The organism is Marichromatium bheemlicum, assembly GCF_012276755.1.
GTDB classification, from domain to species: domain Bacteria; phylum Pseudomonadota; class Gammaproteobacteria; order Chromatiales; family Chromatiaceae; genus Marichromatium; species Marichromatium bheemlicum.
The window spans coordinates 1-115343 of sequence record NZ_JAAXKX010000003.1 but is presented as its reverse complement, the minus strand read 5'-3'; the positions used below and the strand labels follow the sequence as shown (position 1 = coordinate 115343).

Sequence of the window (115343 nt, the reverse complement as noted above, 5' to 3'; positions counted from 1 at the left end):
TCGACCGGACCGTCGAACTCGGAGATCGGCCGATCGAGCATCGACAGCACGTCGTGGCGCTCGAGATAGCTGGTGTCGGGCAGCACCAGGTCGGCGAAGGCGACGGTCTCGGAGGAGAAGGTGTCGCAGACCACCAGGAAGGGGATGCGGTAGTCGCCCTGCTCGTCCTTGTCGACGAGCATCCGTCGCACCTCGCTGGTGTTCATCGTCGAGTTCCAGGCCATGTTGGCCATGAACAGCACCAGGGTGTCGATCGGATAGGGGTCGCCGCGCCAGGCATTGGTGATGACATTGTGCATCAGCCCGTGCACCGCCAACGGGTACTCCCAGGAGAAGGCCTTGTCGAGCCGGACCGCCTCGCCCGCGTCATCGACGAAGAGATCGTCCGGGTCGGCCGGCCAGCCCAGCGGCAGGCCGTCGAGCGGGGTATCCGGGCGCACCGCGGCGGGGTCGTTCGGCGGCTTGGGACAGGGCGGGATCGGGCGCGGGAAGGGCGCCTTGTGACGGAAGCCGCCGGGGCGGTCGATGGTGCCGAGCAGGCTCATCAGCACGCCGAGCGCGCGGATGCCCTGGAAGCCGTTGGAGTGCGCCGCCATGCCGCGCATGGCATGGAAGGCCACCGGGTTGCCGGTGACCGAGGCGTGTTCGCGGTCCCAGCAGTCGGTCCAGGGAATCGGCAGCTCGATCTGATGATCGCGCGCGGTCACACCCATCTCGTGGGCGAGCCGGCGGATGGTCGCGGCGGGGATGCCGGTGACCTCGGCGGCCCACTCCGGGGTGTAGTCGGCGAGTCGGTCCTTGAGCAGCTGGAAGGCGGGCTTGACCGCGGTGCCGTCCTCCAGGGTATAGGCGCCAAGCAGACGCGGCTCGACACCGGGGGTGCGGGCGCGCACCGCGGCATCGCTCGCACGATCCCACCACAACCGGTCCTGGGGGTCGAAGCAATCGGGCGCGGCCTCGGTCTCGACGCGATAGAACAGCCCGGCCTCGTCGTGCGCCTCGTCGCTCACCACCAGCTCGGCGGCGTTGGTGTATTGAATGAGGAAGTCGCGATCGAACAGCCCGCGTGCGACGATTTCGTGATTGATCGCGAGCAGCAGCGCGCCATCGGTCCCGGGGCGGATCGGCACCCATTCATCGGCGATCGCCGAATAGCCGGTGCGGATCGGATTGATCGAGATGAAGCGACCGCCCCGCCGCTTGAATTCGGAGATCGCGATCTTGAGCGGATTGGAGTGATGGTCCTCAGCGGTGCCGATCATCACGAACAGCTTGGCGCGATCGAGGTCCGGACCGCCGAACTCCCAGAACGATCCACCGATACTGTAGATCAATCCGGCGGCCATGTTGACCGAGCAGAAGCCACCGTGGGCGGCATAGTTGGGGGTGCCAAACTGCTTGGCGAACATCCCGGTGAGCGCCTGCATCTGATCGCGCCCGGTGAACAGTGCGAAGCGCTTGGGGTCCTCGGCGCGCAACCGGCGCAGGCGGGTCTCGAGCAGCTCCAACGCCTCGTCCCAAGAGATCTCCTCGAAGGCGCTCTCACCGCGCTCGGCCCCGGGCCTGCGCCGCAGAGGACGGGTCAGACGCGCCGGGGAGTACTGCTTCATGATCCCCGAGCTGCCCTTGGCGCAGATCACCCCCTTGTTGAGCGGATGACGCGGGTTGCCATCGATATAACGGACCTCACCGTCACGCAGGTGCACGCGAATACCGCAGCGGCAGGCGCACATGTAACAGGTGGTCTCCTTGACCTCGACCCGACCGACCGCGCCATCCGAATGACGGAGTTCCTCTTGCATCGGCACACCCTGGCGATGATGAGTTTTACCGCATTCTAATATTGCAGATGTCTATCGATCAAACCCGAAGCGCGCAGCAGAAACGCGTTTAAATTATCAAGGCATTTATTTTATTTATATTTAAAACGAGGGGTCGCACGCCAGCGAATGCACGAGCAATCGATCAAGGGGAGACGAAAACGGACGCCCGAAGGCGTCCGTAAGAGGGGCGACGCATCCTGCATCGCCAGCAGGCATTCTTTGGAGGGATCAATCAGGCGGCGGCGCCGTAGCGCGGCAGCCAGGAACTCAGCCGCTCACGCTCACGCTCGAGGTCGATCGAGAAGAAGTGGTTGAGCACCTCCAGCGCCTCGTCGAGATTCTCGCACGGCCACTCGTTGGTGACGGTGTGGCAGTTCCAGTCTTCGACGTGATAGCAGCAGTGACCACCTTTGGCGGCACCCTCGGCATCGAAGCGCAGCTTGTAGCCGGTCTGGGTGCGTGGATTCCACTTGTAACGGATGCTGTTTTCAGTTTCGTCAAACATTGTCGGGCCTGGTCCGGTTGAGCATTTGAGGGGGCGGGCTAACGGGGAGACGCGGTACCTGTGGCCTGGCAGGGACAGGAATGATGCAAATAAGCAACAATCCAGCCGAGCTGCATCATTAACGCCATCTCACGCCTTCAAGTCTAGTACAAAAAAGCAACAACTAACAAGCACATTCCTGACGAAAAGTCTATAAACCCAAAAACTGCAGTCACTTTCACAAAACCATGGGGAAGGCGCCGACAGCGCTTCAACTAAGCCCAAGGGTAGATTTTTCGCAACACATCGACCCTACGTGTAACCTGAACGCAACAAACAGCGATCGCCCCATCATCCCCCGGGACTCGACGAGGCCACCTCTGCCCCTGAGCAGACATTTCGAATCAACCACTTGCGCAGCGTGACACCTCGCGATGACGCGTCCTGGCGGCACCGGAAGGCGCAAGAGCAGTGCACTGGAGGCGGGCAGGAGGTCCTCATCCCAGCGGCGGCGGGGGCGAGGTAAAACGAATTCGCCACACACGATACGTGTCGTCACGTCGTGTGCGGCGATGATGCGACCGGGGCGTCGGCCTCAGTTCGGGCGCGAGGCCCCAGAACGTCGCCAGCTGTGGGCGAGGGGATCGCGTGGGTCGACATCCGGCATGAAGGGCTGCTTGCGATCGCGGTTGGTCACCTGATAGATCAGCCCCATCCAGTTGCCGAGCACGCCTTCGGCGGTGTCGTGCCAGGTGTTGTCGAGCGCGGCGACGATCAACGCCTCGGGGAAGGGAGGCGGCGCATCCCCTCGCAGCCGCGCCGCGACCACCCGGCCCTGGTACTCGTCGAGGATGGCCCGCGCCTGCAGCCCGAAGTAGGACTCGGGGAAAGGCGGATAGTGCGTACGTTCACCACTGGCATAACGGCGTACCTCACGTTTGTACTCCTTGAGCAATGAGATGGTGTCGTACTCCGGGTGCCCCTGGAAGAAGACCTGGCGCAGACCGTCGGCGCTCACCGCCAGATGGACCCCGGCAGCACTCTCGGCAAGCACGTGCAGACCGGCCGCCTCGAACTGCTCGCGCGAGACCTCGTTGAAGCGCGAGTGCGGGACATCGAAGCTGGTATTGACGTTACTCACCAGCGGATGAGAGCGCTCGACCACGCGGTGGCGGTAGACCCCCCAGCGCTTTTCAGGCAGACGCCGGCGACGCTGACCATAGGCGAACTGCAGCACCGCATGGGTCGCCAGGCAGGAGAACAGGGTCGAGCAGACGTGCTCCTCGGCCCATTTCACCACCTCGATCAGCGGTCCCCAGAACGGCTCGTCGGCCAGCTCCGGCCCGGTGACATTGGCACCGGTGATGATCAGCGCGTCCAGCCCCTCGGCGCGGATGGTCCCGAACGATTCGTAATAGCGTTCGATATAGGCACGCGCCTCATCGCTGCGCTTGAGCCCGTCGAGGGTGAAGGGGTGGATATAGAACTGCGCGATCTGATTGCTCTGACCGATCAAGCGGAAGAACTGGCGCTCGGTGGCCGCCAGGGCCGGGTCCGGCATCATGTTCAGCAACCCGATGTGCAGCTCGCGGATGTCTTGCTGCAGCGCACGGTTGGGGTCGAGGATGGTCTGCCCTTCCTCGCGCAATCGGCTGAAGGTAGGCAGATCGTTGTGAGCGACGATGGGCATGGACGTATGGGGACTCCTCTCGATCAGGCGGCCACCGCCTGGGCGGCGATCGCCGATTCGACCAACTGCAGAAAATCGCGCTCATCACGAACCTGGGCGACATCCTCCGACGAGACCGTATAACCATACGGGCGGGCGATGGCCTCGTAGCGTGGCACCCGGGAATGGAACAGGCGCGGGAAAACCCAGCGCGCGAAATCGTCGGGCTCGATCTCGGCGACATAGTCGAGACCCTGCTCGGCGAGGTAGTCGGTGACCGCCTCGCGCAGGAAATCGGGCCGGTAGTAGAGCGGCTTGGGGTCGGCCTGGGCACGTTCGATCAACTTGATCTCATCGGCCTCCGGCACCCGGATATAGAGGATCAGGCTGTGCTTGGCCAGGAGATCGATCACCCGCGGCTCATCGAGTTCGCACAGGCTGCCGCCGACATCATTGACCAGATGGGCATAGTTGTAGATGTCCTGCGCCTTACGCACGAACTCGGGCAGGTCGAGCATGGCGGCGATCTCGGCCTGGCGGTAGAGCGCCTGGCGTCGGCTGAACTCCTCGAAGCCGAGCCCGCCGCGCTCGGGGTTACCGAGCTTGCCGACGAAGCTCATCACCGGCCCCAGGTCGGTGACCTTGATGTTGTTGCGCATCGAGATCCAGTCGCGCCGCAACAGATCGCGGAGAAAGGGATCACGCATCGCGTGGGCCTTGACCAGATCGAGGATCGGCTCGTCGAGATAGCGGGTGCCGATACGGTAATCGCCGGAATAGTGGAACCAATCCTGCCGACGCAGCATCGCCGACAGATAGGTCTTGCCGACACCGGACATGCCGAGCAGGGTGACGCACTTGTGGGGCCAAGCGCGGAATTCTTCGACCGTGAACTTCAAGGACAGTGCTCCTAGACGCTGCGATGGACGACCACTGCCGCCGGGGCGGGGTGCGGCCCCGCCCCGGCGGCAGTGACCGGGACCTGCACCCGATGGTAGTCAGTCCACCCAGTGCTGACCAGCGTCGGACTCAACCGCGCCGCGCCTCGAGTGCCTCCCAACGCGCATAGGCCTGCTCCAGCGTGGTCTCCACCGCCTCGAGTTCGGCACGCGCCGCGGCCACTGCCTCGCCCGACTCACGATAGAACGCGGGGTCGGCCATGCGCGCGTGCAGCTCGGCCTGGGCCTGCTCGAGCGATTCGATCCGTGCCGGCAATTCGGCCAGCTCGCGGGTCTCCTTGTAGCCGAGCTTGCCACCCTCGCGCTTGGGGCGCGCAACCGCCGCGGCAGCGGCCTTGGACGGGCGTGCGCGGTCGCGCTCGGCGGCCGTCGCCTCGGCCTCGCGCCGCGCCTGCTGACGCTGCCAATCGCTATAGCCGCCAACGTACTCACCGATTCGCCCCGCGCCCTCGAACACCAGGGTGCTGGTGACCACGTTGTCGAGCAGCGCGCGGTCGTGGCTGACCAGCAGCAGGGTGCCCTGGAAGTTCACCAGCAGCTCATCGAGCAGCTCCAGGGTCTCGGCGTCGAGGTCGTTGGTCGGCTCGTCGAGCACCAGCAGATTGGCCGGACGGGTGAACAGCTTGGCCAGCAGCAGGCGGTTGCGCTCGCCGCCCGAGAGCGCCTTGACCGGCTGGCGCGCCCGCTCCGGGGTGAACAGGAAGTCTTTGAGATAGGAGAGCACGTGCAGGCTGCGCCCCTCGACCTCGATCTGGTCGCTGCCCTCGGCGACGTTGTCCTGAACGCTGCGTTCGGGGTCGAGCTGGGCGCGCAGCTGATCGAAGTAGGCGACCTCGAGATTGGTCCCGAGCCGCACCCGCCCCTGCTGCGGTTCGAGCGCGCCGAGCAGCAGCTTGAGCAGGGTGCTCTTGCCGGCGCCGTTGGGACCGATCACCCCGACCTTGTCGCCACGCAGGATCAGGGTGGAGAAGTCGCGGATCACCGTCTTCTCACCCCAGGTGTGGGTGAGCCCCTCGGCCTCGACCACCAGCTTGCCCGAGCGCTCGCCGGCATCGACGCGGATCCGCGCCTGCCCTTGCTGCTCGCGCCGCGCCCGACGCGCCTCGCGCATCGCCTCGAGCGCGCGCACCCGGCCCTCGTTGCGGGTGCGCCGGGCCTTGATGCCCTGACGGATCCAGCGTTCCTCCTCGGCGAGCCGGCGATCGAACTGGGCGGCGGCCTGGGCCTCGGCGTGGAGCCGCTCCTCGCGCCGGCGCAGATAGTTGTTGTAGTCGCCCGGCCAATCGGTAAGCTTGCCGCGGTCGAGTTCGAGGATGCGGGTGGCCAGCCGCTGCAGGAAGCGGCGATCGTGGGTGATGAACAGCAGCGCCCCCTGGAAGTCGACGAGGAAGGACTCGAGCCAGTCGATCGAATCGATGTCGAGATGGTTGGTCGGCTCGTCGAGCAGCAGCAGATCGGGCTCGGTGACCAGGGCACGGGCCAGCAGCACGCGCCGCTGCTGGCCACCGGAGAGCGCCTCGAAGCGCGCCTGCGGATCGAGCCCGAGGCGCGAGATCACCCGTTCGGTGCGCTGCTCGATCTCCCAACCGCCCTCGTCGTCGAGACGTTGCTGCAACCGTGCCAGGCGCGCCAGCTCGTCCTCACCGGCGGTGGCATCGAGCGCCCGCGAGCAACGGAAGTACTCGCGCACCAGCTCGCCGAGTTCGCCGAGCCCGCCGGCAACGACCTCGAACACGCTCGCCCGATGACCGACCGGCAGCTCTTGGTCGAGCTTGGCGATGCGCATCCCCTGCCCCACGCGGCGTTGGCCACCATCGGGTTGGATCTCACCGGCGACGATCCGCATCAGCGTCGACTTGCCGGCGCCATTGCGACCGATGAGACAGACACGCTCGCCCCGCTCGATGGTGAAGGAGACGCCATCGAGCAGCGGCGGCAGACCATAGGAAAGGGAGACGTCATCGAGACTGAGTAGACTCATCGGGTATCCTGATGCGGTTGCGGGGAGGTCGCCGAGGCGACAGGGATAACCCCCCGAGGTTAGAGAGGGCGCGCGATGCGCGCAACAGCACGACCCAGGCGCGCCGGACACGCCCGGCTGCGCCGGCAAGACGAAAACGGGGTACACTCTCACCCCTGATTCGCACGCGCGCCCCGCGCCCCCACCCTGGAGTTGATACCGATCCGATGGTGAAGAGCGTCACACTTCGGGATGCCTGGTCCGGAGAGGCAAACTGCCTGAACTGCTCGTTGCGAGCCTCGGCGCTGTTTGCCGGGCTCAAAGAGCCGGACTTCGAACGCATCCACGACCCGATCGACCAATTCACGCTGAAACCAGGCACCGCCCTCTATCAGGCCGGCGACGCCGCCGGGTTCATGTTCACGGTCCGTTGCGGGGCGCTCAAGCTGGTGCAGTATCTCCCCGACGGCAGCCAGCGCATCGTACGCATCGTGCGCACCACCGACGTGCTCGGACTCGAGGCGCTGCTCGAGGAGAGCTATCACCACGACGCCATCGCGCTCCAGCCGACCGAGGTCTGCCGTTTCCCGGCACGCGCGGTACGCGAACTCGGGGTCGAGAACCCGGCGCTGCACCGCGAGCTGATGGCGCGCTGGCAGCACGCCCTGAGCGAGGCCGACGCCTGGCTCACCGAACTCTCGACCGGGTCGGCCCGGCAGCGCGTCTCGCGCCTGCTGCTGCGGCTGGTGCGCGACCGCCAGACCAGCGAGTGCCAACTGTTCAGCCGCGAGGACATGGGCGCCATGCTCGGCGTCACCACCGAGACGGCCAGCCGCACCATCGCCGAGTTCAAGCGTCAGAGCCTGCTAGTCGAGACCGCGCCCAACACCTTCCTGCTCGACATCCCCAACCTGCGCCGCATCGCCGAGGACTGAGCCCGGTCCCCGCCCGGCGCGGTTGACCGATTTCAATGCCCCTCCGGGGGCCGCCCCCTACCCTGCCCGGTCTGGAAGCCGAGCGCCATACCCACCAGCTTCCGCTCTCGCGGCCCGAAGGTCTCCGCCATCCCGGGACCGGCCGCCCGCCGGCGGACGCGCACGGAGGCAGGGCCAGACACGCGCGCGATCACCGACGGAGTTCTTGAGCGCATGAAACAGAGCCTGTACCAGGAACGGTATCCGGTCTATCGTCTTGAGATCGGTCGCGAAGAGACCAGCTACGACTCGGTCGAGGCCATCTGCGACTATTTTCGCGCCTGCATCGAACGCTACGACTCGGCGCGCTTCATCGCCGAATTCGACCACCACGCCCATACCAGCGCCCTACCCGAGGGGCATATCGGCGAGGGTATCCTCGCGGCCAAGAACCTGATCTTCTGCTTCGGCATCTCGTTGCCGGACGTGCAGGTGCTGGCGGTGCGCCCGCGTTCGATCGGCATTGCCGAGACCCCCACCGGGTTCGTCGTCACCTTCATGGAGGCCCCGATGCCAGTGGCCAACGCCGCCATGGAGGACTGGGCCTGCGGGCTCTGCGACAAGGCGCCCCAACCCGCGATCAGCAACCGGAGTCAGCCCATGCGTATCGCCGTCACCAGTCAGAACTTCCGCACCATTACCGGACACGCCGGCAAGACCCGCCGCTTCCTGATCCTCGAGGCCAGCGCCGAGGGCGCCACCGAGGTCGATCGGCTCGATCTGCCGGCGGGGATGTCACTGCACGACTATCACGGCGACGATCACCCGCTGTTCGCGCTGCGCCTCGATGCCCTGCTCACCCAGGGTGCCGGCCAGGGCTTCGTGCAGCGCATGGCCCGTCAGGGGGTGACGGTACACACCACCAGCGCCACCGACCCGGTCGAGGCGGCCACCCAGCTCGCCGCCGGCAAGCTGCTGCCGCCCGCGCAACCGCACGAGCACTGACCCCGACCGCCGCGATCGCCAACCCGGCGAGCGCGGCGGCGCCGTTAATCCCACGAAAAAAACGTGGTCAAACGGCCCTCACCCACCCCGGACACCACCCCAGCCCCAGACACCGTCATCCTAACCCTTTTTAAATCAGCCCCTTGATCATCGCCTCGGGGCACCGTCTCTGCATGCCGCATACCACGCCACCGCCACCACCGGCGTCCCCCTGCCCGGCGATCTTGCCGCAGGTCATTCCGCTCGCATTCTCCCAGCACTAAGCTGTCGCCGCAGACGCGCCCGGGCTGGATTTTGTGCGTCACCGCCGCCATCACGGTGGCACGTCATCAATCCAGCGCCGCGACCTCGTCGCTTTACCCTATGTTTCGGCTCCCTCTGGAGACCCGCCTATGCTCGACAGCACCATGATCGAACTCTCGCGGTGGCAATTCGCCAGCACCGCGATGTATCACTTCCTGTTCGTCCCCCTGACCCTGGGTCTGTCCTGGATCCTGGTGATCATGGAGAGCGTTTACGTGATGACCGGTCGCGAGATCTATCGCGACATGACCAAGTTCTGGGGCAAGTTGTTCGGCATCAACTTCGCCCTCGGCGTCACCACCGGTCTGACCATGGAGTTCCAGTTCGGGACCAACTGGGCCTATTACAGCCACTATGTCGGCGACGTCTTCGGCGCCCCCTTGGCGATCGAGGGACTGATGGCCTTCTTCCTCGAGTCGACCTTCATCGGCCTGTTCTTCCTCGGCTGGGAGCGGCTCTCCAAGCGCCAGCATCTGATGGTGACCTTCCTCACCGCGGTCGGCTCGAACTTCTCGGCGCTGTGGATCCTGGTGGCCAACGGCTGGATGCAGAATCCGGTGGGCGCCGAGTTCAGCTACGAGACCATGCGCATGGAGATGACCAACTTCATGGATGTGGTGCTCAACCCGGTCGCCCAGGTCAAGTTCGTGCACACCGTCGCCGCCGGTTATGTCACCGCCTCGATGTTCGTGCTCGGGATCAGCGCCTGGTACATGCTCAAGGGCCGCGACCTGGCCTTCGCCAAGCGCTCCTTCTCGGTCGCGGTCGGCTTCGGCCTGGCCTCGATCCTGTCGGTGATCCTGCTCGGTGACGAGTCGGGCTACGAGGTCGGCGACGTGCAGAAGGTCAAGCTCGCGGCGATCGAGGCCGAATGGCACACCGAAGAGCCGCCGGCGGCCTTCACCCTCTACGGTCGCCCCAGCAACGAGGATGAAGAGACGCATGACGCGATCAAGATCCCGTGGATGCTCGGGCTGATCGCCACCCGCTCGCTCGACCAGGAGGTGCAGGGGCTCAAGGACCTGATGCACGAGCACGAGGTGCGCATCCGCAGCGGCATGATCGCCTACGAGTACCTCGAGCGACTGCGCGGCGGCGAGGACACCCCGGCCAACCGCGCGGTGTTCGAAGAACACAAGGACGATCTCGGCTACGGGCTGTTGCTCAAGCCCTATATCGACAACCCCGCCGAGGCCACCGAGGCGCAGATCCAGCTTGCGGTCAAGGACTCGATCCCCGAGGTCGCGCCGCTGTTCTGGAGCTTCCGGGTGATGGTCGGTGCCGGGGTATGGATGCTGTTGCTGCTGGTGCTCGGCTTCTACTTCAACGCCAAGCGGGTGATCCAGGAGAAGCGCTGGCTGCTGCGACTGTTCCTCTACAGCATCCCGGTGCCCTGGATCGCCGCCGAGACCGGCTGGTTCGTCGCCGAGTTCGGTCGTCAGCCCTGGGCCATCGGCGAGGTACTGCCGACGAGCATCGCCGCCTCCAGCCTGACGGTCAACGACCTGATGATCAGCCTCACCGGCTTCATCCTGTTCTATACCTTGCTGTTCATGATCGAGATGTTCCTGATGTTCAAGTTCGCCCGACTCGGTCCGAGCTCACTGCACACCGGGCGCTATCACCATGAACGTCCTGCCACCTCGAGCGCGGGCATGACACCGGCCACCGCGCCACAGCAACAGCGCGAGAGCGACTGAGACGGAGGCCAGACATGATCCTCGATTACGAAGTCCTGAAATTCATCTGGTGGGTATTGGTCGGGGTGCTGTTCATCGGCTTTGCCGTCACCGACGGCATGGACATGGGCGTTGGCACCCTGCTGCCCTTCCTCGGCAAGAGCGACAGCGAGCGCCGGGTAATCATCAACACCGTCGGCCCCCACTGGGATGGCAACCAGGTGTGGCTGATCACCGCCGCTGGCGCGATCTTCGCCGCTTGGCCGCTGGTCTATGCGACCGCCTTCTCCGGGTTCTACTTCGCGATGCTGCTGGCGTTGTTCGCGCTGTTCTTCCGCCCGGTCGGCTTCGACTACCGTAGCAAGATCGACAACCGCCACTGGCGCAACGCCTGGGACTGGGGGTTGTTCATCGGCGGCGCGGTCCCGGCACTGGTGTTCGGCATCGCCTTCGGCAACCTGCTCCAGGGCGTGCCCTTTCATCTCGACAACCTGCTACGTCCCTACTACACCGGGGGCTTCTTCGGTCTGCTCAACCCCTTCGCCCTGCTCGCCGGGCTGGTGAGCCTAGGGATGCTGGTGATGCATGCGGCAGTGTGGCTGCAGCTGCGTACCGGTGAGCCGATTGCCGGGCGTGCCAAGCGGATGGTCAAGCGCGCCGGGCTGTTCACCATCGCCGCCTTCGCCCTCGCCGGGCTGTGGCTGACGTTGGGAATCGACGGCTACCAGGTGAGCGCCATGCCCGCGCTCGACGCCACCCCCAACCCACTGACCAAGCAGGTCGAGATCGTCCCCTACGCTTGGCTAACCAACTACGCCACTCATCCCTGGACCCTGCTCTTCCCGCTGCTCGGCTTCGCCGGCCTGGGGCTGGCGATCCTGCTGTCGCAACGCGACCGTGCCGGCCTGGGACTGGTGGCCAGCAGTCTCGGGGTGACCGGGATCATCGTCACCGCGGGGGCCGCGATGTTCCCCTTCATCATGCCCTCGAGCACCGACCCCAACAGCAGTCTGATCGTCTGGGACGCGGTCTCGAGTCACCTCACCCTGACGGTGATGTTCTGGGCGGCGATGATCTTCGTGCCACTGATCCTGATGTACACCACCTGGACCTACACCAAGATGTGGCGCCGGGTGACGGTCGAGGAGATCGAGGCACAGGACCACCTGGCCTACTGAGAGTCACGCGCGCCACCACCGCGCGTTCGCCATAGCCGACCCCGCCCGGTGGCGGGCGGGGTCACACTGGGAGGATCACATCCATGTGGTACTTTTCCTGGATCCTGGGCGTCCTACTCGCGCTCGCCTTCGGGGTCATCAACGTGATGTGGTACGAGTCCGAGCAGTTCCGCGGCCCGGCCGACGACGACTGACCTCGCCGCCCGGGCGCGGTGCACTCAGCCCCGCGCCTGGATCGGCACGATGGTGATCTCCACCCGCCGGTTGAGCCGGCGCCCCGCCTCACTGGCATTGCTCGCGATCGGCCGCTGCTGGCCGTATCCCTGCGCAACGATACGCTGCGGCACCACCCCGCCACGTTCCAGATAACGTTCCACAGACAGCGCCCGGCGCTCCGAGAGTCCCTGATTGTAAGCCGCTGAGCCGGTACTATCGGTATGCCCAGAGACCTGCAGCTCGGTCTTGCCGTAGCGGCGTACGATCGCCGCGATCTTGTCCATGGTGCTGTAGAAGGCCGGCTTGATGCGGTCGGAGTCGACCTCGAAGCTGGTCGCCCCGGTCATCCCCACCACCAACCGGTCGCCGGGCAACTGCTGCACCCGGATCACGCCACGCGCGATCTCGTCGGCCAGCGCGCGCTCGAAGTCACGCCGCTGCTCCTCCATGTAGGCACCGACCATACCGCCGGCGAGCGCACCGCCGACGGCACCGATCAGTGCGCCACGCCCGGCATTGGCCCCGAACGACCCGATGATCGCCCCGGTCGCGGCGCCGGCGGCGCTGCCAAGCGTTGCCCCCTGCCCGGTCTCGGTCATCCCCGAGCCGTCGGCGGCGCAGCCGGAGATCAACACCGCCACCACGGCGGCGACCGCGGTACCCTTGGTAAACGCTGTATGCATCGTCAGACTCCTGCGTGTTGCGACGAATGGCCGTGTGCGGCCAGGAAACAGATCATAGCAGCGCCAGCAGGCCGCCGATGGGGCAGCACTTGTAACCGCCCCGCCCGGCATTACCTGAGGCTGAAACCGGCCTCGTTCAGCAAATCCAGACCTGAGTCCAGTCCATGTCCGCACAGCCCTCGATCCGCCGTATTCTCGTCAACCTCGTCGCCTTCCAGCTCGGCTGGTTGGCCTGTGTGCTCGGCGGCGCCCACCAACTGCCCTGGCTTGGCGTCGGGGTGGTGGTGCTGGTCGCCGCGCTGCACCTGGCGACCAGCCCGGAGCGCGGCAGCGAGGCCCGGCTGCTGGTGTTGATCGCGCTCATGGGGGCACTCTGGGACGGGCTGCTGGCGCGCTTCGGCTTTCTCGTCTATCCCTCGGGGATGCTGCTGCCATGGCTCGCCCCGGTGTGGATCATCGCCATCTGGGTGGCCTTCGCCACCACCCTCAACGTCTCGCTCGCCTGGCTCCAGGGCCGCTGGTACCTGGCCTTCACCATCGGCGCCCTAGGCGCGCCACTGGCCTATTACGCCGGCGCCAAGCTCGGCGGCGTACACTTCCCCGACCCGGTGGTAGCACTGGCGGTACTCGGCGGCGGCTGGTCGTTCCTGATGCCGGCGAGCCTGGCGCTCGCCGCGCGCCTCGCCCGCACGGCTACCGCCCACGACACGACCGAGAGGCTCGTCACCGAGGAGGGCACGGATGCCTGATCTCTTCGTCTATGGCTCGGGGTTGGCCGCCGCGCTGGTGCTCGGCATCTGCGGCTGGGGGGCGAGCGTGCTCGCGCGCGACGTCAGTATCGTCGACGCGCTCTGGTCGCTGTTCTTCCTGCTGCTGGGGCTGGTCTACATGCTGCTCATCCCCGAGACCGGCGCGCGGGCGCTGCTGGTGTTCGTGCTGCTGACGCTATGGGCGGTACGGTTGAGCCTGTACATCAGCCGCCGCAACCAGGGGCAGGGCGAGGACCGGCGCTACCAGGCGATCCGTGCCGACAACGAGCCCGGGTTCTGGTGGAAGAGCCTCTATCTGGTGTTCGGCCTGCAGGCGATCCTCGCCTGGGTGATCTCGCTGCCGCTGCTCGGCGCCATGGCGCTGCCCGCCCCGCTCGGTTGGCTCGACGCCCTGGCACTGGCGCTATGGTGCCTGGGCTTCGCCTTCGAGGCGTTGGCCGACCGCCAGCTCGCCGCCTTCAAGGCGGCCCCGGAGAACGCCGGACAGGTGATGGACCAGGGGCTGTGGCGCTACAGCCGTCACCCCAATTACTTCGGCGAGGCCTGCATCTGGTGGGCCTTCTACCTCTTCGCCCTCGCCGCCGGGGCCTGGTGGAGTCTGCTCGCGCCGCTGCTGATGACCTTCCTGCTGTTGCGCGTCTCCGGCGTCACCCTGCTCGAGCGCGACATCGGCGAACGACGCCCCGGCTATCGCGACTATGTCGCGCGCACCAACGCCTTCATCCCCGGACCGCCACGGCGCCCCCCGGGCGGAGGCGGCTATGCACGCTGAGCGCGCGACCGTCCGAGCGCCCCGCCCCAACCCTGCGGATGCACCATCATGAGCCGTCCACTCAAGTCCCTGGCCGCGCTCGCCGCGCTGCTCCTCGTCAACGCCTGCACCGAGACCGGAGGCCGTCCCATGGACACCGTCGATCAAGTCGACCTGCAACGCTTCATGGGCGACTGGTACGTCATCGCCAACATCCCCACCTTCGTCGAGAAGGGCGCGCACAACGCCATCGAGTCCTACGCGCTCAACCCCGACGGCACCATCGCCACCACCTTCACCTTTCATAAGGGCGCCTTCGACGGCCCACTCAAGACCTACAACCCGAAGGGCTTCGTGCTCGACCCCGAGACCAATGCACACTGGGGGATGCAATTCATCTGGCCGTTCAAGGGCGATTACCGCATCGTCTGGCTGGCCCCGGACTACAGTGTCACCGTGATCGGACGGGCCAAGCGCGACTATGTCTGGATCATGGCCCGCACCCCCGAGATCGATGCCGCCACCTATGGCAAGATCCTCGAGTTCCTCACCGGGATCGGCTACGACAGTGACCGTATTCGGCGCGTCCCCCAGCAGTGGGGAGAGACGCCGCGCGCGGCGGCGCACTAACCATCCTCGTCGCGCACATAGAGCCAGATCAAGGCACCGATGAAGGCGAACACGATGAGATTAAGCAGGGTATCGAGCAGGTTTTCCCACATCACCGCCGTTCCTCGCGCATCAGCGTCTTGAGCAGGGCCACCACCAACAGCGGCAGGATGAAGACGAATGCCATGGCGCCGAGCGCGATGATCGCGCGTACCGCGCCGAGGTCATCGGCGAGCAACATCGCCAGTCCGAGCAGCGCCAGCAGCACGCCCCAGGCGAGCTTGACCCGCACCGGCGGGCGCTCGTCGCCACTAGTCGAGAACATCGCCAGCACATAGGCCGCGCTTACCACACTGGTGACCAGGAAGAGGAAGGCGGCGACCATACTCGCCGTCCCGGTCAGCCCCGCCAACGGCAGCGCCTCGAGCACGTAGAAGGTCGTGTCCTCGGGGCGCTCGCGCACCACCTCCAGCACCGGCAGCCCCTCGCGCAACAGGGCGAAGAACCCGGTCCCACCGAACACCCCGAACCAGAACAGCGAGAACAGCGTCGGCACTAGCACCACACCGAGAACGAACTCGCGGATGGTGCGTCCGCGCGAGATCCGCGCCACGAACACCCCGACGAAGGGCGCCCAGGCGATCCACCACACCATGTAGTTCAGCGTCCAATCATGGAACCAGTCCTGAAACGCCTTGCCGAAGAACGGGTAGGTGGCGAAGCCCTGCTGCACCACGCCGGAGAGGTAAGCGCCAAGGGTATCGACCACCCCGTTCATCAGATAGTGGGTCGGTCCGACCAACAGGATATAGATCATCAGCCCCAGGGCGATGGCCATCGCCAGGTTCGACAGCCGCGCCATCCCCCGATCGAGATCGAGGGTCAGCGGCACTAGGAAGGTCAGACAAAGCAACGCGAAGACCAGGTATCTCACCCAGTCGCCCGTGATCCCGAACAGATGCCCCAACCCACCCACGACCTGGAACACCCCGATCGCCAACGACCCGGCCAACCCGATGGCGATGGCATAGATCGCCAACAGATCGGCGACCCAAGCCAACGGTCCGACCCAGCGCCCGCGCCGGAAGGTGTAGCGAATCGGGCTGCTGACCAGCCCCGGACGCCCCTTGCGATAGCTAAAGTAAGCGATCACCAACGCGGTGAGGGCATAGATCGACCACGGGTGCAGCCCCCAGTTGAACACCGTGGTGACCAGCGCATAGCTCGCCGCCAGGTCGGCACCGGTGCGCGCCCGCACCAACTGGTAGTGGGTCAAGGGCTCAGCGGCGCCGTAGAACAGCAGCCCCACCCCCATACCAGCGGCGAACAGCATGGTCAGCCAGCTGAGGGTGGAAAACTCCGGGCGCTCGTCGTCGCGCCCGAGACGGATATGACCGAAGCGCGAGAAGGCCAGTCCCAGCACCGTGACCACGATCATGCTGGTGGTCAACATGATGAACCAGGCGCGACTGCGAAACTGTTGCGCCACCTGGGCGCGGGCCAGTCGTGCCAGGCTCTCGGTATCGAACACCCCCCAGAGCGCGACCACCGCGGTCAGCCCGAGCGCGGTAAACAACAGTGGATTGCGTGACATCCGCCTCCCCGATCAACCCGCCCGCGCGCCCGCACCCAAGTGCGGTCTCGTCCCGCCGCGCCGGCGCGCGGGCGCTGCTTGTGAATTTCCGTTGCCGCCGCCCTGGCGGCTTCCGTATCCTCGTCGTCCCGACGCCAACACCAGACAGACTACCCGGAAGCGCGCACCATGTCCGTCAACGCCTGGCTCAAATCCCAGCGCCCACTCGCCGGCCATGCCCTCAAGGGGGCGATCGTACTGAGCCTGACCCATGCCCTATTGGCCGTTGCCCAGGCCTGGTTCCTCGCCCTGATCCTCGACGCGGTCATCTTCGGCGGGGCCGGACTCGCCGAGGTCGGCGGCTGGCTCGGCTGGCTGCTCGCCCTGCTCGCGCTGCGTGCGTTCATCACCTGGCTCTCCGAGCGTACCGCCTTCACCGCCGCGGCGCGCGTCCGGGCCGGGCTGCGTGACCAGGTCTATCGCCATCTCCAGCGCCTCGGCCCAGCCTATCTCTCCGGCACCCGCAGCGGCACCCTGGTCGAGACCCTGACCAAGGGCATCGACGACCTCGAGGGCTATTACGCCCGCTTCCTCCCGGCGATGACCCTGACCATGGTGCTGCCACTGGCGCTGCTGATGGTGGTGCTGCCGCTGGACTGGCTCTCAGCGCTAGCGATGCTAATCACCGCGCCGATGATCCCGATCTTCATGATCCTCATCGGCTCCGGGGCCGAGGCCCGCAACCAGCGCCAGTGGAAACAGCTGGCACGGATGAGCGCGCACTTCCTCGATGTCATCCAGGGCCTGACCACGCTCAAGCTGTTCGGCGCCAGCCGTCGCGAGGTCGAGGTGATCGGGCGCATCTCCGATGACTACCGCGCCAGCACCATGCAGGTGCTGCGCATCGCCTTCCTCTCCTCCTCGGTGCTGGAGTTCTTCGCCACCGTCGGTATCGCCATCGTCGCCGTGTTCATCGGCTTCCGCCTCTACGGGGTGGCGTTACCGGTCCCCCACTGGTTGAGCGTGCCCGACATCGGCTTCCTCCAGGGACTGTTCGTGCTGATGCTCGCCCCTGAGTTCTACGCCCCGCTGCGCAACATGGGCACCCAGTATCATGCACGCATGGCCGCGGTCGCCGCCGCCGAGCAGCTCATCGAGGTGCTCGACACCCCGCCGACGATCACCCCGGGCACGGCGCGCCCGACACTCCCCACACCGCTCGGGGTGCGCTTCGCGCAGGTCGGCTTCGCCTACGAGCCCGAACGCGAGGCACTGCATGCGATCGATCTCGATATCCCGCCCGGGGCGCGCGTCGCCCTGGTCGGCACCAGCGGCGCCGGCAAGACCACGGTGGTCAATCTGCTGCTCGGCTTTCTCCAACCGAGCAGCGGACACATCCTCATCGGCGACACCGACCTCACCACCATCGACCCGGCACACTGGCACGCCCATCTCGCCTGGGTGCCACAACAGCCGCGACTGTTCCAGGGAACCATCGCCGACAACATCCGTCTCGGCGATCCCGGCGCCGACCTCGAGGCAGTGCGCCGCGCCGCGCGACTGGCACGCGCCGCGGACTTCATCGAGGCCCTCCCGCGCGGCTACGATCATCCGGTCGGAGAGCGTGGCACCGGGCTCTCCGGTGGTCAGATCCAGCGTATCGCCCTGGCGCGCGCCTTCCTGCGTGACGCGCCGCTGGTGATCCTCGACGAGGCCACCGCCAACCTCGACCCCGAGAGCGAACGCTTGGTGCAGCAGGGCATCGACGACCTCGCCCATGACCGCACCCTGCTGGTGATTGCCCACCGCCTGGCCACGGTACGCCGGGCCGATCGCATCCTGGTACTCGACCAGGGGCGCATCGTCGAACAGGGCGATCACCACCAACTGATCGCTGCCGCCGGGCTCTACGCCCGGATGACCGCCGCCTACGGAGACGCACCGGCACTCGCCGGTGTCACGACAGAGGAGTGATGCGCGGATGCGCGAACTGCTGAGACTGTGGAGGCTGTTTCGCCCCTATCGCGCCTGGATGCTGCTCGGTACCCTGGCCGCAGTGCTGACCCTGCTCGCCAATGTCACCCTGATGGCCGCCGCCGGCTGGTTCATCGCCGCGATGGCGAGCGCCGGCGCCGCCGGGGTGGCGATGAACTATTTCGCCCCGGCGGCACTGATCCGAGGGAGTGCGATCATCCGCACCGCCGGGCGCTACGGCGAGCGTCTGGTCAACCACGAGGCCACCTTCCGCCTCATCGCCAGCCTGCGGGTGTGGTTCTACCGCCATCTCGAACCACTCGCCCCGGCGCGACTGCAGCAATACCACAGCGGCGACATCCTCAGCCGCATCCGCGCCGACATCGATGCGCTCGACAACCTCTACGTCCGGGTGCTGGTACCGGTGGTGGTGGCACTGCTCAGCGTCACCCTGTTCGGCGTCTTCCTCGCCCTCCACGACCCCGCCTTGGCGTTGCTCGGACTCGTCTTCCTGCTGCTCGCCGGGGTCGCCCTGCCGTGGTGGGCCGAGGCCCGTGGGCGCGCCCCCGGACAGCGCCTGGCCGAGCACGAGGGCGCGCTGCGCACGGCGGTGATCGACGGCGTGCAGGGCATGGCCGAACTCACCGTCTATGGTGCCACCGAGCGTCAGGCGCGACGCATCGAGGGCTTGAGCGAACAGTTGATCGCCGATCAGGCGCGGATCAACAGCGACCAGGGCTTGACCCAGGCGGCGATCGGGCTGTGCGCCAACCTCAACCTCTGGCTGTTGCTGTGGCTGGCGATCCCGCTGGTGCGCGCCGAGCAACTACCGCCACCGGACCTGGCGATGCTCGCGCTCTTCACCCTCGCCAGCTTCGAGGCCGTCGCCCCGTTGCCCCACGCCTTCCAGCTACTCGGGCGCTCGCTGGCCGCCGCGCGCCGGCTGTTCGCCATCGTCGACACCGTCCCGGCGATCCGTGAGCCGGACGGACCCTCGCCACGGATCGAGCGCTTCGATATCACCTTCGCCGGGGTTGGTTTCAGCTATCCCGATGCCGAGCGCCCCACCCTCCAAGGGATCGATCTGCAGGTCCCCGAGGGCAGACGCGCAGCGGTGGTCGGCGCCACCGGCTCGGGCAAGAGCACCCTGTTCAACCTGCTGCTGCGCTTTTGGTCGACCGACTGCGGCAGTATCCGTGTCGGCGGCCACGACATCCGTGACATCGACAGCGAGACCCTGCGCCGCCACATCGCCGTGGTCAGTCAGCACACCCACCTGTTCGATGCCACCATCCGAGAGAACCTGCTCGTCGCCCGTCCCGGCGCCACCCCGCTCGAACTGGAGCAGGCCTGTCGCGTGGCACAGATCCACGACTTCATCGCCTCGCTACCGGAGGGCTACGACACCTGGGTCGGAGAGACCGGGGTGCGCCTCTCGGGCGGGCAGGGACGGCGTATCGCGGTGGCCCGCGCGCTGCTCAAGGATGCCCCCATCCTGCTGCTCGACGAGCCCACCGAGGGACTCGACGCCGCAACCGAGCGCAGCCTGATGGCCGCGCTCGACCGGCTGATGCAGGGACGTACCGTGTTGCTGATCACCCACCGCCCGGCCGGTCTCGACTGGGTCGACCAGATCCTGGTACTCGACCAGGGCCGCGAGCGCGCCCGTGGCGACGCCTCGGTGATCCCCGAGGCCACCGCTGCGGCGCTGCTCGAACTTGCCCCCACGCGACACGATGACTGAGTGCGGCTCAGCCGCTGCGCCCGAAACGCAGTCCGGCGGTCGCTAGCAACACCTCGCGCAGGAAGCACAGCAAGGCGACGATGAAGGCGAGCATCGCGGCGATGAACAGCAGCGAGACCAGCAATGCGGCATCGAAGCGCAGGAAGGCGCTGAGGAAGAGACTGACGATCACCGCCGAGATCAGCAGCGCGGTCGAGGTACAGAGCCCAATCGACAGACTGATCAGGCGAGCACGCCGCACCAGTATGGCAAGCTCGGCACGAACCGCCACCTCGTTGTTGGTGCCGGCGCTGAGCTTGCTCTCGACCCGACGGGCACGGTCGACGACACGTGAGAGCCGGTTGGTCATCACCGCCAGCATGGCGCCGATCCCCGAGAGCAGGAAGACCGGGGCGACGGCCAGTTCGATGACGTGAGCGATGGTGGTGATCGAGGAGGTTTCGAGCATGGGCGGGAACCGAATCGGCCAACGGAGACGGATCCGGGCGGGTCGTCCCCCGCCCGGCATGGACCCCGTCTAGCCTAGCCCGACGAGCGGGTGCGCGCACCCACCCGCCTCGGCGATCCGCTCACACCTTGCGTGCGGCCATCATGCGCTCGATGATCGGCTGCAGGATCACCTCCATCGCCATCCCCATCTTGCCGCCCGGCACCACCATACTGTTACGGCGCGACATGAAGGAGTCGTGGATCATCGACAGCAGATAGGGGAAGTCGATGTCGAGCTTCTCCGGGTCCTTGAAGCGGATGATCACGAAGCTCTCGTCGGGCGTGGGGATGTCGCGGGCGATGAAGGGGTTGGAGGTGTCGACCGTCGGCACCCGCTGGAAGTTGATGTCGGTGAGGGAGAACTGTGGGGTGATGTAGCGAATGTAGTCCGGCATCCGCCGCAGGATGGTGTCGACGATGGCCTCGGCCGAATAACCGCGCTCGAGATTGTCGCGATGGATCTTCTGGATCCACTCCAGGTTGACGATCGGCACCACCGCCACACCGAGATCGACGTGCCGGGCGACATTGACCTCCTCGGTCACCACCAGCCCGTGCAGGCCCTCGTAGAACAACAGGTCGGTGTGCTCCGGCACCGCCTCCCAAGGGGTGAACTCACCCGGGCGCAGCTCGGTCCCGAGGCGGGTGTTGTGGAACTCGGCTTCCTCCTCGCTATGGATGTAATAGCGCTTGTTGCCGGTACCACTCTCGCCATAGTCGCGGAACAGCTCCTCGAGCAGATCGAAACGATTGGCCTCGGGGCCGAAGTGGCTGAGGTCGCGCCCCTGCTCGGCGGCGCGCGCCATCTCCGCCTTCATGGTCGCGCGATCGTAGCGGTGGAAGCTGTCGCCCTCGATCACCGCCGAACTGATGCCATCGCGATAGAAGATGTGTTCGAAGGCGCGCTTGACGGTGGTCGTCCCCGCCCCCGACGAACCGGTCACGGCGATGATCGGATGTTTCTTCGACATGCTGATCTCCTCGTTCTCTTTTAATCACGCTTCCGCACTTCGCCGGCCAATCATGGCACGATGAGTGAGAAATGACTTTCTAATATACCACCGTCGCAATAGCCGCCATAAGAACGAAACAAGTCCATGTAATACAAATAAAAAAACCAAATAACCAGACAAATAAAAGGGATCGAAAAGGGTCACCAGAGCGGCTAGACCGTCGAACCCAGCAGGCAGGGGTCATTGGTGATGCACAGACGATTGGTCGCTGCCGGGTGATCAAGAGCGGACGAGGAGAGGGACTCGACGAGGGCAGGAAGCGGGCGTTCAGAGCGTCATCTCGGCGGCACGCGAGAACACGAAACGCAAACACCACCCCGTCAGCGCCGCGGCTGCGTCGCTGACGAAACGGTGAGCGAAGACGAACTCAGTGGGTCTCGTTAGGGGGATCGGAGATATCCGCCGCAGCGGACTCCGGATCGAGCCGTTCGACGTTGAGCAGATGGACGCGGCGGCTGTCGGCACGCATCACGGTGAAGCGGAAATCGGCGATGCGGGCCGACTCACCGCGCTTGGGCAAATGCCCCAAGGCGTTGACCACCAGGCCGCCGATGGTATCAAAGCCCTCATCGGGGAGCGCACAACCGAAGTACTCGTTGAAGTCCTCGATCGGGGTACGCGCCTTGGCGCTGAACTCATTGTGACTGCGGCGAAAGATACCGAAGCCGTCGTCGAAGTCGTGTTCGTCGTCGATATCGCCGACGATCTGCTCGAGTACGTCCTCGATGGTCACCAGGCCGGCGGCACTACCGTACTCATCAACGACGATCGCCATGTGATTGCGGCTGGTACGGAATTCCTTGAGCAGGACATTGAGCCGCTTGCTCTCGGGGACGAAGACCGCCGAGCGCAGCAGGTCGCGGATATTGAAGGCCCGGCGATGGCCGGAATCGAGACAGAAGGAAAGCAGGTCCTTGGCCAGCAGGATGCCGACCACCTCACCCTTGTCATCGCCGATCACCGGGAAGCGTGAATGGGCGGACTTGACCGCAACCTTCACGATCTGTTCGAGCGGGTCCTCGCGACGCAGATAGATCATCTCGGCGCGCGGGATCATGATGTCGCGGACCCGCAGGTCGGAGACCTGCAACACCCCCTCGATCATGTTCAGGGCATCCGTGTCCAACAACTCGCGCTGACGCGCGTCCTTGAGCAACTCGACGAGTTGTTCCTTGTCTTGTGGTTCGCTCCCGAACAGTTGGCCAATCTTTTCGAACCAGCTGCGCGAATGCGAACCCTCGGTAGATCGATCGCTCGTCATGGGGGGTTATGGATCCTCCGTTGGGGGGTCGTCTTCATAGGGCGGCGGAAATCCTAACGTGCCTAGGATAGTCGTTTCCAGACCTTCCATCAGGACCGCCTGTTCTTCAGTAATATGATCGTAATCAAACAGATGCAAGACACCATGGACCACCATGTGGGCCCAGTGCGCAACAGCCTGCTTGCCCTGCTCCAGGGCCTCGCGCTGCACCACCTCGGGGCAGATCACCAGATCACCGATGTAGTCGGCCAGCGGATCGGTGGAATCAACCCCGGGCGGCAGCTCGAAGGGGAACGAGAGTACGTTGGTCGGACGATCGACACCACGATATTGGGCATTGAGCGCCCGCGATTCGGCGGCATCGACTAGGCGGATGGTGAGTTCGCAGCGAGCCCGCCGATCGGCGACTGCCGCCTCCACCCAGCGCGCGAAATCGGCGTGCACGGGCAGCCCTGCCGCAGTCGTGGCCAGCTGCAGGTCAAGATCCAGTTCGAGTGACATGGAGGGAGACTCCGTTCAGGCCCCCGAGCGCGAGCGGGCGCTCTCGAAGGCGTCGTAGGCCCCGACGATGCGCTGCACCAGGGCGTGGCGCACGACATCACGGGCCGTGAAGAAGCTGAAGCTGATGCCGTCGATGTCCTGGAGGATCTCGACGGCCTGGCGCAGGCCCGAGAGCTGACCACGCGGCAGATCGACCTGGGTCAGGTCGCCGGTGATCACCGCGGTGGAGCCGAAACCGATGCGGGTAAGGAACATCTTCATCTGTTCGGGCGTGGTGTTCTGCGCCTCGTCGAGGATGATGAAGGACTCGTTGAGGGTGCGCCCGCGCATATAGGCCAGCGGCGCGACCTCGATGACGTTGCGCTCGATCAGCTTGTTGACCTTCTCGAAGCCGAGCATTTCGAACAGCGCGTCGTAGAGCGGGCGCAGGTAGGGGTCGATCTTCTGCGCCAGGTCACCGGGGAGGAACCCCAGGCGCTCACCGGCCTCGACCGCGGGTCGCACCAACAACACCCGGCGGACCCGATCGGACTCCAGCGCCTCGACCGCGCAGGCCACCGCCAGGTAGGTCTTACCGGTGCCGGCCGGCCCCACCCCGAAATTGATGTCGTGATTGAGGATGGCGTGCAGATAGGCCTGCTGGCTGGGGCCACGCGCCTTGACCAGGCCGCGCTTGGTACGGATCACCACCTCGGGCAACCGCGCCCCGACCTGCTCGAGCAGGGCATCGGCGCCCGACTCCTGGAGCGCGAGATGGATCGACTCCGGGCTCAGCGCGATCTCGGCGGTGTCACGATAGAGCACCAACAGCAACTGCTCGGCCAGACGCACGGCGTCACGCTCGCCGATCAGACGGAAACTGGCGCCGCGGTTGCTGATCTCGATGCCGAGTCGGCGTTCGAGCTGACGCAGGTGCTGATCGAACTGACCACAGAGGTTGGCCAAGCGCACATTGTCCTCGGGCTCGAGGACCAGATCGAGGGTTTCGGGTTGAATAGACAAGCGATTCCTAGGCGTCCAGACGCCCGCGCAGGGAGTTGGGCAGGGCCTCGGTGATGGTCAAATCGACGAAGTCGCCGATCAGCGCCGGGTCCCCGGTGAAGTTGACCACCCGATTGTTCTCGGTGCGGCCGGCGAGCTGGAAGGGGTCCTTGCGCGAGGGTCCCTCGACCAGCACCCGCTGCACCGTACCGACCATCTGCCGACTGATGCGCTGGGCATTGGTATCGATACGCTGCTGGAGGCGCTCCAAGCGATGCTTCTTGACCTCCAGCGGGACGTCGTCCGGGTAGTCGGCCGCCGGTGTCCCGGGGCGACGGCTGTAGATGAAGCTGTAGCTGTGATCGAAGCCGATCTCGTCGACCAGCGCCAGGGTCGCGTCGAAGTCCGCCTCGGTCTCGCCGGGGAAGCCGACGATGAAGTCCGAGGAGATACAGATATTCGGGCGTACCACGCGCAGCCGCGCGATCTTGTCGCGATATTCGCTCGCGGTATGACCACGCTTCATCGCCGCAAGCACCCGGTCCGAGCCCGACTGCACCGGCAGGTGGAGGAAATCGACCAGCTGCGGCACCTCGGCGAAGGCCTCGATCAGCGCATCGGAGAAGGCCAGCGGGTGGCTGGTGGTGAAACGGACGCGCTCGATGCCATCGATCGCCGCCACGTAGTGGACTAGCAGCGCCAGGTCGGCGCACTCACCGGCCGGTTCGTGCATCGGCCCCTGATAGGCGTTGACGTTCTGCCCCAGCAGGTTGACCTCACGCACCCCGCGCTCGGCCAGCCCGGCGACCTCGGCGATCACGTCGTCGAACGGACGGCTGATCTCCTCGCCCCGGGTATAGGGCACCACGCAATAGGTGCAGTACTTCGAGCAGCCTTCCATCACCGAGACGAAGGCGCTCGGTCCGGAGACGCTCGGCGCCGGCAGGCGATCGAACTTCTCGATCTCGGGGAAGGAGACATCGACCTGGGGACGCTGCTCCTCGCGCAGCGCGCGCAGCATCTGCGGCAATCGATGCAGGGTCTGGGGACCGAACACCAGGTCGACGAAGGGCGCACGCTCACGCAGCGCCTCACCCTCCTGACTGGCCACGCAGCCACCAACCCCGATCACCAGATCGGGGCGACGCGCCTTCCAGGGACGCCAGCGTCCGAGCTGGGAGAACACCTTCTCCTGCGCCTTCTCACGGATCGAGCAGGTGTTGAGCAACAGCACATCGGCGTCCTCGGGACGGTCGACGAGCTCCATGCCAGCGGAGACACGCAGCAGATCCGCGATGCGCGCGGAGTCGTGCTCGTTCATCTGGCAACCGTAGGTCTGTATGTAGAGCTTGTGATGCATGGCCGTCTGTGGGTGGCGCCAGGGCCGCGAGCGCGGCGGCAGCACGGATCCGGAGCGGGTGTCCGAACCTCGGGCCGAAAATGACAGGAAACTGAGAACTGTGCGCATTAAGTGCACGGCTGTCAAGTCAACGACACTGAACAAAGACTGTCCAGATGTCAAAAGACATCAGAAAAGCAACCCGAAAAAATTGACCCAAATCAATAAAAGCAAAAACGACAAGAGAGCTATACACATCATCTTGTTGGCGCTATAGTTCGCGCCACAACATCTTGTGCCACCCTCCAGATAGAGAACAGAGACCCGCTTTCATGGATACACCGCAGACTGACCTCCCCGTCATCCCCACCCGCGCGCTCAAGCGTGACGGTACGGAGGTGCGTTTCGATGTATCCCGAATCGAGTCGGCGATCCTGCGCGCTGGCCAGGCCAGTGGCGAGTTCGAGGCCCCCGAGGCCAAGCTGCTCACCGCCCAGGTGATCAAGGTGCTGGCGCACCGCAGCGATGACGGTCGCACCCCTGATATCGAGGGCATCCAGGACATCATCGAGCAGACCCTGATCAGCGCCAATCACTTCGAGACCGCCCGCGCCTACATCGTCTATCGCGAACAGCACAAGAAGCTGCGTGACGACAGTCGCACCCTGGTCGATGTCGGCAGCTCGATCAACGAGTATCTCGACCGCTCCGACTGGCGCGTCTCGGCCAACGCCAACCAGGGCTACTCGCTCGGCGGGCTGATCCTCAACACCTCGGGCAAGATGATCGCCAACTACTGGCTCAACCACGTCTACCCGCCCGAGATCGGCCAGGCCCACCGCGACGGCGACCTGCACATCCATGACCTCGACATGCTCTCGGGCTACTGTGCCGGCTGGTCGTTGCGCACCCTGCTCACCGAGGGGCTCAATGGCGTGCCCGGCCGGGTCGAGGCGGCGCCGCCCAAGCACATGTCGAGCGCCATCGGCCAGATCGTCAACTTCCTCGGCACCCTGCAGAACGAGTGGGCCGGCGCCCAGGCATTCTCCAGCTTCGACACCTACATGGCCCCCTATGTGCGCGTCGACGGGCTCGACTACCCGCAGGTGCGCCAGTACATCCAGGAGCTGATTTACAACCTCAACGTGCCCTCGCGTTGGGGCACCCAGACGCCCTTCACCAACCTCACCTTCGACTGGGTGTGCCCCGAGGACCTGCGCGAGCAGGTGCCGGTGATCGGCGGCGAGGAGCAGCCGTTCACCTACGGCGAACTGCAGACCGAGATGGACATGATCAATCGTGCCTACATCGAGGTCATGACCGAGGGCGATGCCAAGGGCCGGATCTTCACCTTCCCGATCCCGACCTACAACATCACCCCCGACTTCCCGTGGGAGAGCGAGAACGCCGAGCGGCTGTTCGAGATGACCGCGAAGTACGGCCTGCCCTACTTCCAGAACTTCATCAACTCCGAGCTCTCACCGAACATGGTGCGTTCGATGTGCTGCCGTTTGCAGCTCGACCTGCGCGAGCTGCTCAAGCGCGGTAACGGCCTGTTCGGTTCGGCCGAGCAGACCGGCTCGCTCGGCGTCGTCACCATCAACTGCGCGCGGCTCGGCCACACCCACCAGGGTGACGAGCAGGGCCTGCTCGCCCGACTCGACGAGCTGCTCGAGATCGCCCGCAACAGCCTCGAGATCAAGCGCAAGGTGATCCAGCGCCACATGGACGCCGGGCTCTTCCCCTACACCAAGCGCTACCTCGGCACCCTGCGCAATCACTTCTCCACCATCGGTGTCAACGGCATCAACGAGATGGTGCGCAACTTCACCAAAGACGCCGAGGACATCACCACGCCGCAGGGCCACGCCCTCGCCTGCCGCCTCATCGACCACGTGCGCGCCCGCATGGTCGAGTTCCAGGAGGGCACCGGCAGCATGTACAACCTCGAGGCAACGCCGGCCGAGGGCACCACCTATCGCTTCGCCCGCGAGGACAAGAAGCGCTACCCGGCGATCATCCAGGCCGGGACCGAGGAGACGCCCTACTACACCAACAGCTCGCAGCTGCCAGTCGGCTACACCGACGATCCCTTCGAGGCACTGGCCAAGCAAGAGGCGCTGCAGAGCAAGTACACCGGCGGCACCGTGCTCCACCTCTACATGGGCGAGCAGATCTCCTCGACCGACGCCTGCAAACGACTGGTGCGCCGGGCGCTGGAGAACTTCCGCCTGCCCTACATCACCATCACCCCGGTGTTCTCGATCTGCCCCAAGCACGGCTACATCTCCGGCGAGCACGAATTCTGCCCGCTCTGCGACGAAGAGCTGATCGCCCACAAGCGCGCCAGCCAGGCCTGCAGCTGCTGAATCACCGCACACCCCGCCTCACGGCGGAACGCCGCGCCCCCGCGGGGGCGCGGTATCGACCCGAACAAGCCCGTCAGGGCCACTTGCAACCGCATCGACCAAGGAGCCACGCAATGACCGACACCAACATCGAACTCAAGCCCGAAGAGCGCACCCAGTGCGAGGTCTGGACCCGCGTCATGGGTTATCACCGTCCGGTCTCGGCCTTCAACGGCGGCAAGCGCGCCGAGCACGCCGAGCGGCGCTACTTCAGCGAGAACCCGACCGATCGCAAGGACGGCGAGCGCGCCGCGGCCTGATCCAGCGATGCGCGATCCAGCCGAGGCCGCCGCACTACGCGTCGGCGGCCTGACCCCACTGACCACCATCGACTACCCAGGTGAGTTGGCTGCAGTGATCTACTGCCAGGGCTGCCCCTGGCGCTGTCGCTATTGCCACAACGGTCATCTGCTCGAGCAGGAGACGAGCGACGAGGAGACGATCGCTTGGGATCAGGTGATCGAGTTTCTCGGGACCCGCCGAGGACTACTCGATGCGGTGGTGTTCAGTGGCGGCGAGCCAACCGCGCAGGGCGCGCTCGCCGCGGCGATGCGTGAGACGCGGGCGCTTGGTTTCAAGATCGGGCTACACACCGGTGGCGCCTACCCGCAACGGCTACGCCGGATCCTGCCGCTGGTCGACTGGGTCGCGCTCGACATCAAGGCCCTCGCCGCCGACTACCCGGCCCTCACCGGGGTACCCGGCTCGGGCGAACCGGCCTGGGAGAGCCTGGCGCTGTTACTCACCGCCGCGGTGGGATTGGAGGTCCGGACCACGGTCCCACCGGATTGGGACCAGCACCAACTGGCGGCCTTGGTCGAGGCGCTCGCCGCCACCGGCGTGGACCACTACTGCCTGCAGCGTTGCGACCCCACCCACAGCCTCGACCCGGGATTGCACGACCAACCCGCCACACCGCTGCGACAACTCGTCGCGGGACTCGACACCAGTCGTTTCACCCAGTTCAAACTGCGTGGAGCCGGCTACTGAGACCCGCTCAGAACAACGCCCTCATCACCGCCTGCGCCTCGGCCACGGTCTGCCCCGCCGGGGTCAGCGACTCGTCGACCTCGAGTACCCGCAGCTCGACCCGAGCCAGCCCGGTATGCAACATACCGAGCGCCTTGGCCGCGCCCTTCGACAGGTCGATCGAGCGACCGGCGACATAGGGACCACGGTCGTTGATGGTGACCACCACCGCCCGCCCATTGTCCTTGTTCCTGACCTGCACCCGGGTGCCGAACGGCAGGGTACGATGCGCCGCCGTTAGGGCGTGCATGTCGAAACGCACCCCACTGGCCGTGAGCCGCCCGTTGAAACGCTCGGCATAATAGGACGCGACCCCTTCACTGACGTTCGCCTCGGCCAGAGCCGCGACGCACAGCAGTGGCAAGACCGCCAGCACACCAAACCAGCGTGTGTTCAAGTGACCTCCTCCGCCTGCTCTCGACCTCCTCGACGACACCTCGGCACCAAGGCCCCGCAGTATCAGGGGAGGTATGGATTCGAAAGCATCGGATTCTAACCGCAGCCAGCCTCAACACGAAGACGCCCGCGCACTGGACACGGCTCAGCGCCCCGCCCCGGCCGTGCCCAATCGCGCGCCCTCACCAATGGTGGTGAAATCGATGCGCGTCCCACGCACCGGCGCAGCCAGGGCCTTGATCAGGGTCGCGTCACGATCGTAGACATCCTCGCGAAAGACCAGCCGTCCCGTGCGATCGGTGGTCACCGTCAGATAGTAGAGCAGTACCGGCAGGGGCCGCTCGAGCTGGAGGTGACGGGTACGCCCGCGCGCGATCAAGCGCTCGAGTCGCTCCCGGGTCCAGACGCTCCCCTCGAGCAGCGCCACGGCCAGCGCCAGCGGCTCATCGACCCGGACACAACCGTGGCTGAAGGTCCGTTGTCGCCGCGAGAACAACCAGCGACTCGGGGTGTCGTGGAGATAGATCGCATGACGGTTGGGGAACATGAACTTGACCCGCCCCAGGGCATTGTCCGCGCCCGGGCGCTGCACCAACTGATAGCGCCGGTAGTTGCCGGCATCACCGCCGCGTCGTACTGCACCGGTACGGCGGTCGACCAGCAGATAGTCCCGCGAGACCCAGCCCATCCCCTTCTGGATCGACACCGGCACCGTCCAGGTCGGATTGAGCACCAGATGATCCATACGATCGCGAAACATCGGCGTCTGGTCCTTGATGCTACCGACGATCGCCCGGGTCGCCCAGACGACCTCGCCGCCGCGCACCAGCTTCACCTGATAGCCGGCCAGGTCGACGAACAGATAGTCCGGCGGCAGTTCGGCATAGAACCAGCGCATCCGCTCGAGGTTGATCCGTGCCCGCTTGATCCGTTGGCCATCGAGCGGGCGGTTGAGCACCGCCAGGGTACGGGGCCCCACCACGCCATCATCGACCAACCCATAACGACGCTGCAGCTCGCGCACCGCCTCGCCGAGCCCGACGTCGAAGTAGCGCGCCGTCTCGGCATCCATCGCCGGCAACGACTCGCCGGCGATCAGGCGCACCCGCTCGCGCACCCCGACGACCCGCTCGCCACGGCTGCCGAGGCCGAGCGGCGGACCGGCAGGCAATGGAGACAGCCCGAGTAGGTGGTCCTGGGCGACATAGTCACGCAATGCACGGCGCAGATCGCGATACCAGAAGGGCAACGAGAAACGCCCGGCCAGGGTCTCGGCCATGTCCTCGGCGGCGAGCGCCAGGCGCATGTCGGCGAGGACCTGAGCCGCCGCGACCGGCGCACGATCATTGCGCTCGGGCGCGACCTGCACCGGGTCGAGCTTGCCGTAACGGGTGTGGTGGACATAGCGCAACAGCGCGTCGCTCAGCAGCAACTCCAGCCCCACCCAGGCCCGTTCGCTGCGTGGCGGGACGATGCTCAGCCGGGTGAGCGTGGCGAGATGGAAGTCATCGGCGGTGAAGCCCTCGGCCTCGGCGCCGGCGAGCAGCCGCGCGAGCGCATCGAGCCGCGCCCACGAGGTCCACACCGGGCGGTGGTCACGCGCGGCATAGAAGGCGGCGAGCAACCTCGACGAGTAAGGCTCACGCCCCTCGGGCAGGGGAGCACCAGCGGCGAGCGCGGCATCGAGCGCGGGCCAGGGCGCAGCATTCGCCGACGGTGTATGGAGGAGGATGAGCAACAACCCCAACGGGGCGGTGCGCCAGCACGCCATCTGCCACCTGCAAAGGCAACGAATACCCTGGCCTCCGTGCCCCTAGCAGACGCCCGTCCTGGCCGCCCGATTCCGTTCATGTCGTCCTCAGGGACACTCACCGACGAGCTGCACCCGCCCCTGCTCATCGACCGATTCGAGCCTGACCTTGAAGCCCCACAGCCGATGCACATGACGCAGCACCTCGTCGGCCGAGTCACCGAGCGGTCGACGATTGTGGCGGAAGTGGCGCAGGGTCAACGAACGATCACCACGCCGGTCGACGTGATAGACCTGCACATTGGGCTCGCGACTGCCAAGGTTGTACTGTTCGGCGAGGGCCTGGCGCAGCGCCCGATAGCCCTGCTCCTCGTGGATCGCGGTGACCTCGAGTTGCTCCTCGCGGTCGTCGTCACGCACCGCGAAGAGGTGAAATTCACGCATCAACCGCGGCGACAGATACTGGGCGATGAAGCTCTCGTCCTTGAAGTTGCGCATGGCGAAATCGAGCACCTGCAGCCAGTCGCCACCGGCGATATCGGGGAACCACTCGCGGTCCTCCTCGGTCGGCTGCTCGCAGATACGGCGGATATCGCGCATCATCGCAAACCCCAGCGCATAGGGATTGATGCCGTTGAAGTAGGGCTTGTCGAACTCCGGTTGATAGATCACCCCGGTGTGCGACTGCAGGAACTCCATCATGAAACCGTCGCCCACCAGCCCCTCGTCGTAGAGATGATTCATCAGGGTGTAGTGCCAGAAGGTCGCCCAGCCCTCGTTCATCACCTGGGTCTGGCGCTGCGGGTAGAAGTACTGGGCGATCCGGCGCACGATGCGCACGATCTCGCGCTGCCAGGGCTCGAGCAGCGGGGCGTTCTTCTCGATGAAATAGAGCAGATTCTCCTGCGGCTCCTCCGGCCAGCGCTCTTCGCGTTGCTCATCGCCGATCTCAGGGCCCGGTGGCAGGGTGCGCCAGAGGTCGTTGACCTGAGACTGCAGATAGGCCGCGCGTTCCTCCTGGCGGCGCTGCTCCTCGGCCATGCTCAGCGGTGACGGGCGCTTGTAGCGATCGACCCCCTGATTCATCAGGGCGTGACAGGAGTCGAGCAGCAGCTCGACGGCCTCCTCGCCATGGCGCTCCTCGCACTCGGCGATGAAACGCCGCGCGAACACCAGGTAATCGATGATGGCATCGGCGCTGGTCCAGGTGCGAAACAGGTAATTACCCTTGAAGAAGCTGTTGTGTCCGTAGCTGGCGTGTGCGATCACCAGCGCCTGCATCGGCAGGGTGTTCTCTTCCATCAGATAGGCGATGCAGGGATCGGAGTTGATCACGATCTCGTAGGCCAGGCCCATTTGGCCGCGCCGATAGGTCTGCTCGGTGGCAACGAACTGCTTACCGAACGACCAGTGCTGGTAGTTGATCGGCAGCCCCACCGATGAGTAGGCGTCGATCATCTGCTCCGAGGTGATCACCTCGATCTGGTTGGCATAGGTGTCGAGCCCGTAGACGTCGCGGGCGATGCGCCCGATCTCGTGATCGAAGCGCTCGAGCAGCGGGAAGGTCCACTCCAACGACTCGGAGATGATGCGTGAACTCATGCCGGTTCCCTCCTGAACAGCTCGCGGAACACCGGGAAGATGTCCTCCATACCATCGATCTCCTGCATCGCGAAGTGCGGGTGCAGCTCCATCACCTCCTGATAGGCGTACCACAGGCTCTGGTGCTGACGCGGGGTGATCTCGACATAGGCGAAATAACGCATCAGCGGCATCAGCTTGTCGACGAGGATGTCGCGACAGATGTTGGAGTCGGAGTCCCAGTTGTCGCCGTCGGAGGCCTGGGCGGCATAGATGTTCCAGACGCTCGGATCGTAGCGCTCGCGGAGAACCTCGTGGGCGAGGTTGAGCGCGCTCGAGACCACGGTACCGCCGGTCTCGCGCGAATAGAAGAAGTCCTGTTCGTCGACCTCCTGGGCGATGGTGTGGTGGCGGATAAACACCAGGTCGATCTGATCGTAGTTCCGCTGCAGGAACAGATAGAGCAGGATGAAGAAGCGCTTGGCGAGGTTCTTGCGCACCTGATCCATGGAGCCGGAGACATCCATGATGCAGAGCATCACCGCCTTGCTGGTCGGCTCGGGCTGCTTGGTGAAGCTCTGATAGCGCAGGTCGAAGCTGTCGATGAAGGGTAGCGCGGCGATCCGCGTCTTGAGCGCGTCGATCTCCTCGCGCAATGCCACCACCCGCGCGTCGCGCTCGCCGGCGCCGCCGGCGAGCAATGCCGCCAGCTCTTCCTCGAGCTCGCGGATACGCGCCCGCGACGGTGCGCCGAGCGCGGTACGCCGCGCGATCGCCCCCTTGAGCGAGCGCACCACGTCGATGTTGGAGGGTGCCCCGTCGGTGGCATAGCCGGCGCGCACGCTCTTGAACTCGGTCGACCCCATGAGCTGGTTGCGCACCAGATTGGGCAGGGCCAGGTCCTCGAACAGCAGGTCCATGAACTCCTCGCGCGAGAGCTCGAAGACGAAGTCGTCCTCGCCACGCCCGTCCTTGCTCGCCTTGCCCTGACCACCGCCCTGCCCGCCACCAGCTGGCGGGCGGCGGATACGATCACCGGTCTCGAACTCGCGATTGCCGGGATAGACCTGATCGCGGGTGCCGCCGCTACTGTGGTGGAGCAGCGGTTCGGAGATGTCGCGCGCGGGGATGCCGACGCGTTCACCGGACTCGATGTCGGTGATGCTGCGCTTGTTGACCGCCTCGGCCACGGAGCGCTTGAGCTGGCTCTTGTAGCGCCGGATGAAGCGCTGGCGATTGACCGCACTCTTGTTCCTACCGTTCAGACGACGGTCGATGAAGTGTGACATAGGACCGCTTCGCTCACCGTTGCTGAGGACCGCACCGGACAACGCCTCCGGCACGGTCGGGGTGCGCCCACCTCGGCGGCGGGCGCCCGTCACCTGCGATCGACTCAGTGCGCCTTGCGCACCCGCAGATACCACTCCGAGAGCAACCGCACCTGTTTGGGGGTGTAGCCCTTCTCGGTCATGCGGTCGACGAACTGGTCGTGCTTCTTCTGCTCGTCGGCCGAGGCCTTGGCGTTGAAGGAGATCACCGGCAGTAATTCCTCGGTGTTGGAGAACATCTTCTTCTCGATCACCAGGCGCAGCTTTTCATAGCTGGTCCAGCGCGGGTTGGCCCCACCGTTGTTGGCACGGGCACGCAACACGAAGTTGACGATCTCGTTGCGGAAGTCCTTGGGGTTGGAGATCCCCGCCGGCTTCTCGATCTTCTCCAGCTCCTCGTTGAGCGAGGCGCGGTCGAGCATCTCACCGGTATCGGGGTCGCGGTACTCCTGATCTTGGATCCAGTAGTCGGCGAAGGTGACATAGCGATCGAAGATGTTCTGACCGTACTCGGCATAGGACTCGAGATAGGCCGTCTGCAGCTCCTTGCCGATGAACTCGGCGTAGCGCGGCGCCAGGTACTGCTTGATGAAGCCGAGATAGCGCTCCTGCACCTCGGGCGGGAGCTGCTCGCGGGCGATCTGGCGCTCGAGCACATAGAGCAGGTGCACCGGGTTGGCGGCGACCTCGGCGTGATCGAAGTTGAACACCTGAGAGAGGATCTTGAAGGCAAAGCGGGTGGAGATCCCGCTCATCCCCTCGTCGACCCCGGCATAGTCACGGTACTCCTGCACCGACTTGGCCTTGGGGTCGGTGTCCTTGAGGTTCTCGCCGTTGTAGACCCGCATCTTCGAGTAGACGCTGGAGTTCTCCGGTTCCTTGAGCCGGGTCAACACCGAGAACTGCGCCATCATCTCCAGGGTCCCCGGGGCGCAGGGCGCGTGCGCGAGAGAGCTGTTGGCGAGCAGCTTGTCGTAGATGCAGACCTCCTCGTCGACGCGCAGGCAGTAGGGCACCTTGACGATATAGACGCGATCGAGGAAGGCCTCGTTGTTCTTGTTGTTACGGAAGCTCTGCCACTCCGATTCGTTGGAGTGGGCGAGGATGATGCCCTGGAAGGGCAGCGCCGAGAGCCCCTCGGTACCGTTGTAGTTACCCTCCTGGGTGGCGGTGAGCAGTGGGTGCAGCACCTTGATCGGTGCCTTGAACATCTCGACGAACTCCATGATGCCCTGGTTGGCACGACACAGCGCGCCGGAGTAGCTGTAGGCATCGGCGTCGTGCTGGGCAAAGCGCTCGAGCTGGCGGATGTCGACCTTACCCACCAAAGAGGAGATGTCCTGATTGTTCTCGTCGCCCGGCTCGGTCTTGGCCACGGCGATCTGCTCGAGTACCGAGGGATAGACCTTGACCACCCGGAAGCGGGTGATGTCGCCGTGGTACTCCTGTAGCCGCTTCACCGCCCAGGGTGACATGATGGTGCGCAGATAGCGCCTGGGGATACCGTAGTCGTCCTCAAGGATCTGACCATCCTCCTCGGGCGAGAACAGTCCCAGCGGCGACTCGAACACCGGCGAGCCCTGGATGGCGTAGAAGGGCACCAGCTCCATCAGCTCCTTGAGCTTCTCGGCCAGCGAGGACTTACCGCCGCCGACCGGACCGAGCAGGTAAAGGATCTGCTTCCTCTCCTCGAGCCCCTGAGCGGCGTGCTTGAGATAGGAGACGAGGTGTTCGATCGACTCCTCCATACCATAGAACTCGGAGAAGGCCGGATAGCGCTTGATCACCTTGTTCTGGAAGATCCGACTCAGCCGTGGGTCGTCGCTGGTGTTGATCAGCTCTGGTTCACCGATGGCCTGCAGCAAGCGCTCTGGGGCGCTGGCATAGGCACCGGGTTCGGTCCTGCAGAGTGCCAGGTATTCATCCAGGGTCAGCACCTCCTCGCGGGAGGCCTCGTAGCGCGCCTGGTAGCGTTCGAAGATCGACATAGACTTACCTCTCCTCGGAACCTGAGTGTGCCTGCGCAATCCGGCTCCGGCTCAGCCGAAGGCTCGGGACGGACGAAACGGAACACAAGAGCCTCCAGGTGGAGCGCAAGATTCAGGCCATCGACCAGCGTCCCCGCTGGAGCGCCTGGAACGACCCGCGCAGATCGGGCCGTCTCGGCAGCGGCGACCGCAGTCTATGACCCAAGCCATGACCACAGGTTCGACCGCTGCGTCTGTTCGGTGCATCGAGACAGGACCTGCCCCGTATCCCGCCTCGACGGGTGTGCCACGCCGGCGCGGCGGCTATCGGGCCGGCCCCACAGGGATGTCGGCAGAGGTGATCGAGGACCGGGTCGCGACCACCGCCGCGCCCCGCTGCCGGGCGCCGTCTACCGACATCACCTCAGAGGAGAAGGTTGGGCAGCGTGGCACACGATTCAACGCGCCTGCGCCCGATCGGCGGCGACCCGACAGGGCCTCAAGCGCTGGCCTTGGCTGCACCACGCAGGTGCAGATACTGCTCCAGGAGTGCACGCGTGGAGGCATCATGCGCCTCGCCCGCTACCCCGGATTTGAGTTCACCGAGGATCACCCCGGCGAGCTGCTTGCCCAGCTCGACGCCCCACTGATCAAAGGAGTTGATCCCCCAGATCGCCCCCTGGGTGAAGATCCGCTGCTCATAGAGGGCGATCAGCGCGCCCAAGGTGAAGGGCGTCAGCTGCGTCATCAGGATGGTGTTGGTCGGGCGGTTGCCGGGAAAGACACGATGCGGGGCGAGTGCCTCGATCCGCTCGTCGGACAGACCGGCGGCCCGCAGCTCGGCGCGCGCCTCATCCAGGGTGCGCCCGCGCATCAACGCCTCGGTCTGAGCGAAACAGTTGGCCATCAGCTTGTCGTGATGATCGCCGAGTTCATGATGGCTGCGCGCGGCGCCGATGAAGTCGGCCGGGATCATCTGGGTGCCCTGGTGGATGAGCTGGTAGAAGGCGTGCTGACCATCGGTGCCGGGCTCGCCCCAGACCACCGGACCGGTGGTGTAGTCGAGGGTCGCGCCGTCGCGCCCGACCCGCTTGCCGTTGCTCTCCATGTCGCCCTGTTGCAGATAGGCCGGCAGCAACCGCAACGACTGGTCGTAGGGCAGCACGGCGTGGGTGCGCGCCCCGGCGAAATTGGCATACCACACCCCGATCAGCCCGAGCAGCACCGGCATATTGCGCTCGAGCGGCGCGGTGCGATGATGCTCATCGATCGCGTGCGCACCCTCCAGCAACTCGACGAAGCGCTCGAAACCCACCGCCAGCGCGATCGGCAACCCGATCGCCGACCACAGCGAATAGCGCCCGCCGACCCAGTCCCAGAACTCGAACATGTTGGTAGTATCGATACCGAAGGCCGACACCCGCTCGGCATTGGTGGAGACGGCGACGAAGTGACGCGCCACCGCAGCCGTCTCACCCAGCGCCGCGAGCAACCAGTCGCGGGCGCTCGCCGCGTTAGTCATGGTCTCCTGGGTGGAGAAGGTCTTGGAGGCGACCACAAACAGCGTCGTCTCCGGGTCGAGCCCGCGCAGCGTCTCGACCAGATGGGTGGCATCGACGTTGGAGACGAAGTGCACCCGTAACTGATCGGTGCAATAGGGTGAGAGCGCGGCGCACACCATCTTCGGCCCGAGGTTGGATCCGCCGATACCGATGTTGACCACATCGCTGATGCGCCGCCCGGTGTGCCCGGTCCAGCGCCCCGAGCGCACCTCGCCGACGAAGCGCTCGATACGGGCGAGCACGCCATTGACACGTGGCATCACGTCCTCACCGTCGACCAGCATCGGTCGATTGCTACGGTTGCGCAACGCCATGTGCAGCACCGCGCGCTGCTCGGTGACATTGATCGGCTCGCCACCGTAGAGACGCGCCTGCCAGCCGGGCAGGTCGGCCGCGCGCGCCAACTCCAGCAACAGACGCAGGGTCTCGTCGGTGAGCAGGTTCTTGGAATAGTCCAGGTGCAGGCCGGCGACCGACAGCCGCATCCGCTCGGCACGGTCGGGATCGCGCGCGAACAGGGTGCGCAGATGGAGCGCGCGCATCTCCTCCCAATGCTGCTGCAACGCCTGCCATTGCGGGGTTTGACTGATCAACGACATGCAGACTCTCCTTGCAAACGTGAGAATGGACGGTCGACCACAGCGCCACCACGCGCCCCGGCGACCACACCGCGACAGCATACTCGGATCACGATGACGACCCGATGTCGGGCGGCCAGCGGCCAGGATGATTGAACCGCAAAGCCGCGAAGGTCGCGAAGAGGGAGAAGCGTCCAGCGATCAGCCTCCAGCCTACCCTCAACCACGGGCGTCCAGAACGCACGCCCGTCGGTGGGTCGCCGGATGGGGGTGCGGACACCGCCGCGGCTGATCCCGCTGGCGACCGTTGGCCGATGGCTGGCGCGGGTGGCTGATGACTGGCGGCTGACCGCTGATAGCTGATGGCTGGCGGCTGGTGGCTGATAGCTGATGGCTGGCGGCTGATGACTGGCGGCTGGTAGTTGAGACCCCCGCCCTCAGCCAGCCAGGGCGTTGCGCCAGTCCTGGTCGTCGCGGTCGAACAGGCGGCTGGCCTCGGACGGGCCCCAGGAGCCAGCGGCATAGGTGTGGATGAACTCGCGCTCGACCGCCCAGCGCTTGAGCACCGGGTCGATCACCCGCCACGCCCACTCGACCTCGTCGGCACGCAGAAAGTGGGTACGATCGCCGGTGATGACATCGAGGATCAGTGCCTCGTAGGCGTCGATGTGATCCGGCGGCAGGCCACAGCTGCTGGCGTCGAGCCGCTCGGTCTGGGTACGCAGCTCCAACCCCGGGTGCTTGACCTGCAGCTCGATGCGCATGCACTCGTGCGGCTGGATGCCGAGCAGCAACCAGTTCGGCCGCAGCCGCTCGATCGCGGTGTGCTGGAAGAGCTGCTGGGGCGGGTGCTTGAAGCGGATGGCGATCAGCGACTCGTTGCTCGCCATCCGCTTACCGGTACGCAGGAAGAAGGGAACGTTGCGCCAGCGCCAGTTATCAATATAGAGCTTGAGTGCGGCATAGGTCTCAGTCGTGCTCTCCTCCGCCACCCCGGGCTCGTCACGATAGCCCGACACCGTCGTCTCGCCGATGCGACCGGCGCCATACTGGGCGCGCAGCGCATGGGCATGGACGGCATCACGGGCGATCGGTCGGATCGAGCGCAGCACCTTCACCTTCTCGTCGCGCAGCGCGTCGGCATCGAGACTTGCCGGCGGCTCCATCGCCACCAGGGTGAGCAACTGCAGCAGATGACTCTGGATCATGTCGCGCAACGCACCGACCCCGTCGTAGAAACCGGCGCGCGCGCCGATCCCCTGGGACTCGGCGTGGGAGATCTGCACATGGTCGATGTAGTGACGATTCCACAACGGCTCGAGCAACAGGTTGGCGAAGCGGAACACGAGCACGTTCTGCACCGTGCTCTTGCCCAGATAGTGATCGATACGATAGATCTCCTCGCGCGGAAAGACCGCGCCCAACCGTTGCTCGAGCAACCGCGCGCCCTCCAGATCCAGGCCGAAGGGCTTCTCCACCACCAATCGCGACCAACCGCCGGACCGATTCGCGAGACCGGCGGCAGCGAGTCGCTCGGCGACCCCGGCATGGAACTCGGGGGCGATGGCCAGGTAGCTCAATAGATTGCTCGGCGCCTTGGGCAGGGCCCGCAGGCATTCGGCCAGCCGCGTGAAGTCCTCGGCGCGCTCCAAATCGAGGGTGACGAAGGTCAAGCGCTCGAGCAGACGCTGCAGCACCGCCTGCTCGCAGGTGCGCCGCTCGGCCAGCGCTGCGCCGACCCGGTCGCGCCACACCTGACCCGTCCAGGGACGGCGACCGACACCGACCACGCGGGTGGCCGGGTGCAAGCGCCCGGCCGCCTCAAGCCCATAGAGCGCAGGCAACAGCTTGTGCTCGACCAGATGGCCCGTGGCCCCGAAGATCAATAGGGTGCAGGGATCGGACATGGCTGGATTATCTCGCGAGTGCACAAATATGCTAATTTGATGGCTGTCACTCTATTGCCAAGCCGGAAGCGGCCCTTCCCGCCGCACTCCCCCGAGCCCAAGGACCGTTCATGGAGCCCCTCGTTCCCCCGACCTCCCCTGCCCAGTCGAACCCCGGCGGGCTGCGCATCCTCGTGGCGAGCAGCGAGGCCCATCCGCTGATCAAGACCGGCGGGCTCGCCGACGTGGCCGCAAGCCTGCCCGTGGCCCTGCGCCAACTCGGCCACGACGCGCGCCTGATCATGCCAGCCTATCCGAGCGCGCAGCGCCAACTGCGTGCGTCCAAGACGCGTTGTGAGCTGCGAGTCCCGGACGCGCGCACCAGCGTGCGCATCATCGAGGGCCTGCACCCGGACCACGATCTGCCCGTCTACCTGGTCGATGCGCCGGATTACTTCTACCGCGAGGGCAGTCCCTACACCGATATCAGTGGTCGCGACTGGGGCGACAACCCGGAGCGCTTCCTGCTGCTGTGTCGTGCCATCGCGCAGCTCGCCATGGGGTTGCCGGCCGTCGGCTGGCAACCTGATGTACTACACACCAACGATTGGCAGACCGGCCTCGCCCCAGCGCTCCTCCACGACCAACCCGGTCGCCCGGCCACCGCCTTCACCATCCACAACCTCGCCTACCAGGGGTTGTTCGATCGCGCCACCTTCGACCGTATCGGCCTGCCGGCGGCGTTGTGGAACGTCTCCGGGATCGAGTTCCACCAACGCATGTCCTTCATCAAGGGGGGCATCGTCTTCTCCGACCGGGTCAACACCGTCAGTCCAACCTACGCCGACGAGGTTCGCACCCCGCGCTTCGGTTGCGGGCTCGACGGTCTGCTGCGCCAGCTCGGCGGGCGCTTCAATGGCATTCTCAACGGCATCGACTACCAGGAGTGGAACCCGACCACCGACCCGGTGATCACCCGGACCTTCGATGCCGAGCACTTTGCCATGAAGGTCGAGAACAAGCTCGCGCTACAGCATGAGTTCGGGCTGCCGCGCCACGAGACGGCCTTCCTGCTCGGTTATGTCGGGCGACTGGTCGAGCAGAAAGGCGTCGATCTGATCCTCGCCACTCTCCCCGTGCTCCTCCAGGACCCGAACATCCAGGTGATCCTCCAGGGGGCCGGTGACCGGCACACCGAACAGGCGTTGCGCGAGGTCGCCAGCACCTATCCGCGTCAAGTCGGGGTCTTCATCGGCTATGACGAGGAACGCGCCCACCGCATCGAGGCCGGTTGCGACAGTTTCCTGATGCCCTCACGCTTCGAGCCCTGCGGGCTCAACCAGCTCTACAGCCTGCGCTACGGTACGCCACCGATCGCCCACCGCACCGGCGGTCTGGCCGACACCATCACCCCGGTCGCAACCGACACGCTCGCCGCTGGCACGGCCACCGGTTTCCTGTTCGAGCGCTCACGCCCGGAGGAGCTCCAGGCCGCACTCGATCAGGCACGCCACCTCTATCGCGAGCAACCGGAGCAATGGCGCCGGCTCGCGGTCACGGGTATGGCACAGGACTTCAGCTGGGAGGCCAGCGCGCAGCGTTATCTACGGCTCTACGAAGCGGCGCTGGAGGAGAGACAGGCCCAAACCGACGCGCTGTCGGCCTGAGCCCGGTGCTCAGGCTCAGGCGGCCTGGGCGGGGATGGCATTACCGGTACGCAGCACCTGATTGTGCTCGTCGAGATAGACCAGCGCCGGCTTGTGGGCGTTGGCCTCGGCCTCGCTCATGGCGGCAAAGGCACAGATGATCACCCGATCACCGGGCGCGGCCTTGTGCGCCGCCGCACCATTGACCGAGATGATCCGCGAGCCGGCCTCGGCACGGATCGCATAGGTGGTGAAGCGCTCACCGTTGGCGACGTTGTAGATCTGGATCTGCTCGTACTCGCGGATCCCGGCCAGCGCCAGTAGTTCGTCGTCGATGGCGCAGGAGCCCTCGTAATCCATCTCCGCATGCGTCACGCAGGCGCGATGCAGCTTGCTCTTCAGCAAGGTCAATTGCATGTGTCCAATCCTCTGATGGGCCCCGACCGGGGCCAGGCCCGTCGTCACCCGACGACGGACATTCGATGTGATGACCAGGCTAGTCTAGCGCGTCCCCTGCTGCGGCGCAGCATCGAACACGCAGCGCGTTCGGGAACGGCCTGACCGAACGCCCCGAACGCGGAAGGATCAGCGTCGTACCCGACGGTTGTCGATCAACCGAGCGCGACCCAAGCGAGCCGCCGCGAGGATCACCAGATCGGCGTCCCCACCGCCGGGCGCGGCCAGATCGGCCGCCCGACAGACCTTGAAGTACTCGGGCACAAAGCCCTCGGCCTCGAGCGCCTGCCTGGCGGCCTGCTCCAACTCGGCGAGCGGACGACCGGTGCGCACGCCCGCAGCGGCATCCTCGAGCACGCGGTTGAGCGCCGGCGCCCGAGCGCGCTCGGCGCTACTGAGATAGGCGTTACGCGAGCTGCGCGCCAGACCGTCGGGCTCGCGCACCGTCTCAACGCCATGGATCTCCACCGGGATCGACAGGTCCTCGACCATCCGCCGGATCACCAGCACCTGCTGGAAGTCCTTCTCACCGAACACCGCCACGTCCGGTTGCACCATATTGAACAGCTTGCAGACGATAGTCGCCACGCCGACGAAGTGTCCGGGACGGCTAGCACCACAGAACTGCTCGGAGATCCCCGGCACCTCGACCCGGGTCTGCCCCGCCTGACCATGGGGGTAGATGGTTGCAACCGCGGGTGCGAAGAGCAGGTCGCAACCGCCGGCAGCAAGCTTCTCGCGATCGGCCTCCGGGGTCCGCGGATAGGCATCGAGGTCCTCATTGGGACTGAACTGCAGCGGGTTGACGAAGATGCTCACCACCACCCGGTCGGCGCGCTCTGCCGCCGCTCGTACCAGGGCCAGATGCCCCTGATGCAGATTGCCCATGGTCGGCACCAGGGCGATGCGCTCGCCGGCCGCGCGCCACTCGGCCAGGCGCGCGCGCAGGTTGGGAAGATGCTCGATACGCTCCATTGATCTCTCGGTTGATTCAGATCGACGCACGGGACCGGGGGACGGTCCCACGGATGCCGCGCCACGCGCACCGCATCGACCGAGGATCATCGGTCATCGACGCCGTGTTCGCCGCGACATTCGGCAATGTCCAACAGACAATAAGGACTCCGCATGGGGGCGGGTCCACCTGCAGCCCTCGAGGCTGCGAGCCCGACCCCAGAGCGGAGCCGGGAGACGACCGTCACCCGGCCCGAGCCCGGGCGCCAGGGACGACGGCACACGCCCGGCCGGAGTCACGGCCAGGCGCGGAATCGAGACGTGCACGCCGCCTAGTAAGCGGTCTCCTGGGGACCGGGGAACTGGCCCTCGCGCACGGCGGAGATATAAGCATCGACGGCCTCACGCACCGCCCCGCCAGCGGCCATGAAGTTGCGACTGAAGCGCGGCGCACGCCCGGGATTGAGCCCGAGCATGTCCTGCAGCACCAGCACCTGCCCGTCGCACTCGACCCCGGCGCCGATACCGATCACCGGGATCGTCAGGGTGCGCGCAATCTCGGCGGCGAGTGCCTGGGGCACGCACTCGAGCACCAGCAGCGAGGCCCCGGCATCCTGCATTGCCAGCGCATCGTGACGGATACGCTCGGCCGAGGCGTGATCACGGCCCTGGAAACGGTAACCGCCGAGCTGGTTGACCGACTGCGGCTGCAGCCCGAGGTGGGCGCACACCGGGACACCCTGCGTAACCAGCAGCCGCACGGTATCGAGATAAGGCTCGCCCCCCTCGAGCTTGACCATCTGCGCGCCACCCTCTTGCATCAACCGCGCGGCGCTCTCGAGTGCCCGCTCGGGCGTGGCATAGGACATGAACGGCAGATCCGCGACCACCAGCGCACGACTCGCCCCCCGGGTGACGCAGGCGGTGTGATAGACCATCTGGTCGAGGGTCACTGGGACCGTGGTCGAGTGCCCCTGCAGGACCATCCCCAGCGAGTCGCCAATCAGCATCACATCGACCCCGGCCTCGTCGAGCAGGCGAGCGAAGGTGGCGTCGTAACAGGTCAGGACAGCGATCCGCTCGCCGCGGGCCTTCATGGCGGCGAGGGAGGCGACAGTGATCGGTGAAGCGGACATCGGCGACTCCAGAAATAGGTCTCGAGATAAGGGATAAGTACCGCAGACGCGCTACTGCGCGCCCTTGGCCGAACCCGCGCCGGGCTCGGTTCCACCCTTGGCGGCACCCGGCTTGCGCCGGCGACGCCGCCGCGGACGACGACGTCGCGCACCTCCCTCGACCATGCCCGCACGTTCCTGACCGCTGGCGTCCTGGAAGCGGGTCCACCACTCGGCCAGCGTGCGATCGACCTCGCCGGCCTCGGCGCGCAGCAGCAGGAAGTCGTAGGCGGCACGAAACCGCGGATGGGTCAGCAACCGGAACGGGCGCTTGCCCTCGCGCTGCTCGAAACGTGGCTGCAACGCCCAGATCTCGCGCATCGGCAACGAGAAGCGCTTGGGGATCGCGACCCGAGACTGCTGCCGGGCACAGACCTCGGCGCTGGCCAGCAGCACCGCCTCGTTGATCGGCATCCCCTCGGCGACCATCCGCTCGATCCGTGAGCGCACCGGCTCCCACAACAGGATCGCAAACAGGAAGGCCGGGGTGACCGGCTTGCCTGCCTGGATGCGCGTATCGGTATTGGCGAGACCGCGATTGACCAGGGTGACCGGGAAGTCGTGCTCCTCGCTCGCGAGTGCCGCCTCGGTATCCGGGAAGAGCAGCGCGAAGAGTCCATAATGACGCAGCTTCTCGAAGACGTCGAGTCCATAGCCAGCGTGGAAGAGCTTGATCAGCTCGTCGAAGAGTCGCGCCGCCGGCACCCCATCGAGCAGGTGGCCGAGCTCGAACAGCGGCCGTTCGGTCGCCTCCTCGATGGAGAAGCCGAGCTTGCAGGCGAAGCGCACCGCGCGCAACATCCGCACCGGATCCTCGTGATAGCGCTGCTCCGGGTCACCGATCAGGCGCAACCGGCCGGCCCGCAGATCGGCCAGGCCATCGGCATAGTCGATCAGTGAGAAATCTTGGATGTTGTAATAGAGGGCGTTGATGGTGAAGTCGCGCCGCAACGCGTCCTCGGCGATGGTGCCGTAGGCGTTGTCGCGAACGATCATACCGTTCTCGACGCAACGCTCACTAGCATCCTCGGTGCCAGCGCCATTGCCTCGGAAGGTGGCGACCTCGATGATCTCGCGGCCGAAGTGCACATGGGCCAGGCGAAAGCGCCGCCCGATCAATCGGCAATTGCGAAAGACCTGTCGTACCTGCTCGGGGGTGGCATCGGTGGCCACGTCGAAGTCCTTGGGCTCGTGCCCGAGCAACAGGTCGCGCACCCCGCCGCCGACGAGGTGGGCTTGATAGTTCTCCTGCTTGAGCCGGTACAGCACCTTGAGTGCATTGGCGCTGATATTGGCGCGCGAGATCCCGTGCTCGGGTCGCGGCACGATCAGGGGCGTCGTCGCGGACGAGGTCCGCGTGATGTCGTTATCGGATTCCTGCATCACCGTTATGGGCGCATTCCTTGGGCGCTGAGGCGGGGTCTGCGAGACCGTCCCGGGCCGGGACTCGGGGCGACACCGCCGGTTGGAAGAAAGAGAGTAACAGACACTTGTACTCCTGCTTGATCCCGGTATAATACGCGCTTCTTTGTCGCGCCGCTCCCTTCGTCTAGTGGTTAGGACGTCGGCCTCTCACGCCGGTAACAGGGGTTCGAATCCCCTAGGGAGCGCCACATACCGAAAAGGGGTCTTGCCTTAGGCAAGACCCCTTTTTTCATGCCTGCAAAACGGCTTTGCAAAAGGTCCCTCCCGACAGCACCGACGCCGACCGGGATCCGACGGAGCCCGGTCGGTGGGAGACTACATCGGGAACCCGCCCCCCGGCGGCATCCCGCCGGGCGGGAACCCACCGCCACCGGGGAAGCCGCCGGGCATCTTGCCTTGCATGGCGCGCATCATCTTGGCCATGCCGCCACCCTTCATCTTCTTCATCATCTTCTGCATCTGGGTGAACTGTTTGAGCAGCTTGTTCACATCCTGCACCTGGGTCCCCGAACCGGCAGCGATACGCCGCTTGCGCGAGCCCTTGATCAGCGCCGGGAAGCGGCGCTCATGCGGGGTCATCGAGTTGATGATGGCGATCAGCTTGCCCAACTCCTTGTCGCTGGCCTTGTCCTTGAGGTGGTCGGGGACCTGGTTCATCCCCGGGAGCTTGTCCATCAGCCCCATCATGCCACCCATCTTGACCATCTGGTCGAGCTGCTCCTTGAAGTCGGCGAGGTCGAAGCCCTTGCCCTTCTTGAGCTTGCGCATCAACTTCTCGGCCTGATCCTGGTCGACCTTGGACTGCACCTCCTCGACCAGCGACACCACGTCACCCATGCCGAGGATGCGCGAGGCGACGCGATCGGGGTGGAAGGGTTCGAGCGCGCCCGAGCGCTCGCCGGTCCCGAGGAACTTGATCGGCTTGCCGGTGATCTGGCGGATCGACAGCGCCGCACCACCACGCGCGTCACCGTCGGTCTTGGTCAGCACCACGCCGGTCAGCGGCAGCGCCTCGTCGAAGGCCTTGGCGGTGTTGGCCGCGTCCTGACCGGTCATGGCATCGACCACGAACAGGGTCTCGACCGGGTTGATGGCAGCGTGGACGGCCTTGATCTCGTCCATCATCGCCGGATCGACGTGGAGCCGGCCGGCGGTATCGACGATCAGCACGTCCTTGAAGCGCTTGCGCGCCTGGGCGAGTGCGGCGGTGGCGATCTCGACCGGGTCCTGCTCGCCACTGCTGGGGAAGAACTCGGCACCGACCTCACCGGCGACGGTCTCGAGCTGATCGATGGCCGCCGGACGATAGACGTCGCAGCTCACCACCATCACCGACTTCTTCTGCTTCTCCTGCAGCCAGCGCGCGAGCTTGCCGACACTGGTGGTCTTGCCCGCACCCTGTAGGCCAGCCATCAACACCACCGCCGGCGGCTGCGCCGAGAGATCGAGTGACTCGTTGGCCTCGCCCATCAGCGCGACCAACTCGTCATTGACGATCTTGATCAACACCTGCCCTGGGGTCAGACTCTTTGATACGGCCTCGCCCAGCGCCTTCTCACGGACCTCCTCGACGAAGCGACGCACCACCGGCAGCGCCACGTCGGCCTCGAGCAGGGCCATGCGCACCTCGCGCACCGCGTCCTTGATGTTGTCCTCGGTCAGGCGCCCCTGACCACGCAGGTTGTTCAGGACGCCGGCGAACCGGTCCTGGAGATTCTCGAACATGCTCAGCCTCGAAGTCTTTGCCGCGCCAGGCGCGGGTGATGAAAAGTCCCGTGCCACCACGGCTTACAGCTCAGCGTGCGAGTATAATGCAGCGCTTGCGGCGGACTCTACAGCCCGGCGCCAGGTACGGTCGGGGCAGCGCCCCGGCCCGAAAAGCACACCGTCCCCGCTGCTCGGGCCACGGCATCAGCCACGGCCACGCTCGTCACGGCGGCAAGTGTCGTTGTCAACCGCCCCATCACGAGGGCATGATTGGGCCCATGCAACACACCATCGTGCCGACAGATTCGAGCGCCGATCAGCGCGGTAGCAGCGCCGGTCACCGCACCGCACCGCCCTCGCATGATCCCCGCTCAACAAGGCGCTGGCGCTCTCGGGGCCAGCGTCAGGCGCCCCAGCGATCGCCCACCCACAGGCCGGCAAGGATGTCACCAGCTGCGCCGTATTCGTCCCAACGCCTTCTGCGAATGTACCACCTATGAGCCATCCCCTTCTCTCCGTCGTCGCCACCCTCTGCTACCTGGTCGCCGCCGCCTTCATCGGGCTGCGTCTGTTCAAGTCGAAGGATGGCTGGATCCCGCAACGGGCGCTCGCGCTCGGCATCGGCTTCCTCGGCTCGGCACTGCATGCCTGGCTGCTGTGGGAGACCATCTTCAGCCACGCCGGCCTCAACCTCGGCTTCTACAACGCCCTAGCGCTCACCTCCTGGACGGTGATCGCGCTGCTGCTGGTCTCGAGCCTGACCAAACCCGTCGACAACCTGGGGCTGATCCTGCTGCCGGTAGCCGCCCTGACCCTGGTGCTCGCGGCGATCTTCAGCGAGGTCAGCTTCATGCACCCGACCGCCTCCTGGGCGTTGAAGATCCATGTACTGCTGTCGATGCTCGCCTACAGCCTGTTGACCCTGGCCGCTGGCCAGGCGATCCTGCTCGCCATCCAGGACCGCCATCTGCACCGGCGCCAGCCCGGCGGCTTCGTCCGCACCCTGCCGCCGTTGCAGACCATGGAGAGCTTGCTGTTCGAGATGATCAGCGCCGGCTTCGTGCTGCTCACCCTGGCGCTGCTCAGCGGCTTCGCCTTCCTCGAGGACATGTTCGCCCAGCACCTGGTGCACAAGACCGTGCTCTCGGTGCTCGCCTGGCTACTGTTCGGCGGCCTGCTGATCGGGCGTTTCCTCAAGGGCTGGCGCGGACGCACCGCGATCGTCTGGACGCTGGGCGGCTTCGCCCTGCTGATCCTCGCCTACTTCGGCAGTAAGGCGGTGCTCGAGCTGATGATCATGCCGTCCTGAACACGGCACCGAGCCTGACCGGCAGGCCCCGGCAACCGGGGCTTGCCTTCGCCCCCGATCGGGCGCACAATTGCACCCGCCCAGCCGCTCACTCGCAGCGGTGACGGCAATGATCATGGGGCCGTAGCTCAGCTGGGAGAGCGTCGCGTTCGCAATGCGAAGGTCAGGGGTTCGATCCCCCTCGGCTCCACCAACTTCCCGCCCGTCAAGACCCCCCACTGCGACGCCGACAGTCGTACACGACGAGCTGCCGTGATGGTAGCGCGCTCCCCTGTAATCCCGTTATCGTTGGGCGATCGCCTTAATCTGCGCAGGGAAACGGGATGGCACGACCGCAAGGGCCGGAGGCCGGATACTGCAAGGCGTCCAGGGCAGCACTGCTATACGCCATGGTCGGCGCACTCTGGATCCTTTGCTCGGACACGCTACTGGGGCTGTGGATCGAAGACCCAGGATTACTCCAGTACGCTCAGCTCGGCAAGGAACTCGCCTTCGTCCTCGCCAGCGCGACAGCGCTCTTGCTGCTGCTGCGCCGCAACCACCAACGCCACCTCGCCCACCTCCGTCAGGACGCCTGCCAGCGCGCCCAACTCCGCGAACTCAGCCAATTCCGTGAGCGGATCATCGACAGCGCCAACGTCTGGATCAATGTCCTCGACAGACACGGACAGGTAACCGTCTGGAACCAGGCCGCCGAACGCATCACCGGTTATGGACGCGAGGAGGTCCTGGGGCATGATCGGATCTGGAAGTGGCTCTACCCCGATCCGGTCTACCGCGCCGAGATCCATACCCGGGTCGACGACATGTTGGTCCGCGCCAAGAAGTTCAACGGGTTCGAGAGCCGTATCCGCGCCCGCGATGGCAGCACCAAGGTCATCCTCTGGAACGCCGGACGCTTCTACGACGAGCAGGGCCATGTCAACGGGTTGATCGCTATCGGTCGCGATACCACCAAGCACAAGCTCGCCGAGCAGGCGCTCGTAGAACATGAGCGCCAACTGGCCACGCTGATGGCCAACCTCCCCGGCATGGCCTATCGCTGCCGCGACACCACGCACTGGACCATGCAGTTCGCCTCCCAGGGGTGTCGTCGACTCACCGGCTACGCCCCCGAGGACTTCATCGACAGTCACCGTCTGACCTTCGCCGCCATCATCCACCCCGAAGATCGTCAGACACTCGCCATCGAGATCGCGCGAGCACAGACCGAACGGCGCCCCTTCGCCGTCGAGTACCGCATCCGCCACAAGGATGGACGCGAGATCTGGGTCTGGGAGCAGGGCCAGGCAACCAAGGTTGGTGAAACCTGCCTACTCGAGGGCATCATCATCGACATCAGCGAACGCAAGCGCATGGAGCAGGCGCTCGCACAGCTGGCCGCCCGCGACCCGCTCACCGGGCTCTACAACAGACGAGAACTCGAGCAACAGCTCCAGGCCGAGCTGGCCAGTGCAGGGCGTTACCAACACGCCCTCGGCCTGCTCTGGCTCGACATCGATCACTTCAAGTCGATCAATGATCGCTTCGGTCACCTTGCCGGCGACGCCGTACTACGCCAGCTCGCCGAGCTGCTCCAGGAGCAGGTCCGAGCAGCAGACTACATCGCGCGTTACGGCGGCGAGGAGCTGGTCATCGTCTTACCCGAAAGCGATGCCGAGGAATCGCTGCGTCTGGCCGAACGACTCTGCACCACAGTGGCCACAACCCCGCTCAAGATCCCTGAGCGCCCCCCGATCAGGATCAGTGTCAGCATTGGGGTCGCGGCCTTCCCGGCACATGCCACCGACATCGACACGCTGTTCAAGATCGCCGATCAGGCGATGTATACCGCCAAACAACAGGGACGCAACCGGGTGCATCTGGCCACCCTGACGTCGCTCCATGATCGCCAGAGCCCGGAGTGCACCGCATGACCGAGAACCTCACCCTCGACCCGACCACGGCCCCGGATTGGCTACGTGCCCGCGCCGCGCAACAGACCCGGCACGTCGCCTTCACGCTACAGCGCGGCCCCCTGACCGACAATGGCGCCACCCCCTGGTACGCCACCCTCGGGCTCGGGACCCCACCGCAACCACTGCGCTTCATGCTCGACACCGGCACCCTCAACACCTGGGTCACCGCCAGTTGTTGCGCCAGCGACGCCTGTCGGGCACACCGCGCCTTCGCCCCCGAACGTTCGAGCTCCTATATAGCCCGACCAGCGGCACCGACCCAGGTCTCGTTCGGTCCCTGGGGGAAGATGGGGGTGGTGTTGGGCGAGGAGTCCTGCCGACTCGACCTCGTCGAGGCGAGCAGCAGCCCGGCCACGGTGCACGAGCAACGGCTCGACCTCTATCTCAGTGTCAGCTACGACGGCGCCCAGTTCGCTGGACTGGCTTGTGACGGCGGGCTCGGTATCCCCGCGATCCCCTGCGAGACCCCGAGCGCACTACTCGAACAGCTGCGCCACCAAGGGGTGATCGATCATGCCATCGCCGCCTTCCGCTTCGATGCACAACGCGGCGAGGGGCGCTGCCTGATGGGGGCGGTCGAGCCTGAGCGCTTCGACCCGAGCACCCTCGAACTGCTACCGGTGATCCCAATCGATGGCGAACTCCACTACCTCTGGACGGTACGCCTGGACCAGCTGCAGATTGGCGGCGAGACCCTGGCTGGCGCCCTGCCACTGGCGCTCGACACCGGCTCGTCCTGCTTCAAGGGCGGACGCGCCATCATCGCGCGCATGCGCGCGGCGATCACCGGACACGGCCGTCGACCACCACGCATCACCGATCCGACCGCGTTCGCCGACTACCCGGAGCTTCGCCTGCAACTCGGCGACAGCAGCTATCGACTCACGCCCCAGGACTACTTCATGCCACTCAATGGCGGCTGGGAGATCGGGGTGGAATACTTGGAGGGGCTTCCCGACGAGCTGCTGGTAGCCGGCTCGGTGTTCCTCGACCACCTCTACAGCATCTTCGTCTTCGATCCCAACCCCACCGGTCAGCGCATGGTCGCGCTCGCCCAGCCACGCCGCGCCTCACTCAGCGCGAGCGGGCGCTGGCGCAACGCGTTCGGCTCCACCCTGGAGATCGGCACCATCGCCGCCGACGGCACCTTCCGTGGTCAGTACCGCTCCGACACCGGCGCCAGCGGCGTCTATCCGGTGGTCGGGGTGGCCGACCCGCAACCTGCAGGGGAATCGATCAGTTGCGCCTTCTCGGTGAGCTGGCGCAGCCTCGAGGGCGACCACGACCCCTCCTGGCACTGGGTCTCAGGCTTCGTCGGTACGGTCCAGCTGCGCGACGGCATCGAGACGCTCGACACCAGCTATCTGTTGCAGCGCGACATCACCCCGGAGACGCCGGAGTGGATGGCCACTGCGATCTATCCCTCGACCTTCAAACGTGTCAGCGACTAGCCGCCAGCCGCCAGCCGCCAGCCGCCAGCCGCCAGCCGCCAGCCGCCAGCCGCCAGCCGCCAGGAAGTTTGGACAGCAAAGCCGCGAGATACCGTCTTGCCCGTCAACCGTCGATCATGCACACCAGCCTCCCCTACTGGAGGCTGGAGGCTGATCGCTGGAAGCTGATTCGAACCGCAAAGCCGCGAAGGGCGCGAAGAAGACTTGATGGAATCGAGGTCTCGGGGAGGTGCCAGCTCCCCGCGGTGGGTGGTAGCTGACAGCGGGACAACGGCTCGAACCACAAGATCCGAGGGCTGGCGCCAGGTCTGCACAGAACCCGCGGCGGTGTTGGGTTGCCCACCTGTCGCGGGGCATCGCCCCATCACTGGCACAGCGGATCGGTGGGCAGCCCAACCTACGGCGCTGGCGGCTGGAGGCTGATCGCTGGAAGCTGATTCGAACCGCAAAGCCGCGAAGGGCGCGAAGAAGACTTGATGGAATCGAGGTCCCAGCGGTGGTGCCGGCTCCCCACGGTAGATGGCGGCTGGCGGCTGCAAGCCTTTCTTCTCTACGCGTCCTTCGCGTCCTTCGCGGCTTTGCGGTTCAATCCCCTTGGTAGCTGGTAGCTTGGGCCTCGCCCGCTTGTTGCATCGCAATGGGCTCCGTATAATCTCCGCCCCTCGAGACGACCCGGCCTCCCGCGTCCGCGCCGAGGTCTTCCGTGCGGCCACCCTGTCCGCACGACCGTTCATCCATCGCGCATCAGACGAGACCCGTCCGACCCATGGCCGTCCCGACGGCGGTCGAGCCAAGTCTTACGGATTCCACAGCCGGACATCCGTCGCATCCCCGCCCCCGATCGCCACCGGCAATCGAGGCAAGCCGTCTCGAGACATCACAGTCACCGACTCACCGGCTGGTCCGGCGGCAGCCTGCCCGCGTCCGGCCCAGCCCTCGCGCACCAACCACGGAACCGCCGATGATAAATGCCATACGCCAGGACTGGTTGTCGAACGTCAAGAACGACCTGCTCGCCGGTCTGGTGGTCGCGCTGGCGCTGATCCCGGAGGCGATCGCCTTCTCGATCATCGCCGGCGTCGACCCCAAGGTCGGGCTCTATGCCTCCTTCTGTATCGCCACCGTGATCGCCTTTGCCGGCGGGCGACCGGGGATGATCTCGGCGGCCACCGGTGCCATGGCGCTGGTGATGGTCACCCTGGTGAAGGATCACGGGCTGCAGTACCTGCTCGCCGCCACCGTCCTCACCGGCGTGTTGCAGATCCTCGCCGGCTGGTTGCGCCTGGGCTCGCTGATGCGTTTCGTCTCGCGCTCGGTGATCACCGGCTTCGTCAACGCCCTGGCAATCCTGATCTTCATGGCCCAGCTCCCGGAACTGATCGGCATGCCCTGGGAGGTCTATGCAATGGTTGCCGCCGGGTTGGGGATCATCTATCTCTTCCCCTACCTGACCCGCGCCGTGCCCTCGCCGCTGATCACCATCGTGGTGCTCACCGCGGTCTCGATCGCCCTCGGGCTCGACATCCGCACCGTCGGCGACATGGGCGAGCTGCCCGACACCCTGCCGATCTTCCTGCTCCCGGAGGTGCCGCTCAACCTCGAGACCCTGGCGATCATCTTCCCGGTCTCGCTCACCCTGGCGGCGGTCGGTCTGCTCGAATCGATGATGACCGCCTCGATCGTCGACGACCTCACCGACTCTTCGAGCAACAAGAACCGCGAGTGCGTCGGTCAGGGCACGGCCAACATCGCCTCGGGTTTTCTCGGCGGCATGGCCGGCTGCGCGATGATCGGTCAGTCGGTGATCAATGTGAAGTCGGGCGGGCGCGGCCGACTCTCGACCCTGACGGCCGGCGTCGTGCTGCTGATGCTGGTGGTCTTCGCCGGCGACTGGGTGGCACAGATCCCGATGGCCGCGCTGGTGGCGGTGATGATCATGGTCTCGATCGGCACCTTCAACTGGGCCTCGATCCGTAACCTGCGTGAACACCCCAAGAGTTCCAGCATCGAGATGATCGCCACCGTGGCGGTGGTCGTCGCCACCCACGACCTGGCCAAGGGCGTGCTGGTCGGAGTGCTACTCTCGGGCTTTTTCTTCGCCCACAAGGTGGGCAAGGTGCTCTATGTCGGCTCGCACGCCGAGGACGAGGGCCGGGTACGCGCCTATCGGGTGGTCGGGCAGGTATTCTTCGCCTCGGCCGAACGCTTCGTCGCCTCGTTCGACTTCAAGGAGGTGATCGAGCGGGTGCGTATCGACGTCAGCCGCGCACACTTCTGGGACATCACCGCCGTCAGCGCACTCGATAAGGTGGTGATGAAGTTCCGCCGCGAGGGCACCGAGGTCGAGGTGATCGGGCTCAACGAGGCGAGCGCGACCATGGTCGATCGCTTCGCGGTGCACGACAAGCCCGAGGCCGTCGAACAGCTCATGGGTCACTGAGGAAGGAAAACAGCAAGATGCATACTGACGAGAAGATCCTGGCCTGTGTCGACCAGTCGCGTTTCGCCGACTATGTCGCCGACTACGCCGCTTGGGTGGCGCAGCGCATGCAGGCACCGCTGGAGTTCCTCCACATCCTCAGCCGTCACCCCGAGATCGCCACCGGCGTCGACCACAGCGGCGCGATCGGCATCGGCGCCCAGGAGACGCTGCTCACTGAGCTCTCGAGCCAGGACGAGACCCGCAGCCGCGATGCCCGCGAGCGTGGCCGAGTGTTTCTCAATCGGCTGCGCGAACGCGCCATCGCTGCTGGTGTCGACTCGCCCGACATCCGACAACGCCGCGGTGCGCTCGAGGAGACCCTGGTCGAGCAGGAGGACGGGGTGCGGCTGTTCGTGCTCGGGCGGCGCGGCACCGCCGCCGAGACCACCCAGCGCGACCTCGGGCGCAACGTCGAACGCATGGTGCGCGCGCTCCATCGCCCGATCCTCACCGTCACCGAGGGATTCAAGGAGCCGCAACGGGTGATGGTCGCCTTCGACGGCAGCGCCGCCACCCGTCAGGGTGTTGAGATGGTCGCCGCGAGCCCGTTGTTCCAAGGGCTCACCGTGCACCTGCTGATGTCGGGCAAGGCCCGTGGCGATGCCCGTAAACAGCTCGACTGGGCCCGCCAGCGGCTCGAGGCGGCCGGCTTCGATGCCCCGGCCTGGCTGATCCCAGGGGATGCCGAGAGCGTCATCGCCCAGACCGTGATCGCCCAGGATATCGACCTGTTGATCATGGGTGCCTACGCCCATTCACCGCTGCGCGCCCTACTGCTCGGCAGTAAGACCACCGACCTGCTGCGCTCGGCGCGCATCCCCACGCTGCTGATGCGCTGAGTCCCGGTTGACGGGCCGCAAGGACGCAGCCCCACCCCACGATCTAGAGTGCGCCGGGCGATGGATACGGAGAGATCGTCCCCAGGCACGCGCGCGCCCCACTGACCCACGGACGGCTCGCGCCCACCCAGGCATTGGAGAGCATCAGCATGGCATCGAATTACGAGACCTTCTTCCAGCTCGGCAGCTTCGCGCTGGTCGGGCGCTCGGCGACCAAGCCCTTCCCCATCCTTAGTTATCGCCGGCTCAAGAAGCTCGGCAAGACCGTCTATGCCGTCGACCCCAGCACCAGCAAGATCGACGGCGATCCGAGCTTCGCCGACCTAGCCTCGCTACCCGAGGCGGTCGAGGGCCTGATCATCGAGACCCCGAAACAGGAGACCGCCGACTGGGTGGCACGGGCCGCCGACGCCGGCATCAAGGACGTCTGGATCCACATGGCGCACGACACCCCAGAGGCCGAGGCAACGGCTAGGGAGCGCGGCATCAACCTGCGCACCGGGACCTGCGCGGTGATGTATCTCAAGCCCGGGCTGACCTATCACAGCATCCACAAGCTGATCATGAAGGCATTGGGCAAGTACTGAGACCGAACGGTTTCAGTCGAGGACTAGACAAGAAAAACCCCCGCGTGGTCGAGACCATGCGGGGGTTTTCGGTGTATGGCGGAGAGAGAGGGATTCGAACCCTCGATGGAGCTATTAACCCCATACTCCCTTAGCAGGGGAGCGCCTTCAGCCACTCGGCCATCTCTCCACAATTGGTAGCGATCATGTTACCTGACCGCCTACGCGATGACCCGGGATCAGGGCGATACACCGGGTCATAGACCCCTGTTTGCCATTCAACACATCGAATTCAGGGGCTGATCGCGCTAGAGAGAGGGATTATAACCCACCCTTTGCCCGGTTGCCAATCACTCGATCTGGGTGCCCTGATCGATGGCCGTTGCCCCTGGCGTCGTCTCGGCCTGCTCGCGCTTGATCCGCTCGTAGATCTCTTCGCGGTGGACCGCGACGTCACGCGGGGCGTTGACACCGATGCGCACCTGATTGCCCTTGACGCCAAGGACAGTAACGGTGACATCGTCACCGACCATGAGGGTTTCGCCGACCCGGCGAGTCAAGATCAACATCGCTACGTTCTCCCTTTTGTTTCCCTTTCCGACTTTTATGATGGTAATACCCAAACCGGCGACTCAACCCGACTCCAGCGGCGCCATCCGGCGGGTGGTTACACCCGATTCCGCACAGGACCCCATGCCCCATGGCGGAATTTTAGCAACTGCCACGTCGAATCCATGGCAATTTGCTCAGGTTCATTGACATTTGTCTCTTGCGCACGAATCCAAGGCGAATCCTCGATAACTCCCGATGACTGGTACAGGCTTAACGCGCCGCGACCACCGCCATCACTCTCCAGCGCGCAGCATAGACAGCTCGGAACGACATCGACGAGACGCCGTTCATGAAGCTCGATATCAGCAGCGACAAATGTCCTGGTAAAAATAGGGGTTTTGCCTGAGCACAGGCACCGGCTCGCCCCAGGGACGCCCCTCTCGCCCCGAGCTCACCCCATCGGCAGGCGAGGGGATGAGCCGGGGGCACGAGGATCAAGACGAAACGGTGCCGTCCTGATCCAGGCCAAAGGCATCGTGCAGCGCACGCACACCGAGCTCGAGATAGCGCTCGTCGACCACCACCGAGATCTTGATCTCGGAGGTCGAGATCATGCGGATGTTGATCCCCTCACGCGCCAGGGTCTCGAACATCCGGCTGGCGATCCCGGCATGACTGCGCATGCCGACGCCAACCAGCGAGATCTTGACGATCTGCTCGTCGCCGAGCACTTGGCGCGCGCCCAGCGTGGCGGCGCGCGCCTGCAGGATCTCCAGCGCCCGCACATAATCACCGCGCTGAACGGTGAAGGTGAAGTCCGTCGTCGCCGCCTCGGCGGCGACGTTCTGGATGATCATGTCGACCTCGATGTTGGCCGCCGCGATCTCACCGAGGATCTCATGCGCCACCCCAGGGCGGTCGGGTACACCGAGGATGGTCAGCTTGGCCTCGTCGCGACTGAAGGCGATGCCGGCGATCTTTGCGTCTTCCACTTCATCTTCCTCGAAGGTAATCAGGGTGCCCTCGCCCTCACCGAAGCTGGAGAGCACGCGCAGGGGGACCTGGTACTTACCGGCAAATTCCACGGCGCGGATCTGCAACACCTTGGAGCCGAGGCTGGCCATCTCCAGCATCTCCTCGAAGGTGATGCGATCGAGCTTGCGCGCCTTGGGTTCGACCCGCGGATCGGTGGTGTAGACCCCGTCGACATCGGTATAGATCTGGCACTCATCAGCCTTGAGCGCGGCGGCGATCGCCACCGCCGAGGTATCCGAACCACCACGCCCGAGAGTGGTGATGTCGCCCTCCTCGTCGACCCCCTGGAAACCGGCGATCACCACCACGCGCCCGGCCTCGAGATCGGCACCGACACGCGCCGCATCGATGTCGCGGATACGCGCCTTGTTGTGCACGCTGTCGGTGAGGATGTGCACCTGGGCACCAGTGTAAGAACGCGCCGGGCAGCCGCGCGCGGCGAGCGCCATGCTCAGCAGCGCGATGGTGACCTGCTCCCCGGTGGAGAGCAGCACATCGAGCTCACGCGGCTCGGGGCGAGACTGGATCTGCCGGGCCAGGCCCACCAGGCGGTCGGTCTCGCCGGACATCGCCGAGACCACGACCACCACCTGATTGCCCTGTTCACGCCAGCGCTTGACGCGGTCGGCCACCGCCTCGATACGCTCCACACTCCCGACCGACGTCCCGCCATATTTCTGGACGATCAGCGCCATCGACTACTCCTGCCAGCCACGTCTTTCAGGTCTCCCCGGTTGAAACGATGGGACCGTCGCTGGCGGTGCGCCACCCGACGGTCCCCGGTGATGGGCCAGCGATACCGGCCCGGTTGCCGCATCAGGCGGCGCTGCGCTGCGCGACCCAGTCACGCACCAGCGCCAGAGCCTCAGCCAGGCCGCTGGGGTCACTACCCCCGGCCTGCGCCATATCGGGACGGCCTCCGCCCTTGCCTCCGACCTTGGCCGCGACCTCGCGGATCAGCTCACCGGCCTTGAACTGCCCAGTGAGGTCCTTGGTAACGCCGGCGACCAGCGCAACCTTGCCCTCGGCGACGGTGGCGAGCACGATCACCGCCGAACCGAGCTTGTCCTTGAGTTGGTCGACCGTCTCGCGCAGCCCCTTGGGGTCGGCACCCTCGAGTTCGGCGGCGAGCACCCGCACCCCGGCGACCTCCTCGGCCTGGGCGGCGAGATCCTGACCGGCGGCACTGGCGAGCTTGGACTTGAGCTGCTCGAGCTCCTTCTCCAGTCGTCGACTGCGCTCGAGCAGCTGCTCGACACGCTCGTCGACGTCCTCGCGGGCGCCCTTGAGCAGCCCGGCGATGCGCAGCACCCGCTGCTCGTCGGCCTCGATCCAGTCGAGCGCCCCAGCACCGGTCACCGCCTCGATGCGGCGCACCCCGGAGGCGATGCCGGCCTCGGAGACGATCTTCATCAGACCGATGTCACCGACCGCCTTGACGTGCGTGCCACCGCACAGCTCGACCGAGAACTCGCCCATCCGCAACACCCGCACCTGATCGGCATACTTCTCGCCGAACAGCGCCATCGCCCCGGAGGCCTTGGCGTCCTCCAGGCTCATGATGCGGGTCTCGACCAGATGGTTGGCACGGATCTCACTGTTGACCAACCGCTCGATCTCGCGCAACTGCTCACGCGAGACCGGCTCGAAGTGAGAGAAGTCGAAGCGCAGCCGCTCGGGACCGACCAGCGAGCCCTTCTGCTGCACGTGGTCGCCGAGCACGCGGCGCAGCGCCGCGTGCAGCAGGTGGGTGGCAGAGTGGTTGAGCGCGATGGCGCGACGCCGCTCGGCGTCGACCCGGGCCCGCACCGTGTCACCGACGCGCAGCTCGCCCGTGCGCAGCTCACCGAGATGGCAGACCAGGGCACTGCCCTTCTTCTGGGTATCGGTGACCTCGAAGCGCATGCCGGCGGCGCCCTCGAGCCAGCCACGATCGCCGACCTGACCACCGGACTCACCGTAGAAGGGGGTGAGATCGAGGATCACCATGCCACGCTCACCGTTACCGAGCGCGTCACAGGACTCACCGTCGCGATAGAGCGCAACCACCGTGGCCTCGTCCTCGCACCGCTCGTAACCGCGGAACTCGGTCTCGCCCTGGAGATCGATCTCGACGCCCTGGTCGCTGCCGAACTGACTGGCCGCCCGAGCGCGCGCCTTCTGATCGGCCATCGCCGCCTCGAAGCCCTCGAGGTCGACGCCGAGGCCTCGCTCGCGGGCGATATCGGCGGTCAGGTCGGTGGGGAAACCGTAGGTGTCATAGAGCTTGAACACCGTCTCACCGGGAATGATGTGCTTGCCCGCGAGACCGGCGATCGCCTCCTCGAGGATACGCATGCCGTGCTCGAGGGTCTCGGCGAAGCGCTGCTCCTCGAGGAGGATGATGCGCTCGACGTGCGCCTGCGCCGCCACCAGCTCGGGATAGGCCGCCCCCATCTCGGTGATCAGCGCCGCCACCAGACGGTGGAAGAAGGGCTGCGACTGACCGAGACGATAACCGTGACGGATCGCACGCCGCATGATCCGGCGCAGCACATAACCGCGCCCTTCGTTGCCCGGGGTGACCCCGTCGACGATGAGGAAGGCGCTCGAGCGGATGTGGTCGGCGATCACTCGCAGCGACTTGTCGCCGAGATCCTCGCAGCCGGTCGCCTCGGCGGCGGCGGCGATGAGGTTGCGGAACAAGTCGATGTCGTAGTTGCTGTGCACGCCCTGGAGCACCGCAGCCAACCGTTCGAGTCCCATGCCGGTATCGACCGAGGGACGCGGCAGCGGGGTCATGTTGCCCTCGGCATCGCGGTTGAACTGCATGAACACCAGGTTCCAGATCTCGACGTAGCGATCACCGTCCTCGTCGGGCGAACCAGGGGGACCGCCAGCGACCTCGGGGCCGTGATCGTAGAAGATCTCCGAGCAGGGGCCGCAGGGACCGGTATCGCCCATCGACCAGAAGTTGTCCTTGGCGCCGCAGCGTGAGAAACGCTCGGCCGAGACCCCGACCTCCTTGAGCCAGATGTCGGCGGCCTCGTCATCGTCCTCGTAGACGGTCACCCACAACCGCTCAGCGGGCAACCCCAGCTCGACGGTCAGATACTCCCAGGCGAAACCGATCGCCTCGCGCTTGAAGTAATCACCGAAGCTGAAGTTACCGAGCATCTCGAAGAAGGTGTGGTGCCGGGCGGTGTAGCCGACGTTCTCGAGGTCGTTGTGCTTGCCACCGGCACGCACGCAGCGCTGCGAGGTCACCGCCCGCGAGTAGTCCCGCCGCTCACGACCGAGGAAGACATCCTTGAACTGGACCATGCCAGCATTGGTGAACAACAGGGTCGGATCATTGGCGGGAACCAGCGGGCTGGAAGGCACCTGCTCATGCTGGCGTTGCGCGAAATAGTCAAGGAAGCTCGCTCGAAGCTCTGCACTCGTAGTCATGTGGGAGTTCTCGAATGAACCGCGCGGGCGGTTCGGTCAGTCGTTCCAGCGCAGCAGGCGCCGGATCATGTCCGTGGGGAAACCGCGCCGCGCCAGGAAGCGCGCGCGCTTGGCATAGCTGGCACGGTCGGCGGGGGGGGTGTCACCGAAGCGACGCGCATGGAGCGCGGCAAGATGCTCCGGCCACGCCTCGCGCAGGTGGCGCAACTGGGGTTCGATCAAGGCATCGGCGACACCCTTGTCGTTCAACTCGGCCCGGATACGTAGCGGCCCGAAGCCCTTCTCCACCCGCTCGGCGACATAGCGCTCGACCAGACGCGTCTCGTCGAGCGCGCCCTCGGCCTCGAGGCGATCGAGCACGACATCGATCGCCGGGGCGGGAAAACCGCGCGCGGTCAGCTTGCGGGTCAGCTCAAGCCGGGCGTGCTCGCGCATGGCAAGCAGGCGCAATGCTACCTGCTCGAGCTCGACGAGCTGCTCAGGGGCAACGGACGTACTAGCGGGGTGGTCGTCCAGGGTCAATCCTCCGCCGGGGCGCCAGCCTCCGTCTCGGCCACTGCGTCACTCGGCTGGGGCAGCAACTTGGCACGGATCTTCGCTTCGATCTCTTGGGCCATCTCCGGGTTCTCGCAGAGGAAGTTACGGACGTTGTCCTTGCCCTGACCAATGCGGTTGCCCGCGTAACTGTACCAGGCACCGGACTTGTCGACGATGCCCTCGGCCACGCCCAGGCTGATGATCTCACCCTCACGCGAGATCCCCTGGCCGTAGAGGATGTCGAACTCGACCTGCTTGAACGGCGGCGCGACCTTGTTCTTGACCACCTTGACCTTGGTCTCGCTGCCGACCACCTCATCGCCCTTCTTGAGGCTGCCGATACGACGGATGTCGAGTCGCACCGAGGAGTAGAACTTGAGCGCGTTACCACCGGTAGTGGTCTCGGGCGAGCCGAACATCACCCCGATCTTCATACGGATCTGGTTGATGAAGACGACCAGGCAGTTGGAGCGTTTGATGTTGCCGGTGAGCTTGCGCAGCGCCTGCGACATCAGCCGGGCCTGCAGACCGACGTGCGAATCACCCATCTCGCCCTCGATCTCGGCCTTGGGGGTGAGCGCGGCGACCGAGTCGACGATCACCACGTCGACCGCACCCGAGCGTACCAGCATGTCGGTGATCTCGAGCGCCTGTTCACCGGTGTCGGGCTGCGAGACCAACAGGTCCTCCATCTGCACCCCGAGCTTCTCGGCATAGACCGGATCGAGCGCGTGCTCGGCATCGACGAAGGCCGCCGTGCCACCGCGCTTCTGTACCTCGGCGACCACGTGCAGGGTAAGCGTGGTCTTGCCCGAGGACTCGGGACCATAGATCTCCACCACCCGCCCCTTGGGCAGGCCACCGATACCGAGGGCGATATCCAGCCCCAGTGAGCCGGTGGAGACCGCCTCGATGTTACGCACCGCGCCGGCATCGCCCATGCGCATCACCGAGCCCTTGCCGAACTGTTTCTCGATCTGGGTCAGCGCAGCTGCCAACGCCTTCTTGCGATTGTCGTCCATTGGATCTCCGTCAATGCTTGAGCGCAGCGGTCCGCCGCACGTCGCCCTGCGGGACGGGCGCGTATCGAGTGAATCCCCTGATGATGTCTCGGGCGGAGCGCACGAATTACCCGCGATTATTGCATAGGCGATGGGCCCAAGTCATAGCCAGGACGCAGCGGCCAACGCCGCTCGACCCGATAACGCGGGAGATGGCCCGGGACGCTCCGGGCGAGGACGAAATCACCCACCGACCATGAGAGCGGCGAACCAAAGTTTGCCGCCGGCGCACCACTGCGCCGCGCCAACGTCAGATGCGGGCGATAGGGGCGTCGTTCCAGGGGGAGCCTACACTCATGCTGGAGCGCAACCAGTGCCTGGTGCAGTTGCAGCAAGGCTGATGGCTCCGGCTCCGGGCCACACCAGGCCACGCCGACGCGGGGGAAATGACCCAAGCACCGCAACACCAACTCGAAGGGGGCACCGGCAACCCGATCGGCCGCCGCAATCACAGGGTCACGTTGCGACGGGGTCAAGGCACCGAGAAAGACCAGCGTCAGGTGCAGATCCTCGCCGTGGGCCAGTCGACCACCCGGCGGCAACCAACCCGGCATCCGTTCGCACAGCGCCCGGCGCAGCGCCGGCGGCGGCCAGAGCGCGAAGAACCAGCGATCAACCACCGGCCCCGAGCCCACCGAGCAGCCCGAGCAGCGCCGCGCGCACCGCCTGTTCGCGCACCGCATCACGTCCCCCGGCAAAGCACAGACAACGCGCCGTCGGCCCCTCCCCCGGGAAGCCCCAGGCGAACCACACCGTCCCCACCGGCTTATCGGCGCTACCGCCCCCAGGACCAGCGATACCGCTCACCGCCACTGCCACCTCGGCCCGGCTGTTGGCCAGGGCGCCGCTGACCATCTCGGCGACCACCCGCTCGCTCACCGCGCCATAGCGCTCGAGCGCGTCGTCCGAGACCCCGAGCAGCTCGCGCTTGGCGTCATTGGAATAGGTGACGAAACCGCGCTCGAACCAGGCACTGCTGCCGGCGACATCGGTCATCACCTTCGCCACCCAACCACCGGTACAGGACTCGGCCGTGGCCAGACGCCAATCACGCGCCCGCAGGGCCTCGCCAAGACGCTGGGCAAGCATGTCCAGTGAGGGCACATCATTCACATCGTCCATGACACGCAGTGTCGCCCAGCTCAGCGTCCCGGGCAATCCTTATGGGGCTGGAAAGCGGCGCCCACCGACCTCAGACTCTACCCTCGAGATCAGCACTGTCATGGACCCACCGAGCAATGGACGAACTCGACATCCACCACGAACGCCCCACCCCTGCCAAGCTCGAGGTCATGGGCGTCGAGCACTGGCCGACATCGCGGCGTGCCCCCTCGACCTTTCCTTGCCACTATCGCCAGCAAGAGACCTGTTACATCGTGCGGGGGCGCTTGCGCGTCACTCCCCGGGGAGGGACTCCGCATGAATTCGGTCGCGGCGACCTGATCCGCTTCCCCGCCGGACTCGCCTGCACCTGGGAGGTCATCGAAGCCGTGGAGAAACACTACCTGCTCGAGTGAACCGAGCACCGCGGAGGTCGACCCGTGACCACCTATCTGACACTCTCCCGCGCCGCGCGACTGGCCGGGGTCAGTCGCGGCGAGCTGCAGCGGCGTATCCGCCACGGCGAGCTGATGACCTTCGAGGGCGAGGTGGCCGTACACGATCTACTACGGCTCTACCCCAGCGTCAGCCTCGAACACGAAGGCGCGCTCGAACAGGTCCGCGAGATCGCAGACAACGCCCGCCCCAGGCTCGAACCCGAACCGGTCGCGCTGCCCGACGCACGAGTCCTGCTCGAGCAGGCACGCCGTCTGAGCGCGGCACTAGCGCGCGAGATCGAGGCCGGAGAGGCCGCGCGCGGGCTGATGGAGCAGGTCGCCAACCGGATCGCGGCGCTCTCCACCAGCGACCCCGCCACGCTGCCCACGGCACTCGCGGCCCTCGGCCACTGGCTCGCCGAGGCACGCGCCGCACTGCCCCTCAACGAGACGCCCGAGGAGCGCTCGGCACCGGCGCGCACCTTGGCCGCCCGGGTCCGGCTGATCCCCAGTGGACACAGTTTTCTGGTGGAGGGAGAGGAGTCGCTGCTCGAGGCTGCGGTGCGCGCCGGCATTCATCTCGAACACGGCTGTGCCAGCGGCAACTGTGGCGGCTGCAAGGCGCGACTGGTCAGCGGCGAGACCCGTCAGATCCGCGCCCACGACTACCCGATCGGGGCACGCGAGCGCCGACTCGGCTATCTACTCACCTGCGCCCATACCGCGCTCACCGACCTCACCCTGGAGGTCGGCGAGGCACGCTCGGGCGCGGAGCTGCCGCTGCAACGCATCCGCGCCAACGTGCGCCGCATCGAGAGGCTCGGACCGACACTGCTCATGCTCCAGATCCAGACGCCGCGCAACCAGGTGCTGCGCTTCGTTGCCGGCCAACGTGCCCGGCTCGGGCGCCCGGACGAGCCATTGAGCGAACTGCCAATCGCCAGTTGTCCCTGTGACGGACGCAACCTGCGGTTCTTGGTCCGGGCCGGCGACGACCCCCTCGCCTGCGCCCTCTTCGCCGGGCGTCTGGCACCCGGCCAACGGCTCGAGCTGGAAGGCCCCCATGGCGATTTCGGCCTCACGACAACAGCCACCGAGACGGCGATCTTCATCGCCTGTGGCGACGGCATCGCCCCGATCCGTAGCCTGATCGAACAGGCCATCGCCATCGATGAGATCGACCGTTATCGCCTCTACTGGGAGACGGGCACCCCCGAGGGGCACTATCTGGCGCACTGGGCGCGCGCCCTCGGCGATGCATTGGACGACTTCACCTATACCCTGCTCGGCGCCACGCCGGCGACACGGCTTGGCGCGCAAATCCTGCACGCACATCGACCACGCGAGGATCAGCACTACTACCTCGCCGGTCCCCGACACCAGATCACGGCACTGCGTCAGGCGCTCATCGCCGGCGGCCTGAGCCCAGCCCAGCTCACCGCCGAACCACTACCCGCAGTGGAGACGCCGCCGCCCTCAGGCGGCGACCTGGGGCGCGGTGCGTCCCCGCGGCGCGGGTAGAAACACCGTGCCCTTGCCGTAGCGGTTCACCGCCATGTCACGCACCCAGGTCGGGGCATCCTGGTAGAGCCGGACATAGACATGGCCGAGTCCCCCGCGGCTGATGCCCGCAACCCATCGATCGAACTCCCGTCTGTTCTCACTCATCACTTCCCTCGCTGTGAGCAGTTTTATGGTATTGCCGAACTCCGTCGACTCATCTCGCCCCACTCGTCGGGGCTGCTGATGCAGCACGAACCCAGAGGCGAGCCCGCCTCAATGGCGCTGCAACAACATCATGTAGTTGACCCCCAGCCAACGCGTGAAGGAGAAGGCGCGGGTGAAGGGGTTGACCCGCACCCCGGTCCGATGCAGCAGCTCGAAGCCCGCACCGAGCCCGACACGCACCTCCTCCGGGCGGACCAGCTTGCGATAACGGTGGGTTCCTCGCGGCAGCCAGCGCAACACGTATTCGGCGCCGATGATCGCCATCAGCCAGGCGGCCGGGGTGCGATTGATGGTCGAGACCAGCATCACCCCACCAGGGCGCACCAGCTCGGCGCTGTCGGCGAGGAAGTCGGGCAGGCGTTCGACGTGTTCGAGTACCTCCATGTTGAGCACCACATCGAAGGTCACGCCCGTGGCGCGCATCTCGGCAGCACTCGCCAACCGATAGTCGATCGCAAGCCCCGCCTCCTCGGCGTGCATGCGCGCAACCTTCAGGGTCTTCTCGGTGATGTCGATCCCGGTGACCTCAGCGCCGAGCGCCACCATCGACTCGCTGAGGATGCCGCCGCCACAACCGATATCGAGCACCCGTAGCCCGGCGAACGGGCGCGCATCGCGCGCATCACGTCCGAACACCCCAGCCAGGCGTTCGCGGATATAGCCGACCCGAAAGGCATTGAGCCGGTGCAGCGGCCAGAAGGGGCCCTCGGCATCCCACCAGCGATGCGCCAGTCGCTCGTAGTAGGCAAGCTCCTCGGGATCGACGCTCGGGGCGGTGAGATGGGCGGTGGGCATCGGCGAACTCCCTGGAATACCGGTTAATTGACATCCAATGGAGTCGATCATGACGGATTCAAGCCCGCAGAGGCAAGCTAACAGGGATTGAACCGCCAAGATACCGTCTTGCCCGTCAATCGCCGATCATGCACACCAGCCTCCCCGACTGGAGGCTGGATGCTGGTTTGAACCGCGAAGACACGAAGCGCGCAAAGGGGAGAAAAGCCTTCAGCGACCAGCCTCCAGCCCGTAGGTTGGGTTGCCCATACACTACCGATCGACGAATCCTTGGGACTCCAGGACGGGCAACCCAACATCGCCACCAGGCGGCCGCCAGCGGGTTGAACCGCGAAGATACAAGACGCCAAGGGCGCCAAGAGGGGAAGAGGGCCATCTACCAGCCACCGTAGGTAGCGATGGCGTTACTCGACCGCAACCACGGCTGCCAGACTCACCGTAGGCCTGGATGCCAAGGCGACCGAGAACCGAAAGACTCGAGCCCTCACCCTTCGCGCTCTTGGCGTCTTTGCGGTTTAAGTCTTTCCTGCGTAACGGCTGGTAGCTAGCGGCTGGCGGCAATCAGGCCGCGACGCTGTCCGGCTCGGACTCGGCGGCGGTCGCGGCAGCCAGGTACTCGACCGACTGCATCTCCTGCAGGCGGCTGAGCAGGCGGGCATGGGCGAAGTCGGTCATGCCGCCGGCATAAAGCCGATCGAGTGACACTTCGGCCGAGAGCACCAGCTTGACCCGGCGGTCGTAGAGCTCGTCGACCAGGTGCAGGAAGCGCCGCGCCGCGGCGTCGCAGCCGGGACCGAGCTGTGGCACCCCGGAGATCAACACGGTGAGGTAGTCGCGGGCGATCTCGATGTAGTCGGCGGTGGAGCGCGGGGTGGCACAGAGCGCATCGAAGTCGAACCAGGCGACGTTGCTACCGAGCGCGCGCGCCTCGACCGTGCGCCCATTGACCTCGAGCCAGGCGGCGGCGACCCGGTGCCCGCCGCTGAGTTCGTCGAAGTCGGCCGCCAGCCGCGCATCCCCACCCTCGGCGGTGAGCGTATAAACGCCCTCGCGCATCAACGTTTGCAGCCGGTAGTCCTGGCCGCCATCGAGCTCGAAGACATCGGTATGGCGCTTGATCAGGTCGATCGCCGGGAGGAAGGACTGGCGCTGCAGACCATTGCGATAGAGGTCGTCGGGGGGGGTGTTGGAGGTCGTCACCAGGGTCACGCCGCGGGCGAACATCGCCTTGAGCAGACCGTAGAGCAGCATCGCATCGGTGATGTCGGTGACCAGGAACTCGTCGAGGCAGAGCACCCGCAGATCACGACACATCAGCTCGGCGACCCGGTCGAGCGGATCGGCCTGACGCGGCAGCCGTGCCAGATGACCATGCACCTCGCGCATGAAGTGATGGAAGTGCATGCGCCGTTTGCCCGGCAGGTCCAACCCTTCGACGAACCAGTCCATCAAGTGGGTCTTGCCGCGCCCCACACCACCCCAGAAATAGAGCCCGCGCACTGGCGTCACCTCGCCACCGAGACGGCGCCGCACCCGGCCGAGCAGCCCGCGACCAGGGGCCGGCGCGCGCTCGAGCGCCTGGTGCAGCGCAAGCAGGCGCGCGTGCGCCTCACGCTGCGCCGGGTCGCGTGGTTGGAAACTCGATCGATCGGTGGAGGATGGGGCTGAAGCGGTCAAGACAGGTCTCTCGCAACTGGCTGGTGAAGGATGGATCATGCGGGGCCGTAACCCCGCATCGCGGCGACGCTCAACGTGCGCCCGACTCCCGGCACTGCGCCAGGAAGCGGTCGATGCGCCCGAGCGCCTCGTCGATCACCGGCAGGTCGCAGGTGTAGGCGAAGCGCACGTGACGCTCGGCGCCATGGCTACCGAAATCGTGCCCCGGGGTCGCCGCCACCCCGACCTCTTCGAGCATGGTGGTGGCGAACCGCATCGAGTCCATCCCCACCTGCTCCGGCAGCCGGGCATAGAGATAGAAGGCGCCCTTGGGCTCGCCGTCGATCCCGAAACCGAGTCGACGTAGCCCAGAGAGCAGGGCATCGCGGCGCTCGCGGAAGCACGCACGCCGCTGCTCGAGGAGTTCCAGGGTGGCAGGCTCGAAGGCGGCGAGCGCGGCATGCTGTGCCGGGGTGTTAGGCGCGATGAACAGGTTCTGCGCCATCCGCTCCATCACCTCGATCGCCGCCCGCGGCGCCGCCACCCAACCAAGCCGCCAACCAGTCATGCCGAAGTACTTGGAGAAGCTGTTGACGACATAGACATCGTCGGCCTGCTCGAGCGCGGTGTAATCATGGGCATCATAGACCAGTCCCTGATAGATCTCGTCAACGATCAGTGCGATCCCCTTGGCGCGACAGAAGGCGAGCAGTTCGGCGAGCTGCTCGCGCCCGAGCAGGGTGCCGCTCGGATTCGCCGGCGAGGCCACGATCAGCGCCCGCACCCGCGGTGTCCAGGCCGCCTCGGCCCGCGCCGCGCTGAGCTGGAAGTCGTCGGCGGCCTCGACCGCCACCGCGCGCGGCTCCACCCCGAGCAGCCGCAACACCTGACGGTAACAGGGATAGGAGGGATCGCAGATCAGCACCTCGTCACCGGGCTCGAGCAGTGCCTGGAACACCAGCTGGATGGCCCCCGAGGCCCCGGGCGTGACCAGGATGCGGTCGGCCCCGACACGGGCGCCATAACGCTCGGCGTAATAGCGCGACAGGCGCTCGCGCAACTGCGGCAGGCCCGCGGCCGGGGTGTAGTGCACGGCACCGTCCTCCAGCGCGGCACGCGCCGCGGCGAGGATCGGCTCAGGGGTGGGGAAATCGGGCTCACCGACCTCGAGATGGATGATCGAGCGCCCCTCGGCCTCGAGGGTCTTGGCCCGCTCGAGCAGGCGCATGACGTGGAAGGGTTCGACCGCACAGGCGCGCGGGGCCAATCTAGGTTGTTCTGTGGTGTGCATCAGTCATCTGTATGGGTTGAGGATCGCGCTCGCGACAGAGCGTCGCGAGCACCGCGAGATCGACATGGGTAGGCTCGCCGAGCCGGCCGTACAGCACGGTGACGGGCGCACCGGGTTCGCCGAGCCCATCGACCACCAGGGCCGCGTCCGTGAGCGCCTGCCCCCGCGTATAGTCGTTGACGGTGACCAGCACCGCCTCGAGTCCGGCGGCGCGCGCCGCCTGTAGCCCTGGGGCCGAGTCCTCCAGCACCACGCAGCGCTCCGGACCGAGCCCGAGCCGCTCGAGCACCAGTCGATAGACATCCGGGGCCGGTTTCTTGTGCGCGACCATGTCGCCGGCGGCGATCACCTCGAACCAATCGGCCAGCCCCGGCTCACCGGCATGCGCGAGCAGCGCCTGCACATTCTCCGGGCTCGAGGTGGTCGCGATCGCCAGCCGGATACCCGCCGTGCGGGCCGCGCGCAACAACCGCAGCACCCCGGGGCGTAACCCGATCGTTCCGGCCGCGAGCAACGCGGCATAGTGGCGCGACTTGGCCCGATGCAGTCGCTCGGCGAGCACACCGACCTCGCACCCCGGTGGTAACGCCGGCCGATACTCGGCGATGAAGGCCGCCACACGCTCGCGCCCCCCGGTCACCGCCAACAATCGGCCGTAGGTCTCGACGTCCCAATGCCAGTCCAGACCCGCCGCAGCGAAGGCGGCGTTGAAGGCGCACCGATGGCCATCCCGCTCGGTGTCGGCCAGGGTGCCATCGACATCACAGATGATCGCCTCGAACGGATACATGCTCGACCTCCTGTCGCGCTTGCAAAGGACACCGGAATACGGCAAGCCTTCCAGATTAGCCGATTTGGACACCTTCGCGCATTGCCAAACATCTCACGATAAGTTGCCCACCGCGCGGGGATCTGGTACTTAAGGGCGTTTTTCGCGAACAGGTCCGGAATGGACCGGGTCGCCGGACACCCACGAGAAGAGCCTTCGGGAGCACATCCATGGCCGAAGCAAGAGCACAAGACGCTAAGGCGTTCGGTTTCGAACCCTATGAAGCCGCGAGCGACGAGGAGTACATGAGCCCCGAGCAGGAGACGCACTTCCGTGCCATCCTCCTGGCCTGGAAACGGTCGCTGATGGAAGAGGTCGACCGCACCGTGCATCACATGCAGGACGAAGCGACCAACTTCCCGGATCCCAACGACCGCGCCACCCAGGAGTCGGAGTTCAGCCTCGAGCTGCGCACCCGCGATCGCGAGCGCAAGCTGATCAAGAAGATCGACGAGGCGCTGACCCGACTCGACGAGCACGAGTACGGCTTCTGTGACGCCTGTGGCGTCGAGATCGGCATCCGCCGGCTCGAGGCCCGGCCAACTGCCACACTCTGCATCGACTGCAAGACGCTCGACGAGATCCGCGAGCGTCAGCGCGGCTGATCGCCGGCTATCGGGGGCGTTTCGCCCCCTCCCCCACAGGCCCGCTACACTTCGGCTCGCTGGTCACCGCGGTGGCCAGCCATGCCGATGCACGCGCCCACGGCGGCGAGTGGCTGGTACGCATCGAGGACCTCGACCGCCCGCGCGAGGTCGCGGGGGCGGCCCAGGCCATCCTCGACACCCTTGCCGCCTTCGGCATGCATCATGACGGCCCGGTGTGCTACCAGCACGACCGCCTCGCCGCCTATGACGCTGCGCTCGCCCAGCTCGCCGCACGCGGGCTGACCTACCCCTGCGGCTGCAGCCGCGCCGAGGTCGCGCGCCACGGCCACCGCGGCAGCGAAGGCACCATCTATCCCGGCACCTGCCGCGCCGGGCTCCCCCCCGGACGCACGCCACGGACCATCCGCATGCGCACCGACGAGGCCGTCATTGCGTTCGACGACCGGGTCTTCGGCCGGCGCTCACAGCACCTCGAGCGTGAGGTCGGCGATTTCGTATTGCACCGTGCCGACGCCATCCATGCCTATCAGCTCGCGGTGGTGGTCGATGACGCCTGGCAGGGGATCGACCAGGTGGTGCGTGGCGCCGATCTGCTCGACTCCACGCCCCGCCAGATCTGGCTGCAACGCGCACTGGGCCTACCCCTGCCGCACTACGCCCATCTCCCGCTGGTGCTCGACCCCGAAGGGCGCAAGCTCAGCAAGCGTCTCGCCGCCGCCCCGGTCGATCCCGCCGCCCCACTCCCGGCGCTGCATCGCGCCTGGGCCTTCCTCGGCCAACCGCCCCCGCCGCCGGATTGCACCCTGCAGCGCTTCTGGGAGCACGCCATCACACACTGGCGCATCGAACGCGTCCCGCCGACGCGCAGCGCACCGCTGCCAGCGGATCAGTGACAGCGACCAGGGGCCAGGGGCCAGGGGCCAGGGGCCAGGGGCCAGGGGCCAGGGGCCAGGGGCCAGGGGCCAGGGGCCAGGGGCCAGGGGAATTGAACCGCAAAGACTCCAAGGGCGCGAAGGGAATGAGGCATCAAGCCTTGTGGTTGTCGGTCACCTTTGCAGGCAGTCTTCCGGGCCTCCCTGCCTCCGGTGACTCTGGCAGCCATGGTCACGATCGAGTCAGACCGCTCACTGGTGACTGCCAGATGGTGGCTGATAGCTGAGTTCACCCTTTGCGTTCTTGGCGTCTCGGCGGTTTGAATCAGCTTCCAGCGATCAGCTTCCAGCCTCCAGTCGGCGAGGCTGGTGTGCATGATCGGCGATTGACGAGCAAGACGGTATCTCGCGGTTCACACCTCGAAGCTCGGCGCTCGCACCCCGGTGTTGGGTTAACCGTCGACGAACGCCGCAGCTTCGTCGATGGCATGGTGGGCGGACGGTTAACCCAACCTACGAGATCAGCTCTCAGCCTCCAGTCGGCGAGGCTGGTGTGCATGATCGGCGATTGACGGGCAAGACGGTATCTTGGCGGTTCAAAGATTTCCCTGCCAGCCCCCTACTGCTGCGCGACGAAATCGCGCAGATAGGCGGCGAAGCGCTCGCCGAGTTCGGGGTGATCGAGACCGAACTCCACCGTCGCCTCCAGGTAACCGAGCTTGCTGCCACAGTCGTAGCGCTTGCCCTGGAAGGGGTGGGCGATCACCGGTTCGTCGGCGAGCAGTGCCGAGATCGCATCGGTGAGCTGGATCTCACCGCCGGCGCCGGTACCGGTGCTCTCGAGCTTGTCGAAGATCGCCGGGGTGAGCAGATAGCGCCCGACCACGGCGAGGTTAGAGGGGGCGTCCTCGGGCGCCGGCTTCTCGACGATCGAGACCACCCGCAGCTCGCCGTCGGCGCCCGACTCGACCTCGACGATACCGTACTTATGCGTCTCCTCGCGTGGCACCTCCTGGACGCTGAGCACGCTGCAGCCGTAGCGCGCGTGCACCTCGGCCATCTGCTCGACCACGCCCTTTTCATCGGCACGGATCAAGTCGTCTGCGAGCAACACCGCAAAGGCCTCGTTGCCGACCACCGGCTTGGCGCAGAGCACGGCATGCCCCAGCCCCAGCGCCTCGGCCTGACGGACATAGGTACAGGAGGTACGCTCGGAGAGGACGTTGCGCACCACCTTGAGCAGCGTCTCCTTGCCTGCCTCGGCCAGCTCGACCTCGAGTTCGAAGGCCTTGTCGAAGTGATCCTCGATCGAACGCTTGTGGCGACCGGTGATGAACACCAACTGATCCACGCCGGCGGCCTCGGCCTCCTCGGCGGCGTACTGGATCAGTGGCTTGTCCACGATCGGCAGCATCTCCTTGGGGCTAGCCTTGGTTGCCGGCAGGAAGCGGGTACCGAGACCGGCCACCGGAAAGACTGCCTTGTGAATCTTCGCCATCGAATCCTCTCCTCTCATCGATTGGGTTGCTTGTTGCGGCCCACCTCGACGCGGGCAGTGCACTGCCGCGCGGCCAGCACGGGGAGACCAGGACTCGACCCGCGCCAGCAAGGTGCCGCGTTCAGTCCGCGAGTTCGCGTTCGATCGCCGCCAGCGCCGCCAGCGGATCGGCCGCGGCGGCGATGGGGCGACCGATCACCAAGTAATCGGAGCCGGCGGCCAGCGCCTCGCGTGGGGTCATCACCCGTTTCTGGTCCCCCGTCGCCGCCCAGCTCGGGCGCACCCCCGGGGTGACCAACACAAACTCCTCGCCCAACGCCGCACGCACCATGGCCGCCTCGCGCGGTGAGCAGACGATGCCGTCGAGACCGGCCTCGCGACCGAGTGCAGCGAGCGCCGATACCCGCTCGCCCGGCGTACCCGGACAGCCGACCTCGGCCAGGTCGTCGCCGTCGAGGCTGGTGAGCACGGTCACACCGATCAACAACGGCGCCTTGGGCAGGGCGTCGAGCCGTTCACGCGTGGTCTCGATCATGCGCCGCCCACCGGTGACGTGGACGTTGACCATCCAGACCCCCAGGTCAGCCGCCGCGGCACAGGCCGCGGCGACGGTGTTGGGGATATCGTGGAACTTGAGATCGAGGAAGACCTCGAAACCGCGCGCCTGCAAGGTGGCAACGAAGTCCGGCCCGAGCCGGGTAAACAGCTCCTTGCCGACCTTGAGCCGGCAGCGCGTCGGGTCGAGCTGATCGACCAGGGCGAGCGCCGGCTCGCGGGCAGGAAAATCGAGGGCCACGATGATAGGTGTCGACTGGGTCACGGGGATTCCTTCAAGGGTTCGGGTTATGGGTCGGCGTCTGGGCCAGACGCGGACCCTCGAGCCCGGCGTCGATCACCAGCGGCTCAGGCTGCACTGGCACCACCGAGCCCCAGCGCTTGCAGCTCGGGCACTGCCAGTGCAAGGCGCGCGCCTGGAAACCACAATGATCGCATTGATAGGCCGGCTGGCGCGCGGCCAGATGGCGAATCACCGCCAACGCTCGTTCGAGACGCAGCGCCGTGGCGGTATCGGGCAAGGCGCTCAACTCCAACGCCAGTAGCCGTTCGAGTCCGAGCAGATCGGCAAAATGGGCGAGATGCGCGCAGAGCAGATCGAGCGCCTCGCCCCGACCGCGCGTCGCCGCGATCCGCTCGGCCAGTGCCACGACCAACGCCGGGCTGGGATGGCGCGCGACCAGAGCCTCGAGCACCAGCAGCGGATCCTCGCCCGGAACACGTTCGAGCGCCTCGATCAGTGCCGGCAGGATCTCGGGGAGGTAGGCGCCGTGGCGCACCACCAAGCCTCGGAACAACGCCAGCGCTTGCTCCGGCTCACCGTCCTCGAGTGCCGCACGGCCCTCGAGGATGCAGGCGCGCACGCACGCCGGATCGATCTCACGCGCCCGGGCCAGCTGGGTACGAGCACGTGCGCAGTCCCCCTGGCGCCGTGCCTCCTCGGCCAGCTCGCAGTGATAATGGGCGATCTCGGCATCGAGCACCGCCTCACCGCCCGGGCGCAACTGCTTGGCGACCTCGAGACAGCGCTCCCAGTCACGCTCCTGCTGATAGATCTCGCGCAGCCCGGCCAGGGCGCGCTGACGGTGCAGGCCCAGCCCGGCCAATTCCTGAAACAGCAACTCAGCCCGATCGAGCAACCCGGCGCTCATGTAATCCTGCCCCAACTCGAGCAGGGCATAACCACGCTGCTCAGCGTCAAGGCTGGGACGCGCCATCAGGTTCTGGTGGATACGGATCGCGCGGTCGACCTCGCCGCGCCGGCGAAACAGGCTACCAAGGGCGAGATGGGTCTCGACCGTCTCATCGTCGACCTCGGCGAGTGCGATGAACAGATCGAGCGCCTTGTCGGGTTGCTCATCGAGCAGATAGTTGAGGCCACGCAGGAAGCTCGGGGAGGCGGTGCGGCGAGCGGCACCGGACGGGGCAGGATCGCGCCGCGCCAGCCACCAACCAGAGGCCGCCGCGATCGGCAGCAGCAGGAACAGGATCTCGATCACGCGCGCACTCCATCGAGCCGGGCCGAGGCCACGCCAGGGACGCAAGGGCAGCGCCACTGCGGCCACGGCAGGGGACTACGGCGAGCGTCCCCGCACGGCCCGTGCATGACTACCCGCCCGCCTCGCACCACAGGCGTGCAAGGGCCGAAGGGGGGGGCACCAAGTAATCCGGATCGGTCGCTCACTCGCTCAATCATAACAGGGTGAGACCTTCAGCCGCACGAACCGTGCCGTAGCCAGTACCCCGCCACCCCTTGCGTGACACGCCATCCCGCCCCAGATTGGCCACATCAACACCTCGACCAGGAGGTCCGCCCAATGCGCGAACTCGACCAACAGCTGGTCCTCATCACAGGAGCGACCGGCAATCTCGGCCGCGCCACGGCCTCCGCCTTCGCACGCCGCGGCGCGCGGCTAGCCCTGCTCGCACGCGACCCCGAGGCACTCGAACGCACACGCAACGAACTCGAACCGACCGCCAGCGTCGACTGTCTCGCCTGCGACCTACTCGATCCCACGGCACTCCACGCCAGCCTCGCGCAACTGCTCGAGCGCCACGGTCGGCTCGACACCTTGGCCAACCTCGCCGGCGGCTTCGCCATGGGCCGACCGCTGCACCAGACCAACGACGCCGACTGGGACCGGATGCTCGACATCAACGCCCGCACCCTGCTCCATAGTGCGCGTGCCGCCGTCCCCCACTTACTCGCCGCGGGTGGCGGCGCCATGATCAATGTCTCGGCCCGCGCTGCCCGCCCCGCCGGCGCCCACATGGGCCCCTACAGCGCCGCCAAGGCGGCGGTGATCGCGCTCACCGAGACCCTCTCGGCCGAGCTGCGCGACCAGCACATCAACGTCAACTGCATCCTTCCCGGCACCGTCGACACCCCGGAGAACCGCGCCGCCATGCCCGACCAGGACCCCAGCGCCTGGGTCACGCCGGCGGCGATCGCCGAGGTCATCGTCTTTCTCGCCTCCCCCGCCGCACGCGCCATCACCGGGGCAGCGATCCCGGTCTATGGACGGAGTTAGCGACCAGTCGACAGCTGGGGGATGAACCGCAAAGATACCGTCTTGCCCGTCAATCGCCGATCACGTACACCAGCCTCGCCGACTGGAGGCTGGATGCTGATCGCTGGAAGCTGATTCGAACCGCAAAGACACCAAGGGCGCAAAGGAGAGAAGTGCCCCCAGCGGTCAGCCGCCAGCCACCAGTGGCGGCCTCCCCTCAAACACCGCCGCCAGACACCTGCGCAACGGCTGGCGGCTGGAGGCTGAGAGCTGATCTCGTAGGTTGGGTTAACCGTCCGCCCACCATGCCATCGACGAAGCTGCGGCGTTCGTCGACGGTTAACCCAACACCGGGGCGCGGGCGCCAAGCGTCGAGGTCGGCGTTGGGTTGCCGCTGGCAACCCAACCTACAGACTGAGCCAGTCTCGTAGGTTGGGTTAACCGTCCGCCCGCCATGCCATCGACGAAACTGCCACGTGAGGTTCCCCTTGCGCCAGGCCCTCAAGTCTGGCGATCGCGAGGCACTGGAGCGGGCGCGCGATTCGTTGCTCAACCTACTCGGCGATCTCGGCTATTTCGATCGACTCTATCTGCTCGACGACGAGGGCAAGCTGCTGCTCGCCCCTTCGCCGAAGACACCGATACCGACCGCCGGCACACGCCTGGCCCAGCGCGCGAGGGCGCGGCGGCGGCCAACGAGGGCTTCGCCCACAGTCATCAGCTCAACGAGCTGTCACAGGGGTTGACCGAGCGCGTCACCTTCTTCCGGATCCGAGGCTGAGGCGGGCGCAACGCCGTTCGGAGACACGCGCCCGCCGTGCCTCAGCACGAACCACCCTCATCTCCCCTCCCCGGGGGCACCTCGGCACGGCGCGGCTCCGGCAGCGGATCGTCGAGCAGCTGCAGCAGCGTCGCCAGTGATTCACTGGCATGCCGCAACACCGCCCGTTCGCGATCGCGCTCGGCGCGCCCGCGCGCCGCCGGGGCACGCGCCAGGGTGCGGATACGCTCGAGCTGGTGCATGCAGCGCGCACGCAGGACCCGCAGTCGGCGGGCACGCTCGCGATTGGCACGGCGCAACCGCGCACGTGCCGCATCCTCCGCCCCGGGCGTCTCGGCCAACTGCAGATCGCGCAGCGCGATCGCCTCGGCCATGGCATTACGCCACCAGTGCGAGAAGATGGCGCGATGGTCGGCCAGGGTGTTGAGCGAGCGGGCCATGGCGTCGATCTCGTCACGGGCGCCGGGGCGGGTGGGAATACGCTGGCGCGGATTCTCATAGGTCAGACGGTCGAGCAACCCGGCCATCTCACGCACCGGTCGCACCAGGCGTACGGTGAACACCAGCGCCAACAGGGTGCCGACGAGGGTGGCGGCGAGCGCCAGGTAGAGGTTGCGCCGCGCCCGCTCGGCCGAGGCCGTATCGATCGCTTGCACCGTCTCCTCGAGCCGGGCACGGGCCGCCGCCAACGCGCGCTCGACCAGCGGGGTGACGGCGGCAGCGGCACGGTCCATCTGCTCGCGTAGCAGGGCGATCTCGCGGTCCTGTTCGACCAGCGCGCGAAAATCACGCAGATAGGCCTCGAGCAGGCGCTCGAGATCGACACGCTCCTCGGTCTCCAGCGCGGCGGCGGCGAGCCCCTGTGCGAGCGCGGCGGCGATGTGCTCGACCAGCACCGCATACCCATCGGCACCGCGCAGCAGATAGTCCTTCTCGCGCCGGCGCAACTGCAACAGCTCGCGTTCGAGCGCCGGCGCCCACTGCGCCAGCCGCGCCTCCAGGGCATGGGCACTGGCGCGGAAGTCACCCTGCAGGCCGCTGTCGTGATCGAGTCCACGCCGGTGCCAGGCGGCCTCGACCTCGCCGAAGCGCACCAGATAATCACCGAGCGAGGCGCGAATGGCCACGGCGGCGGCCTCGGCGGGGACATCGATCCTCGCCAGCCGCGCGCCCCAGTCGAGCAGCGCCGCACCCTCGCGCCGCACCCGCTCGGCCTGGAGCGGATCGCGCGCGACGAGGAACCTGGCCTCGGCATCGCGCAGCGCGATCAGGTGGCGCTCGATGGCGAGGGCCGCCTCCTGACGAGCCCCGGCGAGCAGGTGCAGCGCACGATGCTGCTCGAGCGCCGCGCGCAGTTCGCGCTGATCGTGCCAGATCACCGTGAGGAAGATCAGGGCCACCGCCCCAAAACCGAGCACGAGCTTCTCGCCGATACGCAACCGGCCTGCAATCTGGTTCAATGCACCGCCTCCGTCATCACCCCGACCGCACGCAACGACCGACCCCATGCCGCGCCGCCCGGTATCATGCGCGACCTTGTACCAAAAAGATGGCGACCCGATTGCCGTTTTTTGCCACTATGTCGCCGGCCGCAACCTGAATGTCATCCAATGCTCAACGCATCCTGGTCGCGACGTCCAGTCGCCACCCGGCCCGGTCGTCGACCGGTGCCGGGCGTCGTCGATCAACCAGTACGACCCGACCCATGATCAATCCCTATCCATACCGGTCGCTCCCGCCGTATCCGCCGAGGAGGATGAAGCCATGAAACCCAGCAACCCGATCGCCGACCTGTTCGGTCGTTCGCCGTTCAAGCCGATGCAGGAGCACATGCACCTGGTCGACGCCTGCGTGGCCCTGCTCCCGGAGCTGTTCGCCGCCCTGATCGAGGGCGATCGGGAGCGCCTCGAGCACGCCCAGCGCGCAATCGTCGACCAGGAGCACGCCGCCGATCAGGCCAAGAACCGGATCCGGCTGCGCCTGCCACGCAGCCTGTTCATGCCGGTCGATCGGCGTGACCTGCTGGCGGTGCTCGAGACCCAGGACGCCATCGCCGACACCGCGCAAGAGATCGCCGGGGTGTTGGTGCAGCGCCAGATGCCCCTGCCGGCGGTGATGAAGAGCGACCTGACGGCCCTGGTCGAGCGCTGCATCGACGCCTGCGGCCAGGCCTCGCGGGTGGTCGACGAGCTCGACGAACTGCTCGAAACCGGCTTCCGTGGCCGCGAGGCGGCCCGGGTCGAGGAGATGGTCGAGACCCTCTGCGACATCGAGAGCGAGACCGACGCCCTGGTTGCCTCGCTCAACCGCACCCTGTTCGCCCACGAGACCGAACTCGACCCGGTCTCGGTGGTGTTCTGGTATCGCCTGATCGAGCGCATCGGCGACCTCGCCGATCATGCCGAGAAGGTCGGCGAACGCCTGCTACTGCTTATCGCGCGTTGATGCGCATCGACCCGCCGCCACATCCGGCATCGTTTTGGAGGAAGCGTGGAAATCATCAGTGAGTGGGGATCGGTCTTCCTGATCCTGGCCATCGTATTCGGTCTCTACATGACCTGGGGCATCGGCGCCAACGACGTCGCCAATGCCATGGGCACCTCGGTCGGCTCCGGGGCCATCACCGTCAAGCAGGCGATCGTGATCGCCGCCATCTTCGAGTTCGCCGGGGCCTTCATCGCCGGCGGCAACGTCACCTCGACCATCCGCAGCGGCATCATCGATGCCGGCGCGGTGGCCACCCAGCCCGAGCTACTGGTCTTCGGCATGCTCGCGGCACTGCTCGCCGCGGCGATCTGGCTGATGATCGCCTCGACCCGTGGCTGGCCGGTCTCGACCACCCACTCGATCGTCGGCGCCATCGTCGGCTTCGCCGTCGCCGGCATCGGCATCCATGCGGTGCACTGGGACAAGATCGGCCAGATCGTCGCCAGCTGGGTGATCTCACCAGTGCTCGGCGGCGCCGTGGCGCTGCTACTGATGCTGAGCATCCGCACCCTGATCCTCAACACCGAGGATCCCTTCCGTCAGGCCAAGCGCTGGGGGCCGGTCTATGTCTTCCTGGTCGGCTGGATCGTCAGTCTGGTGACCCTGTTCAAGGGACTCAAGCACCTCGACCTGCATCTCTCGCTACAGGCGACCCTGTTCACTGCCACCTTGTTCGGTCTGGCCACCGCTGCCATCGGCAAGGTGCTCATCGACCGGGTCAAGGTCGACCCCAACGCCGATCGCAGCTTCCACTTCGCCAGCGTCGAGCGGGTGTTCACCCCGATGATGCTGTTTACCGCCTGCGCCATGGCCTTCGCCCACGGCTCCAACGATGTCGCCAACGGCATCGGTCCGCTGGCGGCGATCGTGGCGATCATCAACAGCGGCGGCGAGGTGATGGCCCAGGCCCCGCTGCCGCTGTGGGTGCTCGCCCTCGGCGGTGTCGGCATCGTCGTTGGGCTGGCGACCATGGGCTATCGGGTAATGCAGACCATCGGCACCAAGATCACCGAACTCACCCCGACGCGCGGTTTCTGCGCCACGCTGGCCGCGGCCAGCGTGGTGGTGCTGGCCTCCAAGACCGGGCTGCCGGTCTCGACCACCCACATCGCCGTCGGTGCAGTGATGGGCGTAGGGCTCTCACGCGGGATCGCCGCACTCGACCTGCGGGTGATCGGCAACATCGTGCTGTCGTGGATCATCACCCTGCCCGCCGGCGCCATCCTCGCGGCGATCTTCTTCTATGTCCTGGCGGGCATCTTCGGCTGAATCGAGGCCCGGGGGGCGGTCACGATGAACGACGGGGCCAGCAACCTGGTGCTGCCACTGCACCCGATCGAGTCTCCGTACTATGTCCGGGGTGTACCGCTCTCCCCCGAGGTCCGCTTCGGCCAGCTGCTGGTGACCGGCCCACCGGGGTCGGGCAAGACCACCCTGGTCGAGCGCCTCGGCGGCTGGCCCGGCGAGGGCTATGTCGATCTCTCGCACAAGGGCTGGTGGCGCGATCGCGCGCTCGCGCTACGCCCGCGCGAGATCCATCTCGGCCTGCCCTTCGTCGACCAGCCCGAGGCGCTGGCGCTGTTCGATACCGCCTGGCTCGAGGGCTGGCAACGCTTGCAGCTCGACCCGACGCAGATCCAGATCCCGCCACCGCGGCGCTCACTGCTCGGCATCGACTGGCGGCGGCGCTTCGCCTTCGAGTTCCTGCTCCCCGACCCCGAGACCATCGTCGCCGACCGCCTCGAGCGCGCGCGGCGCGGCACCCACCCGATCGACCAACACATCGAGCCCGAACAGATCCGCGCCCAGGTCGAGACCTGCGCGCGCCTGGCGATCATCCTCCATCACGCCGGGATGATCGTGCACGTGCGCGAGCGCGCCCTGGCGATCCCGGCACGCCTCGCCATCACCCCAGAAGCCTCCTCTCATGGTGCCCAAACGCAACGCCCGTAAGACCTTCCTGCAGCAGTTCCACAGCCTGGTCCAGGAGATGGAAGGCTGCGAGGACGTCGATCTCAGCGGTTCGCTGCGACTCGGCGGCGAGAAGGTCCGTATCCCCGCCCCGACCCTACCGCTACAGATCCAACTCGGCGCCGATCCCGGCTATCGCCTGCACCTCTACCCGGAGCTGCGCTTCGACGCCAACGCCGAACTCCAACCCAGCGGCGACTATCTGCTGTTCGACCCCGAGGAGTACTTCTCCGGGATCAGCGGCTTTCTCCGTCTCTACCACGGCGAGGCACTCACCCTCGGTCGCCGTGACCAACTGCAACGCCGCCTGCTGCGCTACCCCAAGCTGGTCGAGGACCGCCATCTGCGGCTCAAGCTCTCGCCCAAGGGGCTGGCGCTCAAACGCAAATCGGCCCGGGCACCGGCCTGTATCGCTCCGCTGACCGCCCGGGTGGCGCGCGAGCGCATGGCCCGCTGGCGCCGTCGCCAACTCGGGCGCTTGCACGGGCTGCTGCGCGGCCCACTCGAACCCCTGCCGGACAGCGCGGCGCTGGCCTTGATCGAGCAGGTGATCGCGCTGCTGGCCACCGAACCCTATCGGGTTCACACCGCCGCGGGCGAACCCGGTGGCCTGCTGGCCTTACCCGACCGGCCCAGCCCGATCTTCGTCGGTGATCTCCACGCCCGCGTCGACAACCTGCTGGTGGTACTCACCCAGAGCGGATTCCTGGAGGCGCTCGGCGCCGGTGACGCGATGCTGATCCTGCTCGGCGACGCGGTCCAACCCGACGCCCCGGGGCGCGAGGCGGAGATGGAGGACTCGGTGCTGATGATGGAACTGATCTTCCGTCTCAAGGTACGTTTCCCCGACCGGGTGTTCTATCTGCGCGGCAACCACGACAGTTTCTCCGACGAGATCAGCAAGGCCGGCATCCCCCAGGGGCTGATCTGGGAGCAGCACCTGATCCGCAGCCGCGGCCAGGCCTATCGCGACGCCATGCAGCGCCTCTACGCGCTGCTGCCCTATGTTGCCGTGGCCCCCAGCTACATCGCCTGTCATGCCGGACCACCGACCGGGCACTGCACCTGGCAGATGCTCGTCGAGATCGCCCGTCACCCGCGCCTCGCCCACCAACTCACCCATGTGCGACTGCGCCGCAACAACTCGCCCAAGGGCTATGGCGCCGGCGATCTGGCGCGACTGCGCCGCTGTCTCGGGGTGCGCGAGCAGACCCCCTGCATCGTTGGCCACACCCCGCTGTCACGCGACGAGACCTGCTGGCTCGACGCCGGCGGCATCGCCAACCACCATGTGCTCTACGGCGCCCACCCCGACTGGATCGGGGTAATCAGTCGCGGACGCAAGCATCTGCTGCCGCTACGCTATCCGACCGAGCCACTACTGGCCGCCTACAACCACTTCGCGCGCCACGCCTGAGGCCTACCGGGCGCCGTCACGATCCCGTCAAACAGATGTCATAATGCGGGGGTCGCCGGCGCAGCGTCTGGCGTCCACCCCGATCCTGGCACCATGACCGGCCTGACCAACCCACAGGCGATCAGGAGCACCGATGACCGACTCGCCCGCAACCCGCCCGATCCTGGTGCCGGTGGACTTCTCACCGCACTCGGAGGCCGCCCTGGCCTTCGCCGCCGAGCTGGCCGACTACCGCCGCGGCGCGCTGTTGATCCTGCACGTGGTCCACGACCCCTTCAGCATGCCCGGGTACTACGGCCGCGCCCTCAAGAAGAAACAGCTCCACCGCATCGAAGACGGCGCCGCCGAGATGTTTGACGAGTTCGTCGCCGCGGTCCGCGCGCGTCATCCCGACCTCGCCACACTGCAGACGGCCGAGACCCTGCTGGTCAAGGGACTGCCCAGCACCCGTATCCTCGAGGTCGCCGAACGCCAGGCGGCGCCACAGATCGTGATGGGGAGCAAGGGCCTGACCGGGCTCAGGCACCTGCTGATCGGTTCGGTCGCCGAGCGCGTGGTCCACCGCGCCAAGACCCCGGTGACCATCGTCAAGTCCCCCCGCACCCGCACTCCATGAAGCCACTCCCGCGCAACCGCCCTGGACATCGCTTGTCGCCACTGCTGCTCACCGGCGCCCTGTTCACGCTCGCCCTGCCCGGCCTCGCCCTGGCCGACGGCACCGCCGAGACGATCGACTGGGCCACCATGGGCATGGGGCTGTTCGGTGGCCTGGCGCTGTTCCTGTTCGGCATGGAGCAGATGGCCAACGCGCTCAAGGCGGTCGCCGGCGAGCGCATGAAGGACATCCTCGCCAAGCTCACCACCAACCGCTTCATGGGCGCGCTCACCGGCGCCTTCGTCACTGCGGTGATCAACTCCTCCTCGGTGACCACGGTGCTGGTGGTCGGCTTCATCAGCGCCGGGCTGATGACCCTGTCGCAGTCGGTCGGGGTGATCATGGGCGCCAATATCGGCTCGACGGTGACCGCCCAACTGATCGCCTTCCAGATCACCGAGGCGGCGTTGTTGATGATCGGCACCGGCTTCATGCTGCAGTTCTTCGCCAAGCGCGAGCGCATCCGTCACTACGGCGGGATGCTGATGGGGCTGGGGATGGTGTTCTTCGGCATGGGGGTGATGAGCGAAGCGATGGCGCCGCTGCGCAGCTACCAGCCCTTCCTCGACTTCATGACCCACCTGGAGAACCCGCTGCTCGGCATCCTGGTGGCGGCGGTCTTCACCGGGCTGATCCAGTCCTCGGCGGCGACCACCGGCATCGCCATCGTCATGGCCAGCCAGGGCTTCATCACCCTGCCGACCGGCATCGCCCTGGCCTTCGGCGCCAACATCGGCACCTGTGTCACCGCGTTGCTGGCGGCGATCGGCAAGTCGCGCGAGGCGCTGCGCGCGGCGCTGGTGCACGTCATCTTCAACGTCGCCGGGGTGGTGCTCTGGGTCGGTTTCATCGGCGAGTTGTCGATCCTGGTGCAGGAGATCTCGCCGCGTCACCCCGAACTCACCGGCGCCGAGCGCCTCGCCGCCGAGGTGCCGCGCCAGCTGGCCAACGCCCACACCCTGTTCAACATCGCCAACACCCTGATCTTCATCGGCTTCGCCGGTCAGTTCGCACGCCTGGCCGAGTGGCTGGTGCCGGAACGCCCACTCGGCGAGGCGGCGGTGGTGGTACGCGCCAAGTACCTCGACGACGAGCTGCTCACCACCCCCTCGCTCGCGCTCGACCGGGTGCGCCTGGAGATCCTGCACATGGGTGAGTACGTCCAGCGCATGCTCGAGCACAGCATGCCGGCGATCCTCAGCGGCGACAAACAGCGGCTGCGCGAGGTCGAGCTGATGGACAACGACGTCGACACCCTGCACGCACAGATCCTCACCTATCTCGGTAAGATCAGTCGGTTGAGCCTCACCGAGCGCCAGACCGGTGAATTGATGGGGCTGATGGAGGCGGTCAACGACCTCGAGAACATCGGTGACGTGATCGAGACCAACCTGGTGATACTCGGTCACGAGCGTATCGACGCCGGGGTCTCGATCAGCCCGCCGACCCGCCAGGTCCTCAACGGCTTCCACCACAGCGTCACCCGCGCGGTGACCGCGGCGATCCAGGCGGTCGCGCAGAACAACGAGCTGGCCGCGCGCAGCGTCACCACCATGAAGCAAGAGATCTCGCGCATCGCCGACTCGGCGGCGGTACACCAGGCACAGCGCCTGGTCGCCCAGGAGCCCAAACGCATCCCCGCCTACACCATCGAGGTCGACATCATCGAGAAGCTCAAGCGCATCTACTACTTCGCCAAGCGCATGGCCAAGACCGTCGAGCAACCGCTCGACGAGGCCGCCTGAGCACTCAGCCAGCAAGCCCCGGACAGAGCCGCGGCAGGTCCTCGCGGAGGAAGCGGGCGTCGGGTGAAAACAGGTCGTAGTCGACGAGCGTCGGCAGCGCCACCATCCGCACCGCAGTGATCTCCGGCGAGCGCGGCGCCGCAGCGGCCGCGCGCAGCGGCGCGAAACCCGCGGCCGGGCGGCAGCGGAAATAGAAGTCGAGGCGGTAGGGACCGGGCTCCTCGGGAATGAAGGGCACGGCATCGACACGTAGCAACTCGATACCGTCGATGGCAAAACCCAACTCCTCCTCGACCTCACGCGCCAGGGTCGCCTCGAGCACGTCGTCCGGCGAGGCCGGCCCACCCGGCGCGGTGGGGCTGCCCGGGATCGACTCCACCGAACCGCCCGGCAGCCCCCAGGCGCCACGGCGCCGATAGCTGTGCTCGACCAGCAGCACCTCGGGCGGCGTCACCGTCTCGTCGATCATCACCGCCACCGCGCCCACCACCCAGCGGCGCGCGAACACCCCCTTGAGGAAACCGGCCAGGCGCGCCGGGAACAGCCGCCACACCCGCAACGCCAGGCGGTGCAACGGCGGGTGTCGTTCGATCCAGTGTGCAAGTCGAGAAAGCATCGGGTTACTCCGCTGAGGTGGAAGTCTCGGGGCCCAGCAACCCCAGCACTGCGGCGCTGGCACGCGCGCGGACCAGCGCGCCGAGGGCCGGGTCGGCCTCGCCGCAGAGCATCTCGCACAGCGGATCGGTCGGTGACTCGAAATCGCAGTGACCGGCCCCGGCGATCCGCTCGAGTCGCCCCCGTGGGGCCTGGGCATAGACCAGCCGTGCCCCATTGTGTGCATTGCAGCGCCCCGGCTCGCCCACCAGTCCGACCAACGGCACCGACAGCGCCGCGGCCGTGGCACGCCCGAGGCCGGCGGCGTCGACCAGATCCAGGGTGACCACACCACGGGCGCGCGGATCATTGCGCGCGGCCACCAACGCCGCCAGCCCACCGGCCGAGAAGCCGACATAGACCACCCGACGCGCACCGAGCCGATCGGCGACGCGGATCATCGCCAGACCGTTGCGCAGATGGGCGCCGTCCCAAGGGCGTTGCGCGGTGAAGTCGAGGGTCGCGCAATCGACCCCAGCCGCAGCCAGGGTTCGCGCCAGCCCGGCCAGGGTCGACTGCTCGCGCAGGAAACCGTGTCCGAGCACCACCAGGTCAGCGCGTCGTTCACCGTCTCCGGGGTAGAGGCGGAGGGGGGCGCCGGGCGTCACGCCACCTCCCGGCCCCGGGGTGGCACAACCGGCCAACAGCACACCGAGGGCAAGCAGAGAAGCGATGGCGCGCACAGCAGGCTCCTGTGGATCTGTTACGGGCGAAGGAAGCACAACCCGACGGCCGAGGTAAAGGGCCGCTCACCGCACCACGCGCTGACGGGGATGCCATTGCAGCCAGCACCGACGACCCGCAGATGCACGGGGAACCCTGTACGCAGTCCTGCAGCGCGGCATCGCGCGGAGGCCAGACGATGACCGACCGACCCCGTCCGTCCCCGTCCCCCGACCCCGGCGCCCACTGCCTGGTGTTCGGCGCCAGCGGCTATATCGGCAGTCATCTGGCGCCCTACCTTCAGACCCGTGGTCACCGGGTGCGTGCCAGCGCCCGCAATCCTGCGGTGCTCGCCGCGCGGGGCTGGACGGGCATCGAGCTGGTTGCCGCCGACGCCCTCGACCCCGCGAGCCTGCCAGCCGCGCTCGCCGACATCGAGGTCGCCTACTATCTGGTGCACTCGATGGCCGCCGGACGCGGCTTCGCCCGGCTCGACCTGGAGGCGGCGGCCAACTTCGCCGCCGCCGCGGCCGCCGCCGGGGTCGGGCGCATCGTCTATCTCGGCGGCCTGGCGCCGACGACGGCGCGCAGCGAGCACATCGTCTCGCGACGGCGCACCGGGGAGGTGCTGCGCGAGGGCCGGGTGCCGGTCACCGAGCTGCGCGCCGGGATCATCGTCGGTCCCGGCTCGGCGGCGTTCGAGGTGATGCGCGATTTGGTTTATCATCTGCCGGTGATGATCACCCCGCGCTGGGTGCAGTCCCTGTCGCCACCGATCGCGCTCGATAACCTGCTGTACTATCTCGCGCGTATCCCCTGGGTCGACGCCAGCGCGGGTCGCAGCTTCGATGCCGCGGGCCCACAACAGCTGACCTATGCCGAGATGATGCGCATCCTGGCCGAGACCGCCGGGCGTCGTCCCCCCTGGATCCTACCGGTCCCGGTCCTCACCCCGGGATTGTCAGCCTATTGGCTGCGGCTGGTCACGGCGGTGCCGACCGACATCGCCCGCGCCCTCATCGGCGGGCTGCGCCACGACTTCCATGCCGATGACGCCGCGCTGCGCCGCGCACTCCCGCAGCGACTGCTCGATTTCCGCGAGGCGGTCGCCGCCGCCCTCGCCGCCGAGCGGCGCACCGCCGTGATCAGCCGCTGGACCGAGGGCGCCCTCGGGGCACGCCAACAGCGCCCGGACTACGCCTATTACGCCAAGCGGCTGCGGGTGAGCACAGAGACCACGGCCGCGCCGGGGGCGTTGTGGCGACTGCTCGCGGCCATTGGCGGCGACAACCGCTACTACTGTCTCGACACCCTGTGGTCGATCCGTGAGTGGCTCGACTGGGCCATCGGCGGCCCCGGGCGCTGCCGCGGCCGGCGTCATCCGCAGCAGCTGCGCGCCGGCGATCGCATCGACCACTGGACGGTGGTCGGGCTCGAGCCGGGACGACGCCTCACCCTCGGGTTCGGCATGCGCGCCCCCGGGGCGGGTATGATGGAGTTCGAGATCGAGCCGTACGGTCACGACCGTACCCGGCTCATCACCACCGGCTACTGGCATCCCGCCGGGGTCTGGGGGCTGCTCTACTGGTATGCGCTGGAACCCATCCATCGCCTGGTATTCAAACGGCTGACCCGCGAGATCTGCCGCCGCGCCGAGCGCGAGACGCCCGGTCCCGACGCGCTCGCGCACACTCAAGACAAGAGGTGACAACCACATGGACTCAGGTATCGATTCTTCCATCGCCCGTCCCGAGCAGCGCGCCAGCACCGCTGGCCTCGAGCTGCCACCGGCGCTCGAGGCACCCATGCACGACTTCGTCACCGAGCATGGCGGACGCATCCGCTACTATGTCGACGGCCCGAGCGATGCACGCCCGCTGCTGCTGGTGCATAGCATCAACGCCGCACCCAGCGCCTTCGAGATGAAACCGCTGTTCGAGCGCTATCGCGGCGAGCGCCGGGTCTACGCCCTCGACCTGCCCGGTTTCGGCCACTCCGACCGCGGCAACCGTCGCTACTCGCCCGAACTCTACGCCAACGCCCTGATCGACTTCCTCGACCAGGTCGTCGAGGGCGAGGGTGAGATCGACCTCATCGCCTTCTCCCTCGGCTGCGAATTCGCCGCTCGTGCCACCGCACAACGCCCGCAACGCATCGGCTCGCTGGTACTGCTCTCGCCCACCGGTTTCAACGCCCGCGCCATGCCCACCGGGGTCGCCGCCGAGCGCGTCCATCGCGCCCTCAGCATCCCCGGCCTCAACGATGGGCTGTTTCGACTGCTGACCTCGCGCCCGAGCATCAAGTACTTCTATCGTCAGGCCTTCGCCGGCCCCACCCCGTCCGAGATGGTCGACTACGCCTACGCCACCTCACACCAGCCCGGGGCCAAGTACGCACCGCTCTACTTCCTCTCCGGGCAGCTGTTCACCCCCGAGGCCGGCGAGCGCCTCTATGCCGCGCTCACCCAGCCGGTGCTGGTGCTCTACGACCGCGATCCCAATATCGACTTCCACGAGCTGCCCGACTTCCTCTGCCGCCACGACAACTGGCGCGCCGAGCGCATCGCACCGACCCGTGGTATGCCGCAGTGGGACCGACCCGCCGAGACCACGGCGGCCATCGACCGCTTCTGGTCCGAGCAGCCGGCCAACTGACGGCGCCGGCCCCGACACCGCCTTGACATCACCGCCGGCGCGCCCGTGCGCGCCGTGCGCTCAATCCCGGTCCATCGATCTATCCCATGCTTGCACCGCTCCAACGCCTCGAGCAGCTCAAGGCTCGCGTTCGCGAGGCGATCGCCACCCCCGGCTTCGGTCACCCCCACGGGCTCGTCTCGCTCGCACTCGAGCTGCCCCAGCCGCTCCATGCCGCCCCCGAGCTCTCGGGACCGCGCTTCCAGTTCGCCCACAGCCACCGCGGCGAGCTGCGCGCCGGCTACGGCATCGCCGCCGAGTGGCAGGCCGCGGGCGAGCAGCGGTTGCAGCGGCTGCGTGAACAGGCACGCGCCGCAGCTACCGACTGGCACCAGCTCGACCCCGACGAGACCGGACTCGGTGGCTTCGCCATGCTCGGCTTCGCTGCCACCCCGGAGCCGACCACCACGCCCGGCGCCTCCGACCTGCCCAATGCCGTCTACTGGATCCCCGAGGTTGCACTCAGCACCTCCGGCGAGCAGTCGGCGCTGATCCTCAGCACCCGCCTGCCGGTCGAACCCGAGGCCCTGCTGACACGTTGGGACGCTTGGCTGGAGCGACTGGTGCCGCTGCTCGCACAACCGGCCCGCGCCCCGCTGACCCCGGCGACCCTGGAACGCGGTCCCAGCGAGCCGGCACTCGAACCCTGGCGCGACCTGGTGCTCGCCGCGCTCGATGCCATCGAGCGTGACGGCCCGCTGGAGAAGCTGGTGCTGTGCCGACGCCAGCGTCTGCAGGGCCACCGCCGCTTCGACCTCGACCGGCTCAACGACGCCCTGGCCTATCTCTTCCCCTCTTGTCAGGTGATCAACGTCCGTCACCGCGAGAGCTGCTTCGTCGCCGCCACCCCCGAGCGCCTGTTCACCCTGCGCGGGCGTCGGGTCGAGGCCGACGCCATCGCCGGCACCGCCTGTCGCGCCGCCGATGCTGCACGCGACGCGGCACTCACCGCCGAGCTACTCGGCTGCGCCAAGAACCTGCACGAGCACCAGGTGGTGGTCGCGGCGGTCGGTGCCGCCCTCGAGCGCTGCTGCACGCGACTCGAACCGGTCGAGGGACCGCGGGTGATGCAGCTCAACAACGCCCAGCACCTGTGGAGCCTGGTGCGCGGCGAGGTCGACGCCGCGGGTGACGTGTTCAGTCTCGCCGAGTTGCTCCACCCCACCCCGGCGACCAACGGCCAGCCGCGGCGCGACGCCCACGACTGGCTGCGGCGCAACGAGCCCTTCGAACGCGACTGGTACACCGGCGCCGCCGGCATCGTCGAGCCCGACCTTAGTGGCGAGCTGTGGGTGCTGCTGCGCTGCGCCCGGGTCGCCGCCGACAGCGCCGAACTCTATGCCGGCGCCGGCATCGTCCCCGGCTCCGACCCGGTTAGCGAGTGGGAGGAGATCGACCACAAGTTCGCCGCCATCGCCACCGCGCTGCAGTTCGCCTGAGGGGACACCGATGATCGATCAGGGAACCTGTAACCTGAACTGGTGCGCTGCACTGCTCGACGGCCTGATCGCCGGCGGCGTGGCGACCCTGGTGCTGTCGCCGGGCTCGCGCTCGACGCCGCTGATCCTCGCCGCGCAGCGTCGCCCCGAACTCACCATCGAGCCGATCCTCGACGAGCGCAGCGCCGCCTTCTACGCCCTCGGCCTGGCCGCTGCGGCACGCCGCCCGGTCGCGCTGCTCGCCACCTCGGGGAGCGCGCCGGCGCACTGGCTGCCGGCGGTGATCGAGGCGGCCCAATCCGACCACCCACTGGTCCTGCTCTCGGCCGATCGCCCCCCCGAACTCCATGGCTGGGGGGCCAACCAGACCATCGACCAAGGTCAGTTGTTCGTGCCCTTCGCGCGCGAGTGTCACGACCCCGGCCCGGCCACCGCCGACCCGGCGGCGCTGAAGATGGTGCGCGCGCTCGGTGCGCGCGTTGCCGCCGTCGCGCGGGGACCGCGCCCCGGCCCGGTGCACATCAACCTGCCGCTGCGCGAACCGCTGGTGCCCGAGACAGCACTGCCACCGCTGCCACGGCCCCGACCGACACCACCGGCGCCACCACCGGCGACCTGGAGCGGCGGCGCCCCGGACCCGCATCGCGCCACGCAGGTACGGACTCTACTGCGCGGACGCGGGCTGATCTGCTGTGGCCCGGACAGCGCCCGTCCGGGACTCGCACCACGGCTCTGGCAGCTCGCCGACCACCTCGGCGTGCCGGTGCTCTGCGACCCACTCTCCGGGCTGCGCTTCGGCCCCGGCAGCGCAGCGCGCATCGCCCGCTACGACAGCTTCCTGCGCAATCCCCAAGCGCGTGCGCAACTACGCCCGGACTGGGTGGTGAGCCTCGGTCGCACGCCCGTCTCCAAGACCCTGCTCGGCTGGCTCGCCGGCACCCCCACCCTGCGCATTGACCCGGCGGCACGTTGGAGCGACCCCAACCACGACGTCGCCGTGCTCCTCGATGCCGACCCGGCGGCCTGCTGCGACTGGCTCGGCGAGCAGCTCGACCCGGCCCCGACACACTGGCTGGAGCACTGGCAACACGCCGAGCGCCGCATCGAGGCGATCGCCGCCGAGCACCTGGCCGAATCGCCCTGGTGCGAGCCACAGCTGCTCACCACCCTGCTCGCCCACATCGACCCCGATGCCGGACTGCTGTGCGCCAACTCGATGCCGATCCGCCAGCTCGACACCTGGATCGGTGCCCGCGCCACGCCGCTACGGCTGTTCTGTAACCGTGGCGCCAGCGGTATCGACGGCCAGGCCTCGACGCTCGCCGGGATCAATGCCGCCGGGGTGCATTGTCACGGGCTGCTCGGCGACCTGTCGCTGCTCCACGACCTCTCCGGTCTACAGCTGCTACAGCGCCTCGACCGCCCCTGCGTGGTGCTCAATAATGGCGGCGGGCGCATCTTCGATTATCTCCCGCAGCAGGGGGTCGAGGGCTTCGAGCGGCTCTGGCGCACCCCGCAGTCGCTCGACCTCGCGGCCCTGGCCCGTGGCCACGGGCTCGCCCATCACGCCGTCGAGGGCGCGGCCGACTTCGCCGCCACCCTCGCCCGCGACGATGCCGCCGGGATCATCGAGGTACGTCTCGACGCCGAGCGCAGCCGTACCGTGCACCAGACCTTCTGGAGCCGGCTGCACGAGGACACCGGTTTGCTCAAGTAACGCCCCTTGGCGTTCGGCGCCGCGGGCGGGAGGCCCGCGCCCTGTTTCATCTCATCGCCCCGGCCAGGAGGCCTGGACGACGCCTTCTCCAGTCATCTTTCAGAGGTCCTACAAGGTGGAGTCAGACAACCCCAACCAGTCCGTCCAACTGCCCGCCCCGAGCGCGGCCGACCCGAGCCGTCCGATCGCCTGGGAGACCCCGGCCGGCGCGCCCGAGTACCAGGACATCCTCTACCACCAGGCCGAGCGCATCGCGCGTATCACCATCAACCGCCCCGAGGTGCGCAACGCCTTTCGCCCGCAGACGGTGCGCGAGCTGATCGACGCCTTCCGCCGTGCCCACCTCGACCCCAAGGTCGGGGTGATCGTGCTCACCGGCGCCGGTGACCTCGCCTTCTGCTCCGGCGGCGACCAGCGCATCCGTGGCCACGAGGGCTATCGCGACGAGGCCGGGGTCGAGCACCTCAACGTGCTCGAGCTGCAGCGCCAGATCCGCACCCTGCCCAAGCCGGTGGTGGCCATGGTCGCCGGCTACGCGATCGGCGGCGGTCACGTGCTGCACCTGATCTGTGATCTCAGCATCGCCGCCGACAACGCCCGTTTCGGCCAGACCGGACCGCGCGTGGGCAGCTTCGACGGCGGCTTCGGCGCCGGCATCATGGCGCGCACCGTGGGGCTGAAGAAGGCCAAGGAGATCTGGTTCCTGTGCCGTCAGTACGACGCCGCCGAGGCACTCGACATGGGCCTGGTCAACACCGTGGTACCGCTCGCTGAACTCGAGCGCACCACCGTCGAGTGGTGCCGGCGCATGCTCCAGCTCTCCCCCACCGCGCTGCGTATCCTCAAGGCCTCGTTCAATGCCGACACCGACGGCATGGCCGGCATCCAGGAGCTGGCGGGCAACGCCACCGCGCTGTTCTATACCACCGAGGAGGGGCAGGAGGGCCGCAACGCCTTCCTCGACAAGCGCGACCCCGACTTCAGCCGCTTCCCCTGGCGCCCCTGACGTGAGCGCACCGCACTCGACCCTGGTGCGCTGGATCCTGGCGACCCGGCCCAAGACCCTGCCGATGGCCTTGGCGCCGGTGATCGCCGGCATCGCCCTGGCGGTGGCGCAGACCGGACGGCTCGCGCCGCTCACCGCGCTCTGCACCCTGCTCGCGGCGATGGCCATCCAGATCGGCACCAATCTGCACAACGACGCCGTCGACTTCGAACGCGGCACCGATGGGCCCGGCCGGCTCGGACCGGCGCGCGCCAGCGCCGAGGGTTGGTTCAGCGCACGCCAAGTGCGCCTGGCCGCGCACCTGGCCTTCGCCATCGCCTTCGTCCTCGGCATCGCCCTGTTGTGGCGCGGCGGCTGGCCGATCCTGGTGATCGGCCTGGCCTCGCTGGCCGCCGGCTACGCCTATACCAGCGGCCCGCGACCGATCGCCTACGGCCCCTTCGGCGAACTCTACGTGCTGCTGTTCTTCGGCCTGGCCGCAGTCGGCGGTACCTACTACCTGCAGACCCTGAGCTTCGGCTGGACCCCGCTGCTGGTCGGGCTGGCGCTGGGGCTGCCGGCGGCGGCGGTACTGGTGATCAACAACTATCGCGACCTCGACAGCGATCGCCAGGCCGGACGCCGCACCCTCTGTCACTACCTCGGGCGGGCCCGCGCGCGGCTGCTCTACACCCTGCTGCTGCTGTTGCCGATCCCCATCCTGTTGCTCGCCGGGATACCGGCCAACCCCTGGCCACTACTCGCCGCGCTCCCCCTGGCGTTGATGTTGGCGAGCACGCTGCTACGCGGCGCCGAGGGACGGGTACTCAATCAGCAGCTGGCGCGCACCGCGCTCTACCAGAGCGCGCTGACCCTGCTGCTGGTGGTGGCGCTGGCGCTCTAGGGCGATGAGCGTCGCGCTGCGCATCACCCCCTACACCCTGGCGCTGGCGCGCGACTGGGCCAGCGCCCGCGGCGGTTTCGTCCAACGCCGCGGCTGGCTGGTCAGGGCCAGCGCCGGTGGCGTCAGCGGCTGGGGCGAGTGCGCGCCGCTGCCGGCGGCCGGGACCGAGCAAGCGGACGTCGCCGAGGCCGCGCTCGCGCGGGTGCTCGGGGCGGCTGGCGCGCTCGGCGCCGAGGCGTTGCTCGACCGACTCGAGGCCCTGACCCTCGCCGCCCCGGCGGCGCGACACGGGGTCGAGAGCGCCCTGCTCGACCTGATCGCGCGCCGCCGCGGGCTGACGCTGCGCGCCCTGCTCGACCCCGCGGCCCCGGCACGGGTTGAGGTCAACGCCGTGCTCGGCGCCCTCGACGACGATCCGGCCAGCGCGCTCAACGCGGCCGCGGCGCGCGGCGCGCGGGTGTTCAAGCTCAAGCTCGGGGTTGCGGAACCGCGTACCGAGCGCGCGCGACTCCGCGAGCTCGCCCACCACCTGCCACCACGGACACGGCTGCGGCTCGACGCCAACGGCGCCTGGGACGCGGCCACCGCCGCGACCATGATCGAGACCTGTCGCACGCTGCCGGTCGAATCGCTCGAAGAACCGCTGCGCGAGCCCGACCCGACGACCCTAGCCGCACTGCAGGCGCGCGCGCCCTTCGCCCTGGCACTCGACGAATCGCTCGCCGGGCCGCTCGCCGGGCTCGCCCCGGAGCGGCTCGGGGTGCGGCGGCTGGTGCTCAAGCCCGCCGTCCTCGGCGGCCCGCGCGCCACCCGGGCGCTCGCCGAGCACGCCCGCGCCGCCGGGCTCGAGGTGGTGCTCACCAGCGTGGTCGAGAGCGCCGCCGGGCTGTGGATCGACGCCCAGCTCGCCGCCGCGCTGGCGCCGGCGCAGACCCACGGGCTCGACACCGCCGCCTGGCTCGCCGAGGACCTCGGGGTCGCTCCCTCTCCGCGCGAGGGCGTCATCACCCTCCCCGAGACACCGGGCTCGGGCTTCACCCCCTTCCCCGCCGCGGCGCCCTGAGTCGATGGCGCTGGAGTCGCTGACCGACCCGGCGCGCTGGCCGGTGGTGCGGGTCGCGCTGCACGCCGGGTTGCTGCTCGCCCTCGCCTATCTGCTCCAACGCATCCGCGACCTCCACCCACAACTGCCGATGCGTCAGCTGGCGCGCGGCAAGGGCGGCGAGCGACGCGCGCTGCTGGTGCTGATCCTGCTCTTCGCGGTGGTGCTGCTGCACCAGGCGAGCTGGCAGCTCACCGGGATGCTGCGCCCGCAGTTCATGGCCTTCATGCAGCTCTACGACCGGCGCGACTTCAACCCGGCGCACCGGCTGCGCCGCGGGCGTATCCTCGATCGCAACGGCGAGGTGCTGGTCTACAGCGAGGAGCAGGCCGACCGGGTCCGGCGTCACTACCGCGATGGGCCGGTGTTCGGCCATGTCGTCGGCTACCGTCACCCACGCTTCGGCGCCACCGGGCTGGAGGCGGTGGCCAGCGTCCATCTCGACGGCGGCACCCCGCTGCGGCTCGCCGACTGGGGCCGGGTCGGGCGTCAGGTGCTGACCCAGGACGAGCACCCGCGCGGTCACGACCTCTGGCTCACCCTCGATGCCGAGCTGCAGCGCCACGCCGTCGCCCTGCTCGGCGCGCGCCGCGGCGCGGTGGTGATGCTGCGCCCACAGGACGGCGCGCTGCTGGTGCTGGCGAGCACCCCGGGGTTCGACCCCGAGCGCATCGCCGCCACCCTCGGCGGCGCCGAGGACCCCGCCGCGCCCCTGCTTAACCGCGCCACCCAGGGGCTCTATCCACCGGGTTCGACCTTCAAGGTGGTGATGGCCGCGCTCGCACTCGAGCACGGCTTCAACACCACCATCGACTGTCCAGCCGAGGGCTTCACCACCTCGGCGCGCTATCCCCGCATCCGCGATCACGAGTACTACGAGGCGCGCGAGCACGGCACCGAGTGGCGCGGTCACGGCGCCATCGGGCTCGGCACGGCGCTGGCGCGCTCCTCCAACGTGTTCTTCGCCAAGCTCGGTGTCGGCTATGGTCACGCCGCCTTCTACGCCCTCGCCGACCGGCTCCATGCCAACCGGCCGATCGTGCTCCACCACAGCGCCCACGGACGCTACATCATGCAGACCCTGCGGCTGCCCCGGCTCGACCCCGATGACCGCTACGGACTGGCGCAGATGTCGCTCGGCCAGGGCGCGCTACTGATGAGCCCAGCGCAGCTCGCGCTGATCGGCGCGGCGGTGGGCAACCAGGGGGTGGCGATGCGCCCCCGGCTGCTGCGCGACCAGCCGCCCGAGGCGCTCGGCCAGTTCTTCTCGCCGACCACCAGTGCAGCGCTGCTACCGCTGCTGCGCGCGGTGGTCACCGAGGGCACGGCACGCGCGATCGACGACCCGGCGCTGCGCATCGCCGGCAAGACCGGCACCGCGCAGCACGCCCAGGGTCGGGCGCACAGCTGGTTCCTCGGGCTCGCCCCGGCCGAGCGCCCGACCCTGGCCGTCGCCGTCCTGGTCGAACGCGGCGGCTATGGCGCGGTGGCCGCCGCGCCGATCGCCCGCGCGCTCATCGAGCAGGCCGCCCGCCGGGGGTTGCTGCAATGAGCGCGCCGCCACCCGATCTGCGCGCGGCCTGGGCGCTGCGGGCCCCGGAGCGCGAACTGCTCGCCTGGGGGTTGCTGTGCGTCGGGCTCGGTTTCGCCATGGCGATCGGCAGCGCGCAGGCCGCCGGCGCGCGACTCGGCGCCGAGGTGCTGGTCGCCCCGGCGCTGCAGCTCGGCTGCGTGGTGGTGATCCATCTCGGTCTGGTGGCGCTGCGCTGTCGCGGCGACCAGCTGCTCACCGCCTGTATCGCCCTGCTCGCCGGCTTCGGGCTATTGGTGCGCTATCGCATGGGCGCCTTCGATCCGGGCGATCCGACCGACCCCGGGCTCTACGCCCTGCCACTCGGCGTGACGGCGATGCTCGTCACCTGCGCCCTGGCGATGCGCGGGCGCCATGTCCGGCTCGCCACCGCCGGCTGGCTGTGGGCGGCGCTGTCGCTGGCGCTGGTCGCCGTGGTGCTGGCACTCGGGCAGCGCTTTCGCGGCGCGATCTACGGTGTCGGGCTGGTGACGCCGACGGAACTCCTGAAGATCACCGCGGTGGTGTTCATGGCCTGGTTCGTCGACCGGCATGCCAAGGCGCTCGGCGAGTGGCGCGGACCCGGATCGATGTGGCCGCCGCTGCGCGCACTCTGGCCACTGGCGGGATTCTGGGCAGTGCTCGCGGCGCTACTGCTGTGGCAGCGCGATCTCGGCATGCTCGCGGTGCTGGCGACGGTGCAGCTGGTGGTGCTGGTCGCCGGCAGCGGGCGGCGCGGCTATCTGTGGTGGGGGCTAGGGCTCGGGGGCGCGCTCGGCGCGGCGGCGCTGGGGCTGTTCGCCCACGGTCAGCGCCGACTGGCCGCCTGGCTCGACCCCTTCGCCGACCCCACCGGGGCGAGCTGGCAGATCCTCCAGGGGCTCTCGGGGATGTACTCGGGCGGGCTGTGGGGCGAGGGACTGGGCGCGGGCAACCCGGAGTACACCCCGATCGCCCAGTCGGACTTCATCTATGCGGTGATCGGCGAGGAGTTCGGTTTCGTCGGCTGCGTGCTACTGGTGGTCTTCGTGCTGATCCTGCTGTGGCGCGGGTTGCTGGTCGCCGAGCGCACCCGCGACCGCTTCGGTCGTCTGCTCGGACTCGGGCTGGTCAGCGCCCTGGCCTGCCAGACCCTGCTCAATCTCGGCGGCGTGACCAAGCTCATCCCGCTGACCGGGATTACCCTGCCGCTGATCAGCCAAGGCGGCACCAGCCTGGTGACCGTGCTGGTGATGCTCGGGCTGGTGCTGGCGCTCTCCGACGGCCCGGCACCGCGCACACCCGGCACCCGGCGCACCACCAACCCGCGGCGACGGACGACACGCCCCCGACAGCGCCCGGATCAGACCCAGTAGACGCTGCCCGTCATCAGCCGCGAACCCCAACGCATCACCCGGCGCACCGGGGTGGGCAGCTCGGCGCCGCCGGCGGCGCGCGCGATCTGGGCGTGATGGATCTCGTCGGCGCGCATCTGTTCGAGGATGGCGCGACTCTTCTCGTCCTGTAGCGGGATCTGCTCGAGATGATCGTCGAGATGGTGCTCGACCTGGCGCTCGGTCTCGACCACGAAGCCGAGGCTCCACTTATCCCCGGCGATCCCGGCGGCCGCGCCGAGCCCGAAGGCACCGGCGTACCACAGCGGATTGAGCAGGCTCTTGCGGTCGTCGAGTTCGCGCAGCCGGGTCTCGCACCAGACGAGGTGGTCGTTCTCTTCCTGTGCCGAGCGCTCCAGCCGGTGGCGGGTCTCGGGCAGCCGCGCGGTCAACGCCTGGCCCTGGTAGAGCGCCTGGGCGCAGACCTCGCCGGTGTGGTTGATGCGCATCAACCGGGCGACATGACGGCGCTGATCGCTGCCGAGATCGCCCTCGCCGAGACCGACCGCGGGATTGGGACGCTCGGTCTGCGACGGCCGACCGAACAGGGTGCGCAGGGCGCGATCGCCCTGAATCAACAGGGCATCGACCGGGGTGTAGTGACGAGTGCTCATGGTCTCCTGGGGTCCGTGTTGACAGGGCGCGCCACGCGCGACGGCATCCGCGCCACCGGGGATCGATGCGATATCGGGGCGTGTACGGCGGATTTCATGTGTCCGGCAGGGGCTCGAGCTGGCGCGCGAGCAGCTCGACCGGATGCTCGACGGCGATCTCCAGCCCCGCCTCGCGCAGCGAGGCGGCCAGCTGCAGGGCACAGCCGAGGTTGGTGGTGACGATCAGCTCAGGGGCGGCGGCGCGGATCGCCGCGAGCTGATCGGCGAACAGCGCCTGCGCCATCCCCGGGCGTTCGAGCATGTAGATGCCGGCCGCACCGCAACAGCTCGCCTGTTCACCGAGCCCGATCAGCACCACCCCGGGGATGCGCCCGAGCAACCGGTGCACCGCAGCGTTGCCGCCGAGCAGGGTGCGATGGGTGCAGGGTTCGTGGACCAGCACCCGCAGCGGCGCCGGGCGCAGGCGCAGTGTCTCGGGCCAGGCCAGGCCATCGAGATAGGCGCACAGCTCGGCGGTCCCGGCGAGCGCCGGGTGCTCGCGCAGCTCGCCGACACAGGCGCTGGAGAAGCCCACCAGGGTGCGCCCGGCGTGCACCTCAGCGACCCGCTCGCGGCGTCGGTCGGCGGCCTCGGGGTGACCGGCGTGACGCAGCAGCGCCCCGCAGCACAGCGACTCCTCGGCGATCCGTGCACGCACGCCGAGCCGGGCGAGCAGCGCCCGCGCGGCCACCACCGCGCCCCCCTGCAGCCCCTCCTGGGTACAACCGACGAACAGGTCGACCTCGGCGCCCGTCGCCACCGAGGGCGCGACGCTCGCCGCGGTCGCCGGCTCGATCACCCGCGCGAGACGCAGATAGGGGGCGAGCCGGGACGGGGCGAGCCGATCGAGCCAGGGCATCGAGCCGAGCCGACGCAGCCGGGCGACGAGGGTGGCGAGCCGGCGCACCCACCCGGCCTCCGAGACCACCTCCAACCGTCGCCGCGACAACCAGCGCCGCCAAGGTGGACGCTGTGCCTGACGGCGCGAACGCGCCCCATCGATCAATCGCCCGTAGGCAACCAGCGAGGGACAGGCGCGCTCACAGGCACGACACCCGAGACAGCCGTCGAGGTGTGCAGCCAGGGTCGCATCCCACGGCAACTGGCCACTCACCCAGCCCTGGATCAGGGCGATGCGGCCACGCGGGGAGTCGCCCTCGTTGCGGGTCTGGGCATAGGTCGGGCAGTGCGGCAGGCAGAGCCCGCACTTGACGCATTGATCGGCGAGCCGGAGCAGTTCGCGGGCCGCCGGGTCGGCTGGGGGGGTCGGACTGGAGACGATGTTCAAGACGTTCGGACTCTGAGCGGACTGGGCTTGTGGGATCGACCGGGGCGAGCGGCCCGAAGCAGCGGCTCCGTGCTACCCTGTGCCCCCGGGCAAGCATTGGATCAGGATTGTCGACGCGAGACGATGACCTACTACCGCCATCATGTCTTCTTCTGCACCAACGCCCGCGACGACGGGCGTCAGAGCTGCGACCAGTGCGGCGCCCAGGAGATGCGCAACCACCTCAAGCAACGCGCCAAGGCATTGGGGCTGACCGGACCGGGCGGGGTACAGATCAGCACCGCCGGCTGCCTGGGTCGCTGCGAGCTGGGACCGGTGGTCGTGGTTTATCCAGAAGGCGTCTGGTATACTTTCGTGGATCAGGAGGACATTGAGGAGATCCTCCAGTCCCATCTGCTCGCCGGCAAGCACGTCAAGCGCTTGAAATTACCCGGCTGAACGGACCCGCAGCACAGATTGCACCCGATGATACAACGGGGGTTGCGCTCGTGAAACCGATCGCGTACCATCCCCGGTCTTTCTCGACGCAGATAACGAATTCACGGACCGCGCGCCGTTCCAGTTGCGCGTGGACTTCCCGGAGCGAAGGACATGACAACGACTGTTAGCGCCAAACCCGCAGAGGTTCGCCGCGCCTGGTACCTGATCGACGCCGAAGGCAAGACACTCGGCCGGCTCGCCAGCGAACTGGCGTTGCGCCTTCGCGGCAAGCACAAACCGCAATACACCCCGCACGTCGACACCGGTGATTACCTGGTGGTCGTCAACGCGGACAAGATTCGCGTGACCGGCAACAAGATGCAGGACAAGATGTACTACCGTCACACCGGGTACGTCGGTAACCTGAAGTCGACCAGCCTCGAGAAGCTGCTCGAGACCGCCCCCGAGCGTGCCATCCAGCTCGCCGTCAAGGGGATGCTGCCGCGCGGCCCGCTCGGACGCGCCATGTTCCGCAAGCTGCGTGTCTACGCCGGTCCGAACCACGAACACCAGGCGCAGCAGCCTCAGCCCCTCGAGCTCAACGTTTAGGAATCAGACGCATGTCGGAGACGCAACACGCTATTGGTCGCCGCAAGACGTCCGCCGCACGAGTTTTCTTGACGGCAGGCGCTGGCAACATCACGATCAACGGTCGCTCGATCGACCAGTTCTTCGGTCGAGAGACTGCCCGTATGGTGGTCCGTCAGCCGCTCGAGACCGCTGAGCTGGCCGACAAGATCGACGTCAATGTCACCGTCAAGGGCGGCGGCAACACCGGACAGGCCGGCGCCATCCGCCTCGGCATCGCTCGCGCGCTGGTCGAGTACGACGAGACCCTGCGCTCGCCGATGCGTCGTGCAGGCTTCCTGACCCGCGATGCCCGCGAGGTCGAGCGCAAGAAGGTCGGCCTGCACAAGGCGCGCAAGCGTCCGCAGTTCTCGAAGCGTTAAAACTTCGGGGTTGCCACGATGTGTCGAAGCCGATATAATGCTTCGACATATCGCGGCAAGCGATACAAATGGGGGATCGTCTAGCGGCAGGACTACGGACTCTGACTCCGTCAACCTAGGTTCGAATCCTAGTCCCCCAGCCATCTTCAAGAAAAAGGCTCAACCCACAGGGTTGGGCCTTTTTCTTTGTCTGTCTCCTTGACCCGAACCGCTCTCCCCGCCCCTCGGACGCGCTCGCCCGAGCCTCGACATGGGCACGAATGTGCTCTTTTCACAACAATCGTCCCCTCCTCGACTCATGCGCGCACCCGGTCCCACGGGAACCAACGGCCGCTCGCCAGTCCGATCCTTGGTCTTCATGAAAACGGTATCGATACCACGGCTGCGGGATCTTCGCGCATGCTTTACAGTTCACCTGATCACGGCATCCAATGAGGGCGAATGATGCAAAAAAGATACATTTTTGACGAGTGTGTCTTTTTCCCGTCCAATCTGTTGCAAAACGCCATGCCCTCCTCTATAGTTCAGATCGCAAAGCATGATTGCGCTCGGTTTCTGCAGTCTGTCTGACAAATTCACAACAGCGGAGAACATCATGAACAAGAAACTCATCACCCTGGCGGTCGCCACCGCCATGGCTGCCCCCGCCAGCGCGATGGCAGAGGCCGTCCTCTACGGCAAGCTGCACATGTCGATCGACTATGCAGACGTCGACTCCTTCGGCACCATCGCTGACACCGACAACGCCGTGAGTCTCCGCAACCTCCGTGAGGGCTTCAATGGTTGGGGCCTGAACAGCGGTGGTGACCTGCCGGGTCAGAGCCGCGCCAACCGCGTCGGCGTCAAGGGTTCCGAGGATCTGGGCAACGGTCTCAAGGCCATCTACCAGGTCGAGCTCGGCATCCGTATGACCGAAGAGGGCTACGGCAACGCCGCCTCCGGTGCCAACGACACCATCACCATGCGTAACAGCTTCGTCGGTCTCGCCGGCAACTGGGGTACCTTCCTCGTCGGCCGTCACGACAGCCCGATGAAGATCTCGACCGGCAAGCTCGACCTGTTCGCCGACACCATGGCTGACTTCAACGGCACCGTCGGCTTCGACGACAACCGTTTCGACAACGCCATCGCCTACATCAGCCCGAGCTTCAGCGGCTTCCAGCTGGCCGCCGCGACCCACGCTGGTGGTGGCTCGACCCTGGGCTTCGGTGAGAACGTCAACGCCGACAGCCTCGCCGAGGGTTACTCGCTGGCCGGTATCTACTCCAACGGCCCGTTCTACGCCACCGTCTCCTACGAGTCGATCGGTGACGAGCTGCTGATGGGCTCCACTGCCAGCCTCGCCGGCCCGACCAATGCTGGCTACGCCCACGACGACTTCACCAAGTGGCGCATCGGCCTCGGCCTCCTCGACTGGAACGGCTTCACCCTGGCCGCCGTCTACGAAGAGCAGACCGACATCCAGGATCCGAACGTCACCACCGTCAGCCTCGGCAACCCGGCACTCTTCGCTCAGGACCTGAGCCTGTGGCAGATCCAGGCCGCCTACGCCTTCGGTAACAACCAGGTCAAGGCCATGTACGGTAACGGTAGCCGTGACACCGACCTCAACCTGACCCGCGCCGGGATCGACAACGCCCTGCACGACGCCTACGACGGCGACTACAACACCTGGGCGATCGGCTTCGATCACAACTTCAGCAAGCGCACCAAGGCCTACGTGCTGTACACCCAGGTCGACGACGACTTCGACTACAACAGCTGGGACGGGTTCTCGCTGGGCATGATCCACAAGTTCTAAGCCTCGCGCGCTAGAACCGTGGAACGAAAAACGGGGCCATCGGCCCCGTTTTTCTTTGTCCGAGAAAAAGACGCCCGGCACCTGTCCTAGGCGTTCAACCGACCGAGGATCAACCCGCCACGGTCAGCGTGCGCGCGCCCTGGGCGGAACCGAGGATCAGCACATCGGCCGGACGCTGGGCGAAGATCCCCACGGTCACCACCCCGGCGATGGCATTGATCTGTTGCTCCAGGGCAACCGGATCCTGGATCTCGAGATGATGGACGTCGAGGATCAGGTTGCCGTTGTCGGTGACGAAACCATCACGCCACACCGGCGTCCCCCCCAGCTCGACCAGTGCTCGCGCGACATGGCTGCGCGCCATCGGGATCACCTCCACCGGTAGCGGGAAGGCGCCCAGCACGTCGACCAGCTTGCTCTCGTCGGCGATGCAGACGAAGCGCTCGCTCGCCGCGGCGACGATCTTCTCGCGCGTCAGCGCACCACCGCCACCCTTGATCAGCTGCAGGCGCGCGTTCGACTCATCGGCGCCATCGACATAGAGCGTCAGCTCGCCGGTGGCATTGAGATCAAGCACCGGAATGCCGTGCGCCTTCAGCCGCTCGGTCGAGGCCTCGGAACTCGACACCGCGCCCTCGATCTGCCCCTTGATGCCGGCTAGCGCATCGATGAAATGGTTGACGGTCGAGCCCGTCCCCACCCCGATCACACCGCCCTCGACATAGGCCAACGCGGCCTCGGCCGCCTGGCGCTTCATCGCGTCCTGGTCCATCTCACTCCTCCGCATGGGACTCTCTGGATGACGAACACGCCGATAGCTCGGCGTGATGACACGGCCGGCACGGCCGCGGGCGGCCATCATAGCAACCGCGCCGAGGCGTCGCTGCGCTAACATGGAGCGGCAACGCTATCCCCGGAGTCCTCCATGCCCACACACTACATCGAGCGCATCCTCCGCGCTCGCGTCTACGACGTCGCCCGCGAGACCCCGTTGACCAAGGCCCCACTGCTCTCGGCCCGAGTCGGCAACACCGTCTATCTCAAGCGCGAGGACCTGCAGCCGGTGTTCTCGTTCAAGCTACGCGGCGCCTACAACAAGCTCGTCGGACTCGATGACGAGGCGCGCGCGCGCGGGGTGATCGCCGCCAGCGCCGGCAACCACGCCCAGGGCGTCGCCCTCGGCGCCAAACGCCTGGGGATCACCGCCACCATCGTGATGCCACGCACCACCCCGGCGATCAAGGTCGGCGCGGTGCGCCGGCTCGGGGCCAAGGCCCTGCTCCACGGTGACTCCTACGACGAGGCCTATGCCCATGCCATGGAGCTGGTCGAGGCCCAGGGGCTGACCTTCATCCACCCCTTCGACGACCCCGAGGTGATCGCCGGTCAGGGCACCATCGGCATGGAGATCCTGCGTCAGCACCCGACCCCGCCCGACGCCATCTTCGTCCCAGTCGGCGGCGGCGGACTGATCGCCGGCATCGCCGCCTATGTGAAATGGCTCTACCCCCAGGTGCGGATCATCGGCGTCGAGCCCGAGGAGGCGCCGACCCTACACCATGCACTCGCCGCCGGCGCCCCGGTCGAACTCGAGCGGGTCGGGCTGTTCGCCGACGGGGTCGCGGTCAAACGCATCGGTGAGGAGACCTTCCGCATCGCCCGCGAACACGTCGACGAGGTGGTGCTGGTGAGCACCGACGAGCTCTGCGCTGCGGTCAAGGACATCTTCGACGACACCCGCGGCATCGCCGAACCGGCCGGGGCGCTCGCAGTGGCGGGGATGAAGCGCTATGTCGCCACCCACGACATCCGCGACCAGCAGCTGGTAGCCATCGAGAGCGGCGCCAACGTCAACTTCGACCGCCTGCGCCACGTCGCCGAGCGTGCCGAACTCGGCGAGCGCCGCGAGGCCCTGCTCGCCGTCGCCATCCCCGAGCGCCCGGGCAGCTTCCTCGCCTTCTGCAAGCTGCTCGGTAAACGCCAGATCACCGAGTTCAACTACCGCTATGCCGATGCCCGCAAGGCACAGGTCTTCGTCGGGGTCGAGCTGAGTCGGGGCCAGAGCGAGCGCGAGGAGCTGATCGCCCGGCTCACCGCCAAGGGGCTCGAAGTCGTCGACATGAGCGACAACGAGACGGCCAAGCTCCACATCCGCTTCATGGTCGGTGGTCACGCCTCGGGGATCGACGACGAGATGCTGGTGCGCTTCGAGTTCCCCGAGCGCCCGGGCGCCTTGCTCAACTTCCTCACCGCCATCGGCAGGCGCTGGAACATCAGCCTGTTCCACTATCGCAACCATGGCGCGGCCTATGGCCGGGTGCTACTCGGCGCCCAGGTCCCAGCCGCCGAGCACGCCCACTTTCGTGACTCGCTCGACACCCTGGGTTACAGCTATTGGGAAGAGACCGACAACCTCGCCTATCGACTGTTTGCTAGCGCCAGCGCCCTCAGCGGTGAGGCCGACGATAACAACCGCGTTCGGTAAAGACCGCATCGAGCACCACGTCCCAGGGACGTGGCGCAATGTGCTCGAGACGTTGACAGTCATGGGCGATCCCATACAGCCGCGGTCGATACCAGTGACGCCGCCGCTGCAGATACGCCAGGGCCCGGTCGTAGAAACCGCCCCCCATGCCGATGCGATGACAATCGGCATCGAAGCCCACCAACGGCACCAACAGCAGGTCGAGGTGCTTGACCGGCCGGATCGCACGACCGCGCGCGCAGGGCTCGGGGATGCGATAGCGATTGCGACACATGCGCCGCCGTGACTGGTGGGACACGAACCACAGCCGAGAACCGTGGCGTAATGCCGGGCGCCGCAATACCGGCAGGTAAAAGCGATGCCCGCGACCACGCAGCGACTTGATCAGAGGGCGCAGATCGGGTTCGCCATCGCTCGGCCAGTAGAGCGCGATCCGCTGCGCACGCAGCACTCGCAGCTCACGTCCCAGGTGCCGGACGAGCGCGCGCGTGTGACGACGCTGTGTCCTGGTGTCGAGCGCGCGACGGCGCTGACGCAAGGTGCGGCGCAATGCAGGAAGGGAAGATTCGGACATGTCAGGATGGGGTAAAGGACACCCCCCACGGGTGCCGGTGCAGACCTTCGTTCTTGAACCAGAGGGTTCAAGTGGGAACAATCGACAATGGCATCAGGCTTTCCGCTCGGGGCGGACATGCACAACAGCCTTTGCGTTCATGTCCCCAGGGTCGAGATTAGGCTCAAGAAAATACCCAGGCCGCTGTCGAACACTACAGGGGGTGCCGCAATGACAGGCTAACCCTTTTCGGCGGATGCGTCCAGGGCGGAGGTGGTCGCGAGCGCCTCGGACAATTGACCCTGGAGACGACCGAGGCGGTCGAACAGCGCATCGTCACAGGGCGGACCACCGGCACGCTGCAACTGGATCAACTCATGGGCGATGTTGAGCGCCGCGATCACCGCGATCCGATCGGTACCGATCACCCGTCCGGTCTGACGGATCTCACGCATCCGGCCATCGAGCAACCGCGCCGAGTCGCGCAGTCCCTCCTCCTCGTGCGGCTCGCAGGCGACCCGATAATCCTTGTCGAGGATACGGATGGTCACCTGCAGCGGTTCGTCGCTCACAAGCTCTCCTCCATCGCGCGCAGGCGCGAGAGCATCGCCTCGACCCGACCGCGCGCCTGTTCGGTCTTCTCGATCAGCTCACCACGCTCGGCCACCAGCGTCTCCTGACGCGCGCGCAGCGAGACATTCTCCTCGCGCAGCCGCTGATTGAGCCGGATCAATGCAGCGACCTGCCGTTCCAGTTGGTCTAGATCGAAATCGGCCAAGGTGCGTGACTCCATTGCAGTTCAGCGCACTATAGAAGGGGCCAGGAATAGGGTCAATCGAGCGCAGGCCAGCGGACGATTGCTCGAACCCAATTCTTAAGGGTACAGCAACCAACGGGATTAACCGCGAAGATACCGTCTTGCCTGTCAATCGACGATCATGCAACACCAGCCTCCCCCGACTGAAGGCTGGAAGCTGGTTTGAACCGCGAAGACACGAAGCGCGCAAAGGGGAGAAAAGCCTTCAGCGACCAGCCTCCAGCCCGTAGGTTGGGTTGCCCATAACCACCGATCGACGAATCCTTGGGGCTCCAGGACGGGCAACCCAACATCGCCACCAGGCGGCCGCCACCGCAAAGACGCAATCGAGCTGCCTCAATCTCGCGTGGTGGGAGCTAACCACCACGGGGCCGCAAGATACAAGACTCAAAGGACACGAAGAAAGCGACCAGCCTTCAGCTGCCAGCCTCCAGTGTCGGTTTGCAGCCACCTGCAACGCCACCAAACAGGCCTGCCCCTCCTCATAGGAGGCAGACAGCTGGCCGCTCCTCCCGGTAACCAGGGCACCCGTCGGCGAGCGCGCGCCCACTGGCGACTGACAGCCGCAGGCTGGCCTGCTCTTCCCCTTTGCGGCTTTGCGGTTCAATCCTCCCGGCGGCTGGCGGCTGGCGGCTGGCGGCTGGCGGCTGGAACCCATGCTATGATCGGCTGTCGATTCACCGCGACGCGCGCGCTCATGCGCTACGGAGGTTGCCACGGACATCGACAACACCCGGCTCGACCAACTTCTCGAGGCGAGCCCACTCACCCCGACCGCGAGCGAGGCACACGGCATGCTGTGTGGTTTCGTCTGCGCCGGCGTCACCGACCCCGAGCAACGCTGGCTCGACCAGCTGCTGCCCGCCAAGTCACCCCAGGCCGACGCCGCTCAGCCCGCGACGGACCCGACCGACCCCGACCCCACCGATCAAGAGGCGGTCGAGGCCACCCGCGAAGAGACCCGCGCCGCCCTCGGCGAACTCGCACGCACCACCCGCGCCGCCCTCGCCGACGAGGACTGCGGCTTCACCCCGCTGTTGCCCGACGAGGGCGCGCCACTAGCACAACGTGCCACCGCCCTCTACGACTGGGTACGCGGTTTCCTCTATGCCCTCGGCATGCTCGGCGTCTCCGAGCACACCCTCTCCGAGCAGGGGCGTGAGATCCTGCGCGACTTCGCCGACATCACCCGCATGGACCTCAATGACCTCGACGACGACGAGGAGAACGAGACCGCGCTGACCGAGGTCATCGAATTCACCCGTGCCGCCGCACTGCTGCTCCACGACGAGGCCCCGGCGCGTCAGGACCAGGATGCGGGAGAGGCGTCATGAGCATCGACGAGTATCGGCAACACCGCGCCGCGCTGATCGAGCGCATCGGCCCCGAGGCCGTTGCCATCGTCCCCGCCGCACGCGAGACCGAGCGCAACCGCGGTGTCAATCACCCCTTCCGCCAGGACAGTGATTTCCGCTATCTCACCGGCTTTCCCGAACCCGATGCGATCGCGGTGATCGTTCCCGGCCGCGCCGAGGGTGAGTTCGTCCTGTTCTGTCGCGAGCGCGATCCCGAGCGCGAGCAGTGGCACGGCCGGCGCATCGGTGCCGAGGGGGCGGTGACCGCCTATGGCGCCGACCAGGCCCATCCGCTCTCCGCCCTCGATCAGATGCTCCCCGAGCTGCTCGTCGGACGCACCCGCCTGCATTACCCGATCGGCGAGGACAGCAACCTCGACACCCGCATCCACGACTGGCTCGGGCGCGCCCGTGCCTCCACCCGGGGCACGGCACCGGTCCCAGAGACCCAGACCCGACTCGGCGCTACCCTCCATGAGCTGCGCCTGCACAAACGCCCGGCCGAGATCGCACTGATGCGCCGCGCCGCCGAGATCTCCGCCGCGGCCCATCGCGCGCTGATGCGACGCTGCCGACCGGGTCTGCCCGAGCTCGCGCTCGAGGCCGAGTTCCAGTACCGCTGCGCCGATGCCGGCGCGCGCTTCCAAGCCTATCCGCCGATCGTCGCCGGCGGCAGTAATGCCTGCATCCTCCACTACACCGAGAACGACGCCCTGCTGCGCGACGGCGAGCTGGTGCTGATCGACGCCGGCGGCGAGTTCGAAGGCTATGCCGCCGACATCACCCGTACCTTCCCGGTCAACGGCCGCTTCAGCACCCCGCAACGCGAACTCTACGACCTGGTCCTCGAGTCCCAATACGCGGCGATTGCTGCCGCCCGGCCCGGCGCCAGCGTCGATGCCCCGCACCAGGCCGCGCTCGCCGTCCTCACCCGAGGGCTGGTGCGACTCGGCATCCTCGAGGGCGACCCCGAGACGCTGTTGCAGGAAGGCGCCTATCGCCCCTATTACATGCACCGCACCGGCCACTGGCTGGGCCTGGACGTGCACGACGTCGGTCGCTATCGCGATCGCGACGGCACCTGGCGCGCCCTCGAACCCGGGATGGTGATCACCGTCGAGCCCGGACTCTACCTACCCGATGAGGCAGGCATCCCGATCGCCTATCGCGGCATCGGCATCCGCATCGAGGACGACGTCCTGATCACCGGCGATGGCCATGAGGTCCTCACCGCTGCCGCGCCGAAGTCCCCGGAGGACATCGAGGCACTGATGGCGAGTTGAGACGGCCGGGCGCCGTCAACGACGCAGACAGAACCCGTGAGAGAGCTATGCACGAGTACGATGTAGTGATCGTCGGCGGCGGCCTGGTCGGGGGCACCCTGGCCTGCGCCCTCGCCCCGACCGGACTCAGGGTCGCGTTGGTCGAATCCGTCGCCCCCGAGACCATGCGCCAACCGAGCTATGACGAGCGGGTGATCGCCCTCTCGCTCGGCAGCCAGCGCATCCTCCAAGGCATCGGGCTGTGGCCGCGCATCGCCGCCGAGTCCGAACCCATCCGCAGGGTCCATGTCTCCGACCGTGGGCATTGCGGCTTCACCCGGCTCGACCACACCGAACTCGGCGTCGAGGCGCTCGGCCAGGTGGCCCCGGCGCGGGTCATGGGGCATGCCATCCGCACCCGGCTTGCCACCGTCGAACGCCTCATCACTCTGTGTCCGGCGCGCCTCTGCAACCACCGGCTCGAGGGTGACCGGGTTGCGCTCGAACTACAGTGTCAGGGCCGCGACCTCCAGCTCAGCACCCGGCTGCTGGTGGCCGCCGACGGCGGCGACTCGGCCATCCGCGCCCGTCTCGGGCTCGGCACCCGTGGCCACACCTACGGCCAGGACGCCATCATCACCACGGTCACCGCCGACCACGCCAGCCCCGGCACCGCCTACGAGCGCTTCACCGAGACCGGCCCATTGGCGCTGCTGCCGATGACCGAGGGACGTTACTCGGTGGTCTGGACCTGTCGCGAGGACGAGACCGCCGAGCTGCTCGCGCTCTCCGACACCGACTTCATCGCCCTGCTGCAGGCGCGCTTCGGCTACCGGCTCGGCCGGCTCGAACACCCCTCGGCGCGCCAGGCCTACCCACTGCGGCTCGCGCTCACCCGCGAGCCGGTGCAGCAACGCGTGGTGCTGATCGGCAACGCCGCCCACACCCTCCACCCGGTCGCGGGTCAGGGCTTCAACCTCGGGCTGCGTGATGTCGCCGCACTCGCCGAGGTGCTCGCCGACCCGGCCGGACGCGCCGATCCCGGCGGACCCGAGACCCTCACCGCCTATCGCCGCTGGCGCGGCAGCGATCAGCTCGCCACCGGGTTGGTCACCGACCTGCTGGCGCGGGTCTTCGTCAACCCGCTGCGCCCAGTGCTCGGGCTACGCGCAGCGGCGATGCTCGGTATCGATCTGCTCCCCGGCGCCCGCCGACGGGTCGCGCGACGTTTCATGGGGCTGGACGGGACTCAGCCCCGACTTGCCTGCGGTCTACCCCTGAGGACGAGCCATGCATGATCCAGACACGACCCATGACCTGCTGATCATCGGTGGCGGCATGGTCGGCGCGCTCTGTGCCGCCGCCTGTGCCGGCAAGGGACTGCGCATCGCGGTGATCGAACCGCGCCCCCCCGCGCTCGACTGGCCGGAAGACACCACCGACCTTCGGGTCTGCGCCCTCAGTCGCGCCAGCCAGCGCATCCTGCAACGGCTCGGGGTATGGGCACGTATCGATGCGCTCGGCACCAGCCCCTACCGCGAGATGCGAGTGTGGAACGGCAGGGGGGCCGGGATCCATTTCGACAGCCGCGCCCTCGGTGAACCCGATCTCGGCCATATCGTCGAGAACCGGGTGATCCAGCGCGCGCTCTGGGAGCACCTCGCCGAACATACCGAGGTCGAGTTGATCACCCCGGCACGGATCACCGAGTTCGCACTCGACGCCGCGCTCACCCGGCTCGGCCTCGACGACGGTCGCCAGCTGCGTGGCCGGCTGCTGATCGGCTCCGACGGGCGCGATTCCCAGGTCCGGACCCTTGCCGGGATCGAGACCTACGGCTGGGACTACGACCAGCGCGCCATCGTCGCCACCGTACGCCCCGAGCACGGCCACCAGGAGACGGCCTGGCAGCGTTTCCTGCCGAGCGGTCCACTGGCCCTGTTACCACTGCGTGACGGCGCCTGCTCACTGGTGTGGTCGACCACCGAGCAACAGGCCGAGACGCTGCTCGCACTCGCCCCCGGCGCCTTCTCCGAGGCGCTCACCGAGGCCAGCGGTGGACGTCTCGGCAGGCTCACCCTCGAGGGCGAGCGCGCCGCCTTTGCGCTGCGCCTGCAGCACGCCAAACGCTATGTACAACCGGGGCTGGCGCTGATCGGCGATGCCGCCCACGCCATCCACCCACTCGCCGGCCAGGGGGTCAACCTCGGCTTCCTCGATGCCGCCGAACTGGCCGCCGCGCTCGACCTGGCGCGCACCCGCGGACGCGCCATCAACGGCAGCTGGACGCTACGCCACTATGAGCGCGCCCGCCGCGGCGACAACCTGGCGATGCTCGCCGCCATGGATGGCTTCAAGCGTCTGTTCGGCACCGCCAACCCATTCCTGGCGCGACTGCGCGGCCTCGGGCTCACGGCCACCGACCACCTGCCCGCGCTCAAGCGCGTCTTCATCGCGCGTGCCCTGGGCCTCGGCGACGATCTGCCGCCACTGGCGCGCCCCTGAGCCCGGCCACGCCATATCCGTACGAGAGGCATCCAAGGGGGATCCATCGACATGTCCGCGAACAACGCCTTCTACGCCCAATCCGGCGGCGTCACCGCCGTCATCAACGCCTCGGCCTGTGGGGTGATCGAGACCGCGCGTCAACACCCCGACCGGATCGGCAAGGTCTATGCCGGGCGCCACGGTATCATCGGCGCGCTCACCGAGGACCTGATCGATACCTCCGCCGAGTCCGACGAGGCGATCGCCGCGCTGCGCTACACCCCGTCGGGCGCCTTCGGTTCCTGTCGCTACAAGCTCAAGAGCCTGGAGGCCAACCGCCGCGAGTACGAGCGCCTGATCGAGGTCTTCCGCGCCCACGACATCGGCTATTTCTTCTACAACGGCGGCGGCGACTCGGCCGACACCTGTTACAAGGTCTCTCAGCTCTCGGCCAGCCTCGGCTATCCGGTACAGGCGATCCACATCCCCAAGACCGTCGACAACGACCTGCCGATCACCGACAACTGCCCCGGCTTCGGCTCGGTGGCCAAGTACATCGCCACCTCCACCCTCGAGGCCTCGTTCGACGTGCGCTCGATGGCCAAGACCTCGACCAAGGTCTTCGTGCTCGAGGTGATGGGCCGTCACGCCGGCTGGATCGCCGCCGCCGGCGCGCTCGCCGAGGACCACGGTATCCCGGTGCTGGTGCTCTTCCCCGAGGTCGAGTTCGACCAGGCCCGCTTCCTCGCCGCGGTACAGGAGAAGGTCGAGCGCCACGGCTTCTGCACCGTAGTGGTCTCCGAGGGCGCGCACTACCCCGATGGCCGCTTCCTCGCCGAACAGGGCACCCGCGACGCCTTCGGCCACGCCCAGCTCGGCGGCGCCGCGCCGGTGGTGGCGAACATGGTCAAGGAGGCCTTCGGCTACAAGTTCCACTGGGCGGTGGCCGACTATCTGCAGCGCGCCGCGCGTCATCTCGCCTCCAAGACCGACGTCGAGCAGGCCTACGCCATGGGCCGCGCCGGGGTCGAGTTCGCCCTCGCCGGGCACAACGCGGTGATGCCGACGGTGCGCCGGCTGAGCAACGATCCCTACGCCTGGGAGGTCGGCGAGGCCCCGCTCGCCGAGGTCGCCAACGTCGAGAAGTTCATGCCCAAGGAGTTCATTTCCGCCGACGGCTACGGCATCACCCAGGCCTGCAAGGACTACCTGATCCCGCTGATCCAGGGCGAGGACTACCCGCCCTTCGAGCGCGGCCTGCCCAAATACGTCACCCTCCAGAACCGCGCCGTCGAGCGCAGACTCGGACTGTTCGAGGTCGAGTAGGCGAAACGCTGAACCACAAAGACGCGAAGCACGCAAAGACGCGTGCCGTTGCCGTCAGCCCACATCTGGGCTGACGGACATCCATCGATCACACCACGGCTCCACTCGTCGTCTGTCAGCGCACGCACCGAAGCGCATCGAGACAACCTGGACAATGACGCCTTGATCACCTTCGCGCCCTTCGCGCCTTGGCGGTTCAATCCTCGGCTGGGCTGACTGCTGAAACCCACCGAAACCGCCCGTGATTGGGATTCCGTCACGGGGATCGTCTACAATCCGTCGCTTTCCGTCGCCAGTGCGCGCCTGGGGCGCGATCGCCCCTGTGCTCGCGTGCGCGCCGCGACAACCACCCTCGCAACCATCAGAGTGCTCACATGGATCTGAAGAAAGTCTCCAGGGGCGACAACGTCCCCAACGAAATCAACGTCATCATCGAGATCCCGGCCCGTTCCGAGCCGGTGAAGTATGAGATGGAGAAGGAAACCGGCGCCATGTTCGTCGACCGCTTCATGTCGACGGCGATGTACTACCCCTGCAACTACGGCTACGTCCCCCACACCCTCTCGGCCGACGGTGACCCGGTGGACGTGTTGGTGGCCACCCCCTACCCACTGCTGTGCGGCTCGGTGATCAAGTGCCGCCCGATCGGCGTGCTGAAGATGACCGACGAGTCGGGCGACGACGCCAAGGTGCTGGCGCTGCCGATCGACAAGCTCTACAAGGGCTATCGTCACATCACCAACTTCCGCGACATGCCCGAGCACCTGCTCGATCAAATCGCCCACTTCTTCGAGCACTACAAGGATCTCGACGAGGGCAAATGGGTGCGTGTCGACGGTTGGTTCGGCCGCGAGGAGGCACGCCAGGAGATCATGGAGAGCGTGCGCATGTTCGACGAGGCCCCG

99 protein-coding genes, 4 tRNA genes, 1 other RNA gene and 2 pseudogenes (1 of these 106 running past the window's edge) are annotated in these 115343 nt (G+C 67.0%); 55 read left to right on the top strand and 51 right to left on the bottom strand.

The genetic code is table 11. The features are described 5' to 3' along the window. From soeA to HF203_RS03735, 5 genes are all read right to left on the bottom strand, one after another. Positions 1-1802, bottom strand: partial view of a sulfite dehydrogenase subunit SoeA gene (soeA, locus tag HF203_RS03755; protein WP_168666710.1) — the 5' portion only. The gene continues 1096 nt to the left of window position 1, outside the view; the window shows 1802 of its 2898 coding nt (coding positions 1-1802); the start codon lies at positions 1800-1802; the stop codon falls past the left edge of the window. Positions 1803-2055: 253 nt separating this feature from the next. Next, positions 2056-2328: a hypothetical protein gene (locus HF203_RS03750; protein ID WP_168666708.1), complete on the bottom strand. Its 273-nt coding sequence runs from the start codon at positions 2326-2328 to the stop codon at positions 2056-2058. 574 nt (positions 2329-2902) lie between these two features. After that, entirely contained in the window at positions 2903-3997 is a 1095-nt protein-coding gene (gene metA / locus HF203_RS03745) for a homoserine O-succinyltransferase MetA (RefSeq protein WP_168666707.1), read from the bottom strand. Between the two features lie 23 nt (positions 3998-4020). Beyond that, positions 4021-4875 (bottom strand): ATPase, encoded by an 855-nt coding sequence (locus tag HF203_RS03740; protein WP_168666705.1) that lies wholly within the window; start codon positions 4873-4875, stop codon positions 4021-4023. 130 nt (positions 4876-5005) lie between these two features. After that, on the bottom strand, positions 5006-6916 hold the full coding sequence (locus HF203_RS03735) for an ATP-binding cassette domain-containing protein (RefSeq protein WP_168666703.1): 1911 nt from the start codon (positions 6914-6916) through the stop codon (positions 5006-5008). Positions 6917-7122: 206 nt separating this feature from the next. Here HF203_RS03735 and HF203_RS03730 point away from each other — a divergent pair, with 206 nt between their 5' ends. The 5 genes and pseudogenes from HF203_RS03730 (at position 7123) to cydX (ending at position 12168) form a co-directional block, all read left to right on the top strand. Next, complete coding sequence (locus HF203_RS03730; RefSeq protein WP_168666701.1) at positions 7123-7830, top strand: Crp/Fnr family transcriptional regulator; 708 nt, start codon at positions 7123-7125, stop codon at positions 7828-7830. 213 nt (positions 7831-8043) lie between these two features. After that, a pseudogene (locus tag HF203_RS03725) lies at positions 8044-8427 on the top strand (DUF6858 family protein); the annotation flags it as partial. 779 nt (positions 8428-9206) lie between these two features. Beyond that, on the top strand, positions 9207-10817 hold the full coding sequence (locus HF203_RS03715; RefSeq protein WP_168666699.1) for a cytochrome ubiquinol oxidase subunit I: 1611 nt from the start codon (positions 9207-9209) through the stop codon (positions 10815-10817). A gap of 14 nt (positions 10818-10831) precedes the next feature. Next, positions 10832-11974, top strand: a complete 1143-nt coding sequence (gene cydB / locus HF203_RS03710) for a cytochrome d ubiquinol oxidase subunit II (protein ID WP_168666697.1) — start codon at positions 10832-10834, stop codon at positions 11972-11974. Positions 11975-12057: 83 nt separating this feature from the next. Then, positions 12058-12168: a cytochrome bd-I oxidase subunit CydX gene (gene cydX, locus HF203_RS03705; protein ID WP_082806015.1), complete on the top strand. Its 111-nt coding sequence runs from the start codon at positions 12058-12060 to the stop codon at positions 12166-12168. A gap of 24 nt (positions 12169-12192) precedes the next feature. Here cydX and HF203_RS03700 read toward each other — a convergent pair whose 3' ends face one another. Further along, positions 12193-12873, bottom strand: a complete 681-nt coding sequence (locus tag HF203_RS03700; protein WP_168666695.1) for a YiaD family glycine zipper/OmpA-like lipoprotein — start codon at positions 12871-12873, stop codon at positions 12193-12195. A 164-nt stretch (positions 12874-13037) separates the two neighbouring features. On the opposite strand from HF203_RS03700, the gene HF203_RS03695 reads away from it, so the two are divergent. Genes HF203_RS03695 through HF203_RS03685 form a run of 3 tightly spaced genes read left to right on the top strand, consistent with a single transcriptional unit; the run spans position 13038 to position 15024 of the window. After that, the gene (locus tag HF203_RS03695; protein ID WP_168666693.1) at positions 13038-13622 is read left to right on the top strand and encodes a DUF2878 domain-containing protein; all 585 of its coding nucleotides are present in this window, start codon (positions 13038-13040) and stop codon (positions 13620-13622) included. Further along, a complete protein-coding gene (locus HF203_RS03690; RefSeq protein ID WP_168666691.1) occupies positions 13615-14415 on the top strand; it encodes a DUF1295 domain-containing protein in 801 nt (266 codons plus the stop codon). Before HF203_RS03695 ends, HF203_RS03690 begins: the two co-directional genes overlap by 8 nt. 48 nt (positions 14416-14463) lie before the next feature. Then, positions 14464-15024, top strand: coding sequence for a lipocalin family protein (locus tag HF203_RS03685; protein ID WP_168666689.1), 561 nt, complete (start codon positions 14464-14466; stop codon positions 15022-15024). Positions 15025-15115: 91 nt separating this feature from the next. Here HF203_RS03685 and HF203_RS03680 read toward each other — a convergent pair whose 3' ends face one another. Continuing rightward, positions 15116-16597, bottom strand: coding sequence for a BCCT family transporter (locus tag HF203_RS03680; RefSeq protein WP_168666687.1), 1482 nt, complete (start codon positions 16595-16597; stop codon positions 15116-15118). 168 nt (positions 16598-16765) lie between these two features. Here HF203_RS03680 and cydD point away from each other — a divergent pair, with 168 nt between their 5' ends. Both cydD and cydC read left to right on the top strand, forming a co-directional pair. Beyond that, entirely contained in the window at positions 16766-18550 is a 1785-nt protein-coding gene (gene cydD, locus HF203_RS03675) for a thiol reductant ABC exporter subunit CydD (RefSeq protein ID WP_168666685.1), read from the top strand. 7 nt (positions 18551-18557) lie between these two features. Further along, entirely contained in the window at positions 18558-20294 is a 1737-nt protein-coding gene (cydC, locus tag HF203_RS03670) for a thiol reductant ABC exporter subunit CydC (protein WP_168666683.1), read from the top strand. A 7-nt stretch (positions 20295-20301) separates the two neighbouring features. Here cydC and HF203_RS03665 read toward each other — a convergent pair whose 3' ends face one another. The 6 genes from HF203_RS03665 to miaB form a co-directional block, all read right to left on the bottom strand. After that, complete coding sequence (locus HF203_RS03665; protein ID WP_168666681.1) at positions 20302-20742, bottom strand: DUF2721 domain-containing protein; 441 nt, start codon at positions 20740-20742, stop codon at positions 20302-20304. A 121-nt stretch (positions 20743-20863) separates the two neighbouring features. Continuing rightward, positions 20864-21754 (bottom strand): phosphoribulokinase, encoded by an 891-nt coding sequence (locus HF203_RS03660; protein ID WP_168666679.1) that lies wholly within the window; start codon positions 21752-21754, stop codon positions 20864-20866. A 409-nt stretch (positions 21755-22163) separates the two neighbouring features. Beyond that, positions 22164-23057 carry a CorC family transporter gene (locus tag HF203_RS03655; RefSeq protein WP_168666677.1) on the bottom strand — a complete coding sequence of 298 codons (894 nt, stop codon included), beginning with the start codon at positions 23055-23057 and terminating at the stop codon, positions 22164-22166. Positions 23058-23063: 6 nt separating this feature from the next. Then, positions 23064-23558: an rRNA maturation RNase YbeY gene (ybeY, locus tag HF203_RS03650; protein WP_168666675.1), complete on the bottom strand. Its 495-nt coding sequence runs from the start codon at positions 23556-23558 to the stop codon at positions 23064-23066. Positions 23559-23573: 15 nt separating this feature from the next. Next, positions 23574-24560, bottom strand: coding sequence for a PhoH family protein (locus HF203_RS03645; RefSeq protein WP_168666673.1), 987 nt, complete (start codon positions 24558-24560; stop codon positions 23574-23576). A 7-nt stretch (positions 24561-24567) separates the two neighbouring features. Beyond that, the gene (miaB, locus tag HF203_RS03640) at positions 24568-25899 is read right to left on the bottom strand and encodes a tRNA (N6-isopentenyl adenosine(37)-C2)-methylthiotransferase MiaB (protein WP_168666671.1); all 1332 of its coding nucleotides are present in this window, start codon (positions 25897-25899) and stop codon (positions 24568-24570) included. 311 nt (positions 25900-26210) lie between these two features. Between miaB and HF203_RS03635 the strand changes: the two genes are divergently transcribed. The 3 genes from HF203_RS03635 (at position 26211) to HF203_RS03625 (ending at position 29276) form a co-directional block, all read left to right on the top strand. Further along, on the top strand, positions 26211-28247 hold the full coding sequence (locus tag HF203_RS03635; protein WP_168666669.1) for a ribonucleoside triphosphate reductase: 2037 nt from the start codon (positions 26211-26213) through the stop codon (positions 28245-28247). A gap of 113 nt (positions 28248-28360) precedes the next feature. Then, complete coding sequence (nrdD, locus tag HF203_RS03630) at positions 28361-28546, top strand: anaerobic ribonucleoside-triphosphate reductase (protein WP_168666667.1); 186 nt, start codon at positions 28361-28363, stop codon at positions 28544-28546. Between the two features lie 7 nt (positions 28547-28553). After that, complete coding sequence (locus tag HF203_RS03625; protein ID WP_168666665.1) at positions 28554-29276, top strand: anaerobic ribonucleoside-triphosphate reductase activating protein; 723 nt, start codon at positions 28554-28556, stop codon at positions 29274-29276. Between the two features lie 7 nt (positions 29277-29283). Here the strand turns inward: HF203_RS03625 and HF203_RS03620 are convergent, their stop codons facing one another. From HF203_RS03620 to zwf, 7 genes are all read right to left on the bottom strand, one after another. Beyond that, entirely contained in the window at positions 29284-29712 is a 429-nt protein-coding gene (locus HF203_RS03620) for a septal ring lytic transglycosylase RlpA family protein (protein ID WP_168666663.1), read from the bottom strand. Positions 29713-29856: 144 nt separating this feature from the next. Next, a complete protein-coding gene (locus HF203_RS03615; RefSeq protein WP_168666661.1) occupies positions 29857-31482 on the bottom strand; it encodes a L,D-transpeptidase family protein in 1626 nt (541 codons plus the stop codon). 87 nt (positions 31483-31569) lie between these two features. Then, positions 31570-33063, bottom strand: coding sequence for a SpoVR family protein (locus HF203_RS03610; protein ID WP_168666659.1), 1494 nt, complete (start codon positions 33061-33063; stop codon positions 31570-31572). Next, positions 33060-34331, bottom strand: a complete 1272-nt coding sequence (locus HF203_RS03605; RefSeq protein WP_168666657.1) for a YeaH/YhbH family protein — start codon at positions 34329-34331, stop codon at positions 33060-33062. Before HF203_RS03605 ends, HF203_RS03610 begins: the two co-directional genes overlap by 4 nt. Positions 34332-34435: 104 nt before the next feature. Further along, entirely contained in the window at positions 34436-36358 is a 1923-nt protein-coding gene (locus HF203_RS03600; protein WP_168666655.1) for a PrkA family serine protein kinase, read from the bottom strand. A gap of 478 nt (positions 36359-36836) precedes the next feature. Next, on the bottom strand, positions 36837-38498 hold the full coding sequence (gene pgi, locus HF203_RS03595) for a glucose-6-phosphate isomerase (protein ID WP_168666653.1): 1662 nt from the start codon (positions 38496-38498) through the stop codon (positions 36837-36839). Between the two features lie 416 nt (positions 38499-38914). Continuing rightward, positions 38915-40384, bottom strand: a complete 1470-nt coding sequence (gene zwf, locus HF203_RS03590) for a glucose-6-phosphate dehydrogenase (RefSeq protein WP_168666651.1) — start codon at positions 40382-40384, stop codon at positions 38915-38917. Between the two features lie 110 nt (positions 40385-40494). Between zwf and glgA the strand changes: the two genes are divergently transcribed. Beyond that, positions 40495-42030, top strand: a complete 1536-nt coding sequence (gene glgA / locus HF203_RS03585) for a glycogen synthase GlgA (protein ID WP_168666649.1) — start codon at positions 40495-40497, stop codon at positions 42028-42030. A gap of 15 nt (positions 42031-42045) precedes the next feature. On the opposite strand, the gene panD is transcribed toward glgA, so the two are convergent. The 4 genes from panD to pcnB all read right to left on the bottom strand — a co-directional run bounded on the left by panD (position 42046) and on the right by pcnB (position 45977). Beyond that, the gene (gene panD / locus HF203_RS03580; RefSeq protein ID WP_168666647.1) at positions 42046-42426 is read right to left on the bottom strand and encodes an aspartate 1-decarboxylase; all 381 of its coding nucleotides are present in this window, start codon (positions 42424-42426) and stop codon (positions 42046-42048) included. Between the two features lie 168 nt (positions 42427-42594). Continuing rightward, entirely contained in the window at positions 42595-43440 is an 846-nt protein-coding gene (panC, locus tag HF203_RS03575; RefSeq protein ID WP_168666645.1) for a pantoate--beta-alanine ligase, read from the bottom strand. Between the two features lie 311 nt (positions 43441-43751). Then, on the bottom strand, positions 43752-44555 hold the full coding sequence (gene panB / locus HF203_RS03570; protein WP_168666643.1) for a 3-methyl-2-oxobutanoate hydroxymethyltransferase: 804 nt from the start codon (positions 44553-44555) through the stop codon (positions 43752-43754). A 51-nt stretch (positions 44556-44606) separates the two neighbouring features. Then, positions 44607-45977, bottom strand: a complete 1371-nt coding sequence (gene pcnB, locus HF203_RS03565; RefSeq protein ID WP_210424619.1) for a polynucleotide adenylyltransferase PcnB — start codon at positions 45975-45977, stop codon at positions 44607-44609. A gap of 155 nt (positions 45978-46132) precedes the next feature. On the opposite strand from pcnB, the gene HF203_RS03560 reads away from it, so the two are divergent. Then, positions 46133-46207, top strand: a tRNA-Glu gene (locus tag HF203_RS03560). Between the two features lie 127 nt (positions 46208-46334). Here the strand turns inward: HF203_RS03560 and ffh are convergent. Next, a complete protein-coding gene (ffh, locus tag HF203_RS03555; protein ID WP_168666641.1) occupies positions 46335-47744 on the bottom strand; it encodes a signal recognition particle protein in 1410 nt (469 codons plus the stop codon). Between the two features lie 478 nt (positions 47745-48222). On the opposite strand from ffh, the gene HF203_RS03550 reads away from it, so the two are divergent. The 7 genes from HF203_RS03550 to HF203_RS03520 all read left to right on the top strand — a co-directional run bounded on the left by HF203_RS03550 (position 48223) and on the right by HF203_RS03520 (position 56352). Further along, positions 48223-49035, top strand: coding sequence for a cytochrome C assembly family protein (locus tag HF203_RS03550; RefSeq protein ID WP_168666639.1), 813 nt, complete (start codon positions 48223-48225; stop codon positions 49033-49035). 117 nt (positions 49036-49152) lie between these two features. Then, positions 49153-49228: transfer RNA gene (locus HF203_RS03545), tRNA-Ala, on the top strand. Positions 49229-49358: 130 nt separating this feature from the next. Next, positions 49359-50951, top strand: coding sequence for a sensor domain-containing diguanylate cyclase (locus HF203_RS03540; protein WP_168666637.1), 1593 nt, complete (start codon positions 49359-49361; stop codon positions 50949-50951). Beyond that, complete coding sequence (locus HF203_RS03535; RefSeq protein WP_168666635.1) at positions 50948-52444, top strand: avidin/streptavidin family protein; 1497 nt, start codon at positions 50948-50950, stop codon at positions 52442-52444. Before HF203_RS03540 ends, HF203_RS03535 begins: the two co-directional genes overlap by 4 nt. Before the next feature lie 961 nt (positions 52445-53405). Beyond that, complete coding sequence (locus HF203_RS03530; protein ID WP_210424618.1) at positions 53406-54884, top strand: SulP family inorganic anion transporter; 1479 nt, start codon at positions 53406-53408, stop codon at positions 54882-54884. A gap of 17 nt (positions 54885-54901) precedes the next feature. Further along, entirely contained in the window at positions 54902-55765 is an 864-nt protein-coding gene (locus HF203_RS03525) for a universal stress protein (protein WP_168666633.1), read from the top strand. A gap of 149 nt (positions 55766-55914) precedes the next feature. Then, a complete protein-coding gene (locus HF203_RS03520; protein WP_168666631.1) occupies positions 55915-56352 on the top strand; it encodes a CoA-binding protein in 438 nt (145 codons plus the stop codon). 76 nt (positions 56353-56428) lie between these two features. Here HF203_RS03520 and HF203_RS03515 read toward each other — a convergent pair. From HF203_RS03515 to pncC, 8 genes are all read right to left on the bottom strand, one after another. After that, a tRNA-Ser gene (locus HF203_RS03515) sits at positions 56429-56521 on the bottom strand. Positions 56522-56681: 160 nt separating this feature from the next. Then, positions 56682-56900 (bottom strand): carbon storage regulator CsrA, encoded by a 219-nt coding sequence (gene csrA / locus HF203_RS03510; protein ID WP_168666629.1) that lies wholly within the window; start codon positions 56898-56900, stop codon positions 56682-56684. A gap of 477 nt (positions 56901-57377) precedes the next feature. Further along, a complete protein-coding gene (locus tag HF203_RS03505; protein ID WP_168666627.1) occupies positions 57378-58613 on the bottom strand; it encodes an aspartate kinase in 1236 nt (411 codons plus the stop codon). 121 nt (positions 58614-58734) lie between these two features. Beyond that, positions 58735-61347, bottom strand: coding sequence for an alanine--tRNA ligase (alaS, locus tag HF203_RS03500; RefSeq protein WP_168666625.1), 2613 nt, complete (start codon positions 61345-61347; stop codon positions 58735-58737). A 36-nt stretch (positions 61348-61383) separates the two neighbouring features. After that, on the bottom strand, positions 61384-61869 hold the full coding sequence (locus tag HF203_RS03495; RefSeq protein ID WP_343043875.1) for a regulatory protein RecX: 486 nt from the start codon (positions 61867-61869) through the stop codon (positions 61384-61386). Further along, the gene (recA, locus tag HF203_RS03490; protein WP_168666623.1) at positions 61866-62906 is read right to left on the bottom strand and encodes a recombinase RecA; all 1041 of its coding nucleotides are present in this window, start codon (positions 62904-62906) and stop codon (positions 61866-61868) included. The genes HF203_RS03495 and recA overlap by 4 nt, the downstream gene beginning before the upstream one ends. 116 nt (positions 62907-63022) lie before the next feature. Continuing rightward, positions 63023-63628, bottom strand: coding sequence for an RNA 2',3'-cyclic phosphodiesterase (thpR, locus tag HF203_RS16320; protein ID WP_425483194.1), 606 nt, complete (start codon positions 63626-63628; stop codon positions 63023-63025). Next, positions 63558-64067, bottom strand: a complete 510-nt coding sequence (gene pncC / locus HF203_RS03480; RefSeq protein WP_168666619.1) for a nicotinamide-nucleotide amidase — start codon at positions 64065-64067, stop codon at positions 63558-63560. Before pncC ends, thpR begins: the two co-directional genes overlap by 71 nt. Positions 64068-64183: 116 nt before the next feature. On the opposite strand from pncC, the gene HF203_RS03475 reads away from it, so the two are divergent. Both HF203_RS03475 and HF203_RS03470 read left to right on the top strand, forming a co-directional pair. After that, positions 64184-64462, top strand: a complete 279-nt coding sequence (locus HF203_RS03475; RefSeq protein ID WP_168666617.1) for a cupin domain-containing protein — start codon at positions 64184-64186, stop codon at positions 64460-64462. Between the two features lie 24 nt (positions 64463-64486). Beyond that, positions 64487-66004, top strand: a complete 1518-nt coding sequence (locus tag HF203_RS03470; protein ID WP_343043874.1) for a 2Fe-2S iron-sulfur cluster-binding protein — start codon at positions 64487-64489, stop codon at positions 66002-66004. Here the strand turns inward: HF203_RS03470 and HF203_RS03465 are convergent. The 5 genes from HF203_RS03465 to HF203_RS03445 all read right to left on the bottom strand — a co-directional run bounded on the left by HF203_RS03465 (position 65960) and on the right by HF203_RS03445 (position 70743). Further along, positions 65960-66151 (bottom strand): hypothetical protein, encoded by a 192-nt coding sequence (locus tag HF203_RS03465; RefSeq protein WP_168666615.1) that lies wholly within the window; start codon positions 66149-66151, stop codon positions 65960-65962. The two genes, HF203_RS03470 and HF203_RS03465, sit on opposite strands and share 45 nt — an antisense overlap. Before the next feature lie 108 nt (positions 66152-66259). Beyond that, positions 66260-67006 carry a bifunctional 2-polyprenyl-6-hydroxyphenol methylase/3-demethylubiquinol 3-O-methyltransferase UbiG gene (gene ubiG / locus HF203_RS03460; RefSeq protein ID WP_168666613.1) on the bottom strand — a complete coding sequence of 249 codons (747 nt, stop codon included), beginning with the start codon at positions 67004-67006 and terminating at the stop codon, positions 66260-66262. Between the two features lie 561 nt (positions 67007-67567). After that, the gene (gene zapE, locus HF203_RS03455) at positions 67568-68683 is read right to left on the bottom strand and encodes a cell division protein ZapE (RefSeq protein ID WP_168666611.1); all 1116 of its coding nucleotides are present in this window, start codon (positions 68681-68683) and stop codon (positions 67568-67570) included. 70 nt (positions 68684-68753) lie between these two features. Next, positions 68754-69953, bottom strand: a complete 1200-nt coding sequence (locus HF203_RS03450) for an aminotransferase class I/II-fold pyridoxal phosphate-dependent enzyme (RefSeq protein WP_168666609.1) — start codon at positions 69951-69953, stop codon at positions 68754-68756. Next, a complete protein-coding gene (locus HF203_RS03445; RefSeq protein ID WP_168666607.1) occupies positions 69931-70743 on the bottom strand; it encodes an HAD-IA family hydrolase in 813 nt (270 codons plus the stop codon). The genes HF203_RS03450 and HF203_RS03445 overlap by 23 nt, the downstream gene beginning before the upstream one ends. Positions 70744-70952: 209 nt before the next feature. Here HF203_RS03445 and dksA point away from each other — a divergent pair, with 209 nt between their 5' ends. Together dksA and gluQRS are read left to right on the top strand one after the other, a co-directional pair. Further along, positions 70953-71387, top strand: coding sequence for an RNA polymerase-binding protein DksA (gene dksA / locus HF203_RS03440; RefSeq protein ID WP_168666605.1), 435 nt, complete (start codon positions 70953-70955; stop codon positions 71385-71387). Continuing rightward, positions 71384-72283, top strand: coding sequence for a tRNA glutamyl-Q(34) synthetase GluQRS (gene gluQRS / locus HF203_RS03435; protein ID WP_168666922.1), 900 nt, complete (start codon positions 71384-71386; stop codon positions 72281-72283). The genes dksA and gluQRS overlap by 4 nt, the downstream gene beginning before the upstream one ends. A gap of 598 nt (positions 72284-72881) precedes the next feature. Here gluQRS and galU read toward each other — a convergent pair. From galU to lapB, 3 genes are all read right to left on the bottom strand, one after another. Beyond that, on the bottom strand, positions 72882-73760 hold the full coding sequence (galU, locus tag HF203_RS03430) for a UTP--glucose-1-phosphate uridylyltransferase GalU (RefSeq protein ID WP_168666603.1): 879 nt from the start codon (positions 73758-73760) through the stop codon (positions 72882-72884). A 121-nt stretch (positions 73761-73881) separates the two neighbouring features. After that, positions 73882-74580 (bottom strand): orotidine-5'-phosphate decarboxylase, encoded by a 699-nt coding sequence (pyrF, locus tag HF203_RS03425; protein WP_168666601.1) that lies wholly within the window; start codon positions 74578-74580, stop codon positions 73882-73884. 10 nt (positions 74581-74590) lie between these two features. Then, positions 74591-75814 (bottom strand): lipopolysaccharide assembly protein LapB, encoded by a 1224-nt coding sequence (lapB, locus tag HF203_RS03420; RefSeq protein WP_168666599.1) that lies wholly within the window; start codon positions 75812-75814, stop codon positions 74591-74593. A gap of 318 nt (positions 75815-76132) precedes the next feature. On the opposite strand from lapB, the gene HF203_RS03415 reads away from it, so the two are divergent. Further along, positions 76133-76846 (top strand): SDR family oxidoreductase, encoded by a 714-nt coding sequence (locus HF203_RS03415; protein ID WP_168666597.1) that lies wholly within the window; start codon positions 76133-76135, stop codon positions 76844-76846. A gap of 467 nt (positions 76847-77313) precedes the next feature. Further along, a complete protein-coding gene (locus tag HF203_RS03410; RefSeq protein WP_168666595.1) occupies positions 77314-77571 on the top strand; it encodes a hypothetical protein in 258 nt (85 codons plus the stop codon). Positions 77572-77647: 76 nt separating this feature from the next. On the opposite strand, the gene HF203_RS03405 is transcribed toward HF203_RS03410, so the two are convergent. After that, positions 77648-79066 carry a hypothetical protein gene (locus HF203_RS03405; protein ID WP_168666594.1) on the bottom strand — a complete coding sequence of 473 codons (1419 nt, stop codon included), beginning with the start codon at positions 79064-79066 and terminating at the stop codon, positions 77648-77650. Between the two features lie 304 nt (positions 79067-79370). On the opposite strand from HF203_RS03405, the gene HF203_RS03400 reads away from it, so the two are divergent. From HF203_RS03400 to HF203_RS03375, 6 genes are all read left to right on the top strand, one after another. Next, the gene (locus tag HF203_RS03400) at positions 79371-80051 is read left to right on the top strand and encodes a TIGR00153 family protein (protein ID WP_168666592.1); all 681 of its coding nucleotides are present in this window, start codon (positions 79371-79373) and stop codon (positions 80049-80051) included. 45 nt (positions 80052-80096) lie between these two features. Beyond that, the gene (locus tag HF203_RS03395) at positions 80097-81362 is read left to right on the top strand and encodes an inorganic phosphate transporter (protein WP_168666590.1); all 1266 of its coding nucleotides are present in this window, start codon (positions 80097-80099) and stop codon (positions 81360-81362) included. Between the two features lie 24 nt (positions 81363-81386). Continuing rightward, positions 81387-82046: an ATP-binding protein gene (locus HF203_RS03390; RefSeq protein WP_168666588.1), complete on the top strand. Its 660-nt coding sequence runs from the start codon at positions 81387-81389 to the stop codon at positions 82044-82046. Beyond that, entirely contained in the window at positions 82021-83481 is a 1461-nt protein-coding gene (locus tag HF203_RS03385; protein WP_168666586.1) for a metallophosphoesterase, read from the top strand. The genes HF203_RS03390 and HF203_RS03385 overlap by 26 nt, the downstream gene beginning before the upstream one ends. Before the next feature lie 133 nt (positions 83482-83614). Next, positions 83615-84097 (top strand): universal stress protein, encoded by a 483-nt coding sequence (locus tag HF203_RS03380; protein ID WP_168666584.1) that lies wholly within the window; start codon positions 83615-83617, stop codon positions 84095-84097. Then, positions 84094-85881 carry a Na/Pi cotransporter family protein gene (locus tag HF203_RS03375; RefSeq protein ID WP_168666582.1) on the top strand — a complete coding sequence of 596 codons (1788 nt, stop codon included), beginning with the start codon at positions 84094-84096 and terminating at the stop codon, positions 85879-85881. The genes HF203_RS03380 and HF203_RS03375 overlap by 4 nt, the downstream gene beginning before the upstream one ends. A gap of 4 nt (positions 85882-85885) precedes the next feature. On the opposite strand, the gene HF203_RS03370 is transcribed toward HF203_RS03375, so the two are convergent. Both HF203_RS03370 and HF203_RS03365 read right to left on the bottom strand, forming a co-directional pair. Then, complete coding sequence (locus HF203_RS03370; protein WP_168666580.1) at positions 85886-86497, bottom strand: NUDIX hydrolase; 612 nt, start codon at positions 86495-86497, stop codon at positions 85886-85888. 4 nt (positions 86498-86501) lie between these two features. Further along, positions 86502-87218, bottom strand: coding sequence for an alpha/beta hydrolase (locus HF203_RS03365; protein WP_168666578.1), 717 nt, complete (start codon positions 87216-87218; stop codon positions 86502-86504). Between the two features lie 179 nt (positions 87219-87397). Here HF203_RS03365 and HF203_RS03360 point away from each other — a divergent pair, with 179 nt between their 5' ends. From HF203_RS03360 to HF203_RS03320, 9 genes are all read left to right on the top strand, one after another. Next, positions 87398-88906, top strand: coding sequence for a DUF2867 domain-containing protein (locus HF203_RS03360; RefSeq protein WP_168666576.1), 1509 nt, complete (start codon positions 87398-87400; stop codon positions 88904-88906). A 7-nt stretch (positions 88907-88913) separates the two neighbouring features. After that, complete coding sequence (locus HF203_RS03355) at positions 88914-89852, top strand: alpha/beta fold hydrolase (RefSeq protein ID WP_168666574.1); 939 nt, start codon at positions 88914-88916, stop codon at positions 89850-89852. An 86-nt stretch (positions 89853-89938) separates the two neighbouring features. After that, positions 89939-91330: an isochorismate synthase gene (locus HF203_RS03350; RefSeq protein WP_168666572.1), complete on the top strand. Its 1392-nt coding sequence runs from the start codon at positions 89939-89941 to the stop codon at positions 91328-91330. A 10-nt stretch (positions 91331-91340) separates the two neighbouring features. Then, on the top strand, positions 91341-93047 hold the full coding sequence (gene menD / locus HF203_RS03345) for a 2-succinyl-5-enolpyruvyl-6-hydroxy-3-cyclohexene-1-carboxylic-acid synthase (RefSeq protein WP_168666570.1): 1707 nt from the start codon (positions 91341-91343) through the stop codon (positions 93045-93047). 148 nt (positions 93048-93195) lie between these two features. Next, positions 93196-94053 (top strand): 1,4-dihydroxy-2-naphthoyl-CoA synthase, encoded by an 858-nt coding sequence (menB, locus tag HF203_RS03340; protein WP_043762868.1) that lies wholly within the window; start codon positions 93196-93198, stop codon positions 94051-94053. A 1-nt stretch (position 94054) separates the two neighbouring features. Further along, positions 94055-94936, top strand: coding sequence for a 1,4-dihydroxy-2-naphthoate polyprenyltransferase (locus tag HF203_RS03335; protein WP_343043872.1), 882 nt, complete (start codon positions 94055-94057; stop codon positions 94934-94936). A 4-nt stretch (positions 94937-94940) separates the two neighbouring features. Continuing rightward, positions 94941-95999: an o-succinylbenzoate synthase gene (gene menC / locus HF203_RS03330; RefSeq protein WP_168666568.1), complete on the top strand. Its 1059-nt coding sequence runs from the start codon at positions 94941-94943 to the stop codon at positions 95997-95999. A gap of 4 nt (positions 96000-96003) precedes the next feature. Further along, positions 96004-97590 carry a peptidoglycan D,D-transpeptidase FtsI family protein gene (locus HF203_RS03325; protein ID WP_168666566.1) on the top strand — a complete coding sequence of 529 codons (1587 nt, stop codon included), beginning with the start codon at positions 96004-96006 and terminating at the stop codon, positions 97588-97590. Continuing rightward, the gene (locus tag HF203_RS03320) at positions 97587-98963 is read left to right on the top strand and encodes an FtsW/RodA/SpoVE family cell cycle protein (RefSeq protein ID WP_168666564.1); all 1377 of its coding nucleotides are present in this window, start codon (positions 97587-97589) and stop codon (positions 98961-98963) included. Before HF203_RS03325 ends, HF203_RS03320 begins: the two co-directional genes overlap by 4 nt. Here HF203_RS03320 and coq7 read toward each other — a convergent pair. Together coq7 and HF203_RS03310 are read right to left on the bottom strand one after the other, a co-directional pair. Then, a complete protein-coding gene (coq7, locus tag HF203_RS03315; protein ID WP_168666562.1) occupies positions 98951-99595 on the bottom strand; it encodes a 2-polyprenyl-3-methyl-6-methoxy-1,4-benzoquinone monooxygenase in 645 nt (214 codons plus the stop codon). The genes HF203_RS03320 and coq7 overlap by 13 nt on opposite strands. Positions 99596-99689: 94 nt before the next feature. Beyond that, positions 99690-100922: a (Fe-S)-binding protein gene (locus tag HF203_RS03310; RefSeq protein WP_168666560.1), complete on the bottom strand. Its 1233-nt coding sequence runs from the start codon at positions 100920-100922 to the stop codon at positions 99690-99692. Positions 100923-101045: 123 nt separating this feature from the next. On the opposite strand from HF203_RS03310, the gene HF203_RS03305 reads away from it, so the two are divergent. From HF203_RS03305 to HF203_RS03285, 5 genes are all read left to right on the top strand, one after another. After that, a complete protein-coding gene (locus HF203_RS03305) occupies positions 101046-101360 on the top strand; it encodes a (2Fe-2S) ferredoxin domain-containing protein (RefSeq protein WP_168666558.1) in 315 nt (104 codons plus the stop codon). A 153-nt stretch (positions 101361-101513) separates the two neighbouring features. Then, the gene (gene rplM, locus HF203_RS03300) at positions 101514-101951 is read left to right on the top strand and encodes a 50S ribosomal protein L13 (protein ID WP_005222322.1); all 438 of its coding nucleotides are present in this window, start codon (positions 101514-101516) and stop codon (positions 101949-101951) included. Positions 101952-101962: 11 nt separating this feature from the next. Next, a complete protein-coding gene (gene rpsI, locus HF203_RS03295; protein ID WP_168666556.1) occupies positions 101963-102352 on the top strand; it encodes a 30S ribosomal protein S9 in 390 nt (129 codons plus the stop codon). A 69-nt stretch (positions 102353-102421) separates the two neighbouring features. Further along, positions 102422-102495, top strand: a tRNA-Gln gene (locus HF203_RS03290). 452 nt (positions 102496-102947) lie between these two features. Continuing rightward, the gene (locus HF203_RS03285; RefSeq protein ID WP_168666554.1) at positions 102948-104153 is read left to right on the top strand and encodes a porin; all 1206 of its coding nucleotides are present in this window, start codon (positions 102948-102950) and stop codon (positions 104151-104153) included. 109 nt (positions 104154-104262) lie between these two features. On the opposite strand, the gene rpiA is transcribed toward HF203_RS03285, so the two are convergent. Next, a complete protein-coding gene (rpiA, locus tag HF203_RS03280; protein WP_168666552.1) occupies positions 104263-104925 on the bottom strand; it encodes a ribose-5-phosphate isomerase RpiA in 663 nt (220 codons plus the stop codon). Between the two features lie 144 nt (positions 104926-105069). Here rpiA and ilvA point away from each other — a divergent pair. Then, a pseudogene (gene ilvA / locus HF203_RS03275) lies at positions 105070-106638 on the top strand (threonine ammonia-lyase, biosynthetic); the annotation flags it as partial. Here the strand turns inward: ilvA and HF203_RS03270 are convergent. The 4 genes from HF203_RS03270 to HF203_RS03255 form a co-directional block, all read right to left on the bottom strand. Continuing rightward, a complete protein-coding gene (locus HF203_RS03270; RefSeq protein WP_168666548.1) occupies positions 106601-107212 on the bottom strand; it encodes a 5-formyltetrahydrofolate cyclo-ligase in 612 nt (203 codons plus the stop codon). The pseudogene ilvA and the gene HF203_RS03270 sit on opposite strands and share 38 nt — an antisense overlap. 18 nt (positions 107213-107230) lie before the next feature. Then, a non-coding RNA gene (ssrS, locus tag HF203_RS03265) (6S RNA) lies at positions 107231-107417 on the bottom strand. A gap of 13 nt (positions 107418-107430) precedes the next feature. Beyond that, on the bottom strand, positions 107431-107763 hold the full coding sequence (locus HF203_RS03260) for a cell division protein ZapA (protein WP_168666546.1): 333 nt from the start codon (positions 107761-107763) through the stop codon (positions 107431-107433). Further along, positions 107760-107969 (bottom strand): TIGR02449 family protein, encoded by a 210-nt coding sequence (locus tag HF203_RS03255; RefSeq protein ID WP_168666544.1) that lies wholly within the window; start codon positions 107967-107969, stop codon positions 107760-107762. The genes HF203_RS03260 and HF203_RS03255 overlap by 4 nt, the downstream gene beginning before the upstream one ends. A gap of 761 nt (positions 107970-108730) precedes the next feature. On the opposite strand from HF203_RS03255, the gene HF203_RS03250 reads away from it, so the two are divergent. The 6 genes from HF203_RS03250 to ppa all read left to right on the top strand — a co-directional run. Next, positions 108731-109342: a UPF0149 family protein gene (locus HF203_RS03250; RefSeq protein ID WP_168666918.1), complete on the top strand. Its 612-nt coding sequence runs from the start codon at positions 108731-108733 to the stop codon at positions 109340-109342. Then, a complete protein-coding gene (pepP, locus tag HF203_RS03245; RefSeq protein ID WP_168666542.1) occupies positions 109339-110646 on the top strand; it encodes a Xaa-Pro aminopeptidase in 1308 nt (435 codons plus the stop codon). The genes HF203_RS03250 and pepP overlap by 4 nt, the downstream gene beginning before the upstream one ends. Positions 110647-110693: 47 nt before the next feature. Next, positions 110694-111923: a 2-octaprenyl-6-methoxyphenyl hydroxylase gene (gene ubiH, locus HF203_RS03240; RefSeq protein ID WP_168666540.1), complete on the top strand. Its 1230-nt coding sequence runs from the start codon at positions 110694-110696 to the stop codon at positions 111921-111923. Further along, the gene (locus tag HF203_RS03235) at positions 111916-113130 is read left to right on the top strand and encodes a UbiH/UbiF/VisC/COQ6 family ubiquinone biosynthesis hydroxylase (protein ID WP_168666538.1); all 1215 of its coding nucleotides are present in this window, start codon (positions 111916-111918) and stop codon (positions 113128-113130) included. The genes ubiH and HF203_RS03235 overlap by 8 nt, the downstream gene beginning before the upstream one ends. Before the next feature lie 51 nt (positions 113131-113181). After that, positions 113182-114438, top strand: coding sequence for a 6-phosphofructokinase (locus HF203_RS03230; RefSeq protein WP_168666536.1), 1257 nt, complete (start codon positions 113182-113184; stop codon positions 114436-114438). Positions 114439-114812: 374 nt separating this feature from the next. Beyond that, on the top strand, positions 114813-115343 hold a 531-nt coding region (gene ppa / locus HF203_RS03225), incomplete at its 3' end, for an inorganic diphosphatase (protein WP_168666534.1).

Coding starts and splice junctions, on each gene's coding strand:
- HF203_RS03750 (WP_168666708.1), bottom strand. CDS start 2,328: ATGTTTGACGAAACTGAAAACAGCATCCGTTACAAGTGGAATCCACGC.
- metA (WP_168666707.1), bottom strand. CDS start 3,997: ATGCCCATCGTCGCTCACAACGATCTGCCTACCTTCAGCCGATTGCGC.
- HF203_RS03735 (WP_168666703.1), bottom strand. CDS start 6,916: ATGAGTCTACTCAGTCTCGATGACGTCTCCCTTTCCTATGGTCTGCCG.
- HF203_RS03730 (WP_168666701.1), top strand. CDS start 7,123: ATGGTGAAGAGCGTCACACTTCGGGATGCCTGGTCCGGAGAGGCAAAC.
- HF203_RS03715 (WP_168666699.1), top strand. CDS start 9,207: ATGCTCGACAGCACCATGATCGAACTCTCGCGGTGGCAATTCGCCAGC.
- cydB (WP_168666697.1), top strand. CDS start 10,832: ATGATCCTCGATTACGAAGTCCTGAAATTCATCTGGTGGGTATTGGTC.
- cydX (WP_082806015.1), top strand. CDS start 12,058: ATGTGGTACTTTTCCTGGATCCTGGGCGTCCTACTCGCGCTCGCCTTC.
- HF203_RS03700 (WP_168666695.1), bottom strand. CDS start 12,873: ATGCATACAGCGTTTACCAAGGGTACCGCGGTCGCCGCCGTGGTGGCG.
- HF203_RS03695 (WP_168666693.1), top strand. CDS start 13,038: ATGTCCGCACAGCCCTCGATCCGCCGTATTCTCGTCAACCTCGTCGCC.
- HF203_RS03690 (WP_168666691.1), top strand. CDS start 13,615: ATGCCTGATCTCTTCGTCTATGGCTCGGGGTTGGCCGCCGCGCTGGTG.
- HF203_RS03685 (WP_168666689.1), top strand. CDS start 14,464: ATGAGCCGTCCACTCAAGTCCCTGGCCGCGCTCGCCGCGCTGCTCCTC.
- HF203_RS03680 (WP_168666687.1), bottom strand. CDS start 16,597: ATGTCACGCAATCCACTGTTGTTTACCGCGCTCGGGCTGACCGCGGTG.
- cydD (WP_168666685.1), top strand. CDS start 16,766: ATGTCCGTCAACGCCTGGCTCAAATCCCAGCGCCCACTCGCCGGCCAT.
- cydC (WP_168666683.1), top strand. CDS start 18,558: ATGCGCGAACTGCTGAGACTGTGGAGGCTGTTTCGCCCCTATCGCGCC.
- HF203_RS03665 (WP_168666681.1), bottom strand. CDS start 20,742: ATGCTCGAAACCTCCTCGATCACCACCATCGCTCACGTCATCGAACTG.
- HF203_RS03660 (WP_168666679.1), bottom strand. CDS start 21,754: ATGTCGAAGAAACATCCGATCATCGCCGTGACCGGTTCGTCGGGGGCG.
- HF203_RS03655 (WP_168666677.1), bottom strand. CDS start 23,057: ATGACGAGCGATCGATCTACCGAGGGTTCGCATTCGCGCAGCTGGTTC.
- ybeY (WP_168666675.1), bottom strand. CDS start 23,558: ATGTCACTCGAACTGGATCTTGACCTGCAGCTGGCCACGACTGCGGCA.
- miaB (WP_168666671.1), bottom strand. CDS start 25,899: ATGCATCACAAGCTCTACATACAGACCTACGGTTGCCAGATGAACGAG.
- HF203_RS03635 (WP_168666669.1), top strand. CDS start 26,211: ATGGATACACCGCAGACTGACCTCCCCGTCATCCCCACCCGCGCGCTC.
- nrdD (WP_168666667.1), top strand. CDS start 28,361: ATGACCGACACCAACATCGAACTCAAGCCCGAAGAGCGCACCCAGTGC.
- HF203_RS03625 (WP_168666665.1), top strand. CDS start 28,554: ATGCGCGATCCAGCCGAGGCCGCCGCACTACGCGTCGGCGGCCTGACC.
- HF203_RS03615 (WP_168666661.1), bottom strand. CDS start 31,482: ATGGCGTGCTGGCGCACCGCCCCGTTGGGGTTGTTGCTCATCCTCCTC.
- HF203_RS03610 (WP_168666659.1), bottom strand. CDS start 33,063: ATGAGTTCACGCATCATCTCCGAGTCGTTGGAGTGGACCTTCCCGCTG.
- HF203_RS03605 (WP_168666657.1), bottom strand. CDS start 34,331: ATGTCACACTTCATCGACCGTCGTCTGAACGGTAGGAACAAGAGTGCG.
- HF203_RS03600 (WP_168666655.1), bottom strand. CDS start 36,358: ATGTCGATCTTCGAACGCTACCAGGCGCGCTACGAGGCCTCCCGCGAG.
- pgi (WP_168666653.1), bottom strand. CDS start 38,498: ATGTCGTTGATCAGTCAAACCCCGCAATGGCAGGCGTTGCAGCAGCAT.
- zwf (WP_168666651.1), bottom strand. CDS start 40,384: ATGTCCGATCCCTGCACCCTATTGATCTTCGGGGCCACGGGCCATCTG.
- glgA (WP_168666649.1), top strand. CDS start 40,495: ATGGAGCCCCTCGTTCCCCCGACCTCCCCTGCCCAGTCGAACCCCGGC.
- panD (WP_168666647.1), bottom strand. CDS start 42,426: ATGCAATTGACCTTGCTGAAGAGCAAGCTGCATCGCGCCTGCGTGACG.
- panC (WP_168666645.1), bottom strand. CDS start 43,440: ATGGAGCGTATCGAGCATCTTCCCAACCTGCGCGCGCGCCTGGCCGAG.
- panB (WP_168666643.1), bottom strand. CDS start 44,555: ATGTCCGCTTCACCGATCACTGTCGCCTCCCTCGCCGCCATGAAGGCC.
- pcnB (WP_210424619.1), bottom strand. CDS start 45,977: ATGCAGGAATCCGATAACGACATCACGCGGACCTCGTCCGCGACGACG.
- ffh (WP_168666641.1), bottom strand. CDS start 47,744: ATGTTCGAGAATCTCCAGGACCGGTTCGCCGGCGTCCTGAACAACCTG.
- HF203_RS03550 (WP_168666639.1), top strand. CDS start 48,223: ATGAGCCATCCCCTTCTCTCCGTCGTCGCCACCCTCTGCTACCTGGTC.
- HF203_RS03540 (WP_168666637.1), top strand. CDS start 49,359: ATGGCACGACCGCAAGGGCCGGAGGCCGGATACTGCAAGGCGTCCAGG.
- HF203_RS03535 (WP_168666635.1), top strand. CDS start 50,948: ATGACCGAGAACCTCACCCTCGACCCGACCACGGCCCCGGATTGGCTA.
- HF203_RS03530 (WP_210424618.1), top strand. CDS start 53,406: ATGATAAATGCCATACGCCAGGACTGGTTGTCGAACGTCAAGAACGAC.
- HF203_RS03525 (WP_168666633.1), top strand. CDS start 54,902: ATGCATACTGACGAGAAGATCCTGGCCTGTGTCGACCAGTCGCGTTTC.
- HF203_RS03520 (WP_168666631.1), top strand. CDS start 55,915: ATGGCATCGAATTACGAGACCTTCTTCCAGCTCGGCAGCTTCGCGCTG.
- csrA (WP_168666629.1), bottom strand. CDS start 56,900: ATGTTGATCTTGACTCGCCGGGTCGGCGAAACCCTCATGGTCGGTGAC.
- HF203_RS03505 (WP_168666627.1), bottom strand. CDS start 58,613: ATGGCGCTGATCGTCCAGAAATATGGCGGGACGTCGGTCGGGAGTGTG.
- alaS (WP_168666625.1), bottom strand. CDS start 61,347: ATGACTACGAGTGCAGAGCTTCGAGCGAGCTTCCTTGACTATTTCGCG.
- recA (WP_168666623.1), bottom strand. CDS start 62,906: ATGGACGACAATCGCAAGAAGGCGTTGGCAGCTGCGCTGACCCAGATC.
- thpR (WP_425483194.1), bottom strand. CDS start 63,628: ATGCGGTGCGCGAACAGGCGGTGCGCGCGGCGCTGCTCGGGCTGCTCG.
- pncC (WP_168666619.1), bottom strand. CDS start 64,067: ATGGACGATGTGAATGATGTGCCCTCACTGGACATGCTTGCCCAGCGT.
- HF203_RS03475 (WP_168666617.1), top strand. CDS start 64,184: ATGGACGAACTCGACATCCACCACGAACGCCCCACCCCTGCCAAGCTC.
- HF203_RS03465 (WP_168666615.1), bottom strand. CDS start 66,151: ATGAGTGAGAACAGACGGGAGTTCGATCGATGGGTTGCGGGCATCAGC.
- ubiG (WP_168666613.1), bottom strand. CDS start 67,006: ATGCCCACCGCCCATCTCACCGCCCCGAGCGTCGATCCCGAGGAGCTT.
- HF203_RS03450 (WP_168666609.1), bottom strand. CDS start 69,953: ATGCACACCACAGAACAACCTAGATTGGCCCCGCGCGCCTGTGCGGTC.
- HF203_RS03445 (WP_168666607.1), bottom strand. CDS start 70,743: ATGTATCCGTTCGAGGCGATCATCTGTGATGTCGATGGCACCCTGGCC.
- dksA (WP_168666605.1), top strand. CDS start 70,953: ATGGCCGAAGCAAGAGCACAAGACGCTAAGGCGTTCGGTTTCGAACCC.
- galU (WP_168666603.1), bottom strand. CDS start 73,760: ATGGCGAAGATTCACAAGGCAGTCTTTCCGGTGGCCGGTCTCGGTACC.
- HF203_RS03415 (WP_168666597.1), top strand. CDS start 76,133: ATGCGCGAACTCGACCAACAGCTGGTCCTCATCACAGGAGCGACCGGC.
- HF203_RS03400 (WP_168666592.1), top strand. CDS start 79,371: ATGAAACCCAGCAACCCGATCGCCGACCTGTTCGGTCGTTCGCCGTTC.
- HF203_RS03390 (WP_168666588.1), top strand. CDS start 81,387: ATGAACGACGGGGCCAGCAACCTGGTGCTGCCACTGCACCCGATCGAG.
- HF203_RS03385 (WP_168666586.1), top strand. CDS start 82,021: ATGGTGCCCAAACGCAACGCCCGTAAGACCTTCCTGCAGCAGTTCCAC.
- HF203_RS03380 (WP_168666584.1), top strand. CDS start 83,615: ATGACCGACTCGCCCGCAACCCGCCCGATCCTGGTGCCGGTGGACTTC.
- HF203_RS03375 (WP_168666582.1), top strand. CDS start 84,094: ATGAAGCCACTCCCGCGCAACCGCCCTGGACATCGCTTGTCGCCACTG.
- HF203_RS03370 (WP_168666580.1), bottom strand. CDS start 86,497: ATGCTTTCTCGACTTGCACACTGGATCGAACGACACCCGCCGTTGCAC.
- HF203_RS03360 (WP_168666576.1), top strand. CDS start 87,398: ATGACCGACCGACCCCGTCCGTCCCCGTCCCCCGACCCCGGCGCCCAC.
- HF203_RS03355 (WP_168666574.1), top strand. CDS start 88,914: ATGGACTCAGGTATCGATTCTTCCATCGCCCGTCCCGAGCAGCGCGCC.
- HF203_RS03350 (WP_168666572.1), top strand. CDS start 89,939: ATGCTTGCACCGCTCCAACGCCTCGAGCAGCTCAAGGCTCGCGTTCGC.
- menD (WP_168666570.1), top strand. CDS start 91,341: ATGATCGATCAGGGAACCTGTAACCTGAACTGGTGCGCTGCACTGCTC.
- menC (WP_168666568.1), top strand. CDS start 94,941: ATGAGCGTCGCGCTGCGCATCACCCCCTACACCCTGGCGCTGGCGCGC.
- HF203_RS03325 (WP_168666566.1), top strand. CDS start 96,004: ATGGCGCTGGAGTCGCTGACCGACCCGGCGCGCTGGCCGGTGGTGCGG.
- HF203_RS03320 (WP_168666564.1), top strand. CDS start 97,587: ATGAGCGCGCCGCCACCCGATCTGCGCGCGGCCTGGGCGCTGCGGGCC.
- coq7 (WP_168666562.1), bottom strand. CDS start 99,595: ATGAGCACTCGTCACTACACCCCGGTCGATGCCCTGTTGATTCAGGGC.
- HF203_RS03305 (WP_168666558.1), top strand. CDS start 101,046: ATGACCTACTACCGCCATCATGTCTTCTTCTGCACCAACGCCCGCGAC.
- rplM (WP_005222322.1), top strand. CDS start 101,514: ATGACAACGACTGTTAGCGCCAAACCCGCAGAGGTTCGCCGCGCCTGG.
- rpsI (WP_168666556.1), top strand. CDS start 101,963: ATGTCGGAGACGCAACACGCTATTGGTCGCCGCAAGACGTCCGCCGCA.
- HF203_RS03285 (WP_168666554.1), top strand. CDS start 102,948: ATGAACAAGAAACTCATCACCCTGGCGGTCGCCACCGCCATGGCTGCC.
- rpiA (WP_168666552.1), bottom strand. CDS start 104,925: ATGGACCAGGACGCGATGAAGCGCCAGGCGGCCGAGGCCGCGTTGGCC.
- HF203_RS03270 (WP_168666548.1), bottom strand. CDS start 107,212: ATGTCCGAATCTTCCCTTCCTGCATTGCGCCGCACCTTGCGTCAGCGC.
- pepP (WP_168666542.1), top strand. CDS start 109,339: ATGAGCATCGACGAGTATCGGCAACACCGCGCCGCGCTGATCGAGCGC.
- ubiH (WP_168666540.1), top strand. CDS start 110,694: ATGCACGAGTACGATGTAGTGATCGTCGGCGGCGGCCTGGTCGGGGGC.
- HF203_RS03235 (WP_168666538.1), top strand. CDS start 111,916: ATGCATGATCCAGACACGACCCATGACCTGCTGATCATCGGTGGCGGC.
- HF203_RS03230 (WP_168666536.1), top strand. CDS start 113,182: ATGTCCGCGAACAACGCCTTCTACGCCCAATCCGGCGGCGTCACCGCC.